A 112,823-nucleotide genomic window follows, 5' to 3' on the forward strand; every position below is an offset into this window, starting at 1 on the left:
AAACTCAAGCGCTTCAACCTGGGACCAGGCGGCCTTCAGACTAGCCGCCCATCAATAGATGGAGGATGACAGATGAACAGAAGAGAAATGCTCGGCTGGCTCGCATCGACGGCGGCGGCAGCCGGCGCCGGTGCAACGCTCGGCGCACCGGCGCTCGCGGCCGAACTGCAGGCCTCGGGCCGTGGCAGTCGCTTTGCAAAAGGCGCGGACGTATCGACGCTGCTCGAACTGGAGGCGAACGGTGCGAAATTCTATGAGCACGGCGTACCGCACGACTGTCTGCTGCTACTGAGAAGCCACGGCGTCGATTCGATTCGTATCAAGGTCTGGAACGATCCTGGCAGTCCGAACTTTTTCCCGGCCGATCAAAGTCCCGCTGCCGGCTACAACAATGCCGAGCATGTGCGTGTGCTCGCGCGCCGCGCCGCCGCGCTCGGCATGCGCGTGCTGATCGACTTCCATTACAGCGACTGGTGGGCCGATCCGGGCAAGCAGTATCCGCCACACGCCTGGGCCGGCAAGGATATCGTGCAGACCTGCGCATTGCTGTCGGAGTACACGTCGAGCGTGCTGAAGATGCTCAAGCGCGACGGCGTGCACCCGGAGTGGGTGCAAGTGGGCAACGAGATCACCGGCGGCATGCTATGGCCGCTCGGCAAATACGATCAGTGGGACAACCTCGCGCAATTGCTGAAGGCGGGGCACGACGCGGTCAAATCCGTCGATGAACGCATCAAGGTCATGCTGCATGTGGACAGCGGCGGCAACAACGCGACGAGCCGCTGGTGGTTCGACAGCGCGACCCAGCGCGGCGTCACGTTCGATGTGATCGGCTTGTCCTACTACCCGCAGTGGCAAGGCTCGCTGAGCGACCTGCAGAACAATGCGAACGACCTCGCGACGCGCTACGACAAGGATGTGATGGTGGTCGAGACCGCATACCCGTGGACCACCAGCGACGGCGATTCCGAACCGAACTCGATGACCAATGTGGGGTCCGCGACTTATCCGCAGACCCCGGCAGGCCAGGCGCAGTTTCTCGGCGCGTTGACGGACATCGTCAAGGCGATACCGGACGGCCACGGCAAAGGCGTGTTCTGGTGGGAGCCCGAATGGATTCCGACGCCGAACGTCGGATGGAAAGTCGGCACCGGCGATCAGTGGGACAACAACACGTTGTTTGATTTCCACGGCAACGCGTTGACGTCGCTGGACGCGTTTCGAAAACGCTAGTGGCTAGAGCCAGCCGTTATTGCGTGGGCGCCTGCGCCTTATTACGGTTCGCGCAATCCGACGTGAACATCATGCTCGCCTGATCCGGCGTCATGTGCGGCGCGTCCGGGCTGTAGATCTTCTCGATGATGGCGCTGACCGCTTGCCGGTCAGCCGCATCCTTGTAGTACTTGGCGGCCTGATCGAGTGCTTGCGCCTTGGTCTTTTTGTGCGCGCGCCACGAGGCGACCTGCCCGGCGATGTCGCCGATCGCAAAGCATTGGTCGCTGACGGTTTGCGCAACGGCTTGAACGGCCGGCTGCGCGAGACACACCGCGAGCAGCGCGGATACGACTACGCGTTTCATTCCCTGAATCCTGTGGTTAGATGAGCAACGGTGCGAAAGCGCTGGCATCCACCACCGCGGCAACCGAATGGGTCAACAACCGCGTAGTTTATCGGGAAGTGCCGGGGTGCGTTTTCTGACGCGAGGCAGCAAAGAAAAAGCCGCCTCGAAAGGCGGCTTCAAACAACCATTAGATCATCCCGCGCACGGCCGCTCAATGCCCGAACGACTCCGCCTTCGACGCGCCCACGTTCGTCACATGCGGCCGTGCCGCCTGCTTGATCAGCAAGGCCACGCAAGAAATCAGACCCGCCACCGCGACCATCGCGAAGATGCCCCCGAACGTGAAATGGCGGCGCGTCAGTTCGGCCACGAGGAACGAACCCGCGATCCCGCCGAAGCGCCCGATGCCGAGCATCCACGCCACGCCCGTGCCGCGGCCTTCGGTCGGATAGAACGCGGCGGCGAGCGCCGGCATCGACGATTGCGCGGTATTCATCAACACGCCGGCGACGAACACGATGAACACCAGCGCGCCCACGTTGCCCACCGCCTGGCCGATGAAATACACGCTCACGGCCGTCAACGCATAGCAGGCCGCGATGATGCGGTTCGCGTTGAAGCGGTCCATCAGCACGCCGCACAGCACCGCGCCCACGCCGCCAAGCGGGAACAGCGCGGAAATCAGTGTCGCGCGCTGCGGCGTGAGTCCGGCGTCCTTCAGCAGGATCGGCATCCAGTTGATCGACGCGTAGAAGATCACGAGGCCCATGAAATAGGCGATCCACAGCATCACCGAGCCGATGATGTACGAGCGCGACAACACCACCGCCATGCCCTTGCCGCCGGTCTGCGGCGCGGTTTCGGTCATGATGAAGCTGCCCGCTTGCGCCGCTTCGCTCGAAATGCGCGCGAGCGCGGTGCGAATCCGTTCGACCGGCTGGCTATTGGCCACCATGTAGCGGACCGATTCCGGCATCTTGATCACCAGCAAGATCAGGAGCAGAAGCGGCGTGATGCCGCCGAGCAGCAGCACGCTGCGCCAGCCGAAATGCGGAATCATCCACGCGGCGAGGAACCCGCCGAACGCGGCGCCGAGCGGGAAGCCACAAAACATCAGGTTGATCAAGGTCGCACGGCGGCGATCCGGGCAGTATTCGCCCATCATCGTCACGGCGTTCGGCATGGCCGCGCCGAGGCCGACGCCGGTGATGAAGCGCAGCGTCGTCAGTTGCTCGATGCTGGTCGAGAATGCCGAGCCGAGGCACGCCACGCCGAACAGCAGCACCGAGCCGAGCAGCAGCGAGCGTCGCCCGAGCCGGTCGGACAGCGGTCCCGAGCCGAGCGCGCCGCAGGCGAGGCCGAACAGCGCCGCGCTCAGCACGGGCGCGAGCGCCGGCCTGGTGATGCCCCATTCGGCGATCAGTGAAGGCGCAATGAAGCCGATCGCGGCCGTGTCAAAACCGTCCAGCAGGACGATGATGAAACACATGAAGAACACGAGCCACTGGAACGGCGAAAACGGATGCTCGTTGATGAAGGTCTGAACGTTCACAGCGGTGCTGCGGTTCATGATGGTCTCCTCACTGCTGAATACGGAAAGGCTCGTGAGTACGAGCCTTTTCTTTTTATACGATCGGACGCCGTTTTAGAAGCGGTGCACGATGCCCACGCCGGCGGCGAACTGGCTGCGCGACGACGACGGCGCGCTCTGGAAGCCGTCGCCGATGGTTGCCGTCGCGCTGATGATGTGGCCCGAACCGGCGGTGCCCAGCGTATTGCCGTTGGTGCGCTGGAATGCCTGCAACGCATAGAGGCCGGTGCGCTTCGACAACGCATAGTACTCGGACAGGTTGACCTGCTGGTACTGCGCCGAACTCGTGATGCCATTCGCCTTGGTGGCGCGCGTGTAGCTGTAGCCGGTCGCGAAGTCCCACGAAACGGTCGGCTTCCAGTGCAGCACGACGCCGCCCGTGTTGAAGATCGCCGTATCGCGGAAGCTCGAGCCGACACCCGGAATGTACTGCACATTCGAGTAGGCCGCGGACACGTCCCAGCCATTGCCGAAGTTATAGCCGCCGGTCACGGCAAAGCGCTGTTGCGCCTGCGCCGTCTGATAGCCGTTGGTCACGGCTGACACGCCCGGCTGTGCGCCGTTGTTCGAGACGGTCGAGTCCGCGCCGTATGCGCCGCCGCCGAGCGTCGAGTTGTTGATGCGCATGAAGCCGACCGCGACGCCGACCGGGCCGTTGATGTACTGCACCGCGCCGCTCCACGTCGAGCCGCGATTCAGGCTGCCCGGCACGCCACCGAGCGAGTACGAGCCGCTGAACGTGAAGCCGTACAGTTTCGGCGAGGTATAGACCAGCGAGTTGTTCGCGCGGTAAATCGTGTCGAGCGCGTCGACGTCGCCCGGGTGTGCGCCGTAGAAGCCGGTGAGCCACGTGGTCGGGCTATACGGCGACAGCAGCGAGTAGTACGCGGTGTACTGGCGGCCGGCCTGCAGCGTGCCGTACGTCGGGTTCGTCACGCCGACCCATGCCTGGCGGCCGAACATCGCGTTCGTATATTGCTGCGCGCCGGTGGCGGAATTGAAACCCGACTCCAACTGGAAGATGGCTTTGGTGCCGGCGCCGAGGTCTTCCGCGCCCTTCAGGCCAAAGCGGCTGCCGGCCCACACGCCTTGCACCATCTTCACGTTCGATTTGCCGCCCGAGGTCGAGCCGAGCGAAGGGGCCTGGCTGCTTTGATAGCCGATACCCGTATCCACGATACCGTACAGCGTCACGCTGCTTTGCGCGAAAACCGGTGCGCTGGCCAGAGCGGCGATCGCGCAGGCGAGCCGGGTCATTGTGATATTGCGATTCAAGAGGTGTTCTCCAATTCGACCTGCCTCGACTGCGACGGCAGTCCCGGCGACCCGGTCGTCATCAAATTCTTGTGTGCGTGTTGTTCGTATATAGAACTGTGATTCTTTATACGAACAAGTGTGCACTGTAAGTAATATGACAAGGAAGGGTCAACGCGGGATTACCCGACTTTGTTGCGGATGCACATCGGTTGGAAAAAGAAAGGCGCTGGACAGCGAGAACGATCACGCAGGCCGCGGCGCGCGTCGGCGCGCCGGGAGGGGATGGGATTCGGAAGAGAGAGGAGCGTCGGCCTGACAGGCACCGCATGGTGCGGCGCGGCGCCCGATGCAACGCGTGACGTGTAACGCGGCGTTCAGAAGATGACGTAGACCTTGCGCATCGTCTCCTCGACTTCCCAAAGCCCTTCGGTATTGGCTTCGAAGAAGAGCGTGTCGCCGCTCTCGAAGTGGATGGTTTCCTCGTTATCGGGCGTGAAGCGGCCGCGCCCCGCGATGAAGTGCATCACCTCGGCCTGCTTGACCGAGCGGCGGTACGTGCCGGCGGTGCATTCGAAAATGCCGGTATCGATGGATTCGCTGCCCTTGATGACGCGTTGCACGCCCGACACCTGAATCGGCGTCGTGCCGGGCAGCCCGGCCTTGCCCCAGTCCTCCAGATTCTGCAGATTCACGCTTTGCTTGAGCTGCTGTACCTTCATCTTCTCGTTACCTTTTGAGTGTGCACGGGCCGTGTCATTGGCCGCTGGTTTGGGTGCTCGTCACGGTCTGCTCGATCTTGCCCAGCCGTACGACGGTCACGCCGGGCCGCAGTTGCCGCAGCGAAGGCATGACGAGCATGCAGTTGTCGTAGGGCGTGGTGACCGCCTCGCCGTTCGACCAGCCAATCACGGCGCCGGCCTCGGCGAAGATCTCCAGCCCCGTGTAGGGCGCCGCGAATCGAAAATCCATGCTGGTGGCCACCACCGGCTGCGTCACGCGGACGATGTGCTGCGCGGGCGGCAACGGCGCGAGCCAGCCCGCCGGCAGATCCGCTTCGTCGACCACGCCGGCCAGCAACAGGAAGCGCGCGGTGGTGTCGCGCGCGACCGCAACGGCGCTTTGTTCCCAATGCTGTCCGCATTCGATCAGCAGCGCGTTCTTCGCGCTGGCGGGGTCGCCGAAGCCTTCGTAGTCGCGCATGCGGCGGCCTTCCGGATGGCCTTCGTCGCAGATCACGGTGGCGGGCGCGCCGAGCCGCACGGCGAGGTCGATGCCTTTTGGCAGCGGTCCCGCGACGATCAACGGTTTGCTCTTCTCGTGCATGGAATGCAGATCGAGCAGGGCGTCGACCGTGTCGATCACCGGCCGCATTGCGCGCGCACGCGTCAATTCACTGGACATGCGCGACGCGTCGTCGAGCACCGCGGCGGTCCACACGCGATTGAAATCCTGATCGACGAAGCGGGCCGCATCGGGCTCGGCGGGATCGAAGCGCTGATACGCAGCGACGTTCGCGAACGCCAGCGTGAGGCGCCCGCGCCGCGGCCGCAACTCGCGCCGCAGCAATTCGTCGACGACGATCGCGCCGCACACTTCGTTGCCGTGCGTGAGCGCGTTGATCATCACGTGCGGACCCGGCGCGCCCGAGTCGAACGTATGGACGTAGGCGATGCCGGACGCCGATTGTTCGTGGCGCGAAATATCGGGGAATTCGACTTCGATGGGGTAGGCTTCCATGCTCATGCGAGTTGTCCTGGCGGAGAGTGAGCGAAAGACTCAGGCGAGCTTTGCCGCGATCGCCTGGCCGACTTCGGTGGTGTTCGCTTTGCCGCCGAGGTCGCCGGTACGCGGGCCTTCCGCCAGCGTCGCTTCGATCGCGGCGAGAATCGCGTCGTGCGCCTCGCGCTCCTTGCCGGCGTGATTGCCGAGGAAGTCGAGCATCATCGCGGCCGACCAGATCATCGCGATCGGATTGGCGATGTTCTTGCCGGCGATGTCCGGCGCCGAGCCGTGCACCGGCTCGAACAGCGAGGGAAACTTGCGGTCCGGGTTCAGGTTGCCCGACGGCGCGAGACCGATTGTGCCCGTGCAGGCAGGACCGAGATCGGACAGGATATCGCCGAACAGATTGGTGGCCACCACCACGTCGAAGCGATCCGGATTCAGCACGAAGCGCGCACAGAGAATGTCGATGTGCTGCTTGTCCCACGTCACGTCCGGATACTGCGCGGCGACGCCGGCCGCGCATTTGTCCCACCACGGCATGCTGATCGCAATGCCGTTGCTCTTGGTGGCCACCGTGATCTTCTTGCGCTCGCGCCGTTGCGCGAGATCGAACGCGAACTTCAGCACGCGTTCGCTGCCGTGCCGCGTGAAGACGGATTCCTGCAGCACGAATTCGCGCTCCGTGCCTTCGAACATCACGCCGCCCACCGACGAATATTCGCCCTCGGTATTTTCACGCACGATCCAGAAGTCGATGTCGCCCGCCTTGCGGCCCGCGAGCGGCGAAGGCACGCCGGCAAAGAGGCGGGCCGGGCGCAGGTTGATGTACTGGTCGAATTCGCGGCGGAACTTCAGCAGCGATCCCCACAACGAAATATGGTCGGGCACCGTGTCGGGCCAGCCCACCGCGCCGAACAGGATAGCGTCGGCCGATTGCAGTTGCGCTTTCCAGTCGTCCGGCATCATCTTGCCGTGCTTCGCGTAGTACTCGCAGCTCGCCCATTCAATGTGCTGATACTCCAGCTCGATGCCGAAGCGCGTTTTCACCGCTTCCAGCACGCGAATGGCTTCGGGCATGACTTCGACGCCAATGCCGTCGCCGGGAATGACTGCGATCCGATATTTCTTCGACATGTTGTGCTCCTCCGTTGGGCTTCTGGATGATTCGACAAGGGCTATTTTATTCCTGCTGTTTGAGACTAAAATGGTCGCTTTAGTTAAGCCACTGTGCACGATTCGTGTACAAACGCCGCTGCCATCCATCAACCTATGAGCGCCGTCCCATCACCCGATCTCGGCGATTTGCGCGTGTTTTGCGAAGTCGCGCGCAAGTCCAGTTTCAGCGCGGCGGCGGAGGCCTTGTCGGTGTCCGCGGCGTACGTCAGCAAACGCATCAACGTGCTCGAGACTACGCTCGGTACGCGTTTATTGCACCGTTCCACGCGCCGGGTCGCGATCACGGAAGCGGGCGAGCGCGTCTACACGTGGGCCGAAAAGATTCTCGACGATGTCGATCAACTCGTGGAAGACGTCTCCACCACGCGCCGCATTCCCGGCGGCAAGCTGCGCATTTCCAGCAGCTTCGGCTTTGGCCGGCGCTTCGTCGCTCCCGCGCTCGCGCGCTTTTCCGAGCGCTATCCGCAATTGAGCGTGCGGCTCGATCTGTTCGACCGTCTCGTCGATGTGGGCGGTGAAGGCTTCGATCTGGATGTGCGCATCGGCGACGAGATCGCGCCGCATCTGATCGCGCGGCGGCTCGCGTCGAACTATCGCGTGCTGTGCGCGTCGCCCGGCTACCTCGCGCGGCATGGCGCGCCGCGCCAGCTCGCCGAGCTGTCCTCGCATGCGTGTCTCGCCATCAAGGAGCGCGACCATCCGTTCGGTCTGTGGCGTTTGACGGTGCGCGGCGAGGCGGTCTCGATCAAGGTCACGGGACCGTTGTCGACCAATCACGGCGAAGTGGCGGTGGAGTGGGCGCTGGCAGGACGCGGCATCGTGCTGCGTTCCATGTGGGACGTGCGGCCGCTGCTCGAAAGCGGCCAGTTGCAGCAGGTGCTGCCCGAGGTCACGCAACCGGCGAATCTGTGGGCGGTGTATCCGGCGCGGCTCGCGCAATCGGCGAAGGTGCGGGTCTGCGTGGACTTTCTCAGCGAGGAATTCGCGCAATCGAGTCCGCCGGCCGACGGTGCAGCAGGCGCGGACATGGCGGAACGTTGAACGCCGAACCCTGAGCGACAAGGTCCGGCGGATCAAGGACAAAGCAACGCCTAGTGATGATTCTGCGAGAACAGCGTTTCGAGCGGGTAATGGCTCTTCACGAACGGCGACTTGATGATCACGTAGCTGAAGTACTTCTCGATGCCGATATCGCGCTCAAGCAAACCTTCCACGATGCTCTGGTAATGGCTCACGCTGCGCGTGACGAACTTCAGCAGGTAGTCATAGCCGCCGCTTGCCAGATGGCACTCGACAATCTCGTCGACGTCGCGAATCGCATTCACGAACTTGATGAAGTCTTCCCGCCGATGATCGGCGAGCGTGACTTCGGTGAACACGATCTGCACGTCGCCGAGCTTTTCGAGCTGGATCTGCGCACCGTAGCCGATGATGTAGCCGGCTTTCTCCAGACGCTTGACCCGGATCAGGCAAGGACTGGGCGACAGGCCGACCGCGTCGGCAAGCTCGACGTTGGTTATGCGGCCTTTCTTCTGCAATTGGGAAAGTATGCGCAGGTCAATCCGGTCTAGCTTGCAGTCGCTGCTCATCGTAACGTTGTCGCTCCGGCGATCGGTGTGTGGGGCTGGGATGGCCCTCTACTCTAGCATGCGGTGGCATGAGTTTTGACCTTCAACGCGGCGCGCACGTCGGCTTGTGCGAGAACGTCGTCGAGGGTCTTTTCAAGCCGTTCGAACATCAGATCGAACTCGGCCTCGGTGTACGAGAGCGCCGGTGCGAAGCCGAGAATGTTGTCGCCGAAGGCGCGGAAAATCAGGCGGTTTTCATACGCGGCGGCGGCGATCCGTTCGGACAGTTTCAACGCCGGGTCGAAGCCCGCCTTGCTGTCCTTGTCGGCGACGAGTTCGAGCGCGCCGAGCAGGCCACGGTGGCGCGAGTCGCCCACCAGCGGATGCGCGAGCAGCGCGTCGAGGCCTTGCGCGAAACGCGGCGCGCGCGCCACGCCGTTCGCGAGCAGCCCGCCTTCGTGATACAGGCGCAGCACTTCGAGACCAATGGCCGCGCTCACCGGATGCGCCGAATACGTATGGCCATGACCGACCACCGCTTCAGCGTCGCCGTTCGCAATGCCCTGATAGATTTCGTCCGACATCAGCACGGCGCCCATCGGCGCGTAGCCCGCGGTCAGGCCTTTGGCCACCGTCATCAGATCCGGCTCGACGTTTTCCCCTTGGCACGCAAACAGCGGACCCGTACGGCCGAATCCGGTGATGACTTCATCGGCGACGAAGAGGATGCCCAGCTTACGGCAACTTTCACGCATCGCCTTGAGCCAGCCGACCGGCGGCACGATCACACCGCCCGAGCCCTGAATCGGTTCGCAGAAGAACGCGGCGACGTTCTCAGCGCCGAGTTCGGCCACCTTCGCTTCGAGCGCGGCCACCGAGGCGGCGATCAGCGCGGTGTCGTCGGCGAAATCGCCGCGGTACGCGTACGGCGACGGCAGATGATGCTGGTTCGGCAGCGGCAGATCGAAGTTGCGGTGGAACGCGGGCAGGGCGGTGAGGCCGGCGCCGGTCGTCGACGAGCCGTGGTAGCCGCGTTGCAGCGCGATGATGTGCTTCTTGGACGGACGCCCTGTGGCGTTGAAGTAATGCGTGATGAAACGCAGTGCCGAGTCCACCGCGTCAGAGCCGCCGAGCGTGAAGTACACGTGTTGCAGCGAAGCGGGCGACACCTCGACCAGCTTTTGCGCGAGTTCGATGGCGGGCTCCGAGCCGAAATGGAAGTAGCCGGTCGCGTAGGGCAGCTTCTGCATCTGCGCGGTGGCGGCATCGACGATGCTCTGCTGGCCGTAGCCGACGTTCACGCACCAGAGTCCGGAAAACGCGTCGAGCAGTTCGTTGCCGGCCGCGTCGCGCAGAAATGCGCCGCTGGCGGACTCGAGGACGGTGACGCCGCGTGCTTCGTGCACGCGGTAGTTGATGACCGGATGAATCAGATGCTTGCGGTCGGCTTCAATTAGCGATTGAATCGGCATGATGGTTTCTCGTCGCGGGAAGGGGCTGTTGACCGTTCCATACTACTGATCAGCGACGATCGCCTGCTCACCTAAACAATTGCCTGAAAAGCGCGCACGACGCGTTTTGATGCGCGGTCTTGGCATTTTCTGCTGCGGACGCTGAATAGCGGCGCCGCGCGGGCGTTTCATGCGGTGCTGCCCTCAATAGCCTTGCGCGCGGTCGATCTGGCCGACCATCGGCAAGCCTTCGCGATGGCGGCGCAGATTGTCCAGCACCACCTCGACGGCGGTTTCGGGCCGCGTCGCGCTGGCGATATGCGGCGTGATGCGCACGCGTGGATGCGTCCACAGCGCATGCCCAGCGGGCAATGGCTCGGGATCGGTGACGTCGAGAATGGCGTTCTGCAACTGGCCGCTCTTGAGCGCCGCCAGCAGGTCCTGCTGATTCAGATGCGGACCGCGGCCCGTTTGAATCAGCGACGCGCCGCGCGGCAGCTTCGCGAACAACTGCGCGTCGAGCAGCCCGCGCGTGGCAGGCGTGAGCGGCAACAAGCAGATCAGAATATCGGTGCGCGCGAGAAACGCATCCAGTGCGCCTTCACCCGCATAACACGCCACGCCTTCGATCTCGCGACCTGAGCGGCTCCATCCCGCACAGTCGAAGCCGAACAGGCACAACCTTTCCAGCACGGCCGTGCCCAACACGCCAAGCCCGAGCACGCCGACGCGGCGCTGGCTGGCTGGCTTGAGCGGCAGCTCGCGCCAGACCTGCTGCTGTTGCTGAAGACCGTAGTCGAACAGATCGCGATGAATCGTCAACACGGCTTGCGTGACGTACTCGACCATGCCTTCGACGATCCCCGGCTCGATCATGCGAACGACCGGCACATGCTCCGGCACGCCCGACAGATCGAACTGGTCGATGCCCGCACCGACCGAGAACACGACTTCCAGATTAGGGAAGGTGCGCGTCGGATCTTCCGGCGGCTGCCAGGCGGCGAGATAACGGATCGCGGCCGGGTCGCCAAGATCGGGCCAGATATGAAACGGCAACTCCGGCGCCTTCTGCGCGAAGAGTTTCGCCCACTGGGCGCCGCGCGCCGGGTCGGCTTTATAGAGGAAGGCCATGATGGTCAGCAGATTGCCTGGTTGATGATGCCGTATTGCAGGTAATGCGCGTCCTGTGCGCCGCTCGCGGGCTCGCCCGGCGTGGCGGGGCGGACCATTTTGACGACCGTGTCCACGCGCGGCAAGCCCAACTGTTCCAGCCACTCCGTCAGACCGCTATCGCCGGGTGTATCGATACGCACGAACACGCCTTCATTCAGCGCCAGCCAGTGACTGATGAGCGCCTTGGCGCGGCTCGAATCCTCGGAGGCGGGCGCGACCACTGGACCGATCGCGAAGCCGCGTCCGAAGCGGCGAAACAGTGCGAAGCCGATCAGTTCGCCGTCGCGATCGAGCGCAATGCCGTCGGCGGTGCCGAGCAGCGCGGGCAGGACTTCGCCGCGATCCAGACCGCTGGCCCGCGACGCGAGTTCGACCAGCCGCGCGGTGTCGCTCGAACCGAGCGGGCGCAATCGCTCGCCCGGCGGCAGCGACACGAGCGGCGGCTGGAACGCCGCGCCCTGATGCTGGTCGAGCGTGCCGGCCGCGCGAAAGCCGAGCTTTTCATAGAGCGGCTGGCCGGCGGTGGTGGCGTGCAGGAACGTGACGCGGCCGCCCAGTTCGTCCAGCACCAGGTCCATCAGCTTTCTGCCGATACCGCGCCCCTGGCTTGCCGGCGACACGATCACCATGCCGAGCGAGGCGCGCTCGGCGCCGTATTTCCAGCACAGGGCGGTGCCGATCACGCCGCTCGCGTCTTCCGCGACGAAACCCACGCCCAGCTGCGCGACGAATCTCCAGTCGTCCGCGCGATGCGGCCATTTGAGTTCGACCGTCAACGCGTGCGCGGCGGCGATGTCGTCGAGGGTGAAGCGTCTATAGGTAATCGAATCGGACACGCCGTACTCCCTGATTGACTGAAGGCTTACGCCGTCACTGTGTCATCCGGTGCGCGGTGTGACTAGGACGATCTTTTTATCGCGGGCCCCGGAAAGAGCCCCGTTCAAATTCGATGCAAAACGCCAGGTCTGGGCGCGCATTACAGGTGAGTTCTGCTGCGTGGCGATTTTTGTCGGCGACATATGCCACGCCCGCGGCTCTACGATTTTGTCATGGCGGCGGCGTTCACGAAACGCACCGCACGGACCACCAGCCAGTCACACAGGAAACCTTGCTCATGGACAGCTTCAATCCGGACGACGTCGCGATTCGCAGCGGCCATTACATCGGCGGTGAATATGTAGATGTAGAGGCGGGCGAGCGCCGCATCGAGGTGGCGCGGCCGTCGGACGGCGTGGTGTACGCGTCGGTGCCGCTCGCCGATGCCGGCATGGTGGACCGCGCGGTCGAGAACGCGTGGCTGGCTTTCAAGCACAGTGGCTGGGCGCGCATGGCGCCGCGTGAGCGCGCGAAGATCCTGCGCCGCTTCGCCGAGCTGGTCGAAGCCGATGCGCCGATGCTCGGCCGGCTGGAAGCGCTCGGCTCGACGCGCCCGATTGCGCAGGCAATCGGTTGGGACGTGCCGTTCACCGCCGAGGGCATTCGCTTTTACGCCGAGTTCGCCGACAAGCTGGGCGGCGACGTCGCGGCCACGGATCACGATCATCTCGGCATGACGATCGCCGAGCCGTACGGCGTGATCGGCGCGATCGCACCATGGAGTTTCCCGCTGGTCATGGCCTCGTGGAAGATCGCGCCCGCGCTGGCGGCGGGCAATGCGGTGGTGCTGAAGCCTTCGGAGATGACGCCGTTCTCGGTCCTGCGGCTCGCCGAACTGGCGGTGCAGGCGGGCGTGCCCGCGGGCATCTTCAACGTGATTCAGGGCGATGGGCGCGTGACCGGCGACGAACTGGTGCGTCATCCGAAGATCAGCAAGGTCACTTTCACGGGTTCCACGCGCACCGGCGCGTCGATCATGGCTGCGTGTGCGAACAGCGGCACCAAGCCGGTCACGCTCGAACTGGGCGGCAAGAGCCCGCAAATCGTTTTCGCCGACGCGCCGCGTCTGGACGACGTGGCGCGCCGCATCGCCGGCGCGATCACGGGCAACGCGGGGCAAGTGTGCGTGGCGGGCTCGCGTCTGCTCGTCGAGCGAAGTCTCGCCGAGCCGCTTGCCGAGCGCATCGGCAAGATCTTCGCCGAGCTGAAGCCCGGCGCGACGTGGGCCGCCGGCACCACGCTTTCGCCCATCATCTCGGCGCCGCAGGCGGCGCGCATCGAAGGGATCGTGGGACGCACGCTGGAAGCCGGCGCGACGCTGCGCTACGGCGGCGTCCGGGCCGACGGCGGCGCGGACGGCGCGTTCTACAGCCCGACCTTGCTGACGGACGTCACGGCGCACTCCGAAGCGGTACGCGAAGAAGTCTTCGGCCCGGTGCTGACGCTGCAAACCTTCGATACCGAAGAAGAAGCGCTCGCGCTCGCGCAGCATCCCGAGTACGGCCTCGCGGCTGGTGTGCATACCGCCGACCTCGGCCGGGCGCTGCGTTTCGTGCGTGGACTCGAAGCGGGCACGGTGTGGGTCAACCGTTATGGCCGCACCTCGGACTTCATGATTCCCACGGGCGGCTTCAAGCGTTCCGGCATCGGCAAGGACCTGGGCCGCCAGGCCTACGAGGCCAACCTGCGTTTCAAGAGCGTCTTGATCGACCTGCGCGCCTGATCGCGTGTCATCCGCCTGGCATGCCGGCCGCAAACCCATCATGGGCAAGGCTTTCAGGCCGATCACCGCATTCTGTGCTGTCCGCGGCCTCAAAACGCCTGGTTTGTGTCACCAGCCATGCCCTAATCAGGAACATCTATGTTTTTGCGCTGATTGAATCTTTAACAGGAATGAGCTTTTGCCTGTTTTCGCCAATGAGCTCCGACAGCGAGTTCACCATCACGATAGGACTGCACCATGATCGAATTCGAACCGAAATACATCACCTTCGACTGCTACGGCACGCTGACGAAATTCCACATGGCCGACATGACGCGCGAACAGTACGGCCACTTGTTGAACGGCGAAGACCTGGAAAAGCTCATCGCGTTTTACTCGGGCTATCGTCGCGATGAAGTGCTCGGTGCGTGGAAGCCGTACCGCGAGGTGGTGGTCAATGCGCTACGCCGTGCCTGCAAGCGCATGAACGTCGAATTCAACGAAGCGGGCGCCCAGAGCATCTATGACGCAGTCCCGACGTGGGGTCCGCATCCGGACGTGCCGGAAGGCGTCGCTCGTCTGGCGAAGAAGTACAAGCTGGTGATTCTCTCGAACGCTTCGAACAACCAGATCCAGAGCAATGTCGACAAGCTCGGCGCGCCGTTCCATAAGGTCTTCACGGCGGAGCAGGCGCAGTCGTACAAGCCGCGCATGCAAGGCTTCGAATACATGTTCGATCAGCTCAACTGCAATCCGGAAGACGTGCTGCACGTGTCGTCGAGCCTGCGCTACGACCTGATGACCGCGCACGACCTGGGCATCAAGCACAAGGTGTTCGTCAAGCGCGGCCACGAACCGTCGACGCCGTACTACCAGTACTACGAGGTCAACGACATTCCGCATCTGGCTTCGGAACTCGGCCTGTAAGCGCCGTTTTTTTCACGCGCCAAAGACTGCCTGCCGCCTCGCTCATTGCCCATCTCAAGGACAGACCGGATGAAGCTCGATTCCTACTGGCTCGACACCGCGCCGCCACTGCTGTCGGCGTGCGAGGGTCCGGTCGACGGCCAGACCGATGTGGTGGTGATCGGCGGCGGCTTCACCGGACTGTCGGCGGCGCAAGCGTTGGGTAAGCGCGGCGCCGCGGTGACCGTGCTCGACGCGGGCCGCATCGGCGGCGGCGCGTCCGGGCGCAACGGCGGACAGGTCAATACCGGGGTCGCGCAGGATTTCGTCGCGCTGGTCGCGCAACTCGGTGTGGAGCGCGCGAGCGCGTGCTACCGCGCGTTTTCGGATGCGGTCGACACGGTCGAGCGGTTGATCCGCGAGGAAAACATCGACTGCAATTACATTGCGACCGGCAAGCTGAAGCTGGCCTCCAAGCCGCATCACTTTGCGCATCTGGAGAAGACGGCGGAGGCAATCCGCCGTGAAGTCGATACGGATATCGAACTGATCGACCGCAGCCGCATCCGCAGCGAAATCCAGTCCGACAGTTTTTACGGCGGATTGCTGCAACGGCACGGCGGCCAGATGCATATGGGCAAGTTCACCGTCGGTCTCGCCGAGGCCGCGGTGCGCCGCGGCGCCAAGTTGTATGAGAACGCGGCGGTCACCGCCATCGTGAAAGACGGCGGCGGCTTTCGCATCACCACGGCGCGCGGCGAAGTGCGCGCGAAGCAGGTGCTGATCGCGACCGGCCCGTCGCGGCATGGTCCGTTTGGTTGGTATCGGCGGCGTCTCGCGCCGGTCGGTTCGTTCATCGTCGTGACGGAGCCCGTGTCGCCGGAGTTACTGGCGCAAGTGTTTCCGAACCGGCGCGCGTATACCACTACGCGTTTGATGCACAACTACTTCCGCGTGACGCCCGATTCGCGTTTGCTGTTCGGCGGCCGCGCGCGCTTCACGGCGTCCGAGCGGCCGTCCGATGCGAAGAGCGGACGCATCCTGCAGGAAGGCCTCGCCGCGATGTTCCCGATGCTCGCGAGCGCGCGCATCGACTATTGCTGGGGCGGTCTGGTGGATATGAGCGCCGACCGTTTGCCGCACGCCGGCCAGCACGACGGCATCTATTTTTCTATGGGCTACAGCGGTCACGGCACGCAAATGTCGACGCACATGGGCCAGGTGATGGCCGACGTGATGGACGGCCATGAAGACCAGAATCCGTGGCGCGAGTCGGAGTGGCCCGCGATTCCCGGCCATACCGGCAAACCCTGGTTCCTGCCGCTCGTGGGCACGTACTACCGCATCAAGGACATTTTTTATTGATCGTTCGTTGTTCGATTGGCAATTAAAACCACGCAGCCAAGTCTGCTCAACCCCCATTGCTCACCCTCGCGGAGAAGTTCGATGAATAAGGAAAACTCGCAACATGGCGCTCTTCATCTCGGCAGCGAGTTGGAGCGGTTGACCGCCAAAGGTGCGTCGCGGCGCGGTGTGCTGCGCGCGATGGCCGCAGCCGGGATGATGTCAGTGACAGGCGCCGGTCTTCTGACCGCGAGCGCCGAGGCCCTGGCGCAAGCCAAGCCGAAGCAGGGCGGCAAGATCCGCGTGGCGACGCAGTCCGCCTCCGCGGCCGATACGCTCGATCCCGCGAAGGGTGCGCTCGGCACCGATTACGTTCGTGGCTTCATGTTCTACAACTGCCTGACCGAGCTCGACCCGCATCTGGGCGCGAAGATGTCGCTGGCGACCTCGCTCGATACGAAAGACGCGACCGTGTGGGTCGTCAAGCTGCGCAACGGCGTGCAGTTCCACGACGGCAAAGCGCTCGCCCCGGCCGACGTGGTGTACTCGATCATGCGCCACAAGGATCCGGCGACCGCTTCGAAAGCGAAGACACTGGCCGACCAGATCAAGGAAGTGAAGGCGACCGGCCCGAATGAAGTGACCATCACGCTGGACGGCCCGAACGCCGATCTGCCGGTGATTCTCGCCACCTCGCATTTCCAGATCATCAAGGACGGCACCAAGGATTTCAAAACGGCGGTCGGCACGGGCCCGTTCAAGCTCAAGGAATTCTCGCCGGGCGTGCGCACCGTCGGTGTGAAAAACGAGAAGTACTGGAAGCCGGGCATGCCGCATCTCGACGAGGTCGAACTGATCGGCATCGGCGACGAATCGGCGCGCGTGAACGCGCTGCTTTCCGGCGACGTGCAACTGATCAACGCGGTGAGCCCGCGTTCGACCGCGCAGATCAAGGGCGCCGGCGGCTTCTCCGTGCTGGAGACGAAGACCGGCTTGTACACCGACCTGATCGTGCGCGACGAAGGCGGCCTGACCGGCAACGACGATTTCCGGCGCGGCATGATGTACCTGCAGGACCGCGAGCAGATGCGCCGCGCGATCTTCCAGGGTTACGGCACGATCGGCAACGACCAGCCGATCGATCCGACCAACAAGTACTACCTGGCCGGCTTGCCGCAGCGCGCCTTCGATCCGGACAAGGCGAAGTTCCATTTCCAGAAGGCCAAGGTCGGCAGCGCGCCGATCCAGATCTTCGCGTCGCCGGCCGCGGAAGGCTCGGTTGAAATGGCGATGTTCCTTCAGCAGGTCGCGCCGCAAGCCGGCTTGAATCTGCAGGTCTCGCGCGTGCCGGCCGACGGCTATTGGTCGAACCACTGGATGAAGCATCCGCTGGGTTTCGGCAACATCAACGCGCGGCCGAGCGCCGACGTGATTTTCACGCAGTTCTTCAAGTCGGACGCACCGTGGAACGAAGCGAACTGGAAGAGCCCGAAGTTCGACCAGATGCTGGTGGCCGCGCGCGGCGAACCGGACGACGCCAAGCGCAAGAAGATCTACGGCGACATGCAGGTGCTGGTGCATGAAACGGGCGGCATCGGCATTCCTCTGTTCCAGAGTTCGCTCGACGCGTATACGAACAAGCTGAAGGGCCTCGGCTCGATTCCGCTTGCCGGGCTGATGGGCTTCATGTTCGCGGAAAACGTCTGGCTCGAAACCTGAGCCGGACCCAGGTCACACCCTGCAACACGCGCGCCGCGGATCGAGCGGCGCGCGGCTTTAACTGCAACTACGTTGCATGGGACCAGAGTAAGCGCAAAAGCGCTAACTCTGGTCGACAGAGGAGACTCACGATGAAAGCACATGCGCAACGTCTCATCGCCGCACGCCTCGGCCTCGCGCTGCTCACGCTGCTGCTGGTGTCGGCGGTCGTGTTCGCCATCACCGGGCTGCTTCCCGGCGACGCGGCCCAGCAGGCGCTCGGCCAGGCGGCGACGCCCGAAGCCGTGGCCGCCTTGCGGCATCAGTTCGGCCTCGACCAGCCCGCGCTGCAACGCTACTTCGTGTGGCTGCTTCACGTGGTGAGCGGCAACTTCGGCACGTCACTATCGAACAATCTCCCCGTCAGTCAACTGATCGCGACGCGCCTGCCGAATTCGCTGGTGCTGGCCGGTCTGACGGCGCTGGTTTCGGTGCCGGTGGCGCTGTTGATCGGTATTTCGTCGGCGATGTTCCGCGGCTCGCTGCTCGATCGCACGCTCAACGTGCTGACCCTCTCCACGGTGGCCGTGCCGGAATTCCTGATCGCGACGATCGCCGTGCTGATCTTTGCCGTCAAGCTGCGCTGGCTGCCGGCGCTGTCGTATCTGTCGGAGGTGCATTCGTTCGGCGCGCTGCTGCGCATCTACGCGATGCCGGTGATGACGCTGTGCTGCGTGCTGGTCGCGCAGATGGCGCGCATGACGCGCGCCGCGGTGCTCGATCAGCTCAATTCGTCGTATGTGGAAATGGCCTTGCTCAAGGGCGCCTCGCCTGTGCGCGTGGTGTGGCGGCATGTGTTGCCGAACACCATCGGCCCGATTGCCAACGCCGTGGCGCTGAGCCTGTCGTATCTGTTCGGCGGCGTAGTGATCGTCGAGTCGATCTTCAACTATCCCGGTCTCGCGAGCCTGATGGTGGACGCGGTGACCAACCGTGACATGCCGCTCGTGCAGGGCTGCGTGATGGTGTTCTGCGCGGCGTATCTCGCGCTCGTGCTGATCGCCGACCTGTGTCAAATCATATCCAACCCGAGGCTGCGTCGATGATGAGCCAACCTACCAATCCCCACCACGTGCCTCACGCCGGCACGGAGCTGTACGACGTGCGCCGTGACGAAGTGGTCGTCGAACCGGCTCCTGTTGAAGCGCAGGCGCTGAAACACGGCGTGCTCAAACGCCTCGTGCACCGCTTCTCCATACTCGGCCTGATCGGTCTGCTGATGGTGGCGTTCTGGCTGCTGGTCGCGTTCATCGGACCGCTGGTCGCGCCATACAAAGGCGGCGCGCTGACCTCGACGGAAATTTTCGGCCGCTACAGCGCGGCCTATCCGCTCGGCACCGACTATCTCGGCCGCGACATGCTCAGCCGGATTCTCTACGGCGCGCGCTACACGGTCGGCCTCGCGCTTGCCGCGGCGGTGCTCGCCAGCGTGATCGGCACGTTCTTCGGGCTGCTCGCGGCGGTGTCGGGCCGCTGGGTCGATGAAATCCTGAGCCGTCTGTTCGACGCGCTCATTTCGATTCCGAGCAAGGTGTTCGCGCTCGTCGTGATCGCCGCGTTCGGTTCGTCGATCCCGATGCTGATGACGGTGGCCGCGGTGGCCTACATTCCCGGCGCGTTCCGCATTTCGCGCTCGCTCGCGGTGAACGTGATGGGCCTCGAATACGTGCAGGTGGCGAGAGCGCGCGGCGAAGGCATTTTCTATATCGCGCGGGTCGAGGTGCTGCCCAACATGATTCATCCGATGCTCGCCGATTTCGGTCTGCGCTTCGTGTTCATCGTGCTGCTGCTGAGCGGGCTGAGCTTCCTCGGTCTCGGCGTGCAGCCGCCGAACGCCGATTGGGGTTCGCTCGTGCGCGAGAACATCGGCGGCCTGTCGGAAGGCGCGCCCGCCGTGCTGATGCCGGCCGTCGCGATCGCGACGCTGACCATCGGCATGAATCTGCTGATCGACAACCTGCGGCGTCGCAGCCGTAGCCACGGAGGTGCGTGATGGCTGATCGCGACATGATCGAAGTGAAGGGCCTGAGAGTCGTCGCGGGGGCCGCGCCGGGGCCGGTGACGGAGATCGTCAAGGGTGTCGACTTTTCAGTGAAGAAGGGCGAAGTGCTCGCACTGATCGGCGAGTCCGGTTCGGGCAAGACCACCATCGCACTGTCGCTGCTCGGCTATGCGCGTGCGGGCTGCGCGATCAGCGGCGGATCGGTGCGCATCGGCGAGCTCGAGGTGTTGTCGCTCGATGCGAAGGGCCGCCGCGCGTTGCGCGCGCGTACCGTGGCGTACGTCGCGCAGAGCGCGTCGGCCGGCTTCAATCCGGCGCGTACGATCATGGATCAGGTCACCGAACCGGCGCTGCTGCATCACCTCATGACGAAAGAGGCGGCGCGCGCCAAGGCGATCGGGCTGTTCCGCTCGCTCGCGCTGCCCGCGCCGGAAACGATCGGCGAGCGCTATCCGCATCAGGTGTCCGGCGGCCAGTTGCAGCGTTTGATGGCGGCGATGGCCTTGATCACCGATCCGGCCGTCGTGGTGTTCGACGAGCCGACCACCGCGCTCGACGTCACCACGCAGATCGAAGTGCTCGCGGCCTTCAAGAAGGTGATTCGCGAACTCGGCACTACGGCCGTGTACGTGTCGCACGATCTGGCGGTGGTTGCGCAGATGGCGGACCGCATCGTCGTGTTGAACGGCGGCGCGGTGAAGGAGAACGGCGCGGTCGCGCAAGTGCTCGACGCGCCGGTGGATGCGTACACGCGTCAGTTGCTGGCGGCCACGCGTCGTCCTGAAGCCGTGCTGACGTTGCCGCCGAACCTGGGCAAACATGTGCCGCCGCTGCTGGAGATTCGCGGACTGTCCGCGGGCTATGGCCGCATCGACCGCCACGGCGCGCCCGCCGTGCGTGTGCTGGACGACGTCAGTCTGTCGATTCCGCGCGGCAGCACGCTCGGCGTGATCGGCGAATCCGGCTCCGGCAAGACGACACTCGCGCGCGTGGTGGCGGGTCTCGTCGACCGGGCGCGCGGCGAGGTGCTGTTCAACGGCGAACCGCTGCCGGCGCAAATCTCGCGCCGCACGCCGGAGCAGTATCGGCAGATTCAGATCGTGTTTCAGAACGCCGACACGGCGCTCAACCCGAGCCATTCGATCGCCGATATCCTCGGCCGGCCGCTCGCGTTCTATCACCATCTGCGCGGCTCGGCAGCGAAGAAGCGCATGCTGGAACTGCTCGATCTGGTGAAGCTGCCGGCCGGCATCGCCACGCGCACGCCGGCCGGACTGTCGGGCGGCCAGAAGCAGCGCGTGAATCTGGCGCGTGCGCTCGCCGCGGATCCCGCCTTGATTCTGTGCGACGAAGTGACCTCCGCGCTCGACACGGTGGTCGGCGCGGCGATCCTCGATCTGCTCGCCGAATTGCGGCGCGAACTCGGCGTGTCGTACATGTTCATCAGCCACGATATTTCGACGGTGCGCGCGATCTGCGACGAAGTGATCGTGCTGTATGCGGGGCATCGTGTGGAAGCGGGCCAGCGCGAGGTGCTCGCGGCGCCGCCGTATCACCCGTACACGGGCTTGCTGGTGGATTCGGTGCCGGCATTGAAACCCGGCTGGCTCGACGCGCGCCGTGACATCGTCGCGACTGCCTTGCCGGCGATGGGCGAGAGTGCCGACGTTGCCGAGTTGTGCTCGTTCCGCGCGCGTTGTCCGGTGCGTATCGACGGCAAGTGCAACATGACGCCGCCCTCGTTGAAGAAGCTGCCTTCCGGCGCGGAGATTCTGTGCCACCATCCGGTCGCCGAACTGAACCGTTTGCAGACCGTGGAGGCGACCCCGGCATGAGCGGACGATTCGTGCGCCTTGCGGAAACGGGCCGCAAGACCTTTCCGATCACCGTGGACGGCATCGTGCGCGAGGCCGCCGAAGGGGACACGCTGATGGTCGCGTTGCTCACCGGCACGGCCACCTTGCGCGATTCCGAATTCGGCGACGGCCGGCGCGCCGGTTTCTGTCTGATGGGCGCCTGCCAGGACTGCTGGGTGTGGACCGCGCAAGGCGAGCGCGTGCGCGCGTGCAGCACGCCGGCCGTGCCGGGCATGTCGATCGTTACGAAGCTGGCGGAAGCCGGGGAGGGCGTATGGCCCCGCGCGTAGTCATCATCGGGGCCGGGCCGGCGGGCGTGCGCGCGGCGCAGGCGCTGGTCGAAATGGGGCTGCGGCCTGTCGTGGTCGACGAAGGGCGGCGTGACGGCGGGCAGATTTATCGACGTCAGCCGGAAGGGTTTTCGCGCAGCTACGAGACGCTTTATGGCACCGAGGCCGAGCGTGCCGCGGCGCTGCATCAGAGCTTCGATGCGTTGAAGAGCCGCATCGACTATCTGCCGGAGACGCTGGTCTGGAATATCTCGCCGAATACCGTGCATCTGGTGAGCGGCACGCGCTATCACACGCTCGCGTTCGACGCGCTGATCGTCTGCAGCGGCGCGACGGACCGGCTGATGCCGGTCAAGGGCTGGCACCACGCGGGCACTTATAGCCTGGGCGGCGCGCAGGTCGCGCTGAAATCGCAAGGCTGCGCGATCGGCTCGCGCATCGTCATGATGGGCAGCGGTCCGCTGCTGTATCTCGTGGCCGCGCAATACGTGAAGGCGGGCGCGCAGGTTGCCGCGGTGCTCGACACTTCGACGTTCATGCAGCGCGTGGCCGCGCTGCCGCGCCTGCTGGCGATTCCCGCCGCGCTCAGAAAAGGCATTGCGTTGACGCGTGTGCTGGCCGACGCGCGCGTGCCGGTTCATCGCGGCGTAGAGCCGCTCGAAATCAAAGGCTCGCCGCAAGACGGCGTGAACGCGGTTGAAGTCGCGCTACCCGGCGGCCAGCGCCTCGAACTCAAGTGCGATGCCGTCGCGCTCGGTTATCACTTGCGGCCCGAGACGCAACTCGCCGATCTCGCCGGTTGCCACTTCCTGTTCGACGAAAACGCTCGGCAGTGGCTGCCGCAAATCGACGCCGACGGCCGCAGCAGCATCAAAGGCGTCTATCTGGCGGGCGACGGCGCACGCGTGCGCGGCGCCGACGCGGCGGAGCGCTCCGGCCGTCTCGCGGCGCTGGCCGCCTTGCAGGATCACGGCCTGCCGGTCAATGGCGTGGAGCGCTTGCGCGCCGAACTCGCGCGCTTCTCACGATTTGCCGCGGGCTTGCGTGAAGCGTTTCCGTGGCCGGCGAAATTCGCTGCGTCGCTGCCGGACGAAACGATAGTTTGCCGATGCGAAGCGATCACGGCCGGGGAATTGCGCCGCGTGGTGCAGGCGACCGGCGCTAAAGAGGCCAATCGCGCGAAGGCGTTTTCGCGCGTCGGCATGGGCCGTTGCCAGGGACGCTATTGCGGCCACGCGGGCGCGGAGATCATCGCGGCGGCCGCATGTGTGCCGCTGTCTTCAGTGGGACGGCTGCGCGGCCAGGCGCCGGTCAAACCGCTGCCCGTGGCGCTGACCGAAGAGGTGAGCGACGAGGTGAGCAAATGAGCGCGACGACCCGCAACGAAGCCGATGTGATCGTGATCGGCGGCGGCATCATGGGAACGACGACGGCGTTCTTCCTGCGCCGGCGCAACCGCTCGGTGATTCTGCTCGAACGCGGACTCACCGGCCAGCAGGCGAGCGGCGTGAACTTCGGCGGCATCCGCCGTCAGGGCCGCGCGCTGCCGCAACTGGCGATGGCCAACCGCGCGCTGCGCACGTGGCAACGCTCGACGGAACTGCTCGGCGAGGACATCGAGTTTCTGCCGTCGGGTCACACGCGCGTGTGCTACCACCAGAAGGACGTCGAGAATTTCGATCAGTACGCCATCGACGCGCGCGCCTACGGTCTCGAACTCGAAGTGTTGCATGGCGAAGCCATGTTCAGGCGTTTTCCGTTTCTCGGCCGCGAAGTGCTGGCGGCTTCGATCTCGCCGCTCGACGGCCACGCCAATCCGCGCCTCGCCGCGCCCGCGTTCGGCCGCGCGGCGGCGCGGCTCGGCGCGCAGGTGATCGAAGACGCGGAGATCGTGCGCGTCGAAAAAGACGGCAGCCGGTTTCGCGTGGAAAGCGCGCGTGGCGACGTGTACTGGGCGGCACAACTCGTGATCTGCGCGGGCGCGTGGGCGAGCCGGCTGACCGAACAGTTCGGCGAACACGTGCCGCTGACCGCGCGCGGGCCGCAAATGTGCGTGACCGAACCGGTGCCCTACGTGTTCAAGTCGTCGATGGGCGTGTTCACGTCGATCAAGGAAGAGAGCATTTACTTTCGCCAGATTCCGCGCGGCAACATCATCGTCGGCGGCGGTCCGGCCGGTCCCGCCGACGCCGTGACGAGCCGCGCCTCGGTGCTGCCGGTCAACACCGTGCGGCAAATGGCGCAGATGCGCCGGCTCGTGCCCGCGTTGGCGCCGCTGCATGTGATTCGCGTGTGGAGCGGCGTGGAAAGCTATTTGCCCGACAGCGAGCCGGTGATCGGTCCGAGCGGCCAGGTCGACGGTTTGTTCTACGCGTTCGGCTTCAGCGGGTCGGGTTTTCAGATCGGGCCGGGCGTCGGCGAGACGCTGGCGGAGCTCGTCGACACGGGCAGCACGGCGATTCCTCTCGACGCGTTTTCCATCCGGCGTTTCACGACACAACCGGCGGCCCGCTCGAGCATCGTGACGTCATGAAACAGTCAATCAGCCTCAATGCCGCCCGCGCCTTCATCGAAGCCCATTTCGACGAACCGGTGACGCTCGCCCAACTCGCCGCGCTGTCCGCGCTCAGCGTGTCGCGCTTCGCCACGGTGTTCCGGCAGCAATACGGATCGTCGCCGTATCGCTATCTGTGCGGCCTGCGGATTCAGCGCGCGCAGACGCTGTTGCTCGAAGGCGTGCCGGGATCGGTCGTCGCGACGGAGGTGGGCTTCTTCGATCAAAGCCATTTCGGCCGCCATTTCAAGCGATGCTGCGGCATGACGCCCAGCATGTTCATCGCGCGTGCCGCAGCCAATGCGGCGCGGCATGGCGGCGCGAGTGGTTCGATCGGCTTGAGTGGTGCGCCTACGGCGTCGCGTTCAGCTTCCGCCATAACGTCGTCTTGCTGATGCCGAGCGCCTCGCAGACCGCGTCGCGATCGCCGTCGTGCGCGGCAAGCGCGGTGCGGATTTCGTCGGCTTCCACGTGACGGCTGCGTTCGCGCAGGGTTAAGGCTGACTTCTTCGCACGCGCGTGCGGCTCGACGATTTCAGGCGCGACCGTGCGCAACATGTCGCGTGTGAGAACGGGTTCGGTGGCGTCTTCGGGCAGTGCGTCTACGTCCACGTCGGCGAGTTCGACCGCGATCCGTTCGATCACGTTCTGCAATTCGCGCACGTTGCCAGGCCACGCGTAACGCTTGAATGGCTCGTCGAGCGCGGCGAGCAGGCGTTCGGCGGCGGCCGCGTCCGGCAGGCGCGCCGCGAGCCTCGGTTCGCGCGCCGCGGCTTGCAATAGCAGTTCGACGGCGAGCGGCAGCAGGTCGGTCGGCCGCTCGCGCAGCGGCGGCAGCGCGATGCTCAAAATGTTGAGCCGGTAGTAGAGGTCGGCGCGAAAGCTGCCCGCTTCGATGCCCTCGGTCAACGCGCGATGCGTCGCCGCGACTACGCGGATATCGACCCGCGTCGGCTCCGTCGAACCGAGCCGCACGACTTCGCGCTCTTGCAACACGCGCAGGAGCCGGCTTTGCAACGACAGCGGCATCTCGCCGATTTCATCGAGAAACAATGTGCCGCGGTGCGCCACTTCGATCAGCCCCGCCTTGCCGCCCTTGCGCGCGCCGGTGAACGCGCCTTCCTCGTAGCCGAACAGTTCGCTCTCCAGCAGCGCCTCGGGAAACGCGCCGCAATTGATCGCGACGAACGCGAAGTCGCGCCGCGCGCTCAACTGATGCATGCTCTGCGCGACCATCTCTTTACCCGTGCCGCTTTCGCCGAGAATCAGCACGGTGGCGTCCGATCGGGCATAACGCCGCACGAGCGCGCGCACCCGTTCGATCGATTCGGACGCGCCGACGATATCGTCGAGCCGGTAACGCGCGCTGAACTGCTGCACGCGCTGGCGTGAACGCAGCGTCCGGTCGAGCCGTTCGACCGCCCGCGATTCCTGAAACGTCAGCACGGTGCCCGCCGCCGCGCTGCTGCTGGCAAGCGGCCCGCGATGCACGACATAGCTCACGCCACGTACCGTGCATAACGTGTCGCCGTCCGCGTCCGGCAGGCTGCCGGCGAGATCGGGCGCGAGTTCGAGCAGCACGCGGCCCACGGCATTCGCCGCGTCGAGGCCGAGCACGCCGGCGAGGCGCTGGTTCATCGCTTCGACGCGGCCTTGCGCGTCGAGCGCGACGACGCCGTCGCGCAGATGCTGCAGCAGATTGTCGAGCCGTTGACGCCGGATCGTTTCGCGGCGCGTGGCCTGGGCGACTTCGAGCGCGGTGTCGAAGGCCGCGCGCACCGACGCGCGCGAATACAAAAATACCGCCCCCATGCCGGCATTCGCGGCGAGATCGGTCACGAGTCCTGGGCCGACCACCACGTCGATGCCGCGATCGCGCAGATCGAGCACGACGCTCTCCGCGTCCTGCGCCGATTGATAGGAAGCGAACGTGACGTCGAGTGCGTAGGAAGTCGCGAAACGCCGCACTTCGTCAGGCGTATTGCCGTGTGTGACGAGCGCGACCTTCGCGCCGTCGCGGCGCGCTCGCGCGAGCGCATGCATCACGTCGAAGCCGGTCGGGCCGATCAGCACGACCGGCACGGATACGCGCGTCTTCAGATACGCGCCGTTCGAGCCGCCGGCAATCACCACATCCGGACGGCCCGCGCCTGCGGCGTCGACTTCGCGCACGGCGTCTTCGAAGCCGTGCGCGACGATACGCAGGTCCGCGCGTTCGACATATTCGCCGGCGATGTCGAAAAACAGATCGCGCAGGCGGCTGATACTGACCGCCCAGATGCGGGGGCGCTGGGCCGGTTCGAAAAGAGGTGTGCTCAAGGCTGGGCGGCTCGCGGCGGGGTGAGAACGTCCGCCTATTATGCGCGCATCCATTTCCAATTTGAAATTCGCATTTCAGTTATGAAACGAAATGCAAACCATCGTGGACGTCCGTCTTTTGTGAAATCAGGCACTTAGCATGCGTCGGAGCGGCTGGCCCATTCTTTGCTCTTAAGGCTGCGGTCAAAGCATCCCCCCATGCATCAGGAGACGAACCCATGAGCGAAGCAGACAACAGCACGCCGAACGCAGGCGCATTCAAACCGAAGAAATCCGTCGCCCTGTCCGGCGTGACGGCCGGCAACACGGCGCTCTGCACGGTCGGCAAGACCGGCAACGACCTGCACTACCGCGGCTACGACATTCTCGATATCGCCAGCGCCTGTGAATTCGAAGAGATCGCGTACCTGCTCGTGCACGAAAAGCTGCCGACCCAGGCCGAACTGACCGCCTACAAGACGAAACTGAAAGCGCTGCGCGGCCTGCCCGCCAACGTCAAGGCCGCGCTCGAATGGATTCCGGCCGCCGCCCATCCGATGGACGTGATGCGCACCGGCGTGTCGGTGCTCGGCACCGTGCTGCCGGAGAAGGACGATCACAACCTGCCGGGCGCGCGCGACATCGCCGACAAGCTGATGGCCTCGCTCGGCTCGATGCTGCTCTACTGGTATCACTATTCGCACAACGGCAAGCGCATCGAAGTGGAAACCGACGACGATTCGATCGGCGGCCACTTCCTGCATCTGCTGCACGGCGTGGAGCCGTCGAAGGCGTGGGTCGACGCGATGCACGTGTCGCTGAACCTGTACGCCGAGCATGAATTCAACGCATCGACGTTCACCGGCCGCGTGATCGCGGGCACGGGATCGGACATCTATTCGGCGATCACCGGCGCGATCGGCGCGCTGCGCGGGCCGAAGCACGGCGGCGCCAACGAAGTCGCATTCGAGATCCAGTCGCGCTACCAGACGCCGGATGAAGCCGAAGCGGACATCAGAAAGCGCGTCGAGAACAAGGAAGTGGTGATCGGTTTCGGCCACCCGGTGTACACGATCTCCGACCCGCGCAACAAGGTCATCAAGGAAATCGCGAAGAAGCTCTCGAAGGAAGCGGGCAACAGCAAGCTGTTCAATATCGCCGAGCGGCTGGAGTCGGTGATGTGGGACGCAAAGAAGATGTTCCCGAATCTGGACTGGTTCAGCGCGGTCTCGTATCACATGATGGGCGTGCCCACGGCCATGTTCACGCCGCTCTTCGTGATCTCGCGCACGGCCGGCTGGAGCGCGCACATCATCGAGCAGCGCGTCGACAACAAGATCATCCGTCCGAGCGCGAATTACACCGGACCTGACGACCTGCCGTTCGTGCCGCTCGCGAAGCGCGTTTGAGGGTGCCTTTTATCGAAGTCGGGTGCGTGAGCGCGTAGCCGCGCGAATGCAAGCGTTTCTCCTCCATTGCGTCTTAAGAGCGCGGCGCAATGAAGTTGGGCCTTGGCTCGCTGAAACCCCGGGCCGAGGCCGTTTTTTGCGGCGCATTCACGTGGCCGCGCGCAAACCCGACCGGCACGCCGCCGCAAGCTAAACTACACGTACTGCCTGACTGGCCCGCCAGGGAGACGCGATTAAAAAAGGGGCCGCCGACGTGATCGGCCGCCGCCATCGTCCCCGGATCATTACTGTTTTGTCCCCTACGCCATGAATACTGCAAACCGCAAACGCCTTCCCGGCACCCAGCTCGATTTCTTCGACACGCGCGCCGCGGTCGACGCGATCCAGCCCGGCGCTTACGACAAACTGCCGTACACGTCGCGCGTGCTGGCCGAAAACCTCGTGCGCCGTTGCGATCCGGTCACGTTGAACGCGTCGCTCAGGCAGATCATCGAACGCAAGCGCGAACTGGATTTTCCGTGGTTCCCGGCGCGCGTGGTGTGTCATGACATTCTCGGCCAGACCGCTCTGGTCGACCTTGCTGGCCTGCGCGACGCGATTGCCGCGCAAGGCGGCGATCCGGCGATGGTCAATCCGGTGGTGCCGACACAACTCGTGGTGGACCATTCGCTCGCCGTCGAGTGCGGTGGTTTCGATCCGGACGCGTTTGCGAAGAACCGCGCGATCGAAGACCGCCGTAACGAAGACCGCTTCGACTTCATCAACTGGGCCAAGCGCGCGTTCAAGAACGTCGACGTGATTCCGCCGGGCAACGGCATCCTGCACCAGATCAACCTGGAGCGCATGAGCCCGGTCGTGCAGGTGAAAGACGGCGTCGCGTTTCCCGATACGCTGGTCGGCACCGACTCGCATACGCCGATGGTGGACGCGCTCGGCGTGATCGCGATCGGCGTGGGCGGGCTCGAAGCGGAAAGCGTGATGCTGGGCCGCGCGTCGTATATGCGCCTGCCGGATATCGTCGGCGTGGAACTGACGGGCAAGCCGGCTGAAGGCATCACGGCGACCGACGTCGTGCTCTCGCTGACCGAATTCCTGCGCAAGGAAAAAGTGGTCGGCGCGTACCTCGAGTTTTTCGGCGCGGGCACGGCCAAGCTGACGCTCGGCGACCGCGCGACCATCGCCAACATGGCGCCCGAATTCGGCGCCACGGCCGCGATGTTCTACATCGACGAACAGACCATCAAGTATCTGAAGCTCACCGGCCGCGACGACGAACTCGTCAAGCTGGTGGAAACCTACGCGAAGGAAACCGGCCTGTGGGCCGACAGCCTCGCGCAGGCCGAATACGAACGCGTGCTGAAGTTCGATCTGTCGACGGTGGTGCGCACGCTCGCCGGTCCGTCGAACCCGCATCGCCGGTTGCCGGTGTCGGAACTGGCGGCGCGCGGCATCAGCGGCAAGGTGGAGAACGAGCCGGGCCTGATGCCGGATGGCGCGGTGATCATCGCCGCGATCACGAGCTGCACGAACACCAACAATCCGCGCAACATGATCGCCGCGGGTTTGCTCGCGCGTAACGCGAACCGGCGCGGACTGACTCGCAAGCCGTGGGCGAAGACCTCGCTCGCGCCGGGCTCGAAGGCGGTTACGTTGTATCTCGAAGAAGCCGGGCTGCTGCCCGAGCTGGAGCAACTGGGCTTCGGCGTGGTCGCGTATGCGTGCACGTCGTGTAACGGCATGTCTGGTGCGCTGGATCCGGTGATCCAGAAAGAGATCGTGGAGCGTGATCTGTATGCGACCGCCGTGCTGTCGGGCAACCGCAACTTCGACGGCCGTATCCATCCGTACGCGAAGCAGGCTTTCCTCGCGTCGCCGCCGCTGGTGGTGGCGTATGCGATTGCGGGCACGATCCGTTTCGACATCGAGAAGGACGTGCTCGGTATCGATGCCGACGGCCATGCGGTCACGCTGAAAGACATCTGGCCTTCGGATGCGGAGATCGATGCGATCGTCGCGTCGAGCGTGAAGCCGGAGCAATTCCGCAAGGTGTACGAGCCGATGTTCGCAGTTTCTGTCGACACGGGCGAGAAAGCCAATCCGCTCTACGACTGGCGCCCGATGAGCACGTACATTCGCCGTCCGCCGTATTGGGAAGGTGCGCTCGCGGGCGAGCGCTCGCTCAAGGGCATGCGTCCGCTCGCCGTGCTCGGCGACAACATCACGACCGATCACCTGTCGCCGTCCAACGCGATTCTGGCGGACAGCGCCTCGGGCGAATATCTGGCGAAGATGGGCTTGCCGGAAGAGGACTTCAATTCCTACGCGACGCACCGTGGCGATCACCTGACAGCGCAGCGCGCCACCTTTGCGAACCCGACGCTGAAGAACGAGATGGTGCTCGAAGACGGCAAGGTGAAGGCGGGTTCGCTGGCGCGTATCGAGCCCGAAGGCAAGGTCACGCGCATGTGGGAAGCCATCGAAACCTACATGGAGCGCAAGCAGCCGCTGATCGTGATTGCCGGCGCCGACTATGGGCAGGGTTCGTCGCGTGACTGGGCGGCGAAGGGCGTGCGTCTTGCCGGCGCGGAAGCGATCGTCGCCGAAGGGTTCGAGCGGATTCACCGCACGAATCTGGTAGGCATGGGCGTGCTGCCGCTGGAGTTCAAGCCGGGTGTGAACCGGCTCACGCTGGCAATCGACGGCACGGAAACCTTCGACGTGGTCGGCGAGCGCAAGCCGCGCGCGGACCTCACACTGGTGATCCAGCGCAAGAACGGCGAGCGGGTCGAGGTGCCGGTGACGTGCCGGCTCGATACCGCCGAAGAGGTTTCCATCTACGAAGCCGGCGGTGTGCTGCAACGCTTTGCGCAGGACTTTCTCGAGTCGTCGAAGAAGGCGGCTTGAGGCTGGCTGGTTTTTAGATCGCTTCGCTCGATGCGACGAACGTTTTAACGCGGGACGGGTGATATGGCGCTATAGGCCGTGACACCCGCTCTCATCAGGACAGGACTTTCATGGCCCACCAACCCCAGATCAAGATTCCGGCCACCTACATGCGTGGCGGCACCAGCAAAGGCGTGTTCTTCCGCCTGCAAGACTTGCCCGAAGCGGCCCAGGTGCCCGGCGCCGCACGCGACGCGCTGCTGATGCGCGTGATCGGCAGCCCCGATCCGTATGGCAAGCAGATCGACGGCATGGGCGGCGCGACGTCGAGCACCAGCAAGACGGTGATCATCGCCAAAAGCAGCCGGCCCGATCACGATGTGGATTATCTGTTCGGCCAGGTGTCGATCGATAAGGCCTTCGTCGACTGGACCGGCAATTGCGGCAATCTCTCGGCCGCCGTCGGGCCGTTCGCGATCAGCGCGGGGCTTGTCGATCCGAGCCGGATTCCGCGTGACGGCGTGGCGACCGTGCGCATCTGGCAGGCGAACATCGGCAAGACGATCATCGGACACGTGCCGATGACCGATGGCGCCGTGCAGGAAACCGGCGACTTCGAACTCGACGGCGTGACGTTCCCGGCGGCGGAAGTGCAGCTCGAATTCATGGACCCCGCAGCGGAAGAAGAGGGCGCGGGCGGCTCGATGTTCCCGACTGGCAACCTGGTGGACGATCTGGAAGTGCCCGGCGTCGGCACGCTGAAGGCGACGATGATCAACGCGGGCATTCCGACCATCTTCGTCGACGCCGAGTCGATTGGCTACAAGGGCACGGAGTTGCAGGACGCGATCAATAGCGACGACAAGGCGCTCGCGATGTTCGAGACGATCCGCGCGCACGGCGCGCTGCGCATGGGGCTGATCAAGCATCTCGACGAGATCGCGACGCGCCAGCATACGCCGAAGGTCGCGTTCGTCGCGAAGCCGGCTGACTACGTGGCGTCGAGCGGCAAGCGCATCGGCGCGGGCGACGTCGATCTGCTGGTGCGGGCAATGTCGATGGGCAAGCTGCATCACGCGATGATGGGCACGGCGGCGGTCGCGATCGGCACGGCGGCGGCGATTTCGGGGACCCTCGTGAATCTCGCGGCGGGCGGCGGCGCGAAGGAGTCGGTGCGCTTCGGACATCCTTCGGGAACGCTGCGGGTCGGCGCCGAGGCGAGCGAAAGCGGCGGCGAGTGGACCGTGACGAAGGCCATCATGAGCCGCAGCGCGCGGGTGCTGATGGAAGGCTGGGTGCGGGTGCCGCAGGAAAGATGAGGCGGCCGGCGCGAACGCGCCGATTCGCTTGTTAGTCTGTCGAAGGCCCGCTCGCCGCCGGTGGAGGTGACGCTCTCAGCGTGTCGATATGCGTCAACTCCGTCCGGCCGCCCTTGCTGGCAAAGGTGAAGACAGGGAAGTTGCGGCCGTGAAATTCCGGTCCCGCTTTTGACAGCATCTCTTCGAACTTCGGCTTGCTGTTCTGCCATGTCGTCCTGCCTGCCTGCCCCGACATGGGATCGAACATCAAGGCGGCGATACTGCCCGGCGCGATGCCGACCGTCTGAATCTCCGAATTTTCCAGCGAGCCGTGCTGCGCCTGATTGGATTTCAGCGTGCCGAGAAGGCCGCCTATCTGCTTCTTCCTGTCGTCCGGCGTGAGGGGTTTCATCGTATCTGTGATGCCGCCCGAGGAATGGTCTTTGTCATACACGCCGACCACGTGATTGCCGACCAGGTCGGGCATCGCGAGAACCGCACACGGACGGGCCATGGTGGACACGTTAGCGCCCATCTTGTAGTACTGCGGCTCGAGTTCCGCGTGGGCCAATGACCATTTGCGCAGGCCGCCGTGTCCGCCTGTTTTTGCCTGTTCGCGGGCAGCGTCGATCGAGACGTTGCAGTTGTGGAACTCGTGGTGCGCGTTCTTCATTTGCAGCGTACGGATCAACAGGCCGCTTGTCTTGAAGGCGTGCTGTATTTCCGCGGGCGTCTGGTCGTCGTGGTGAGCGGAGGCGACGTTTGCGGCCGCGCCGACGTTGCTCGTGGCCGAGGTCGGTCCAATCGCGTGCGTGGGCGCGACGCTGGAGACCTCGCTAGGCGCTGAGGTGCTCGAACTGGACGTCGAGGCGGATTGCACGTTTGCAGTAGATGCTTTGGCCAGGCGGAAAGAGGCCGGCGGGTCGTTGCGATTCGACACGGAGGGACCGCTCACCGTCGCGTTCGATTCTTCTTCGTTGCGCGCCGGCGCCTCGCCCTCGTTCGTGCTGGATGTTCGAGCATTGCCGGAGTGGCCGGCCAGACTCGATGTCTTCACGGTCAGTCCCTGCGGCTTCGGTTTGATTGGCGGCGGCCCGGCCTTCGCGCTCGTGGCCGTGGATTGTCCCAGCGGCTGTTTGTTGCTCGCGCCGGACGTGAGCGCGAAGCTGGCCGATGGCGTGTGCGGCGTGACGGCTGCCGGCGAGCGCGTCGGCGGCTGCTTCAGTGCTTCGAACGCTGCGATCTTCGACGACACCGAGGGCTGCGCAGCACTCTCTTTCTTTTCCTCTTTGGGGGTGGTGGCCTGATTGCTCGTGCTGGCGAGGTTCGTTGTCGACTGCGTTTCGTGTGTGCGCGTGAACATGTGGTTCTCCCATCTATCCGGGAGCCATCATGCGCGCAACGTCACGGGTGCTTTGTCGCGCTTGCGCAGGCGTGTCCAGTAAGACGAAGCGGGCCGTTCACGTCATGAGCCGGGGTAACGCATCGACCAATGCGTCGACCGCCAGACGCACCTTGTGCGGCAAGTGAGGTGTTTGCAGCCAGAGCGCGTACGCGTCGTAGAGAAACGCCGGCTGATCCGGCAGCACTTGCACGAGCTCGCCCGCCTGGATGCGCTCGCGCACCAGCCAGGAGGGGAGCCACGCCAGACCCATGCCCGTGGTCGCGGCGTCGGCGATTGTGTCGATGAGAGACGTTGCCGGGCCAAACGGCGTGAGGGTGGTGCTCGATCCAATCGGCGGTCCGATATTCGAGCCGCTCACGGCAGCGATGTCTCGCGGCGGCACGCTCATTGAATTCGGCGGACTGAGCGACGAGCCGACGCCGTTCCCGTTGTTCACCGTGCTGAGCAAGTCACTCACGCTGCGCGGCTACCTTGTGCACGAGATCCTGACCGATCCGGCGCGCCTTGCCGCCGCCAAGGCGTTCATTCTCGATGGACTCGCGGCGGGGTTGCTGAAGCCGGTCATTGCCGCCACATTTCCGTTTGAGCGCATCGTCGACGCACATCGTTTTCTGGAGTCGAACGAACAATTGGGCAAGATCGTCGTGACGGTTTGACGAGCGGCGCGAACGCAAACGGTCACGCGATCTTGCGGACATCCGGCTTCGTCCGGAAAGGACGAAGCCGGGAAAAAATCGGGTTTGATGCAGCGGGGACGCCTAAGACATCAGCCCGAAGCTGGCGAGCACGAACCGAAGACCGAAAAAGCAAACGGACGAAAACAGCGGCAGGCCGAAAGCTAGCGACATACACCGCAAGCCGACGACGCTGGCCTTTGGCCATCGATTGAAAAAGTAGACAGCCGCGCCGGCCAGTACGCGGCCGACCCCGTTCATTGCCGCACCATCACGATCTCGAGATACTCGCTGGGCAGCACGAGTGTCCCGTCGCCGGAACGGTTGCGGCTTTCCATCAGCGTCATGAGATCGCGCTGGAAGGCCGCTTGCCGTTCGTCGTCCATCGCGGCGAATGCCTTGTTGATGGGGCCGTAGTAAGTCCGGAATACCTCGAGCCAATGCGCGGGCGAGCGGTAACGGAACATGAATTCGCGGCTCGTTACGGCGACACTCCGCACATTCCCGTGAAAGAGTTCGTCGAGCCGCGCCCTGGTGCCCCACAATGCCGGCGACTTGAGGCCGGGCGGCAGAGGCAGGTATTTGCCGATCGTCTTGAACACCTGGCCGATGAAGCTATCGGGCGTCCAATTCGCGAGGCCGATCTTGCCGCCGGGTTTGCACACGCGCGCCAGCTCGCTTGCCGCCTTCTCCTGATTGGGCGTGAACATGACGCCGAAGGTCGACATGACGACATCGAAGGTGGCGTCCGCGTAGGGCAGCGCTTCGGCGTCGGCTTCGCGGAACTGCACCGTTGTCAGACCTTCCGCTCGCGCACGAGCCTGACCCGCGTCGAGCAGCGAGGCCACGTAGTCGGTCGAATCGACATCGCACCAGCGGCGCGCGGCGGCGAGCGTGCCGTTGCCGTTGCCGGCCGCGACATCGAGCACGCGGCTGCCGGCGCGTAGATCGAGTGCCTCGCACAAATTTTCTCCGACGATCTGCAACGTCGTGCCGACGACGGCGTAATTGCCCGTTTCCCACGCGGCGTGCTGGCGCGCTTTGACGTCAGCGAATTCGGAGGTGTGTGATGAAGAAGAATGAACTTCAGACATGGGGATGCTCCAGAGAAAAATTTGTGCGATGCACGTTAGTGTTATTGCGCCAGGACTTATGAATTCATGTGGTGCCTCCTTAATTGACGTTAAGTATTCGATTCATTCAAGATTCCTTAGCATTGTTGTAAGGAATTCGCATGGATGCTAGTATCAGTGCGGCTGTCGAATCGATGAATGACCAGGCGTCCAGATCTTTTGTGCAGGACGCCGAAGTTCCTGGAAACAATGATGGATGCGCTCTCCGACGTCCTCCGCCTGGTTCGCCTTGGTGGTGCGGTGTATCTAAACGGCGACTTCACTGCACCCTGGTGTTTGTACGGCCAGGCGAACGCAGCGTTGTGCGGCAGTTTCCTTCCTCCCGCGGAACGTATCGTCTCCTACCACCTGATCACCGAGGGCGGCTGCTGGGCCGCGCTCCCGGACGACCCTGAATCCGCTATTTACGTCGCTGCCGGCGAACTGCTCGTCGTGCCGCAAGGCGAAGCGCATCTGCTCGGCAGTTCGCTCGACATTACGCCCGGACCCACCGGCGAATTGCTCGAGAGTCAGCTGCGGAATTCACCGGGACAGTTGATGGCGCTTCGCTACGGCGGTGGTGGAGAGCGCACGCGTCTGGTGTGCGGCTTTCTCGCGTGCGACGACACGTTGAGCAACCCGGTGCTGTCCGCGCTGCCGCGCATCTTCAAGGTCGACATGCGCAACGACCCGCAGTCCGCGTGGCTCGAATCGTCGTTACGGTTCGCGGCGGCCGAGGCGGCGGAATGGCGCGTAGGCAGCGCGATCGTTCTCGCGCGTCTATCGGAACTGCTTTTCGTGGAGGCGGTGCGGCGTTGCATCGATGCGCTGCCGTCCGATCGGAAAGGCTGGCTGGCGGGCGTGGGGGATCGGTTTGTCGGTCGTGCGCTCGCGCTGATGCATGCGCAGCCGGCGCATGGTTGGACAGTCGACGAGCTGGCGCGCAAAGCGGGCTTGTCCCGGTCCGCGCTGGCGCAGCGATTTACGCAGTTGCTCGGTCAGCCGCCTATGCAGTATCTCGCGCATTGGCGTTTGCAGATCGCCGCGCAGGAGTTGCGTGGCGGGACGAAGTCGCTGGCGGCGGTGGCGGATCAGGTAGGGTACGAGTCGGAGGCGGCGTTCAATCGGGCTTTCAAGCGGGAGTTCGGGATGCCGCCGGCGGGGTGGCGGCGGAGCCGGGGTGAGATGGCTGGTGTTTCTGCTGCTGCCGTTGCGGCGGCAGGCGGCGTGGACGGTGCGTTCGATGAAAGAGGTGCTTAGACGCCACGGCCGTGTAGGCGAAGCGGCATGAATCTGAAATTAGCGTCACTCCCGTAGAAATCTGGCTTTGTCGCCGCGGGGAGTGAGCAGCCCTAAAACGAGCGCCGCGAGTAAAAGCGCCGGCACGTCTCCGAGAAGATGGCCGCGGTACGGGGCATTCATCAGGACCTGGATCGCCATGATCCCGCCATGCACCACGCTCGACCACACCGCGAACCAGATGAGGCTCAGATGAGCGAGTGGATTCAGGGCCGCGAAAATCAGGAACACACCCAGCGTGGCGTACATGCCGACAATCATCAGGGGATATTCCGAATGTCCCGTATGCCAGACCCAACCGTCGGGCCAGACGATCATCAGCGGGTAAAGTCCAATGGCCGTGATGCCCGTCAAGACCAGCGCGACGCGTAGGTAATTGAGCCGCTGAGTGTCGGTCATGATCGTCTCCTTCGAATCGCGCCGGGCCCTCACTTCACCCCATGCTTCGCCTGCCAACTCTTCATGAATGCGATCTCGTCATGCTGCGCCTTGATGATGTTTCTGGCCAGCCGCTTCAGCTCCGGATCCTTGCCGTACTTCAACTCGACCTGCGCCATTTCGATCGCCCCTTGATGATGCGGAATCATGTGAGCGACAAAGTCCTTGTCGGCGTTGCCCGTATAGTCGGCGCTCATGTCCTGCATCATCTTGTCGTCGGCGGCTTTGAAAGCTTGCGTCGCATCGCCGGAGCCGGAGCCTGCATCCGCTGACTTGGACATGTCCATGCCGGGCATGGCGGCCGGTTGCTGGGCGTGGACGGGCACGGCCGCGACGGCAAACGCAAAGCCGCTGAAGAGGCAAAGGGCACGAAAGGCGCGAAGTTTTTTCATTGTGATTGTCCGTTGGAAAGGGTTGTCTATCAGGCTCTCAGAGACGGATGAAAGCCCGCCGCCTCGATGGCCTCGATGAGTTGTTCAGCTGCCAGCGTCGACGTGACCTTGACGATTTTAACGGGGACATCGACTTCGAGCTTCGCTGCAGGGTCGAGACTCGTGACTGCACGCGTGATGGCGTTGGCGCAACCGCCGCACGACATATCCGGGATGGCAAATTCCATTTCCTACCTCCAATGAAAAGTCATGACTCAAGCGTGGACCTTCCCACGGCGGTAAGGTCAAGCAGGTTTTCGTGATTGGCTGAAAACTGCAGCCGCGCACGCAAAGCCATCACGCGCGGCATCGTCCCAGCCTTACGATTTTGCAAACCTGCGTGCTAGACTTCGTACCCATGTCTTACTGGCGCAAACTCTTCATTGTCGTGCTGCTTGTGCTGAGCCTCCCGGTTCAGTCGTTCGCGGCCGTCTCCATGAAATGCGAGTCCTCGCATTCCGTGGGCGATGCGACGCCCGCGCGCCATGAGACAGCCGGTGCAATGGCCCGGCATCACGACCATGCCGCGACGATGGCCGAGCAAGCCGACAATAGCGGCGGTACCCATCTTCAGCATCATGGTTCCGTGGGCGGCGAGCATCATGCGCACGCGTGCTCCACTTGTGCGTCCTGCTGTTTCGGCGGCGCGCTGCCGATCACGCCCGTTGCGTCCCTGTCCGCCAACGTGGCTCACTTCGCTGTTCCCCTGCCTCCCACTGTCCGCGTCGCGTCGTTTCTGACCGGCGGCGTCGAACGGCCTCCCCGCATCTCTCTCGTCTAGTTCTTTCGCAGCCTCACGCTGCGTTGTTCCTTTTCGCCTTGATGGACGGCTGTGCGTCGTCCGTCATGGCCGTACTTGACGAGACGAATCATGCGAACGTTCATTGCGGCGCTGCTCGGCGCGACGGCATATCTGCCGGCGCTCGCGCACGCCACACCCATATTTCCGGACCCGACGGACCCGGCGGCATTCGTGCCGGCGATCGATGCGCCCTCCGCGCTCGCCGACTATCGCCCATACCGTGAGCAGCAAGCGCCGAGCTGGCAAGCGCTCAATCGCGCGGTGACGAATCCAGCGGGGCACGCCGGAGCGAGCCACGGTTCGATGCAGTCGAGCAGCGCCGACGCTAAAGAGGACGGCCACGGTTCTCACCGCGAAGGGGCGGAAAAATGAGGCCATGCCTGTTTCCAGCCACCCGCATTGTGGCAATTGCCATCGCGGTGACACTACTCGCCGGCTGCACGACGTTTTCGAACGACGGCGGCTTCGGCACGGTGTCGACCGCCGCGTCCGAGCGGCTCGGCAAAGACGCCGTAATGATAAAGACCGACGAGGATCGAAGTGCGGTCGCCAACCGCACGCGAGAACTGCTTTCCGCGCCGCTCAACATGGACGCCGCCGTCCAGATCGCGCTGCTGAACAACCGCGGTTTGCAGGCCTCGTACAGCGAACTGGGCATCGCCGAAGCGGACCTCGTTCAGGTCGGACGCTTGCCGAATCCCGGCTTCTCGTTCAGCCGCACGCATGGTGGCGATGACCTGAGTATCAGCCGCACGTTCACGCTCGGCATGTTGCGCGTATTGACGATGCCGTTGACGACGCGCATCGAAAGCCGCCGTTTCGAACAGACCCGCTTACTGGCCGCCAACGCCATGCTCGAGGTCGCCGCCGATGCGCGGCGCGCCTACCTCCGCGCAGTCGCTGCCACGCAATCGGCCGCCTACGCGGAGCAGGTGAAGGACGCGGCAGAGGCCAGTGCCGAACTCGCATGGCGCATGCAGCAGGCCGGCAACTTCAGCAAGCTCGATTACGCGCGCGAGCAGGCCTTCTACGCGGAAGCCATCGCGCAAGCGGCAAGAGCACAACAGCAGTCGGTGTCCGCGCGAGAAAAGCTCACTCGCGTGATGGGCCTCTGGGGTTCGCAAGCGCACTACGCACTGCCCGAGCGTCTGCCGGATCTGCCTGCCACACGCCCGGAGTTGCGCGATCTGGAAACCTTTGCGATGCAAAACAGGCTCGACATCCAGGCCTCGAAACTGCAAACGCAAAGCGTGGCCAGTTCACTGGGCTTAAGCAAAGCGACGCGTTTCATCAACGTGCTGGACGTCGGCTATCAGAACAATTTCACGACTTCCGACGGACGCGAGCAGGGCTACGAGATCAGCGTCGAGATTCCGGTTTTCGATTGGGGCAGCGCCAAAGTCGCGCGTGCCGAAGCGATCTACATGCAGTCGGCGAATCGCGTCGCGCAGACCGCGATCAACGCGCGTTCCGAGGTGCGCGAAGCGTATTCCGCCTACGTGTCCGACTACGACCTCGCGAAGCACTATCGCGACGAAGTCGTGCCGCTGCGCAAGACCATCTCCGACGAGTTGCTGCTTCGCTACAACGGCATGCTCGCAAGCGTGTTCGAACTGCTCGCCGATTCACGTGACCAGATCGGCGCGGTGAATAGCGCTATCGACGCGCTGAAGGACTACTGGCTCGCGCAGACCGATTTGCAACAGGCACTCGGCGGCCGTTTGCCGGTTGCCACTAACGCGACGCCGCTCGCCTCCACGACGCAAACGGCGTCGCCCACTGAATCCGAAGGTAAATAGCATGGTGTCACGTCGACATTTTATGAGCGGCTCGGGCGCCGCTTTGCTGGGAGCCGCACTGGTGAGCAAGGCCGGCGCCGCGTCGCTGCCCGAAGCACCCACGATGACCACAGCCTCGATGCAGCCGCCACGCGCGCCGTCGAATGGCCGGCCGTACACGCCGGTCGCCACGCTCAACGGATGGTCGTTGCCGTGGCGCATGAAGAACGGCTGGAAGGAGTTTCATCTGATCGCCGAACCGGTGGTGCGCGAACTCGCGCCCGGCATGAGCGCGAATCTGTGGGGCTACAACGGCCAGGCGCCGGGGCCGACCATCGAGGCGGTCGAAGGCGACAAGGTGCGCATCTTCGTGACCAACCGGTTGCCGGAGCACACCACGGTCCACTGGCACGGCATGCTGCTGCCGTGCGGCATGGACGGCGTGGGCGGTCTCACGCAGCCGCACATCCCACCGGGCAAGACCTTCGTCTACGAGTTTCAGTTGGAGAAGCACGGCACCTTCATGTATCACCCGCACGCCGACGAGATGGTGCAGATGGCGATGGGCATGATGGGGACGTTCATCGTCCATCCGAAAGATCCCGGCGTGATGCAGGTGGACCGCGACTTCGTGTTCATCATGTCCGCTTACGACATCGACCCAGGCAGCTTCACGCCGCGCGTCAACGAGATGACCGACTTCAACATGTGGACATGGAATGCGCGCGTGTTTCCGGGCATCGATTCATTGCCGGTGCGGGCGGGCGATCGTGTGCGGATTCGCGTCGGCAACCTGACCATGACCAATCACCCAATTCATCTGCACGGCTACCACTTCGAAGTGGTGGGCACCGACGGCGGCTGGATTCCGCCGTCCGCGCGCTGGCCCGAGGTCACCGCCGATGTCGCGGTCGGGCAGATGCGCGCCATCGAGTTCACCGCGAATCGTCCCGGCGATTGGGCATTTCATTGCCACAAGTCTCATCACACGATGAACGCGATGGGGCATCAGGTCCCGAGCATGATCGGCGTGCCGCAGCAAGACCTCGTCAAACGCATCAACCGGCTGGTGCCCGACTACATGGCAATGGGCAGTACTGGCGGGTCGATGGGGACAATGGAGATGCCACTGCCCGACAACACACTGCCGATGATGACCGGCACCGGCCCATTCGGCGCGCTGGAAATGGGCGGCATGTTTACGGTGGCGAAAGTGCGTGAAGGGCTGGGGCGCAACGACTACCGTGATCCGGGCTGGTTCAGGCATCCGAGGGGAACGGTGGCTTATGAATATACCGGTGAACTGCCGGACGGTTGACGTCGGCAGCGGCAGCGGCAGGTTGGCCGTGTGGATCGTAATTAACGTGGGAGTGTATGAGATGAAGAATGGGTTGGCTTCGATGGCGATTGGTTGCGTGATCATGGTTTTCACGTCGGCGTACGCGGCGGGTGAAGCCACTGACGTGTCGGCGAGCGCGCATGCCAGTGCGCAAGCCGCGATGTCTCATGGTGAAATCAGGAAGGTGGATAAAACTGCCGGTAAACTGACCATAAAACATGGTCCTCTGGAAAACCTCGGCATGGATGCGATGACGATGGTGTTCAGGTGAAGGACGCGGCAATGCTCTCGCAGGTCAAGTCCGGCGACAGGATCGACTTCATCGCGGACGAGGTGGACGGGGCCCTGACAGTGTTGAAACTGGAGAAGCGAGAGTAGTCACCACACGCGGGTTGTCTGCCTATCGCATTCTTGCTGAACGTGTCATACGGATAAACCATTACCGTTCGCGCGTTGCCGTTTGGATGCCTTCCGCACACCGTCTTATCGTCCGACGTTGCATGGCTTCGCCCACGTCATGCAACCGCCGCAACTCACGGGGAAGTCTTACCGATTCCTTTGTGCGCTAGCTCACTAAGACGCGCGGAACTTACTCGCCCCAGGCGTTTGAGATGTTATGCTCGGACGTCGTGAACTTCTTCATGCATAGACGCGTGCGAATTTAAGAATACCTAGATTTCATTAGGAGCCGGGCATGCTAAGAAAAGTAGTCGATCGGGCGAAAAAGATCCGACGCAGCGAGGGGTTCAAGCATTCGGTCGCCACACCACGTCGCATTTCACTTCATGCCACGCAGCGATTAAACAGGGGAATCTTCGCCATCGAAATTCAGGAGAACTCTGGTTTTTTCTCCGTGATGCAGATGGTCCTGTTTATTCTGATGTATTGCGACGAGAAGTGTCTGACGCCGTGCATCAGCGCGCGCGGCGGCCTCTACGGAGACGCTGCTGGAGCGATCGACTGGTTCTCGTCCTTCTTCGAGTCCGTGAATGGCAAGGCGGCGGCGCCGTTCACGCACAAGGTGAGAAAGTCGACGGTTCGCGATCTGGTCCAGCTTGGGTTTCGTCAACGCTACGAGACTCAGCTTCAACTCAACAGCGCCAGCGAATTATTCTTCGCATATTACCGGCCAGCCGGCCATATCGGCGATGAAGTCGAAACGATCTGCCAGAAGCTCGAGATCGGCGCGTCCACGCTCGGTGCGCATTTCAGAGGCACGGATAAATCGCTTGAGGCCATCCCGGTTTCATGGGGCGATTTCTGCCGCCACGTAGAAACGACGCTTGCGGAAAATCCGCACCTCGACAACGTCTTCGTTTCAAGCGACGAACAGGCGTTTCTGGACTTTTTCGTCGCCTGGCCGTTTAGCAAGCCGGTCAAAGTCGCTCCCGCTAAATTGCTCGCGTATGGCAATACGCCGGTTCATTTCAGCGGCTATCCGGGACTCGAAATCGGCCGTGAAGCGCTCGTCTCCAGTCTGCTGTTGTCCCGTTGCGGTTATCTGGTGAAGACGCCGTCGTATCTGTCGGCATGGTCCAGAATATTCAACCCGTCGCTGCCGGTAAAACTCGTGTCGCCGCCGCGGCCGGACGCATTCTGGTTTCCCGACAGCCGTCTCTGGCTCGAACAGGTGGCGCAGGACAAAGCGGCCTGAACGCGGATGCGATCGGATCGCCTGGGTGGCTCGCAGTCGTGACATCGGTAGGAAGAATGGCGCGCATATAATGAAAGGCCGCCTGACGGGTTTGCCGGAACGTGTCGTTCGAGTCCGGCAAGCCGTCAGATACATCGTGACTGCAAAGAGGCCTTCAGCATGTACATTGCCATGAACCGTTTCAAAGTGACGCCCGGATCCGAAGCCGCCTTCGAACATCTGTGGACCACGCGCGATACGCACCTGAAAGAAGCGCCGGGTTTCGTGGAATTTCATCTGCTGAAGGGTCCACAGAAGGACGATCACGTTCTCTATTCCAGCCATACGATCTGGAAGGACTACGCGTCGTTCGAGGCGTGGACGAAATCCGACGCCTTTCGCGCCGCGCATCGCAGCGCAGGTGGCGACAACCGGGTGCTCTATCTCGGGCATCCGGAATTCGAAGGCTTCGAAGTCCTTCAGACCGTCAAATGAATGCATGATCCTCGCGAGCGCCCCGTGCCATTCACGGGCGCCGTGAAGGGACTTCCCCCACTCATGATGAGCTTTCAGCGCGCGTTTCGCCCACGCTAGCCTGTGCGCGTCCGACGACGCGCTGAGCAAGCTTGCGGTATTCTTTTGCGAGCATTTCGCCGCGACGCCTAACGCGCCGGCGCAACTCACAGAGGAACTGAAACATGAAAGCCGTCAAAATCGGTTCGCCCGCCACTGTCGCCAATCTCCAGGTCGTCGACATCGCCGATCCCGGTCAGCCCGCGGCGGGCCAGATTCGCGTGCGCATTCACGCGAACTCCTTGAATTTTCACGACTACGGCGTGGTGAGCGGCAATCTGCCGGCGGACGCAGGGCGGATTCCGATGGCGGACGGCGCGGGCGTCGTCGAGGCAGTCGGCGCGGGCGTGTCGGAATTCAAAGCGGGCGATCACGTGGTGTCGTGCTTCTTCCCGTTCTGGGAAAACGGGCCGCCCGCCATCGCCGATTTCAAGACCACACCCGGCGACGGCATCGACGGCTACGCACGCGAAGCCGTCGTGCTGCCGAGCCACTACTTCACGCACGCTCCGCGCGGCTATAGCCACGCCGAGTCCGCAACGTTGACCACAGCCGGGCTCACCGCATGGCGCGCGCTCGTCGTGGACGGCCAGTTGAAGGCCGGCAATACGGTGCTCGTGCTCGGTACCGGCGGCGTGTCTATTTTCGCCTTGCAGATGGCCAAAGCGATGGGCGCTTCGGTGATTGCCACGTCTTCATCGGACGCAAAGCTCGCCAGACTTCGCGAGCTTGGAGCCGACCACACGATCAACTATCGCGACACTCCCGAATGGGGCAAGCAGGTCCGCTCGCTGACTGATGGCCGCGGTGTCGACCATGTGATCGAAGTGGGCGGTCCGGGGACTTTGCCGCAGTCGATCACCGCCTGCCGGATCGGCGGACATATCGCGCTGATCGGCGTGTTGACCGGACGGGCAGGGCCGGTGCCGACCGCGGCGCTGATGGCGCGGCAGCAGCGTTTGCAGGGTTTGATCGTCGGTAGCCGTCAGGATCAGCGCGATATGATCCGGGCGCTCGAAGTGATGGGCATCAAGCCGGTGATCGACAGCACGTTCGAACTGGAGAAACTCGGCGAGGCGTTTTCGCACGAGGAATCCGGCGCTCACTTCGGGAAGATTTGCGTGGCGGTATAAGCGCTTCGTATGCGCGAGTGAAAGCCGGGTTGCCCGTTTCGCTCGCGCTGTTTGTGGCGCTGCCAAGTGGCATGCAAGGGCGCGTTAGTCGTGCCTAACCCAAGTCGGTGAAGTTGATGCTGCGCGCCTCGCACGCATTCGTAAAGACCTCGTCGTAGCTCGAGAAAAACACCGTGCGCGTTTGCGCCAGTGTCTTGAACAGATCGACCAGCACGGCGCGTGCGGCGGCGTCGAGTCCGCCGACGGGTTCATCCGCGATCAGCAACTGGGTTTCGCCAAGCACGGCAGCCGTCAGGAAAAACTTCTTGCGCGTACCGAACGACATCTGTTCAAAGCGTTTGTCGAGATGCGGCGTGAGGCCAAAGCGGTCCGCAAGCGACAGCGTGTCAGCGGTTACAGTGGTGTTTCTCGCCGATGCCACATTGCTCAGATACTCGCGTCCGGTCTGATCCGAATAAGGCATGCAGTCTTCGGGCACATAGGTGAGTACGGATTGCGCGGCGAGCGGTGCACTGCGCAGCGAATGGCCGCCGAGCCACACCTCGCCCGTATCGGGCTCGATCGTGCCCGCGAGGATGCCGAGCAACGTCGACTTGCCGCTGCCGGACTCATCGTTTAACGCGACGCATCCTGATGCCGTGTCGTAATGCAATCCCTGAAAGATGAGGCGTTCGCCGTAGCGCTTGCTGAGGTTTTCGAATCGAAGCATGGATTGGAGCGTGATTCAGGAGAAGACTCGCCGCATCGGGTCGCGCGGCAGATGTCTTCTACAGGTTGGCGTTGCGCAAGTGTAGCAGCGCAAGCCGCAGCCGCTGTCACGTCCGAAGCTTCATTCACCGATCCGCATCCAGCAAAAACTCGACCATCCGGTCGCACACACGGCCGAACATTTGCGTGCCTGTCACAGTCGGGCATCCGCGCGCGCGGGCGGCTTCGATCAACGGCGTGAGCGGCGGCTTCGTCACCACGTCGCCGACGAACGTCGTGGCCGGCAGACGCGACACGTCGATAGGCAGCGGGTCGTCCGCTCGCATGCCGAGCGGCGACGCGTTGACGACCACGTCGTACGCATTCGCATCCACGGAAGCGGCCACACTATGCACCTCGCCTTGTCCGAGCGCATTCAACCGGCCGATCAGCGACGCCGTGCGTTCGGCATCGTTATCGCGCACGTCGAGCGACGCCACGCCGCCTTGAACCAGCGCATGTCCGATCGCGGAACCCGCGCCGCCCGCGCCGACCAGCAGCGCGCGTTTGCCGCGCAGATCGCAACCGGTATCGATGAGCGCGGCGACGAAGCCGGTGCCGTCGAACATGCCGCCATGCCAACTGCCGTCCGCCGTGCGGCGCAACGTGTTCACCGCGCCGAGAAAGCTCGCCTGTTCGGTGAGCGAGCCGCAATACCCGGTGGCGCTGAACTTGTGCGGCACGGTAATGATCACGCCGTCGACATTGCGCATGGGTGTCACGCCTGCAAAAAACGCGGGCAGGTCGGCGGGCGCGACGTGCGCGGGGACCACCAGCGCATCGCGTCCGGCGGCGCGCAAAGCGGCGGTCACGCCGGACGGCGAGCGTACCTGCGCGATCGGATCGCCGACGATGAAAATCACCCGTGTGGCGCCGCTGAGGCCTTCATCCAGCGAGGCGGAAAAAGAAGGGGCGTCGGGTTGCGTCATGTTGTATGTCTCCAGAGTGTTGCCCGGTTTTCATCTTGCGCGATGCCGGGCGATTTTGCTTGAGTGGGTTCGGCGCGAACGGATCCTTGACCGGTGGGTCCGTTCCTGCGAACTCTAACGTTTTGTGGAATAGCATTCAAGAATGAAATCATTTCGTATGAATGTGAAATGAAGCAGGTTGTCGATAGAAATCCACGGTCTGACGCAGTCCTTCGTCAAGCGACGTGTGCGGCAGATCGGGCAGCAACTCCTCAAGAGTTGGATCTACGGGGAACGACGTGGCGATCGGTAACGGCGCGCCGGTTGTATCGATACATGCGCCCGGCACGATCACGCCGATACGTTCGATGACCTGATCCACCGAAACGATGTCGCCCGCCAGGGTGAACACATGCGCGCCGCGCGGCGCTCGTACGAGAGCGGCTTCATAGGCGGCGGCGACATCGTCCGCGAAAACGAGGCCTGTCGAGCCGGTGAACGGAATCGTGTACGGCTCGCCGCGCGCCGCTGCGCGGCACGCGAGGCTCGGTCCAGCGCTCGAACCCGTTTCGCGCCCTGCGCCATACACGACGAGAGGCCGGAAGCCGACGCTGGCAATGCCGTGGTCGTGCCAGTACGCGCGCGCCGCGCCTTCGCAGGCGAGCTTGAACGCGCCGTAAAAGGTCTGCGGAAAAGGCACGGCGCCGTCATCGGGTCCGAAGACGCCCGCGCTGCTCGCGTACAGCACATTCTTCAAACCGGCCGCGCGTGCGGCTTCGAAAACATTGAGCGTGCCGATCAGATTGATTTGCGCGCCGCGCACCGGATCGAGCGCGCAAGCCGGCGTGAGCACGCCCGCGAGATGAATCACCGCGTCGCAGCCGTTCAGTGCGCGCGACACATCGGCTGGATTCGCCATGTCGCCGCTCGCCCATTGCGCCGTTGCGGCCTGCTCAGGCGCGAGCGCTTCCAGCAGGCGCGTGTCGGCGCGCAGATCGAACGCCCGCACGCTGATGCCTTTGCGGAGCAGGCGCCGCATGATCCACGCCCCCAGAAACCCGCTTCCTCCCGTGACCAATACGCGCATCGTCTTTCCTCCGTGAGTGCAGAAGTATTTTGCATTTTTGCATTTGTGGAATAGTATTCCGAAATCAAAGCAAATTCTACAGATGTCGACGAACTGCGACGAACTACTCGTCGCGGCCCAGACAAGGAGCAAAGGAGCAGGACATGGTGGAGACACTCAGCGGATTGCAGCAGAACGAAACGTTCGACGTCGTGGTGATCGGCGCCGGCGGGGCAGGGATGTCGGCGGCGCTGTTCGCTGCCATCGAAGGCGCCCGCGTTTTGCTGGTGGAAAGCACCGAATACGTGGGCGGTACGACAGCCTATTCGGCCGGCACAACGTGGATTCCCGACTCGATGCACGGCCCTTCCGTCAATCCGGACGACAGCAGCGCCAACGCCGAGGCTTTTCTGCGCCGCGCGGTGGGAGAGCGCAGCAGCGAGGCGTTGCGTCGCGCGTTTCTGGCCGCCGGCCCGCAGGCCGTCGCGCATATCGAGGCGAATTCGGATGTGAAATACAGGGCGCGCCCGTTTCATCCGGACTATCTGTCCGAACTCGAAGGCTCGACTTTACGAGGCCGCGCGCTGGAGCCGCTCGCTTTCGACGGCCGCAAGCTCGGCAAGCACTTCGCGCTGATCCGTCCGCCGATTCCCGAGTTCACGGTGCTCGGCGGCATGATGGTGGATCGCGACGACGTCGGTCATTTGCTCGGCATGACGAAGTCGCTCAAGTCCCTGCGCCACGCCGTGAAGCTGCTCGCGCGCCACGCTTGCGACCGCATGAGTTGGCCGCGCGGCACGCGTCTCGTAATGGGCAATGCGCTGATCGGCCGTCTGCTTTATTCGCTGCTGGCTCGCAACGTCACCGTGCTGGTGAGCACGAAACTCGAAGCGCTGCGCACCGGCGCAAACGGCAGTGTCGACGGAATCACGTTGAGCCAGAACGGCCAGCGGCGTCAAATCGCGGTGACGGGTGGCGTGATTCTCGCAAGCGGCGGCTTCAACCGGCATCCGCAACGGCGCAGCGCGATGCTGCCGGGCGTGGATTCAAACTGGTGTCCCGGCGCGCCAGGACACACCGGCAGCGCGCACGATCTCGCGCTCGCCATCGGCGCACGTTATGGCGAAGGCGCGTTGAGCAACGCGTTCTGGGCGCCGGTCTCCGTACGCAAGCGCAAGGATGGCACGACCGCGGTGTTCCCTCACTTTCTGATGGATCGCGGCAAGCCCGGCATGGTGGTCGTCAATCAGGCGGGCAAGCGCTTCCTCAACGAAAACACTTCGTATCACCTGTTCGGTATCGCGATGCAGGAGGCGCATCGCCAGTCGCCGTGCGTGCCCGCGTATCTCGTCACGGATGCCGAAGGCTTGCGCAAATACGGTCTCGGCATGGTGCGTCCCGGTGGCAAAGGCCTCGCCCCATTTCTCGCCGACGGCTATCTGACACGCGCCGATACGCTCGACGAACTCGCGGGCAAGCTGGGTATCGATCCACGTGGATTGACCGATAGCGTCGCGCGCATCGACGAATACGCGCAGACCGGCGCGGATGCGGATTTTCAGCGCGGCACGACCGACTATCAGCGCGCCAACGGCGACGCAAACTGGCCGGGACCGAATCCTTGCCTCGGGCCGATCGGCCGCGCGCCGTTCTACGCGGTGCGGCTCTATCCCGGCGACATCGGCGCGGCGACCGGACTGGCCAGCGATCAGCACGCCCGCGTGCTGGGTCGCGACGATCAACCTATCGGCGGTTTGTACGCATGCGGCAACGACATGCAATCGGTGATGGGTGGCGTGTATCCCGGACCCGGCATCACGTTGGGACCTGGACTCGCGTTTGCCTATCTCGCCGGCCGCGACGCGGCTGCGCGCGCCCAAACCGCTTCGGCCGCGCGGACCTCGTCGGCGGCGTGGTCGGAACCTGCTGACGTAAGCCCACAGCGGGCCAAAGAGAAAATCTTCTGATGAACCAGGGCTGAGCCTGGTTTGAATGAAGTTATAGAATGGAATAGTATTCAACAAATAGATCGGAGACGATCTCTTCCCAACCGACGAAACGAACTGGTAATGAAGCGCGATCCGATACTCGAATGTGATGTGCTGGTGCTGGGTTCCGGCGCGGGCGGCCTCTCCACCGCGGTCACCGCCGCGACGCGCGGGCTGCGTGTGATGGTGGCGGAAAAAGCCGCGGTGTTCGGCGGTACGACCGCATGGTCGGGCGGCTGGATGTGGATTCCCGGCAACCCGCTCGCAACGCGTGCAGGTATTGTCGAGGAACCCGAAGCATCGCGCACGTATCTGCGCAACGAACTCGGCGCGCACTTCGATGCGGACAAGGTCGACGCGTTGCTCGACTACGGTCCCGAGATGATCGAGTTCTTCGAACGCAATACGTCCATGCGTTTCGTCGACGGCAACCGCATTCCCGATTTTCATACCACGCCCGGTGCCGTGAGCGGCGGCCGCTCGGTGTGCGCAATGCCATTTGACGGCCGCGAACTCGGGTCGCTGATCGAGCGGTTGCGTGAGCCGCTCGGCGTGGTGACGCTCAAAGGCATGGCGATCGGTTCAGGGCAGGACCTCGCGCATTTCTTCAACGCCACGCGTTCAGTGCGCGCCGCATGGCACGTGCTGCGCAGGCTCGCGGTGTTCGCGGGCCACAAGCTGCGTTACGGCCGATCCATGCATCTGGTGAACGGGAATGCGCTGGTCGCGCGGCTGCTCAAATCCGCAGCCGATCTCGGCGTCGATCTGCGCACCAACGCCGAGGCCGTCGCGTTGCTGCGCGAGGCGGGCCGCGTGGTGGGCGCACGTGTCGAGATCGACGGCGTGCCGCATGAGGTGCGCGCCGCGCGTGGCGTGGTGCTGGCGTGCGGCGGTTATCCGCACGACCTCGCGCGCCGTGCGCAAACTTTTTCCTATACGCCGTCGGGGCGCGAGCACTGGTCCGCCGCGCCGCTCACCAATACCGGCGACGGCATTCGCCTCGGCGAATCGATCGGTGCGCGCTTCGATGCTTCGCTCGAAACGCCCGCAGCCTGGGCGCCGGTCTCGCTCGTGCCGCAAGGCAAGGGGCGCGCGGACGTCGCGTTTCCGCATCTGATCGAGCGCGCGAAGCCGGGCGTGATCGCGGTGACGCGCGCGGGCCAGCGCTTCGTCAATGAAGCCTCGTCGTATCACGATTTCGTCAGCGCGCTGATCGGTACCACCCCTGCCGGTGAGGAGGTCTGCGCGTGGCTGGTTTGCGATCATCGTTTCCAGCGGCGCTACGGGCTGGGCTTCTCGAAGCCGTTTCCGTTTCCCACCGCGCCGTATCGCCGCTTGGGTTATCTGAAATGTGCGGACAGTCTTGCCGAACTGGCCGCGCAATGCGGCATCGATCGATATGGATTGGAGAGCACCGTGGCGGCCTATAACAGCTACGCGAAGGATGGCTTCGACCCGCAGTTCCACAAGGGCTCGACGCCGTACAACCGCGTGCAGGGCGACGCGCGGCACGCGCCGAGTCCGTGTCTCGCGCCGCTCGAAGACGGGCCGTTCTATGCGGTCAAGCTGCTGCCCGGCAGCCTCGGCACATTTGCGGGCCTTGCTACCGATGCCACCGCTCGCGTGCTCGATCACGCGGGCCAGGCCGTCGCAGGCCTCTACGCGGTCGGCAACGACAGCGCCAGCATGATGGGTGGCTGCTACCCGAGCGGCGGCATCACGCTCGGCCCGGCGATGACCTTCGGTTATCTCGCGGGCCTTTCCATCGCCGGAGAAGCTCGCGCGGCGCACGTAGCGCAACACGCATCAAACCCGGCCGCCTTGAACACCACGAACACCATCATTCAGCCACAAGGACACATGTAATGACGCTCTACGACGTAGTGACACTGACGGTGAAGATTGGCGCGAACGCGCAGGTCTTCGAAAGCATTCAGGCAAGCGGCGATCAACCGGGCTCGAAGCTGCTCGGCTGCTGGCATTCCGATATCGGCGCGCTCGGCCAGGTGCTGGTGCTGCGCGGCTTCGATTCGGAAGCCGCGTTGATCACAGAGCGCAAACGCATGCTGCTCGAAGGCAACCCGTTCGGCTGCGGTGAATTCGTCACGGACGTGAAGATCGACAGCTATTCGCTCTTTCCGTTTCTGCCGCCGATCGAACCGGCCGTATACGGCGGCATCTACGAGATGCGTGTTTATGGCACGAAGCTCGCGAGCCTGCAGCACACCATCGACGCGTGGGAGAAAGCGGTGCCCGAGCGGACGCAGCGTTCGCCGCTGGTCGGCGCGATGTATTCGCTCGACGGCAACGTGCCGCGTTTTCTGAACATCTGGCCGTATGCGAGCGTCGACGAACGTTCGCGGATTCGCGCCGAAGCGGTGAAGGACGGCATCTGGCCGCCCAAGGGCGGCCCCGCGCACCTGACCACGATGGAATCGACGATCTGCGTGCCGGCGCCGTTCTCGCCGTTGCGCTGAGCGCGGACTCGCGGAGATGAAATCGAACTCAGGAAAGGACATGACCCAGCACAACTCACGGGCGCTCTCGCTATCGGCGTTGACCGTGCTCGAACTGAGCCCGTCGCAAATGGTGGAGTGCGCGGCCGAGGCAGGCTACGGCTTCGTCGGGCTGCGCCTGTTGCCCGCCACGGATCACGAAGTACGCCACGACATCATCGGCACGACGCCGTTGAAGCGCGAGACGCTTGCGTGTTTGCGCGACACCGGCGTCAAGGTGCTCGACGTCGAGATTCTGCGGCTCAAGCCCGATACCGATGTGGCCGCATACAAGCCGATGCTCGATACCGCCGCCGAACTTGGCGCGCGCTACGTACTCGTTGCGGGCAACGATCCTGACGAAGCGCGCACCGCGGAGCATCTCGCGCAACTCTGCGATCTGGCTGCGCCGCTCGGCCTATCGCCTTCGCTCGAACCGATGCCATGGACCGAAGTGAAGGACATCACGCAGGGCGCGCGCATCGTCAAGGCGGCGGCACGGCGCAATACCGGCCTGATCGTCGACCCGATTCACTTCGACCGCGCGGGTTCATCGACCGACGCATTGCGCGCGTTGCCACGCGAATACTTCGGCTATGTGCAGTTTTGCGACGCACCGGCCGAGCGTCCTGCCGACCTCGACACGCTGCTGTACCAGGCGCGTTGCGAGCGTCTGATTCCGGGCGAGGGCGGCCTCGACCTTGGCGGCATTCTGCGCGCGCTGCCGGATCATTTGCCGATCAGTATCGAAGTGCCGACCCAACGGTGGGCTCAAACCGCGCCCGCGGTGGAGCGCGCCCGCAAGCTGCGCGAGGCGACGCTCGCCGTACTCGAACGGACCTATGCGATGACGTAGTCGGTTTCATCTTCGTTCGAGCCGGTCCGCCGAAGCGCACGCCAAAGATGGCGCGCGGCATGAGACCGGCAACCTCAATCGATAGCGATAACGATAACAACAGTCTGGAGACACCTGATGGAACCTTTACTCAAGGCGCCGCGGAAACCCGCGTCCGCTTCGCGCGTCATCGACGTGCAGCAGTTGCTCGACGAACAACCCGTCGGGCGCTTTCAGATTCTCGTGTTGTTGATGTGCATGTTCATCGTCACGCTCGACGGACTCGATACCGTGATGGTCGGTTTCATCGCGCCGGCTTTGTCGAGCGCGTGGGCGATTCCGCGTGACGCGCTTGGCCCGGTGATGAGCGGCGGCCTGCTCGGCCTCGCATTCGGCGCGCTGTGCGCGGGGCCGCTCGCGGACCGCTTCGGCCGCAAGACAGTGATGACGGGCGCGGTGCTGTTCTTCGGCGTCTGGAGTCTCGGCTCCGCCTTCGCGAGCAACATCAGCGAACTCACGGTGCTGCGCTTTCTCACAGGCCTCGGTCTCGGCGCATCCATGCCCAACGCCGCCACGCTGATGGCCGAATACGCGCCGCAACGCTGCCGCGCGCTGATGGTGACGACGGTGTTTTGCGGCTTCACGCTCGGCGCGGCCGGTGGCGGGTTCGTGAGCGCATGGCTGATCGCGTCGCACGGCTGGCATTCGGTGCTGATTCTCGGTGGCGTCCTGCCGATTCTCTACGTGCCGCTGATGATCAAATGGCTGCCCGAATCCGCGCGCTTCCTGGCGCTCAAGGAAACGCGCCGCGCGCGTCTCGTGACGGTGATGAACCGCCTCGAACCCGGCAGCGCCGATCAGTCCACGCGCTTCGTCGCGCACGACACGCCGCGGCGCGAACGCAGCCCGGTCCGTTTGATCCTGTCGCGCGACTACGCATTCGGCACGGTGATGCTGTGGGTCTGCTACTTCGCCGGCTTGCTGACCGTGTATCTGCTCGGCAGCTGGCTGCCGACGCTGATTCGCGGCGCGGGCTTCACGCTCGCCGAAGCGGCGGTGGTCGGCGCGCTGTTTCAGGCGGGCGGCACGATCGGCTCGCTGGCGATCGGCTGGCAGATGGACCGTTTCAATCCGCATCGGGCGCTGGGCGCAACCGTGTTCATGGGCGGCGTGCTGGCCTGGTACATGGGCTTGCCCGGCCACGGCATCACCGCGATCAGCGTGCTGGCGTTCGGCATGGGCTACTGCATGAACGGCTCCAACACGGGATTCTGCGCGTTGGCGGCGGGCTCCTATCCGACCCGCATGCGCGCCACCGGCACGAGCTGGATGCTGGGCATCGGCCGCTTCGGCGGGATTGCGGGGGCGATGCTGGGCGCCGGCATGCTGCACGCAAACTGGGGCTTCGGCCAGGTGTTCACGTCGCTCGCGCTGCCGGCCGCGGTCGGCGCGGCGGCGGTGCTGCTCAAGGGCGCACGCCATCGCGGGCCGGTGCTGCAGGTCAGCGCGGGCATCGGACACTGAGATCAGCGAAATTCATTGGCGCATAGTGCGGGCGCTCTTGAGTTCCGATATGGAATCGTGTTCTCATTCGGTATCGAAATCGAACCGAGAGTGCAACATGGCGGGGAATCTGGAGCGGGCGCTGGCCATCATCGAATTGCTGGCGAAGCAGGGCGGCAGCATGCAGTTGGCCGCGATCGCCGACACGCTGAATATTCCGCGCAGCGGCACCCATCGCCTGCTGGCCGAATTGAGCGAAGAGGGCTACGTGCGGCAGGACGAGCACGGCGAATACGTGCTGGCGCTCAAACTGGTGTCGCTCGCGCTGATGTGGCTGTCCACCGGCGGCGTGCTGGATATTTCGCAACCGGTGCTCGACCGGCTGGCGGCAGCGTCGGGCGAACTGGCGCGGTTGGGAGTGGTGGAGGACGATCACATCACGTTCGTCGGCAAGGCGCAGGGCGCCAAATCCGGCTTGCGCTACGACCCGGACATGGGCAGCCAGCCGCCGCTGCATTGCACGGCGAGCGGCCAGGCGTGGCTCGCCACCATGAGCGACGAGGAAGCGCTCGAACTCGTGTCGCGTCAGGGCGGCATCGGCAAGGCGGGCCCGCGCGGCCCGAAGGCGCCGAAAACGATCCAGCAGTTCCTGCAGGACCTGGCGGGCGCGCGCAAGCGCGGCTACGGCGTCGCCAGCGAAACCTACGAGGCGGGCATGACTTCGATGGCGGCGGCGATCCGTCATCCGTTGACGGGGCTGGTGGTGGGGATCGTCAGTCTCGCGGGCCCGACCAGCCGTTTGCCGGAAGCGCGCCTGAAAGAGCTGGCGCCGGCCTTGCTCGAAGCCGCGTCGGATATGGGCGCGGCCACCATGAGTTCGCCGTATTTCAAGCGCAGTCTGCGCGTGGCGCCGGTGGCGGCCGTGGTGCAGCCGGTCGAGCCGAAGCGCAAAGGACGGCCGCGTGCCGCTTGAGCCTCGAGCGGGTTGCCACGTGCCCGCGCCGCGTCAAATTTCATCGCGCCGGGCCGTTGAGCTGAATAACCCGCTCGCGTTTCTTCTGTTACTTTCCTGAAAATCTCCACGAATTCGTCGACGGCCACTCATGCACACTGCTGCCGGCAAAGCGGCCCCGCTGTCCCGCGCCGAACTCAGGCGTATCGTCGCCGCCATTGTGATCGGCAATGGTTTTGTCGCTTACGACTTCACCGTCTACAGCTTTTCCGCTGTCGTGATCGGCAATCTGTTCTTTCCGTCGCACAATCCGGCGTCGTCGCTATTGCTCTCGCTTGCCACCTTCGGCGCGGGCTTCGTGATGCGTCCGCTCGGCGCGATCATGATCGGTCACATTGCCGACAGCCGCGGCCGCAAAGCCGGACTCACCGTATCGCTCACATTGATGACGCTCGGCACGTGGCTGATCGCATGTCTGCCGAGCTACGCATCGATCGGTCCGGCGGCGACCGTGCTGATGGTGCTCGCGCGCCTGATGCAGGGGCTCGCGGCGGGCGGCGAGATCGGCCCGGCGTCGGCGTCGCTGATGGAGTCGGCCGGCTACCGGCACCGCTGTTTCATGGTGAGCTGGCGCGGCGCCAGCCAGGGCGCGGCCGCTTTCGCCGCCGCATTGGTCGGGGCGGCCACCACGGCATTTCTGTCGCCCGCCGCCATGCACGACTGGGGCTGGCGCATTCCGTTCGTGCTGGGCGGATTGATCGGCCCGGTCGGCTGGTACCTGCGCCGTCGCATGCCGGCGGCCGCGCCGCAAGAGCGCACGCGGCTCAGCCCGCGGCGGCTGTTTGCGGAGCACACGCGCCCGCTCGTCTACGGCATTCTGATGATGGCGGCGCCTTCCGTGAGCATCTACATTACCGTGTTCTACATGCCGGCCTATCTGGTGCGTACATTGCACCGGCCGCCGGCGATCAGCCTTTTGACGGCGTGCCTCTCAGGCGTGGTGATTCTCGTGGTGACGCCGCTGATCGCGCGCGCGGCCGACCGGCTCGCGAGCCGCAAAACGCTGCAATACGCGTCGCTCGTGGCGTCGCTGGCGGCGGCATGGCCCGCTTTCTGGGCGCTGACTCACGGCGCCGGCGATCTCGCGGCGCTCGTCATCATCACGGCTTACGTGGCGCTCGCGGTGAACAACGCCGGCGCCGCTTCGGTGCTGATGATGGAAGCGTTTCCGGCGCACCGGCGCGCGGCCGGACTATCGGTGATTTACAGCTTGGGCGTGGTCCTGTTCGGTGGATTTTCGCCGTTTCTGGTGACGTGGCTCATCAACCGGACGGACGATCCGATGATCCCGGCGTGGTATCTGATGGGCGCCACCGCGCTCACGCTGATCGCGCTAAAGGCGTTCCCGGAAGCGGAACCGGATGCGGGCGCTCGCGCTGCAAGCGCGTCGCAGCCGGCTGCCTGAAACGCTAGGCTGCGTTGCGCAAGTGCTGCAGGTCGAGGGCGCGGGCGCGCATGTCTTGCGGGCTCATGTCGAAGGCGCGGCGAAACGCGCGGGTGAAGTCGGACGCACTCTGAAAGCCGAGTCCAAAAGCGATTTCCGCCACCTGCACATGCGGATAACGGACTAGTTCGTCCGCCGCCTCGCGCAGCCGGCGGTTGCGAATATAGGCGCCGAGACCGCCTTCGTGCTCGAACCAGCGATAGATCGTCGCGCGCTTCAGTTGCAGCGCCTGAACCACGCTGGTTGGCGTGAGGTCGCCCTGGTGCAGATTGGCTTCGATATAGCGGCGTACCCGGCCCATCACCGCGGCCTGCAGCGCGGCGCGGCCCGCGCCGCTTAGGCGCGCCTCCTTGCGAAACGTGGCCACCAGCAACTGCGTCCCTGCCTGCAGGGCATCGATGGCGCTGACCGGATCGAGCCGCGCAATGTCGCGGGCGAGCGCTGTCATGTGATCCAGCACGACGTCGGTCAGCGGCGAGCCTTGCTGGACGATGCGGCCGTGAATCGCCGCGCCGTCGCGTAACGCTTCGTCCACCACCGCTGCCGGTACGAACAGGCTCAGAAGGCGGCATTCGGGGCGTTCGGCGCGGAACGGCTGGTTCAGATCGAATGCGACGATGCCTGCCACCGAACCCGGCGCGCTGCGTTTCTTGTGCATGCCGGTGACGTGGCCGACTTCCCCTTCCACGAAGAGCTGAAACACGTAATCACGCCGCGAATCGGTGGATACGCGGGCCACCGAGCGTTCCAGCAGCATCGAATCGGTGCGGCAGTCCGTAAAAATCATGCCGCCGACCGCGTATAAATCGATTTCACCGCGAAAACCCCCGGCAACCTGCGCTTTCGACGGCGGCGCGTCGACCACATGGCCCACGCGCTGGCGCCAGGCGAGGAATTGTTCGGCGGGTGCCAGTCCGTGCGTACTGAAGCGGCTCGTCGAAATGGCGGAGCGCGAATCGGCCGCGGCGGCCGCGGCCAGATGTTGCGGCAGGGTGCGCTGGTTCATTGAATCGGTTGTTACAAGCGAGACGGGCGTGCCGACGGGGCCGCGGCGTGTCTACCCGGCTATTTCACGCCCGGTCGTCCAATTTTGAGACGTACGGTCAAGCCTAACAAAAAAGCGGCATTAATGTTGCGTGATTAGATGCAGATCGTTTTCGCTTACGGCGCGGCAGGCAGTCGACCGCCGCCCCGTTATCGGAATCGCAACTGCGCGCAGAAACAGCGTCGAGCCATTTCGCGCGGTGCAAGGGTGCGAGGTTCACGCTTTGCCGACAGGTAATTCACGGGGTATCAAAGATGAGCGGCACGAACATGCAACCGACCGTGCAACGCGGCGCTCGGCGTCCGGCTAGTCTGGTAGACAGCCAGTTGCAACATTTCGAGAACGTGGTGGAGTACCTGACGCGTGGGGACGCGTCCGGCGGGCTGTATCCGCTCGACCACGAGTATTGGGAAAAACGGATCCGGGCGCTCGAAGAGACTTACGAGCTGATTGCCAGTCAGCGGCACCGCCTGACGAGACTTCTCGACAGACTCGCGAGCGAAGCTCAGATGGCGCAGATGGCGCGGAATGCGCTGAAGCCGCGCACGGCCGCTTGAGTCGGTCGAAGCATAGGAACGCGAGAACCGGATTTCAGTCGGGGAGAACCAGATCGATGCATGCCGGCATCGCTAATAAAAGCAGCAGAGCCTGAGAGCAAATGGCGATGGTGCGAACGGGCCCGAAGAGGCCCGTCGCACATCCTCAGCGCTTGAGTGTCAATGAACACCTGCGGCGCGAATCCGGGCCGCTGCGTCCACCGCCTCGCTCATGAGCCGGTCGATGACTTCCGCCACCGGCACGCATCGTTCGACTAGCGCCGACGATTCCCCCGCGAACAACGCCATTTTCTCGAGATCGCCCACCGTATCGCGGAGCGGCGAAATCGTGCTGAACTTGTAGATCGGCCCTTGATCGTCGTGGGCGATTTCTTCTCGCGGCAACACATGCGGATGATTGCCGAACAGACGTTCGCCGGCCTCGCGCGTCACGCTGTTCGCCAGCACGCGCACCGGTGAGCCGGGCGGCCAGTTGATCGCGTAAAGGTCGGTGTGCACGGTGTCGCCCGCCTGGGCATCGACGATTCGCTGCTTGTGATAGTCGTGCGCGAAAGACTCATGCGTCGCGACGAATAGCGTGCCGCACTGAATGCCCGCCGCGCCAAGCGCTAGCGCGGCAATCAGCCCGGCGCCGGTCGCGAAGCCGCCGGAGGCCACCACCGGCACGTGCAAACGCTGCGCGACTTCCGGCAGCAGCGCCATGATGCCGATGCGCCCACGCACGTGGCCGCCCGCTTCGACGCCTTGCGCGATGACCGCGTCCACGCCGGCCTGCTGCGCGGCAAGCGCCTCTTCGAGCGAGCCCACCTGCCAGAGGACGAGCGCGCCGACATCTTTGGCCCGTTTTACCACGTCAGGCATGACATCCCAGAAGAAGCAGATGGCCGGCACCCGCGCCGCGCGGCACACGGCGAGTTGCGCATCGAGCAGCGCGGGCTCCGTCCGGAAAGGAATCAGATTGACGCCGAACGGCCGGTTCGTCGTTGCGCGCACCGCGGCGATCTCACACTCGATCATTTCCGGCGCTTCCCCAACCATGCCGAGCAGGCCGAATCCGCCGGCGTCGGAAACGGCGACCGCCAACTCGGCGCGCGCCGGGCCGCCCATTCCGGCCGAAATCACGGGGTGTCGACAACCGAGCAAACGCGTCAGCGCAGTATCGAACAGCGGGGTGTCGTCATGCATGGCGGTCCTCTCATCGTGTCGCGCGGCGGTAATGCACAGGATTGTGCGGCTCGCCGCATCGAACCTGCATCCACGGCAGTCTCTTTAGAGTAGATGCAGACGAGCGCGGCGGCAGCGGGTATTTTTCGTCAGAAGATAGGCGAGCACGGCAAGGTGATATTCAGTAATTCTGACCGCTTTTAAATAGGGAGCGGTTAATAGTAGATATGCAGAATACGCAATGAATTTAGCGCTGATAAACTGTGCGCCGGAGCAGTCTGTTACCGCAATGCACGCAGCGCTCGCTCCCCAAAATCCGGCGGCTCGAAAGCGCTGGATAGACGGTAGAACTAGGCCTTTTCTGCGATTTGGAAGAAGCGGCGGCACGGCATACTGGCCGTGTGCACGTTATTAAAAGGGACGTATGGTTGGGTGTCCTTTCTTCCGGTCATGCATGGTGTCGCATCAGTCGATCCCCCTCCGCCAACCTCTGCCCATCTGAACTTTGACAAGTATCGGGGCTCGCATTGGGCCCGTTTTTGGAACTGACTCATGAAGCCGGGAAATAACTCGCTTGGTAAAAGACGCTCACGCAAGATCGCCATCTCGGTGACGGCGGCACTTATCGCAGTGTTGCTCGCCTTTGGCGTGTGGCATTACCAGCAGCGCGCAGCGCAGGTCGCGCCGGCGCTGACCGGCGTCGCGAGCCAGATGCGCCACGATTCCTCGGCATGGACGCATAAAGAGAAAGACGCCTCGCAAATGTTGCGCGATATTCACGACGCCAAGGTTGCCGCGATCGGCGTGAGCCCCAACGCGATTCTGATTTCGAAGCGCGACGGCACGAAATACTTCGTCACCGACCACAACGCGACGTTCTCGCATGCGCTGCTGCTCGGCGAACCGAAGGCCGACGAGGCCGCGGCGTATCAACTCGTCTGGCTTCCCGATGCGGATATTCAAACCGGCGGCTCGCGCTGGGTGCAGGTCTTCGACCAGACGCGCGACGCCATCAGCCTGCTGTTGCCGCTGTTGTTGATCGGCGGCATGGTGTGGTTCATGCGCCGCGAAATGCGCGGCGGCGCCACGCTGCTCGCCAGGGCGCCCGCCCTGCGTTTCGACGACGTGATCGGCGCGGGCGAAGCGAAGGCGGCGCTCGCGGACATTCGCGGCTATCTTTCCGACCCGAAGCAATTCACGTCGATGGGCGTGCGCGCGCCGTGCGGCATTCTGATGGTGGGGGGCCCCGGCGTCGGCAAGACGCGGCTTGCCCAGGCGCTGGCCGGCGAGTGCGGCGCGAACTTCATCTCGATCACGGGCAGCTATTTCAGCGCGAAGTATTACGGCGTCGGTATCCAGAAGGTCAAGCATCTGTTCGAACTGGCGCGCAAGAATGCGCCCACGGTGATCTTCATCGACGAAGCGGACGGGCTCGCCAAGCGCACGGATACGGGCAGCGGCCCGGTCGAAGCGGAGAGCAACCGCATCATCAATCAGTTGCTGGCGGAAATGGATGGCTTCGCTTCCAACGAAGGCGTCATCATCGTCGCGGCCACCAATCACCCCGACAATCTGGACGAGGCGTTGCGCCGGCCGGGCCGCTTCGATCGCACCGTGCAGGTCCGTTTGCCCGATCGCGAAGACCGCGCGAAGATTTTCCGTTTCTACGCGGAGAAGCTGAAGTCGAAAGCGGCCGACATCGACTACGATCAGTTGGCGCGCCTGACCACGGGCCTGTCGCCGGCAACGGTCGCGATGGTGGTGAATCAGGCGGGGCTCGTCGCGCGCAAATCCGGCGACACCGAAATCACCTCGAAGCATTTCATGGAAGCGATCAAGATTGCGCGCATCGGCGACGTGAGCGGCGCCGAGCGCGCGCTCAGCGAGGACGAACGCACGCGCATCGCCGTGCACGAAGCGGGGCATGGTCTCGTCGCCGCGCTGCTGGGCACGGGCGTGCTGGAAGAGGTCACGATCCTGCCGCGCGGCGGTGCGCTGGGTGTTGCGCTCATCACGAAAGCGCAGGACAAGCATTTGTATCGCGAGACCGAGATTCGCAACGAAATCCAGGTTTTGCTCGGCGGCCGCAACGCGGAAATTCTCACGTTCTCCGAAGCATCGAGCGGTGCGGCTTCGGATTTGCAGGAAGCGTCGCGCATCAGCCTCGACATGGTGTCGAAATTCGGCTTCAACAGCGACGGCGATCTGTTCAGCCTCGCGGCGCTGCCGTCGCAGTACGCGGGTTTGCAAATGAAGAGCGCCATCGAGCATGCGAACGTGCTGCTCAAGGAGTTGAATGAACTGTGCTACGGTTTGCTGCACGCGTACGAGCCGGTGCTGCGCGCAATCGCGGACGAATTGCTCGAGCAGGAGACCGTGCCCGGAGAAACCGTGTACCGGTTGATCAGGGAACACAAGAGCACGCTGAAGATCGTTCACGAGCCGGAAGCGGCGTGAACCGATAATCGACTGACTGCCGCGACGGCAATCGACGGGCGGCGCCAGTAAATGGCGCCGCTTTTTTATTGCCCGGCGCTAGTTACGCGAAATCGGACGGACCGGGCTCAGGAACGCCCGGAGGCGTTTCGGTGTCGCCCAGCGCCTCGCCATCGGCGTTGGCGTCGTCAGCGGGCGGCGGTGTTTCGCCTTTTTTCGGCAGCGGTTGATCGAGCCCCGGCTCGACCGGTGTGGGAATTGCGTCGCCGATCGGCTTGGACACCTTGGTAGGCGGGCCGCCCGGGTCTTCTTCGGGCTGGCGCTCGTGCTCTTGCTCATTCGGGGAATTGGCCATGGTTGCCACGACGGGCTCTCCGGTTGAATTAGGGGTACACCGTTGTGCAGCAATGCGCGTACCACGGCCCGTTTTGCGTAAGCGCTAACGGCGCAAACCCTATGGATTTCCAGATCATCTGCGCTGCGGCGGCCGCAACGAACACCAGCACGAGGACCCGGAACGCGGCAGGCGGCAGGCGGCAGGCGGTCTCGCAAGGGCCGCACCAGCAGCATTCCCGCGATCACCGGCACGCTCGCGCAGGCCGAGATGGCGAGATCCGTCCAACTGGCATGCGCGCCGCCGCTGAATGTCGCGACGAGCGTGATGATCGACACCACCAGAATGATGGCGATCTGCTTCGTGAACGCTCCGTCGCGCCCGTGGCGATCAGATACATCGCGAGCAAGGGCCCTGGCACTGAAGCAATGCTCTCCATGAGCGCCGCGCCGAATCCCAGTACGAACCCGGCCGGCTTGGCCCACGTCGGCGACAGCGTCAGCCGTGGCGAAGCCAGCAACAGCAACGACGCGACCATCAGCAAGAGGCCGGCAGCCGCTTGCGCGCGATGCGGCGCGAGCGAATCAATATGCTCACGCCGACGATATTGCCGATCACCGTGCCGATCAGCGGCGCGGCGATGCGCCGGACGGTCGGCAGCAGTTCACCGCCTTCGAGTGCCTGCGGGATATTGCCGAGGATGATCGGCATCGACAGCAGAAGAACCGCTTCCTTGATCGGCAGGAAGTGGCTGAGGATCGGCATCGCCACGAGCGGTACGCCGATGCTGGCGAGCCACCCTGATGTTACTGTTATGTGGACATGATGCCAGGCCTATGATTTCAATGAGTTTTTTGGGCCTTCTAAAGCGTCCATAGTTGTGGCGTTTTTAGGGGGCTGTGACAAAGCTCTATGTCCATACCTGATTCCAGTCGAGCGGAGGCGGGACGCGAAGTCGCGCGTTTATTTACCGATTTTTTGAAGAGCCATTTCCGGTAGATATTTGTCTGTAAGCGAAGAATTTCAGGAGTGCGTAAATAGGACCGAGGTCGGTTTTCGGGTACTGTGAGGGTCAGCGGGTCCCAGGATTCGGTCCAAGTCTGCCTTTGACAACAGACCACGTGACAAGACGAGGTCATAGACTGCGGCGCCCGTCTCGAGCGCCTCGCGGGCTATCTGGGTTGCGTTGGCGCAGCCGATGTACGGGTTCAGCGCTGTGACCACACCGATGGACCGCTCTACGCTTGCGCGAAGCTGGTCAATGTTCGCCACGATTCCTCGAACGCATCTGTCCGCAAGCGTCTTGCACCCTGCAGCCAGATGCTGAATGCTTTTGAACAGGCTGAATGCGATGATGGGCTCGAAGGCGTTGAGCTGAAGCTGGCCTCCTTCTGCCGCGAGCGTGACCGTGAGGTCGTTTCCAATGACCTCAAAGGCGATTTGATTGACGACCTCTGGGATGACCGGATTAACCTTTCCCGGCATGATGCTGGAGCCGGCCTGCATCGGAGGCAACTGGATTTCTCCAAAGCCGCACCGCGGACCAGACGAAAGCAATCGAAGGTCATTGCAGGTTTTGGAAAGCTTCACTGCGATGCGTTTGAGAACGCCCGAAACCTGCACGAACGCGCCGCAATCTTGCGTAGCCTCCAACCAGATTTCCGGCAGTGAGGAAGGCATAGCCGGTGTTCTGACGCAGATGGTGGCAAGCGGCAACTGCACAATCAGGGTGGGCAGTAATGCCGGTTCCTATCGCAGTGGCGCCGAGATTGATGTCCACGGTGAACCTTGACCGTGATTTCGCTGAGGGTCATCTCGGTGGCAATCTGCTCGTTCAGCAGGCCGGAAAGCACAAAGGCCATCACCTCTTTCTCGCGCGATGACAGGGATTGGTACGAGGCGCGCAGGACGGCTAACGCGGCCTCTGCCGCGAGCCGCTCACTGTCTTGTGCCAGCGCTTGACCCGCTGCGTCGAGCATGTCCTGGTCGTTGAACGGGTTGGCAAGGAAGTCCAGCGCGCCGGCCTTCATCGCCTTCACTTCTATCTCGATGTCTCCATGACCGGTCATGAAGACGACGGGAATGCGCATGCCGCTACTGCGATTTCCTGGTGAAACGCCTCCCGCGGAGCCGCACGTAAAGGATGAGGCAGCGTGGACGAAACCGGAGAAATTCGTCCGGGGACTCGAACGTTTCGACGCGCAAGCCTACTGAGCGCATAGGCGTGTCGAGGGCATGCCTGATTCCCTTGTCGTCATCGACGACAAAGACGACCGGACCGCCGGCTCCAGCGGTTTCAGTCGTCATTCGGTGGGTCGGGCCAGCAGCCATCTGGGTACCTCGCGAAGCCGCAACGCGGCCGCATCACATCGCATGATAGTGGAGGGGGTACTCACCATCGCCGGACAGCGCGGCAAACATCGCGGTACCTTCCAGCAGAATCAGCGGCAACCCATCGAAATTGCCTGCGAGCCAAGGCCAGGGTCAGAGCCATTCGTTGACGAACCGAGGAACAAGCACCGATTCCCTCAGTGTGTGCCCGCCCCCAACGACGACCGATGAATGGCTGACCTTTCGCCACCGTTCCACCTAGCCGGAATCCGAAGCGTACTGGCCTTCCATTCCGGGACGTCCGGGCATCGCGCTTGCTGTAAGGTAATTGTATTAAAGACGCGCCGCCTGTCGCGTCGCATCGGACCTTGGAGCACGTTATGAAAACGCTGGATGTAACGTCGCGGGCGGGCGGCCTCGCTGCGGTGGTGGTCCTGTCCGCAGCTTTGTCCGGTTGCTACTACTACGCGCCCTACGGCTACGTTCCATACGGCGAAGTGGCGGCGGCCGCGCCGCAGCAATATCCTTTCTCGATGCCCGATGCAGCCGCCGCCGGTACAGCCGCGTCGGATGCGACTGCATCGGCGACCACTTATCTCGCACCAGCAGTGCCCGTCTTCGTCGCACCTGCGTATTACCCCGTCGCGTATCCGTACTACGGCCGGCCCGCGTGGTGGGGGCCGTCGGTGTCGCTGAGCTTCGGCTATTGGGGCGGCTGCTGTTACGGCGGTGGCCGGCACGGCTACTGGGGCCGCCACGGCTATTGGGGTCACGGATATCGAGGCGGTTGGGGCGGTCATGGCGGCTGGGGTGGCCATGGATACCCCGGGCGTGGTATGGGCGGCGGCCATTACCGGGGCGGTGGCGGAGGCCACGGGCATTCGCATTGAACGCTAACAGAGATGCGCTTGTGTTCAACAGTTCCCCCGACAACTGAGCCCGTGGGTGAACTGGCCGCAGCGCGCCAACGCGCGGCAGCGTCGCACCGTGCGGTGACCAGTTTCAGCCGCCATTGCACGTCGACGAGTCTTTCAACAGCTCCACTAACAATTAACTGATGTATGAAGTTAAGCAGAACTATCTGATACAGAAGAACGCGGACTTCGAAATTTGACCACAAGGCCTTTCTGACGGAGCTGTCAATTGCCCGCGATAGAGGAGTGAGGCTAGGCAGGTCCCGCGCGTTGAAGCGAAGCCCCAGAGCCCTTGGGGCTGCCGTTATGGCCTGTTATACTTAGAGATTAATCTGTAAAACTAACGTATAGGCAACGCCATTTAATAATATCGTATTACATAAGAAGCATTCTTGGCAGCGCCGCGAACTTCGCGTAATAAGGATATTGAATGAATGTGCTCGTCGTCGACGATAATGAGTTCGTCGCGGACAGTCTGGTCTTCCTGCTCGATTGCATTGGGCACCGCGCCGTTATGGCGCCCGACGGGGAGACTGCGTTGGAGCTGCTCCAAGCCGGCGCTTTCGACCTCGTTCTCCTGGACGAAAACCTCCCCGGCATCAACGGCAGTGCCGTTGCGCTGTCGCTGCTTGACAGGCCAGTCTTCCCCCGGCCCTTTGTTGCCTCCATGACGGGTGACAGCGATAGCAATGCAGAGTTTGCCCGGCTCTTCGATGTGTGTCTGCAAAAGCCATTCTCTCTGGAAACGCTCATGCGGGTCCTCGAAGACGCGCGGCGCAACAGGAATGCGAGCTGTCTTCTGGCAGCCTAGCCCCCGTCATATCCGCAGCCCACAAACAGGATGAGACAAATTCCTCGCCGCCGTATGGTAGCCAGCTATTTTTCGGGATATCGATATGCCCAGTACTGTCCGGATAACCGCGGTGGATGCCTGACCGGGTACGGCCGGAACTGTCGAAACCCTCTGGGCTCCTGGCAATACCACCCGTCATAAATCTTGAAGGCGCAACGGACAATTGTCGCGTTGTGCCAGCAGTGAGTTTGAGAGGAGCGCAGCCAGATGCCAACTGGTACTGTGAATGGTTCAACGATGTGAAAGGCTTTGGATTTATTGCGCCGGACGACGGTGGCGAGGACCTGTTTGCGCACTTCTCCGAGATTCAGGCAAAAGGTCAAATAGCTGCAGGAAAACCAGAAGGTCAGCTTTGACGTAAAGCAGGGCCCGAAGGGCAAGCAGGCGGCCAATATACAGCCGTAATAAGCCATCCAAAAAGATGGCCATAGAGATTCAGTATTGCGTAGTCTAGATTTTCTGAAGGGGAAAAAGGCTCGACGCGGCGGCCACCAGCGCGTCCATTAATGATGAGCCCCTCCCTTGTCTCCCTCATCGGGAACAGTCAACCGCTCGTCGCATCGGTCACGAACCTGACGGGCTGTCGCGATGCAAAGTCGCAAGACCGTCATGAGCAAAAGGTAGCCTGACTCCAGGCTGCGAAATCGGCGGGCGGCGATTAAAAAATATACTGAGAGATATCAACAATGATGAACCACGATACCGCGAGCGGTCACCTCGAACGTAGCATGGAGAACGACCGCCTCAGACGGGCATTGGCGGCCCGCCTTGACAAGGCGTTCAAACGGGCCGGGCTGAGTTCGGCGCGCGCAGCGACGGCGCTGGGTGTCAGCAAATACCACGTGGACTACTGGCGACATGGAATCACCGTGCCGCCGCTGAACGCCTGTACGCGTCTTGCCGCCGAGCTCAACCTTGACGTTCACTGGCTTTGCACAGGGCAGACCCGGGACGCCTAGTCCACATCTCATGACTATGGCGGTGCATCGTGTTGGTGTGCCCTTCGTCCGTTTCATTCCTGTGTGCCAGGGTCTGACTGGCGCGCGACGACGCGTTCGCCGGCGTTGATAAGTCGTCGCGACAGGCGTTGCCGCAAAACCGGGGTATCGATGTGACGGCTAAACCTAAACGGTCTTCTGACGACGTCCAGCGCCTGGACGGTTGCGAGATGGAACTGGCGCGAGGGTCGTCGCATATTGCGAGCATGCTGTACGAGCAAAGCATTCACGCGGCAGTCAGCGAAACGCTGCTCCAGTTCGAGGCAGGCCATGGACGCGAGGACCTGCAGGCATTTGCGTATGAACTTCTCGGGAGACTGGAGCAGCGGGGCAAGCCGGAGGCAGTCAGGCTGCTTCGCGATTTCACGAAGCAGGGTCGTCCGCCAGAGCTGATGGCCGAGACGTCAGCGCTATCCATGTCTGGCAGGAAGCGCGTTGTCCCCCCGCGCAGCAAGCAACCCCATTAGTGACGGGCGGGCTACAACGGCTGAAGCTGTTTGAACGCCGCCGGACGGTGTGGCGAAAAGAAGCCTCGTCCGGCGCACACGTCGGAAAACGCAAGTTAGTTTCCAGGCAAAAGTACCATGGTCTGTTCCCGTAGCAAGAACCGGGGGTAGAACATGTCAAAGCGAATCGCTTACGGAGACTAAGGAACAATTACGGTGAGCTCTACAGGCGATTCTTTCCTGGGTCTCGCGGGCTGGCGCTGCAAATTAAATTGCCCCAAATTGGCATCTGGTTATTGCGACACCGGCATTTCACCAATTGAGCCACCAACTTTTCACACGATGAATCTGCTACCAGCAATAGGCGCTTTCGACGGGCGGCACGCCTCTCCGAGCAAAGTGGATGCATTCTGCGAACGCTGGGAATTGTCCGCTGGCGTGCGTTTGCGAACATATGAAAATGCCGCGACCTTACAGAGTGCAACGTCTAGCGGAAGGCATTAGCACTATGGACTCCCAGCCATTCAGTTATAAACAGCACGTAATTGTGCCTTTTGCATCAATCTCGAAGCTAGGCTATGCGGCAAACGTATTTGTCACGCGTCCGACCGGGAAGTGCAGCGCATTCGGAATCCTCACCTATTTCGTCTCGGAGAATGCCGCGCTCCAGTATGCTGCTGCGTATGCTAAAGCTCACATTGACGGCGCAACTCTGCCGAAACCGCCGTTCACTCCGATTCGGTCTGTCCAGCGACCATCTGGCAGCCGCACCTGCGTGACCAAAACCTGACAGTAGGCAGGTAGTGCAACGCACGTATCCGTATCGGGACTTCGTGGCGACAGTTGAAGTTGAGCTGCTGCCGGCCGTTATCGTCGCGGACCCGGTTGTCGCGTCGGGAGGCCCCGACCAGACTCCGGCAGAACTACAAACTGGTCAAAGGCGGCCAGTTGACCGCTCAGTCCTTGACGAGCGTCTGCAGAAAGTCGTCTTGTACGCACGGGCGTGCGGTCATGTTCTGAGTCAATGCGACAGGTCCTTCGATTGTACCGGCGATACCTGAAGCCGCCAGCCGGTCCAGAGGAAGTGTGCTACTGCGACTCAACGACGTCGGCCCGCGCTTGCGCAATCTCGACCGGGTGTTGGTCGTCATACGTGTCGAACAACTGTGAGCATAACTGAGCAAGTAATGCCAGGTCCATGGCCTGGTCTGCGTGCTCTACCTCTCCTGCGTTGAGCACGTCATCGAGAACCGGGGCGAGTCGGCGCAATCGGCGGAAAGAGGCGTCGTCAAGTTTCATGTTGGACCTCCTGTCGTCAGTTGGTGGAGCGCATCGTCAACTGACCAGTCCCGAGATGTTGCTACGCTTGACCTGCCGGGGTTTTGAATGTTATGAGCGAACTCCAACCAATTTCATCATGTCTCTTCCGACGGCCATCCTAGCATTTCGACGCTGACCTCGTACTGTCGCATCGGCCGTGTCCATGTCGCTTAACTGGCCCGAGGAGGAAGTTAGCCGTGGCGAGAGTCGTGATATCCGCGCGCGTACCAATTGCGCCTGCCAGTTGGCATGCGCCAGAGCGCATCATTCCCGTCGTCGTCTGTCGTTTCGTCCTGGACGTGCCAGATACGTTGGTTGCCGTCTCGGGACATTCCTCAGTTGCGGATGCGCCGAACGCAACCCCCTAGCGTACTAATGGTTGTCTGTCTTTCCCTTTTCGGGTCACACGCTTCTCGTGGTCAGGCAGGCGCGGGCAATCTAACTTCGCTTAAACCTTGCAGAGTGCTGCATTCGAACTGTATTCGCGTGAAGTGAGTGTGCAGGAGACGGCGTTGGAGGGCTGGAGTGCGCGTGAACGACCTCAAGGTATTCCAGCGGAACCCGCTCAAGCCGTTCTGGTCGCCGCTCACCATCCAGCGGGAATTCGACGCTTACGTGCTTTCCCTTGGGCTCATACGCTATGACCTGCCCGACCCGACCTCGAAACCGGCTTGCCGAGCGGTCATCGAGTGCACTCAGGCGAGCAGTTGTGAATATCACGGAAATCTTTTTTCCCTGGGACACAAGCACCTCCTTAATTCCATTGTTCGGAGGATAGGAAACAGGCGTAGGCGGCGCAAGGCAAAAAAAGGGGTTCGCACCCCACGCCGTTTTGGCAACGGCGGCGTAATTCGAACGCGGAGTGGCCGACGTTGCTTGCCGGGAGGCGTTTCTCCAGTTGCGGTGAAGGTCCTCGCAAGTCAGGTCGCGCTTCTTTGAAGGCAAGCCCGTAATTCGACAGGTGAATGCCGCAATACGCAGTGCTCTCACGCCCTATGTGCGATATGCGCTTTGCTCCGTGTCAGGGGTGACTGCTGCATCCGCCGCCAAGGTAACGGGAACGCCAAGCGTTGCTTGAAGCACGGCAAAGCAAAAAATCGAGCTACTAGAAGGCCTGCATGTTGACTTCTCTCGCGTGTAAGCAGTGCGAAGCCCGTAGGGGTGGTGCGCCCCGTGTTCTAGTCGTCGATTATCGCGGCGCCGCCATTGCGACTGCGACGTATGTGTCTCACTGGACGGCATGGATATCTTCATGCTCCAGGATGGCGTGCACACCCAGACGACATACCATTTGTAGACTTCAGCTTCCATGCGCGCCTTAGAACAATAGTGGGATGTAGCGTCAAAAATCTGTGGCACCGACCTATCTGTGCCGGCTTTCTGCGGCAGACGCATCCGGCATGTGTGCCTGCATTTCAGTTTCTTCGCTTGATACGCAGGTCAGCTATCCCCGTTCGGGTCGGAATTTCCCGGATGCCCGGTCGAGTGGACCATCTGCGGACAGGACAATGACTGCGGTCCTCTCCGCAGATGAGAGGCGCCTGGCGCTTTATGCCTTGGCTACCGGCTGGCGGGCTTTGTCGATGACGTCCACAGCCTCCTTCACCGCAGTCCTGGTCTGCTCGTGCAATGCGTTACCTGCGTCCCACATTGCCCCAAAGCCCTTCGCCCAGAAAGCGGTAATCGCTTCGTTTCCCGCCGGCGGGCGTTGGGCGAGATTGTCGATGATTACCCGAGTCCCACGAACGTACTCGCCGGCCAGCTTTTCACTTGACGCGAGCAGTTGACTTCGTGTCTCTGTGGCAATCTCATTCACATGTTGCCAGTAGGCTTGCGCCTTCTTCGTGACTGCTTGCGACTGCCGGCACTGCAGTTCGAAGAATGATTGAGGGTCCCTGGCGGAAAGAGCAAGGGCCTCCGACGCGACAGCCTCGTTCTCCAGTATCGAAGCTTTGGCCGCCTGGAGGTTCAGTGCGACGAGCTTTTCGTAAGCCTCAAAACCAGTATTAAGAAATCCGTAAAGGGCCTCAACGCCGACCTTCTGTGCAGCAGCTACCTGCTCGGGAACTTGCGTGTTCATCGGTTTAAACTCCAGTGTAAATAGAGGCGTTTCGACTGATTCGGCCGGTGAGCCGCATGCCGCCCGTCGGCTGAAATATGTGGGCCTGAATGCGGGAAGCGAATCTGGTCGTAGAGCGTGGGGTCTCATGCCGCACGCTGCATGCGGCATGCAACGGGCATGTTCCTAGAGCGGCTGGATATTTGCGGCCTGCTTGCCCTTTGGTCCCTGCTTGACTTCGAAGCTGACCTTTTGCCCATCGCTAAGAGACTTGAAGCCTTCCGACTTCACTTCGGAAAAATGGGCAAACAGGTCTTCGCCACCATCGTCCGGCGAGATGAAACCGAAGCCCTTTGCATCGTTGAACCACTTCACTGTGCCCGTCTGCATTATCTGATTCCAAGGAAGTTAAAAAGAGTCATTGACCCGGCGTAGAAACTTTAAAAGTTGCGCTGCAGGCGTCGTTGCTCGCGTGCGGACGCGAGTGGGAAAAGCTATTTCCTGTTCCCGGGGAAACCATTGTCTGGGCTTGCGAATCGTTATTCAGTTTGCAATGCATGCCTGCTGCGATGGTTCTGTCCGACCCGAAGACAGGCAGTCCCGTCATCTGCTTGTGTGACGCAAGTCAGGCGTTCCAGGCCTGCGTCCATCAGATACCCGCCAAATCGAGCGGGCATTCTCAGGCGGCCTGCAGCCGACGCCTGGAATCTGCGGGAGCGCTGGCGAGACGGTCGAGCAATCGCTGTAGCCGTTCGCGTTGCCGTCGCAAGAGTCCGGGTGTTGCGTAAGCCTGAAGAACCCGACCGCGCCAGTAACTCTGGGCGAACAACGAATCCGCATCTTCCGCGCACAGGACCCGCTCAAGATGCGTAATTGCAGTGTCAAGGTTTTGAGGCGTGTAGGGGCTCACCCAGGCGCCTGCTTTGGTGGCGATTTTCACAATGTTTTCTCTCAGGTATATAGCTTTGCTGACTAGCGGCACTCTCTGCGCACAGTGCGTCCGGCCCTCGGCCAACAGGGCTATTAGTCAGATGGTCAGTATCTCGTAATGAAAAAGATACAGGAAACACCACTCCTGAATAAACCGGGTTTACCCGTCAATCCGAAAACGTTTGCCGCTGCAAAGTTGGGGCCGCATTTATATGATGTAATACGGCGCCTACTCCTTGAACCGGTCCGGGCATTAGGTGAGTTGCGTCCGATTTTTCCACGTGACATGTAGTCATGTTTCGGTGCGCGAGATGCGAACCGGGATAACGCCTCTGCGTTACCGGCCTCGAATCAATCGCGTATGGATGAGCACGTCCGCCTTACCAAAGCGAGCCGGTTCTGCTTTCAACGGCCTGCGGGAAGTTAGCGGAGCGACAGGTAAATTTGGGGGCTGCAGGGTGCCGGTACGCTCCAGAGCAAACGGCTATCGGAAACGGCGAAGTTCAACGACACGAGGCACATCCCTTGCGGCGCCTATTCATGTGAGCGGCAAACGCTTGCATGGAGGTGAGCCATGAAACATATAACCAGGGCGTTGTTCGCTTCGGCTCTCGCGATGGCACTGTCGGCAAGTACATACGCACAAGCCAGCGGCAGCGCTGGCGGGCGTCCGACACCCGGCGTCGGCGCCGGTTCGATGAAGGCCCCGACCGAGACGGGCTACGGTTCTCCCGACGTCACGGGCAGTGGCGACCGCTCGGCGCGCAGTAATCCCGCGACGGAGCGTTCCGATAGCGGCAAGACCAATGGTCTGAATAGGGGCACGCGTAGCGGCGCGAATAGCGACGTCAACAGTGGACCGGGCGGCTCAAGGGGAAGCGGCCAGTAGTACGAAAGGGCGCCAGGTGATTGGCATCACGATCGCTAATGCAGCCTCGGGCGGAGTGGGCGGGTGAATTAATCGTGTAAGCCCGTTCCGCCCGTTCGGCAGCCTTGCCTCACGTATGTGAATCGCGGCATCAAACTTCCGTACGGACGTCTGTGCTGTCGACACCGGCGATCCAGCGGACGAAGACAACGAGTTGAGTGGTTAGGGAACCGTTGCGGCGCTGGCTCACGGAATACTCAAAACTGACACACGCCGGCATAAGCCGGTTATCGGTCGTCGACCGGACCTATCGGGTTTTTCGAAGCTTCACGCACATCGCTGATGTTGAAGCAGTGATATTTGCACTGACATACGACTGCACACGCCCGGACGCATATTCTCTACGAGCACAACAAGACATCCCCGAGGTCGTCCAGCCACAGTGGTTTGGTGAGATGAAAGTCAAACACACGTTCGTCCGTCTGAAGTCTGCTCACGTCATTGGCATCGCCTGACCGATGTATTCGACGGCCGCCTCACGGAACCGACGGCATTCATATATCTCGACGAGCATATCGGAATTGGTGCAGCCCGAACAGATTCTGTCGGACTCGACACAGCCGGCAACTGAAAATTGCGACACTGGCCGCGTCGGTCGAGGAGAAAATAATGCCGGACAAACATCTCTCAAGTCAGATTGACGCTGACCTCTCTCTGCTTTCAACGCGGCTGCTCGGAATGGGCGGCCTCGTGGAGTCACAGATTACGCACGCGATAGACGCATTGAATACGTTCGACATGGAACTTGTCGAACGCGTCGTCTAGGGTGAACGCCGTCTCAATGCGTTTGCGCCGCCCCTCCCGCGATAACATTGCTAGTCTCTTCATCGATTTCTATTTTCATTCTATTGTGCAGGGATGACTGCATGCAGACGTTGCTTATCATGGAAGCGGAAAATGGAGGTTCCACATATGCTATTCGGCCCAGATTTTGGCAGACTACCGCAAGTACGTGAAAATGTTCGGCGCTCACATGAGCATTAAGGAGTTTGCTCGATTGTTTTTCGAGCGAGCCGAGGGCAGTAAAGCAAAGATACCAAAAGGGATTGAGGACTCGTTCGCGGACCCGCAGTCAGACGCCGAGCGCGAAGTCAAAGCGCTCATCGTCCAGTTCAATGCCGAGCAGGTGACCAAGTTTGAGCAGGAACTGTTCGAGCAGCGTGCTCGACTCGTCGACGCAGAACGCACTCTGCAGGTGAAAGTCACGAAGTCGGCAACTGAAAGCAAGCGAATCGCCGCCGACAAAATTGCATGGACACGCGGCAAGCTAGAAGACATCCAGCGGACGGAACTGAAGCCGCGCGACTCTCGGATTTTCCCAAGGCACTACCAGAAGGTCAGCTTTGACGTGAAGCAAGGACCGAAGGGTAAGCAGGCGGCCAATATACAGCCGAAACAAGCCATCCAAAAAGGTGGCCATAGAGATTCGGTATTGCGTAGTCTAGCTTTTCTGAAGGGGAAGAAGGCTCGGCGTGGCGGCGACCAGCCCGTTCATTAATGATGAGCCCTTTCCGTGTGTCCCTCATCAGGAACACTCAACCGCTCGTCGCATTGGTCACGAACCTGAGGGGCTATCGCGATGCAAAGTCGCAAGACCGTCAGGAGGGGAAAGTAGCCTCTGACTTCAGGCTGCGATTCGTCGGGCGGCTCGGGCGATTACGTTGAGCTCGCCTTTTTTGGACCATCCGGAGATGGACGTGGCATAGCACGCTGTGCGAAGCCAGTTGTCACGTCATCAATCCGCTCAAACTCCATCTCGTCACCCTTCAAGGAGACAGAACCATGGACATCTCGCAGGCATTTACCGCGTTGAACGGCAGGTTCGCCGATACAGTCAACTCCCACGACACACCCAGTTGGGTAGCTCTGTTTGCCGAAGACGCAATCCTCATCCCGGCGGGCCAGGAAGCCGTGACCGGCCGAAAGGGAATCGAAGAATGGGCCGAAGTGGCAACGAAAATCTGGAATCATTTGGAAATCCAGCAAGGGCTTTGCACATCTGATGGAAATGTGGCTTGGGAATCCGGAACCTGGACAGGGAACATCAACGTACCGGACGAACGGACCATGGACATCAGCGGAAACTTCTTACTCATTGCACAGAAGGAAGGCTCCGCGTTGCGCATCAAAGCGCACACGTGGAACGTGAATCCCGCGACGCCTTGAAAACTCCGTGTTAAATGAAGGAGTGTCGACTGCTTCGGCCGGACTTGAGCCGCGTCCCGCCCGTCGGCTGGATTCTCATCGCGTCAGAAGACGGCGACGGCACGCTTGCGCTGACGGTAGACGGGAAGGTACTGCTGCGAATGCTTGGCGCCGAGCCAGCTGAACGCCTCCCTTATCCAAACTCATTGGGCGAGTTGTCCCCGTGCCCTGCGCGGTTCGGCCCTCGGCTGGCCAACGTCATCTGTCAGGCGAGAAGCAAGACCCACTTGCATAACAGTTAGAGTAACTTATCGCCGCTCAACGAGCGGCTTCAGGGAGACTTTGACGTATTGCGCTTCCTGTGGCCGCACCGGGGCCGGCCTAGGCACTTCTGTCGGTGGTGTTACAACACGCACGACAGATAGAGGAGCTGGCATGTGCTGAATTTTGCGGTTCGCTGTTCGAGGGCGGCGGGTGTTGGGAGTTCTCACACACATCGAGAATAGTGAGCTGCGGTCTTTGCTCCGTTTCAGAGCTGACCACTGTTGTAACTCCGCGCTCAAGCCTTTCGGCGCGGATGGCTGCCTCGACGGGTGGCTCTGCGCCGAAGGGTGACCAGTTACTGATGGAGCACATGTTTTTTCTTCAGAAAGCGCACAACACAGTCTGTTCGTACGCACTGGGTAGGAGAGCGCAACGCGGCCGTGGATTGCACCAGGTTTGCCGCGTCACGATTGTCTTGTCAATTTCGGTCTTACAGACCTATAACATAGGTGTAGCACGGTCCCTATTGGCCAACGGACTCACAACGTCCTGTCCCCCAGCGTCTCTGTTGCGCGCCGGCCTGCCTCGCGCGGTACCCACTTCGCGTTATTGTCCAAACAGTCATCAAACGGGTTCAGTTTCTCGCACAGTGCGTGCCAGAAGCGGACTTTGGATTCGCTCGCGTAAACGGCGCCGGCATCGCGCTGACTGTCCATTCGGGGAGCGGAAATCGGAAATCAGCAAGGAGCAAAGACTCAGGCAACTTGCTACATGAATCAAGGAGATGAGATGAACTCAAAACCTGTATTGGCGATGGGCGCTGTTTGCCTGTTCGCGGTCGGGGGAATGGCCCGCGCCCAGAGTGCGCCGCAAACAGCGCCGCCATCCACACAACCAACGATGCAGCAGGGGCAAGTGCAGGCGCAGCCGGGCACCGACACGTCGTATGGCGGGGTTCAGCCCACGGGGAGCGCAGCGGCAGGCAGCACGCGTCCGCCTCCCTGCGTTTTGAGAACTTCATGCGACATCTATCACGGCCATTGAGCCGGGCGTCGCCGGCGCGCATGTCGTCGCGACTTATCGTCCGAGCCCGCTCCCCCTGCGACGCTGCGCCACGCGCCCGCCAGAGCCAATAGCCTGTGTATCTCTGGAGGGCGTCGTCCGCATGATGAGCATGAATATTGTCGCCGACCTCAGTTCGAACCGGACGCCGAGATTCGGCTGGACCAGCGGATGGCCCGTGAATCGTTGCAGCCTGAACTTTTTTCCATTGGAAGACTGGGCAGTCCGATGTCGGCGCGTGGGTCGATGTTGTGTTGGCGTCAGCAATGTTCGCTCAATTTATATGAGATTCAACCAGCGTCGGTATCGCGGAAGCCGTGTTCGACCCGCATAGCCAGTGTTCCAGAGCAACGCGCTTGCCAGCGGGGACGGTTTCGCGCGCAGCTTCAGCGTGTATTATGGTCCGCATAGCCTCTGGCCTGACGGAGAGACGCTTGTGGATGTATCGTTCCTCATCGACCCGATTCTCAAAACCGTCACCGGCGTGCAGGACGGCTATTCCCGTGCTGGCGAACTTATCGGCACGGATTTGACCGATACCGCCACCCTGTGGGGTGATGCTGCCGACTCGGATACCTCGGTAGAAGTCATCGTCGCGGACGACAGCCTTACAAACAACACTATCTCGCGCGGCTTTTTCAAGGTTACGCTCTCCGCTGGAGAACGTGAGCGTGGAACGGGTACTTGCGGGAAAAGCAGTACTCAATGCCTATGGCAGCCCACCTCCCGACATTAAGGAGCAAGTCAGAACGCTCAAGGCAGTACGCGAGCGGGTCAGCTTTATCAGCGTTGAAGACGCGTTTCAGTCGTTCGAGGAAAACACTGGCGGTTCACCGTTTTCACTAGAAGGCTAAAGCGGGCTTGCGCTCAGGAACGTCTCACGTTTCTCCATAAGGGGCTTGCGTACGCGAGATACCGTGAGGCCTATGTCGATGTTCCGCAAACGGATACCCTGTAGCAGTCCTTTAGCCGCGTCCAGCTATCTTTTGGCTAGAGGGACGATCGAAATCGCTCTTCTTAAATGGGGAATCGCAAAGGCTCCATAAATACCCTTCCTGGACGTACAAGTTGCACCTCTATGTCCGCAAGGATTGCTTGACCGGCCGAAGAACCTCGCGATGCCGACGTAGGTGACTGCGTCCAATTCTGCGCAGCCCAATTTTCAAGGCAGTGAAATGACGGTCGGTCAGCCACTTGCCGGCACGGGCGTCCCGCAGAATTTGGCGAAAGGACCGCACATCTTCTTTGTTTGCAAAAAGTTGCGCGATGTATCGGGCACCGTCAAGTATGCCCGCTTCGGCCGCTGCAGCGAGGCTGTCCATCGCCCAGACAAAGCTGGGGTTGCGCGGCATTGTAAGCAACGCCGACAGCTTGATTGGCGTCAGTGTCTTGTCGCGATGAATCCAGCCTCCGAAGTCGACGCAAGCGGCGGCCACCTTTTGTCAGCCTTCGGTCTCAAACATCAGCGGGGACGGTTGCGATACACACGCGTTGACTACAGCCATCTGATTCCTCGAATCTATAGTTTGATTTCTGCGACCCGCACGACCCGCTGAGGGCAATTACGGCAAACGCTCGCGGTTCTTTAGTTGATGAAGTCTGTCCATGCAACAGATTGGGGACTGAGAGTCGCCACGGGAACGCTGCTTGCGTCGGTGCCCGTTGCAGCGCTTGCTGACAATGACCGCTAGAGCGGTTGAACCCAAGGAGAAACGAATATGGACCCGGTCTCGCACGGAATCATTTTCTGGCTAATTATTGGCGGCATCGCCGGCGCCTTGGCAGGTCGTATCGTCGACGGTGGTGGCTTCGGCATTCTTGTCGACATCATTGTGGGGATTGTTGGCGCATTCATCGGAGGATGGCTTGGCGGAGTTCTCGGACTGCACTTGGGAAGCGGCATAATCGGCTCACTTATTACGGCGCTGATTGGCGCGGTCATCCTGCTTGCAATCCTGCGCCTTTTCAGTGGAGGTCGCGCGCGTTCACTCTGACGCCGGTACTTGATTGACCCTTAGCGGCATGGCCCTGCCCATTTGGCGATTTTTCTGGAGATTGAAATGGATATGCCAGTTACCGAGGACCAGATTCGTACGCTCGCGTTCTATCTTTGGGAGAAGGACGGAAGTCCTGACATGCGTTCCGAAGAATATTGGGAGAAGGCGAGACAGCAGCTAGGCGTGGACGGTTCGAAGGCGGAGCCGAACTCGGACGGCAGCCCGACTTGAGTAATAAATCTGTCGATGGTTCAGAGCGGGTGTTCGTGGCTCAGTTCGCTGACACTCGCCTGCCGGAGCCGAAACGCCCCAGTTCACATGAACCGGCAGCCTATCTCTTTTCGGTTGCTCTGATAAGTTCATCGATAGAAACCGGCTTGGTCAGATGCAATCAAAGCCTGCACTTTTGGACTTCTGAACATCGGCGTCTTGATTAAAGCCGCTCAACGCAACCAGCGTCATTCCAGTCAGCGCGGGATTTCCGCGAGGGACTCCGGCAAGCTCGCGCCCGCTCATCTGCGGCATCCTTTCGTCAATGAGCGCGACGTCCGGCAATAACATCTCGACGGCTCTTAGAGGGCCGTCCGACACACGTTGTCAGGGCGCCCTGAGCGGCAAGGAAAAAACTCTTCAACTGCAGCTCGGCCTCAACATCAATCTCCGGGCGCCCGCGTCAACGTCGTTTTGCATGGACTATGAGCTGAAGGGCCCCCACGGCACCCGAAGTAAGAACTGCATGTCCGACGGCGGCGTCGCCGGGGCACGGGAATTGCGCGAAGCAGGACGCGGGCGCACACCTTCCGGTGCCAGCGAACGCTTCGGCCTCGAGGAGATTTGCCATGAGAGTGATGAAGGGACTTTTGATTGCAGCACTATTTGTCGGTATATCTGGGAGCATCTACGCGCAAGGCGCGGGTGGCGGGGCCGCCGGGGGGCAAGGAGGCACGGGGATGAGCAAACCGAACGCAGGTGGTTCGACTGACACGGTGTCGGGTGCGTCGGGGGCGAATAGCATGACACCTTCGGGTACTCCTTCGCACAAGAAGACGCATAAGAAGTCCGGCGCCGCCATGCCGGCATCGGCCACCAATCCGGGTTCAGGTGGCAGCGGTTGAAGAATTATTGGAGGTGCGGCTGGCTCTGGCCTCAAGCGCGCTCGCCATTCCTGGACAAATCGAACGAAGAGCGCTACGGCCAGCAGCGCGGATTGACAGGCCGCCACCGGGAAGCCGCCCGGTCCTCGGCGCCAGGTCGCGCAGAGACCGCCGCCAGGCGCCCAGCTACAAATGTGTCGACCGTGCGCAGTAGCATGGCGAGGTTTGCGGGCTTGCGACCAGCAGGGCGGACCGTCGCGGGGTTCGGGCATGGCCGACAGCATGACTGTCGGCAGATGAGCAAATGCGGGCTGGCACCTCACGCGCCGACACAATTCATCTCCGTCCATTTCAGGCATCTGCCAGTCGGTGACGATGAGCCGTGGCATTTCGCGCAGAACTTTGTGCAACGCTTCCGCGCCGTTTTGCGCGAGTACGACGTGATGCCCGCCGCTTTCCAGATCCAACTGAAGCGCCCAGAGGTTATCGAGGTCGTCGTCGACGAGCAGGACGGTGGACACGGCTTGTGAGCGCGCGTAGGTATACCCTTGGCCGCCGCAACAGCCGTGCCTCAACGATGCACGTCAGTCGGCGGCGCACGGCGCGACTGATGTACGCCACAACGTCGACGGCGCCCGGCAAAGCCGCTCGCAATTCCGGACAAACGGGGACTCTGAACGTTGGCCCCGGCAGCCTCCGAGACCCATTCGGAACCGGAGAAGGATTGACCCCGCGTCGCTTGCAAGCCGCCATAAAACGGGGACCACGCCGAGCCCCGTCCGCCAGGCCCCCGGTTGTGCAGCGACGCGCAGCCAGCTGACCGTTTTGGCGCAGCGCCTATCTCTCTCGCCTCTTATTCGGGTGCGTCTTCGTCACGCATTTCGTCGTGCTGTTCGTCGTCCTCGGACTGTAGGATAGGGGCAGCATTGTCCGGCGTCGCTGAGTCACGGTCGCTGTCTGTGATATCCGCGAGCTTGTCTTCGTCATCTTTGCGGCTGACACCGCGTGTCTGTTCCTTTGGATGGTTCGTCATCGCATGCTCCGAAGAGGACAGCAGTAACTCGGTGCGCCACCCGCACGCGATGCTGCAATCAGGGTTGAACGATTTGCGGCCGACAGTCGAACCGTTACGCTGTCAGAAGTAGGTACGGGCTCGCAAGGAAGGGCTTCCGAGCAGCTAATGCCGGTGGCCGTCATTTCGCGGGCAGGTACTCCGCATCCGTCTCTCCGGCTGCCTGTTCCCAAAATTGTGCGTCGCGTCCTTCCGGGGCACCGGCCTGTTCCCACAATGTTCGCGCGCGGGGGCGGATACGGGCGTCGCGTTCAGAAGTGCACTCGAGTTCTTCAACTTGCGCGCCATTTGCATCAACATGAATGCTCACGACATCGTATCCATTGGCGACCGTGGCCCAGTTCGGGACGTGCTGAGTTTTTTCGAATTGTGCGATGGCCGCTTCCACCGCCTCCTGTTTCGTTCCCTGGGCGACTGAGACGCGCATCAGCTCAGTGTGATGCGGCAGGCCCGCATAATCCAGTATTTCCTTGTAGAAGATGACTTCGTAGGGGCGCCGTTCCGAGGCACCACCCTCCACATCGCTCATGGAAATGATGCCGACCAGACGTCCGTCGCCGTCGATGACCGCGAGCCTTTGTACATGTGCCGCCTGCATGGTCAGCACTGCGGATTCGACTGAGTCGTCCTTGCTGCACCGAATTACGTCCAAGGACATCACTTCGCTCACTTTCATCCGATTGGGGTCACGGTCATCCGCCACGCCGCGCATCGCGATGTCCCGGTCGGTAATCATTCCCAGAACTTTGCCGTCCTGGCACACGGGAAGACAGCCGATATTGTCCCGCTTGAGCAGACGCGCTGCCGCGGCCAAGGTCTGGTCCGGCTCCAGACAGACCGCCTCTTTCATCCGTTCTCTAACTAGCATGGTATGCCCCTTATTAAGGTCAATTGCGAATAGGTACACGCGCGCAACCACCTCGCGGATTGCGGTAGTGGACACGGGTCTGGCCATTTATCGGATGGCCCCGATGGACGAGTGGCCCCGAGCGAGCCCGGCGCGTGAACGCGCCAGCTCGTATCGAGTCGGGGTGTCAGTTGGAGACGTGCGTGCAGAAACTGGGTTCGCGGTCGGGCAGATTTGCCCGGAGCGTTATCGCCGTCGTCTGGAGACCGGTCTGAAAATTAAGCGTACTCCTTATCGAGAGGCAGAAACTACTTATATCTCGGTGCTCTCTACGGTCCTAACGCTGGGTGACCACTTTAGTGCGGGCCAGCCCATTGCAATGTTCTGTGCGGCTGTGTGCTGCTAGCAGATATCTTTGTTGACGAACAACGACACCCCGAACGCAGGGAAAATGGGTTCCCCTCGCGTTTGCGGTGCAAGCAGAGGGCCGGTCCAGTTTATGTTTATGATTGTGACGGTCTGGCGAGTTTTGTATCGTTGGACGTTTTTTTGGGGAGCCAGAAATGCATGGAACCAGAACAGGCGCGGCCCGCTTACACGTCGTTGCTGTTGCTGTCTCGGTCGGCGTGCTGGTACTTCAATCGGCGGGTGCCCAAGCACCAGGTCCTCGCACAGGACACGCAGCCGGTGTAAAAGCCTTTCGACACATCCAGGCTCGCGTCGCCGGGATAGCCCCCTCGCACAACAGCGTGACCTTGCGCGACGCGGGCGGGGAAATGGTCGTGTTTGAAATCAGCCCGGATATTGCCGACGTAAAGACGTTACAAATCGGCGATACGGTCAATATTGCGTATCAGTAGTGTCCGGTTAAATTTCGAACAAATTCAGTTGGTTACCGGATTGAGGCATTTCCGGGAGTGATGGATCGGGCCGCAAGGCGCTTGAAATCTCGGTTTTCTCGAATACGGAGACCGAAAGAATCTGTAGCAACGTATAGAGCGAGGCATCGAGTTGAAGCTCCTTTTTGACGATGGCGATCAACACGTAAGTGCAGACGGCGCACCAGATTTGCGTCTTCACCGCGTTCTCGCTTGTGCCGAGGAATCGCTTGATGCGCAGGTGCTGCTTGATCCACTTGAAGAACAGCTCGACCTGCCAGCGGTTCTTGTACAGCGCTGCAATGGTCAGCGGCGGCAGCGTCGTGTTGTTGGTCAGAAAAATCAGGTTCTTGCCCGATTCCGGGTCCTTGAAGCGGATGCGCCGCAAACGCTCGGGATAGTCCTGCGCGGCGTAAAAGCCGTTCAAGGCGATGCTCTGGTCGCAGATCAAGCCCGTGCTGCGGTCGGTGGCAGCCGAATAGACGCGACGCGCGTTCATGTTGCGTTTGGCTCGTGTGACGAAGAAAGCGCCCGCCTGATGCAGCTTGAACAGCCGCGCGAAGTCCAGATAGCCGCGATCCATGACGTAAAACGCGCCGGCTTCGATGGGCAGAAAATCGAGCACGCCCACCTCGTGCATCTTGCCGTCGCTGATGTGGATGAAGGCGGGGATCGCGCCGCGCAAATCCAGCAGCGTATGCATCTTGACCGCCGCCTTGGTCGTGCGAAACGGCGCCCACTCGAACAGGGACAGGCACAAATCTATGGTCGTGGCATCGAGCGCATAGACGGTCGCATCGAGATCGATGTCCAGCGGCTGGGTCGCGTAAAGCGCTCGGGCGCGGGTGATGAGGCGCATTGCCAGCGCGTGATAGATGCGCCAGTCGCGCAGATTCAACGCATCCGACAACGTCGAGCGTGCCGGGACGTTCTTCAATCCCATATGAAACAGCTTGCCCCGATTGGCAGACAGGCAGGCCTCGATGTCGCGCAGGGACTCGCGCCAGGTCAACTGCGCGAAGGCCATGATGCGGAACAAATCGGCACAGCCAAGCGTGCGGACCCCCGCGTCGCCGCGGTGTCGCTCGATGATGCGGCCAAACGTCTTCCACGGCACAAACTCCATGACTTGCGCAAACAGCGTCTTGCCCACGTTCATGCGTTACCCCAGGTCGCCCAAACCCGAAAGGATCGCAAATGCTGATTTCAAAATTCAAATCGTGGACACCCATGAAGCCCTCGAAAGCCCTGTCAACAGTCGCTCTCCCGCCTGTCGACCTCAAATAAACCGGACACTACTGATTGCGTATAGAAACGCAATATTGACTCGTATGGACAAGGTGGCATCGAGTGGCATCCGCGAGCGAATCGAAACAGAAGTCTTGCAGCCAGCGTCGGATGGAGAAGTCAGTTCGACCCGAAGCGTGGAGTTCGTGGCCACGGTGCTAAAAATCGACCGGAAGAACCGGGAGGTCACACTGCGGGGCCCGACTCAGACACAGGAGTTCGATGTTGCCCCGACGTTATCGCTCGACAGCCTGAAGGTGGGCGATGCCGTTCGCGCAGAATTTATCCCCCCCGTTGCCGCTTCGGTTGTGCGCGTCGGGACTGTTCCTCAGTGAGCTGTGTCGCAAGGCAACTGTCTCTTCGCAGATTGCTCGGGCGGTTCGCTCGGATTGAAGGAACTGCGCCGGAACGAAACGAATGGGGCTGACGCGCCCGGACCTGGCATCGTCTGGAGGATAATAAGCCGGCTAGGGCCTTCGCTAAGGGGTCTATGTGCCTCAGGCCGGGCACGATTGCATGGCGGCCGGTGTGCCTCGTTCTTTTGAATACGTTGCGAGGATGAACATGGATATGTAGATGACGGAAGAAGAGCTTCGTCCGCTCGCCTACAGATTCGGCTTCAAAAGCGTCAACGATGCACTCGGTCATAGCGCTGGCGACGTGTTGTTGTGCGAACTCGGCGAGGCGCTGCGCGCTGCGACACGACAGCAGGACATGCTCGCTGGCGTCGGTGGTGACGAATTCGTGTTGCTCACAACCGATTGCGGTGACGACGAACAGTTACGCCAGCTTGCGGCTCGCATGATTGCCCGCGTTCGCGAGGTCGGCGACAAGAGATATGCGGGGCGATTCCAGATTGGCGTTAGCATCGGCATCGCGACGTATCCGACCGGACCGATACTGTCGAGCAGTTGCTCGACGTCGCCGATGTGGCGATGTATGAAGCCAAAAAGGGTGGTCGGTCGACATACCGCTTTGGAGCGTCCCTGAGCGCGGCCCGTCCAACGTCGTGAGAATGACGCGGTAGGAGTGCGCACAGATTGCTGCGCAGCGGACGAAATGGATGAAGGGAGGCGCGTCCTTCGAGCGTGGCCGTTTGTTACCCCTCTAAGGGTCCGACGTTTCGGCGTTCGTCTGATTCAAAAACCAATTTGAATGCATTCGTCCACAGCTAATACGTAACGCTGACCGAGTCTATTTCTTTATTGCATCGACCGTGCAGCTCACAAACAACGCGAGAGCCGGCCCCATGTTCGCGAGGGACACCGAGGCAGTCTCTGCTGTTGCCTGAGTCATGAATGGCCGATTGCGCGCGCTGTCATTCCGCGCGTACGTATCGAACATCGTGGTTGTTTGTTCCACTGCGAGCAGTGCGAAGGTGGCGCTTTTCGCCCGATGAGTTTCCAGGCTTTCTCCTGGAGGGACCACGTCAATCGCTTTCAACGACTGCACCAGGGAGTTGAGTGAGGTATGGAGCTGCCACGCGCTGAAAGCTGGCAGTGAAGCGAGGAGCGAAAAGCGACCCGGCTTCGGAGACAGTCTAAATGCGGAATTTTCTGCAGTCAGATAGACCTGTTCTGCCGCAGAAACGGGCTCGATATGGGCGTCTATGAATTGTGCTGTATTGATGCTCTGCGGGACGGCATCGCGCCGGAACGCAGCACACGTCTTTTCGTCCACGGCAACAAATTCTGATGTCGCCGCTATTGAAGGCGTCGCACTGGCGCTGCGGGCAGACAGAAGTATCAACAGGGCCGCGGCCGTCGCAAGTTGTCGCATATCGCTCTTCATCGCTCGCAGTAATTTTCAATCGCGCATCAGAGGGCCGGGATTTCTTGGCCGCACCTGCCCTCAAAATATCAGCTTGTCCCGCAACCGCGCGCTTCCGTTCCGTGGCTGACTCTCCACGGAGGTCCCACATCACGATGTGCTCAATCATCTGCTTCCTCTCGATTCGCTGCACAGAGGAACAGCCGGGCGAGCGTAATTGTCGACCGCAAACACGGGAGGTAGCTAAGCGGCAAACTGATGCGGAATACCTGGAGCCGCGGGTCGGTTCAAAGCTAGTGCGTCACTGCGGCTCAAGGGCGTCGAGTCGCGCTTGTGCAATCTCGCGCGGGTGTTGACAGTGGTATGCATCGAACAGCTGTGAGCATAGCTGGGCAAGCGACTCAAGCCCTACTGCCTGGTCTGCGTGCTCGACCTCGCCTGCGCTAAGCATGTCATCGAGAACCGGGGCGAGACGACGTAGACGCATAAACGTGGCGGTTTCCAGTTTCATGCTGAACCTCCTATGGCCAGATGGCGGAGCGCACCCTGAAGCAGTCAGCACCCAATGGCTTTCGATTGCCGGCGTATCGAAGTGACTGGTCATGGCGATTAGACCCTACCGTGAACTGTGCAGCTGAAGCAGTTCGAGCAGGCGCGAGGCCGCGACCGGCTTTCTGAGAAACGCCGACACCCGAAGGTGTGGCGGCGGTGTCGCCACCGCTGAATTCAGAAGAACAGGAATAGTTGCGAACTCCGGCTCGGCCGCGAGCGCGCCGATGAGGGCGGGACCGTCCATGACCGGCATCATGAAATCTGACACCACGATGTCCGGGCGCCTTCGGCGCGCTGCGTGCAGTGCCTCATCCCCGTTTGACGCAGTCATAACCTCGTAACCTTCCGCGCAAACCAGCGTCTCAAGCGCCCGAAGCTGGTTCATGTCGTCGTCGACCAGTAACACCATCACCATGACCCGTCCCCAAAGCTGTGGCTGTTCACGTCGTCCGTTTGCCGACAACAGCCATTTCCGCTGCCCGAGCGCCGCCTCGACGAGAGAAGAGTAGGTTTTGCCGGAGAGCGAATCTACTCTACGGTGGGATATGCTGATGCCGCGTTGGCGTAACTCGCTTATACGGGTGTATGACCAGGGTGAGGAGATTTAACGCGCGGTGTCGAGGAAGAGAGGTGTGAAAGTGACGCGCGGCGACCGGCGTGCACATGGTTTCTCACGCGTACTGTCCTTTAATTCCGGGACGTCCGAGCATCATGCTTGCTGCAAGGTAATTGGTTCTTGGCTGTAGCGCGGCCGGTGTTGACAGTCTTGCTGCGCGTATGGCCGACGAAGTGATTACCGTTGGACCGGCCCCGGCAGCAAAGAGCTACCTCGACATCGCGGCGGTGGTGGCTGCGGCGAAAGGAGCCGGCGCCGATGCCGTACACCCAGGCTACGGCTTTCTGTCAGAAAACGCAGGATTCGCGCAGGCGGTGGTCGACGCTGGTCTGATTTTTGTTGGTCCGTCGCCACGAGCTATTACATTGATGTGTGACAAGGCGCAGGCACGCGCCTGTGCGATGAAAGCAGGCGTCCCGACGGTTCCAGGCAGCGAGGGTGTGGTCGAAAATCTCGCCTCCGCACTTGTGACTGCTGACCAGGTCGGCTACCCGGTCATGCTTAAGGCTGCAGCTGGCGGGGGAGGACGAGGCATTCGGGTTGCAGCAGATGCGAAAGAGCTGGAGGCTCAATACGCCATCGCGACTCGTGAGGCCCAGAGCGCCTTCGGCTATGGCGGACTTTATCTCGAGCGATTCGTCGGATTGGCGCGCCACGTGGAAGTCCAGATTCTGGCGGACGGCGAGCGCGCGATACATCTTTTCGAGCGCGAGTGCTCGCTGCAGCGGCGTAGACAGAAGCTGGTCGAAGAAGCTCCGTCTCCCTCGCTGGACAGTGCTGTACGCCAAAAGATGTGTTTGTCCGCTGTGGCACTTGCAGAGTCTGTCGGCTATCGCGGTGTCGGCACCGTCGAGTATCTGTACGACCCGAAGACCTCGGAATTCTTTTTCATCGAGATGAACACCCGCGTCCAGGTGGAGCATCCGATTACAGAGATGGTTACGGGTATCGACATTGTGCGGGAGTCTCTGCGGCTTGCCACGGGAGAACCCTTGCAACACAACCAGGCGGAAATTGTGTTACGTGGTACCGCGATTGAATGTCGCATCAATGCGGAAGACCCACAAAAAAACTTCATGCCCGCGCCAGGTACAGTTAACGAGTTGCGGCTACCGGCAGGACCTGGTGTACGTGTCGACACACATCTCTACGAAGGCTACTCGGTCCCTCCATACTATGACTCTCTTCTTGCCAAGGTCGTCGTCTGGGATTGCGCCAGACCTGAAGCAATCGAACGCATGAAGCGTGCGCTTGGCGAATTCGACGTCGAAGGCCTGAAGACTACGAAGCCACTTCATCTTGCGTTGCTCGACGACGAAGGCTTTCGTGTGGGCGAGTACCACACCGGATATCTCGAAGCAAATCTCTCCAGAATCGTGAGCGGTATCGCCGATTAAGGGCTGGAAACCGATTCCCAGGGGCGACGGCGTCGGGAATACCGGCCTCGTCGCTTTTTGCACTTGGGCTTATGCGTTCGGCCTCCGCTGCCGGAGCCTGATGATAATCCGGTGTACACGTGCGCCTATCTACTTGAAAGCGCCTCAAAGACATCCGACTGAACAACCAGGCCCTCGCCCCCGGATGGGGCAGTTGCTACCTTCGCCGGCGGGTCCGACTCGAGCAAGCCGACGTTGTACCGCGCATCGAATTTTGCGAGAAAATAATACGGTATATACTGTTTTAGTAGCGGCTGAGCGGTCGAGGTCGATAGTCCCTGTAGTCTCGCGGATTCAGGCGGGAGGCTGGAGCCTGTTTTCGGCGCCGAATCTCGGATGCGCCGCTTGGTTCCGAAACGCTGCCTAGTGGATGAAGCTCACACTCCTAGTGGCGCCTGCCAGTATCGGTGCTCAACGCCACGCGCCCATACATCGTGTGGCCGCTTCACGGCGCGGACGGTTCATGCATTGTGCGGAGTTCGGCGGTTTTGGCGTAGCCAAGCAGGTTCTCTCAAACTCGACCGCAGCACCTAACTGAGTATTGCATCACTGGCCGTTTCGGCTGAGGAATGAGCATGTGGGACAAACATCTATCGAGCAGGTTTGACGCTGACCTCAATCTGCTTTCCAGTAAGCTGCTCGAAATGGGCAGACTGGTGGAGTCGCAGATTGCGTGCGCGATGGATGCGCTCAACACCTTCGATATGGCTCTTGTTGAGCAGGTCATCGAGGGGGAACGCCGGCTGAACTCGCTGGAGATAGAACTTGACGAAGCGGTTAGCAATATCATCGCTCGTCGACAGCCGGCCGCTCGTGACCTGCGACTGCTAATGGCTATTTCTAAGTGCGTCACCAACCTCGAACGCGCGGGCGATGAAGCCCGGAAAATTGCGAAACGGACGCGCCGCATCGCCAGGGAAGCGAACTGGCGAAGCATCAACATCGCTGAAATCAAGCTTTCCGGCGAAATGGCTGCACACATTCTTCGCAGAGCGCTGGACGCATTCGCACGAATGGATAACGTTGCGGCAGCACAGATCGTCAGGGATGACGAAGCCATCGACAACGAGTTCCGGGCTTTCGTGCGCAAACTGGTCTCGTACATGACGGAAGACCCCCGGACAATCTCGATTGGGCTGGACTACCTGTTCATAGCAAAGGCCGTCGAACGCATCGGTGACCACGCGACCAACATTGCTGAATCCGTCGTCTATGTTGTTCGCGGCACCGATATTCGCCACGAACATAGAAAGCAGCGCGAGCATGAGATGTTGCGCAGTTGAAGGCGAAAGCGGGTGGGCACGACGGTCACTGGAACGGCCGGCGTCGTTCCGAAATCTGTACAGGCAACTGCGGCCGCTTTTCCCAACGTGATAGAGATTTCGGAGCGGAGCAGCGCTGTCGATGTTGCCCGCGACATGAAAGCTGTTGCTACGAGCGTGAGCTCGAACGTGTTCAGAGCGCGTTGTGGCAAAGTGCCATCATCCTCTGGACCATTGTGCTTGACTCGTTGAGTTCCATCTCGCTGGTGAAGAGAGCGTTCACGCTGGACAGCCGGACTGCGACGCCTGCCTCCAGCAAGTCCTTGCTGGCAATCTTCAGAGCGAGTTGACCGATGCGGACCCTGTCGAGCCAGTCCATCTTCAGCCCATTTTTCTTGAGCCAGCGACGGCAGCACTCAACAATGTGGTCTACTCGCCATTCGTTGGTCAGCGCGTAGGATGCAGCTGCAATCGCCACCAGTAACATAGCAAGTCGGGCCGCGCGCTTGCGCGCTCGTCAAATTGAGGTTTGGTCATGTCTATCGGCTTGCCCGCAGCAGTTAAGCAAGCCCAGCACATGTGGGCGAAGACACGCGAATCAACAGCGTCGTCATTCGACCCTGTTTCAAGGGCGCCGGCATGATTGCCAGGAACTGGTCGGAACAGCGACAAAGGGGGCTATTGCCGCGCGGCAACTGCCTTCGCACTTTCAGCAACGGCCGCAAGGTGCGTTGACGAACTCCTCGCCCCGTCGACCTTTCAGCAACGGCTGGACATGGATACCAGTGCGCGCGGAAGTTAGCGCAATGGGTACCGGGCCGCGACATGGTCTTGAAAAATGAAAAGCTGAATCACTTTGGTCGCGGCGCCGCGTTCCGGCATTCTCCCTTGTTTGGCGTCTCGCGGCGACCTATCTTTAAGTTGCTTCTCATCAAGGAGACGGCCATGGACAGCGGGGCGGTAAGCGTGCATTTCGACAGCGGACACCTGTTTCTCGACCTGTCCGACGGTCAGGCCGTTGAATTTCCGCTGGGCTGGTTTCCTGCGCTGCAGGCAGCCACAACAGCGGAGCGAGGGTGTTTTGCCATCTCTTTGGACCGCCAGCAGTTGTACTGGCCGGAACTGCATGAAGAGATGGACGTCACCGCTTTGCTGCAGTCCTTGCCAGACCGTACGCGGCACTAGGCCCTGCCTGGTTCCTCTCGGGCGTTCGACGTTTTTTGTCGACCATGGCGTTACGATTTTTGCGCTTTCGACTTGCCGGTTTGTTTTTTCGGCGGGGCGATGTCGGCGTTCCAGTTCAGCTTCCACAACACTCAACGCCTGCTGGTTCCAGTGTCGACCTAGGAACGAGTCCTACGACCAGGACGGCGCGTGGCTATTGCGACTCGATTGCGTCGAGACGCGCCTGGGCCGTCTCATCAGGATGCTGACGCTGATACGCGTCGAACACTGACTTAAAAAAGCCGGTGGGCCGCCGGCTCCCCTCGGTGATAGGGGGCTTAAGGAAAGCTGTGAGCCAGCTTCGTACTGCTTGGAAGGCATGCATCAAAGCTCCGCGTCAGATTTGGCACGGCCAACCGCGGTCGGCACGCCCGGGTCTGCCCGGATGCGTGCCCTGTCAGGGCGGCGCCCCGTTGGTTCCGCCCGGTCCGGTGTTGTTATTTGGCGAGCTGGCAGGTCTTGGAGTCAAAGCCAAGCGTCATGCTCTTCGTCACCTTGGGTATGACAGCCATGGGTTCGTCCGGTTTTCGGTCTAGATAGGTGACGACGATGGAGCGGCCATGGAACACAATCGACCGCGGCATGATGCGGTCGCCAAGGAAGATAGCGTTGGTCTTACTGCAGTCACTGAATGCCACCGCTACGTAGTTGAAAATGCCGCTACCGCCTGGTTCGTCCGCCAGGAATATCGCGGCAGCAGGCTTCGAGTCAAGCCGGCCACCGACGGGCTTGCCGAACACACGCGTCACGTGTTGCGTCGCCGAGCCAGGCGCGGCCGGTATCGCTCGCTTGCCATTCGATAACTTCACGTCTTCGTTGCCGATGCGGAAGGTCGCATTCTCGTAGTCGACATCGACAGTTCCAGCCTGGGCCCGGACGGCTACCAGCGCGAGGCAGGTCGCGATTGCGGCGGTGGTCAACTGCTTCCTCATGATTCATGCGCTCCGTCAGGAAACGTCTGCCGCGTAGTCGCGAAGTGAACGTTCCGAAGTTGTTGTTCTTCGGGCCGCCCTCGCCCGGCCTAACGCAGGGTGAGGTGCGTTGTGCGCGGCGACTGGAATCACGTCACGACGACGTGCTCGCAGAACCACTCGTTGAACGTGTCAAAGCCCTGCACGGTCAGCCCGAGCCGCTGCGCATTTTCGCAGGCCCGCATCAGCATCCAGCACGCGGCTTCCTCGAGGTCGGCTTCGAAGTCCGGCGCATTGGTTTTGTCAAAGTGCCGCAGCGCTGTGGCCACACAGCTCTCCGCGGCATTGAAGGCCATGCGGCCCACCGCCGGCCGTGCAGCTTCGTGTGCTCCAGGTCGGCCGCCGAACTGCCGGTCCACGGCAGCCGGCATGCCGCAGCGTCTCGCCCAGTATACGTTCGGCCGCGCTGGTCAGGGTGATGGCTGAAGCGAAGCGATGGCGCTCTGGAGCGACGGGTTTCGACGCGAGATGTGATAGAGCTGTCGCGCACAGCAGCATCACATCGGATGTCGCCTGTGACTGAGTGGTTTCACATCAGTCTTCTCGGCGCTAGCCGTGGCTATCCGACACGCACGAGAAAGATGAAAACATTGTTTTGGAGTTTCGTCCGAGTAACGGGCAGTTGATGCATGTCGCCTGCCTTTGGTCACGCTGGTCGGCACCTGGCCAGCTGGACTTGCTATCATTCGCGGCAATAACAGATGAGCTGCCTCCGGAGGTCGCAGCGGCTGGTCACGACCGCTGCATTGTTCCCGTCAAATCGGAAAACATAGACGCTTGGCTCAACGCGAACCCGAAGGATTTGGAGGCAATGTATGCGATTCTTGATGACAGAGATAGGCCCTACTACGAGCATAGGCTTGCCGCTTGAACGAGCTGAACGGGGGGTTTCGGTCAGGACCAGCCCAATAAATTCGCATCGTCGGACTCCCTGGCTAACCGCAGGTGCTCAACGGATGCCATGACAAATTCCGCAGGGCGGCGTTCCCGCCAACTTCTCCGATTTCGACGTAGTTGAACTTTGGCGACGTGAACTCCGAGATTCCAGGGAACACGATGACCCATTGCCTATCTGGGTACCACTTTCTGTCCGAAAGTATTCAACTCGGGGTCACTCATGAGCATGTGTCGGACGTGCAACTGCAGAGGTCAGCGCTTCCCTCCAGGACTTCCACACGTACGCGTCGAGATGTGTATCCTCTTACAGTTGCCTCAAAGGGGAAGGAGGAGCGCCTATGGAATACCCGTTGATTCTCGGATTCGGCATCGTCGTTTTAGACGTCATCGTATGGCGCTTCCGGATGCCTGCAAATGAGCTCGTACGGCTCTTCATCCGACTGGCACTTTTTTCCGCGCTGAGCTGGGTGCTTTTCTCCTCCGGTCTAAGCCCAATCACCCAAACGAGTCCCGAGAGCGCGGCCCGGTTGCACTGGTTAGGGCAGGTGCTCGAGATAATCTGGTGGTTGATGGGCGCTCGTCTGCTCACTCTCTCACTGGACACACTGCTGTTGCCAAGCGCCTGGCGAAGGCAACGGCTATTCTCGGACGTGTTCGGAGCCGTGGTATTTCTGGCCGCAATCGTGGCCGCCCTCGGCTTCGTGCTCGAACTGCCTGTGCGTGGCCTCGTCGCGACATCAGGCGCGCTCGCTATTGTGCTGGGTCTGGCTATCCAAAGCACACTCAGCGACGTATTCGCAGGCATAGTGCTGAACACCACCGAGCCATATTCGGTCGGCGACTGGGTGATAATCGACGACGTCGAGGGCAAAGTAATCGAAATGAATTGGCGGGCCACGCACCTGCTGACTGGTCAAGGGAATACGCTTATCGTGCCGAACGCTGTTGCATCGAAGGCGAAAATCTTCAACAACAGCAGGCCAGCAGATGTACACGGCTTATCACTCGTCCTTGAGATTGAGCCCGAGGCCCGGCCGAAGACGGTGCTCGATGCTCTAGGCCGCGCTCTGAAGGGCTGCAACGCCATCCTGGATGTTCCATCTCCGTATGCACGCATGAGGCGCACCACACTAAATACGGTGCAATATGAGGTTGTCGCGTTCGTCGACGACATGAACAAGAAGCTCACCACAACCAACGAACTGTTCGACCTTTGCTACCGGCATCTTGCCGCCTCAGGCGTGACGCTGCGCTCGCTTGGTGTGCCCGCGCCTGCCTTTGCCGCTCATGGTGCCAAAGAGGCACTGCTCAGCCGTGTCGGCCTGTTTGAGAGTCTGACCGGCGATGAAGTGACACGGCTTGCAGAACGACTTTCCCGGCACGAGTACCAGGCGAATCAGCAGGTACTGGCGCCCGACACGGTGCCAGACAGTCTTTCTATCGTGTACTCGGGCGTACTTTCCGTGAGGCTCAGTGAATCGGAAGAAGACCGTGAGATTGCCCGGGTTGGCCCGGGTGAGTCATTCGGGGAGGCGGGCCTGCTAGCAGGGCTACCGATGCACGTGTCGATTTCGACGCTCACGCCTTCCGTGCTGTACCAGCTAGGTAAGGACGACATGACGGCGTTCCTCAAAGACCATCCGGAGGTCGCAAAGCAGCTATGTCAGCAACTAGCCTACCGGCAGGACGCGCTGGGTAAGTTGACGACCCAGACCTCTGTCCAGCAGGAAAAAGGTCAATCGCTATTTCAGTGGCTGTTTGACAAAGTCCGGCACCTGCATTCGCTGCACGATGATTCTTAGACCATCCGATGGCAGCCCCGGCTGTGACGGCTGTGATTGCCAAGTTCCTCGGGAAGTCGGCATGGTTTGACGTTAACGGGACTGCTTCGTCGAGGTAGTGTGGGGGCAGGTCTATCGGCGTTCTGATACGGGTCAGTAGGTCGCGCAAGAGGCGGCGGCGACGGAAGAGGACTAAGATGCGCCGCGTTCGGCAGCATTGCAAAGACCTGCGTTCAACTCAGAGACCAATCGGCGATGATGTTGCTTAAGCTGCTGGGGCTACGGTTTGTGGTTCACCAGAACGGGCAAAAATTGGCAGCGTCAGAGAAAATGTCGCACCCTGGTCGAGGTTGTTCCTCGCGGTCAGGGTACCGTCATGTGCTTCGATAATTGAGCGTGAAATTGCCAGACCTATACCCATGCCTTTTGCCTTTGAGGTGACAAACGGCTCGAAAAGGGTCTCGAGCTCAGCGACACCCTCTCCGTTGTCAGAAATTTCGACTGTCACGAATAGTTCATCGAGGACGGCGCCGGTGATGCCGACTTTTGGTGTGCGGCCGGTATTTTCTGTTGCTTCGATTGCGTTCGAGATCAGGTTGATGAGGACCTGCTGAATCTGTATCTGGTCGACGTTCGCGTCTGGAAGATTGTCAGGAAATTCCGGCGTTATGGCGGCGTCTCGCATACTGGGGTCTTCTTTCAACAATCTCACCGCGTCCCGGACCATGCAAGGAATATTGCATTGAGACTTCTTGAAGGACTCTCGTTTGAACAGGGTACGGATGCTCTGCATCGTTTCGTCGGCAGCACGGCCATCCCGGAGTATGCCCTCCACGGAAGAGCGCGCCTTATCGAGATTAGGCGGGTTGGCCTCAAGCCAACGCCGGCAGGCGTGAGCATTGACGATAACAGAGGTAAGTGGTTGATTGAGCTCGTGCGCTATCGAGGCCGATATTTCGGCGACCGTTGCAATCCGGGTCGCCCGGGTGAGTTGGGTTTGTACTTCTCGCAAGGTATCTTCAGTACGTTTCTGTTCGTCGATGTCGATGGTCAGGCCGTACCATTGAACGATGTTGCCATCCGCATCGCGCATTGCTTCGGCGCGTGCGAGATGCCAGCGGTATTGCCCGTCCTTGTGGCGCTTACGGTGGGCGTAGGCGTAGGGTTCACTGGTCTGAACTGAGTGTGTCCTTTTTTGAATGAGACCCTCCCAATCATCCGGGTGGATGCTTTTCCTATATTCAAGGTCACAAACTTCCGGTGTGTCCCAACCGGCGTATTCCGTGAATCTCCGGTTGGCGTAGGTTAGTTGCCCATCGGCATCGGCGCACCAAATCATCGCCGGGATCGTTTCGGTAATTTCCCGCAACTGGTGCTCGCGCTGCTGGAGTGCGACTTCCGTTTCTTTCAGGTCTTCAATGTCCGTGCAAACGCCATACCAATGAAGGATTTCACCCGTCTCATCGCGGAAGGGTTCACCGCGGACGAGATACCAATGTAGTTTCCCATCAGCTCCCGTAATCTGATAAGTGTCCTGGTAAGATGAGCCCTCAAGGACGCATTGCTGCCAATGTCTATGGACACGCTCCCGCTGGTCAGGCGGGACGAGACTGAATAAGGGCTCTTCGCCGATTTCCTCCCAGGTCTTTCCGATGAACGAAAGCATGCGGCGATTCCATCGGTCGGTGTCCCCGCCGGGGGTGGCGCGCCAAATCATGGCAGGCATTGCATCTACGAGCCTGCGAAGATGTAACTCCTTGCGTCTCAATCGTTCTTCCGCAATTTTGCGCTCGTGAATATCGGTGAGCAGGCCGTACCACTTAGTAATATCGCCTCGGGCGTTACGCATTGGATTCGCCCGGCACTGGAACCACCGATACGACCCGTCAGCAGCGCGAAGACGATGTACCGTATCGTACGCCGCCCCGCTTTTCATCGATTGGTCCCATGTTTCAATAACTGTCGCGTAGTCGTCCGGATGAACAAGGTCAAGCCAGCCGTTGCTGGTCAGTTCATGGAGGCTTCTGCCGGTGTAGGCTTCAGCCTGTTTGCTCACATACTCTACTGAGCCCGCGGCGTCAGCGCTCCACAGGAAGCCTGGCACTGCATCGGTGAGCCAGTTAAGTTGCGCTTCACGCTCACGGATGACCTCTTTCGTTTTGTACAGGTCATCGATATCGAGGTTCATGGCATACCATTTGTACACGCTTCCGTCCTCGTTGAAATAAGGAACGGAGCGGGAATGATGCCAGCGATACTCGCCGTCCGCATGTTTCCAGCGGTACGTGTCCTCATAAGCTGTCATCTGTTCGACCGACCGGAGATAAGCTTGTCTGATTCGCTCCTTGTCGTCGGGGTGAATGAAATGCAAAAATCCGAGTTTTTGTAGCTCCTCCAGCGTAGTACCGGTTTCCTCAAGGATGTGGCGATTGACGAAGTCGAAATCCGTTGTCGTTCTTGTGGCAAAGCGACCCGGAAGGCGGTCGAGCAGTTCCCGGGCTTCTTTCTCGCTTTTCTGCAAGGCTTCCTGGGCCTTTATTGCGTCGTCGACCTCGATACCGACCAGGTACCAGTTGACCACGACCCCTTCGTCGTAAAACGGCTCAGCGACGAGGTGTTGCCATCTGTACACACCATCGTATTGCTGCATCCGGACGACGACATCGACGGGTTGACCCGTTTCAATACATTGCGCCCATTCGGTACGGACAGCTTCTACCTCGGCGGGGTGGATGTAGTTCATCCACAGGTCACCGACAACCTCTTCGCTTGGACGGCCCAATGCGGCAAGTACGACCTTGTTGACGTAAACGAGTTTGCCGGCGGGATCGGCCACGCACACGCAAGCAGGCACGCGGTCAACCATTCGCCTGTAGTTTTGCCCTTCGCTCCGAAGACGCGACTCCGCAATCTTGCGGTCGTTCACGTATTCCAGTTGACCGTCAATGGTTCGCGACCAGAGCTGACTGGCCAGGTTCTCAATAGGCAAGTCAAACGGGGCATCTTTCATCCGGGCGGTAGACGCCGGTTTTCTTGAGCGACGAGAGACCAGCTCCACGCATAGCCACGCTGCAGGAATCGTAATAATGGACCGGGTGAATGAGCTTGATGCGAGTACAGGATGGGGTAGGCCGACCAAGACCCAGACGATTCCTGAAGAGACGAAAGCGGCAGAAAGGCGGCCAATGTTTCGCCCCAACAAATGGGTGAAGAGAATTACAAGGACCAGACCCAGGCAACCGGTATAGGATTCGAGTAACGATACCGTACCAGAGGCAATCGAAACGCCGATGGCCAGCGCGGCAATCCGAGAAAAGCGTGAGATTCGCATGGTAAGCAAGTCAGCCTCGAGTTCGACATTGACTGGCCGCGAGACGTTCTGGTTCTCTACCAGTCCTTCTTATGTTTCGTAACATTGCGGTGCTGATGAATGACCTCAATGTTTCGCATCGAGCGCTACGTCACGCCATCGACCTAGCTGTGATGTTTGATGCATCGGTGATAACTGTGCGGTGCTTTCGGATGTTCCCGCTTTCGCGGCCTTCCCGAGCCTCGTAGCGCCGGTCAGCCCAAAAGGAACTCGGAGACATACGCCGCAGTATTTGCCAGCAACTCCATAACGAAGCGTTTATCGCGGGCGCCTCGCACGGGTTGTTCGTTCGAGTCGAATCATTAAGGGCTGAGAACAGGCAACCGTCATTGCCTTCCTTCGACAGGGCACCGTTGACCTACCGGTTGTTGAATTGTGCTGGATTGAATCAGCAAGGCTGCTATGGGTCACGTCTTTGAAACGCTCTCTGCGACTGCGGTACTGATGACAGTCCTCATTACTGGGTGGTCGGTGACTCTACGACCCCTCACTTTCATACGCGTGTACGAGTCCCTTCGGTCAGGCCAAAGCACACAAACTACGATGGCGTGAAGGACTCGCGCAATTACATCTTTATGTAACCCGTCACGCAAGGCCGCTGCGGTGGATCGGAAATGCGAATGAACCGCACGAAGTCTCCAATTGCAGACGCGATTGATGGTGGTCCTGCTGGCAATGGTGCGTCGACGCCTGCAGGAATAGTCGCTGGTATAAAGCTGTTTGCCAGACTAGCCATAAAAAGAGCAATCGATGCGCGCATCGGTGGTCGTGGCATTGGCGACAGCGGCGTAGTGATTGTCGCGTACTGACTTACTGACGCACCCGGACGAACCAAGGCGCCTGCTCTCTCTCAGGCACTTTGCATTTCAGCGCCAGGTCGCCGAACGCCTCATTTGCGCTAGACTGGCTTGTGCAACCGGAGGGAGATCTGGATGATACGCAAGACGCTCAATGCCTCGCAGCTTCAGCAGGAGGTCAACCGACGCATCCATCGACTGCAGGAAATCGTCGAGGATGGCGTGAAGATTCGTGTGCCGCGGCCGCAGATGCAGGAGCCTGACAAGACAGGCTGCAACTGGAACATGACCCACTTCGGCAACGCGGTCGGCTTCGAGCGCGACATCGAGGGCGTGCTCAAGGCTGTGCGTGCGGAATACAACCTTAGTACCGAAGTGAAAGACACCGGCAACCCGTTTGGGGACTAACCGCGAGAGACATCGATTCGTTGTTCGTTTTTGATGAGATGCGCTTACCTCGAATGGTCTACCTTGCGACGCCCCGTCACACATATTCCTCGCTTTGAAACCTATGCCTGCTACCAGCATCGACATGGCCGCATGCCGCTCAAAATTGCCGACAACTGACGAATGGACCTTTGGCTTCAACCCTGCGCGCGGTGCGCTGACCTCTACGGGAAGGCGGCCGCCGAGCCCCCGCACCAAGACCTCACGCTCAACGGCGCCGGCGCGGTGAAAGATGCGCGAGTGGAAGAGCACTGCACCTGCCTTCGATGCCGGGTGTTGGCGCGAATCCTTGCCGGACCGCCAACGCGGCAGACTTGGACATTGCTGAACGCCGGCCAGCATTAGCGCGGCGCCCGCTCAAAACTCTCAGCAGCTCGAGTTTAGTCACGCTTCGATTGCACCAAATCGTGCGCAAGCTGCGTTCGATTTTCGCCGGCATACGTCTCGTAGACGGGGATTCCGGGGACGACGCACTCCGCTCGTCAACTTAACGGGTACGCGAAGACAATAGTTACGCGTCCCATTCCGGGGCGAACGGCGGGGTGACGAAACGGTGGTTCTTCGGCAACGCCGCAATAGCGTGACGGTCCTCATCGTCGAGTTTCACCGCCAGCGCGTCGAGATTGGATTTTTGACTTTCGCGACGTTGGGCCTTAGGAATCACGGCGACCCCGTCCTGTTCCAGAAGCCACGCGAGCGCAACCTGGGCAGCAGTCGCCCCATGCTTGGTGCCGATCGCCTGAAGTACGGGGTCGCTTGCTGCCCTGCCTTGCGCAAGCGGGGCATAGGCGACAAGTGGAATGCCTTTCTCGCGCAAGTAGTTCAGCATCTTCGACTGGTCTAGAAACGCGTGGTATTCAATCTGGTGGCAGGCGATGGGTGCACCGACTTCCTCGATTGCTTTTCGTAGCATCGTCACGTTGAAATTGCACACACCGATTGAGCGAACGGTGCCGCTCTGCAGAAAGCCTTGCATTGTTTCCATGACGGCGCCGAGGTCCATGTCACGCGACGGCCAATGCACCATGTACAGGTCAACGTAGTCGACACCGAGCTTTGCGAGGCTGGCGTCAAGGGCGCGACGCAGGGCATCCTGCGCGAGGTTCTCGTGCCATACCTTGGTGGTCAGATGCAGTTGCTTTCGCGCGAGACCCGAGGCCGTAATTGCGGCGCCTACGGCTTCTTCGTTCTGGTACATCTCGGCGGTGTCGATGTGTCGGTATCCGAGCTCCAGCGCACTTTCAACTACTGGCTGGCAACCTCCGCCCGGCATACGAAATGTGCCAAATCCGAGGCGGGGCAGGTCAATTCCCTGTGTCTTCAAAGCTTCCATGGTTGCTCTCCCAAGCTGGTCCTGGTTTGCGGCGCAAGCCGCCGTAGCGTTCAGGAGGACAATCTCTCATTTTTTGATTGTTGAATAAAGTACGTGCCGTTCAAATCACTCGTGATTAAACTAGCGAAATGCCATTAGCCTCGGAGAGGGCATGACATTTGATGGTCGGCTGTTTTCTGGCATCACCGTACTCGCCGCAGTCGCCGAGAGCGGCAGTTTCGTGCGCGCAGCAGATGCTCTCGGCTTGTCGCCATCGGGCGTTAGCCGTGCTGTTTCACGTCTCGAAAAGCGGGTGGGGGTGCGGCTGCTTGACCGAACGACGCGCTCGCAAACACTGACCGACGAAGGGAGGCGGCTATATGAAGCGGTTGGCCCGCACCTGACCGGCATCGAAGAGGCGGCTTCAGCGGCATCGGGTTCGGCGAACGTCGTGCAGGGAAAGCTTCGCGTCAACGTTGACCCGTTCTTTTCAAGGACGGTGCTGGCGTCAAGATTGCCAGATTTTCTGGCACATCATCCTGACCTCTCGCTCGAACTCATCATGCGCGACGACGTCGGCGACCTCGTGGCAGATGGATTTGACCTTGCGGTGCGTTTTGGACCCCCGCCACTGGGAACACTGATTGCACGCAAGCTGCTCGATACGCGCATCATTACGGTCGCGTCTCCGCGGTATGTGGCTGAGCACGGAAAGCCAGGAAAACCGGAGGAGGTGAGCAGGCATCAGCGAATCATGTTTTATAACCCCGTGACGGCCAAGCCCTTTGAGTGGGAGTTTCATCGGGGTAAGAAGGTCACGGAGATACCGGCAGAGGGGCGTCTCCTCGTGTCGGACGTGGAAACCATGCTCGGCGCGTGTATCGCCGGCGCTGGCATCGCCCAGGTGATGGAGATTGGCGTCGAGCAGGTAATGCGTGATGGCTTGCTTGTGGACCTCTTCCCGCACTGGCCGGACGAAAGATTTCCGCTGTATGCGCTCTTTCCGTCCCGGCGCCATCGTGCTGCGAAAGTCGACGCGTTCATTAACTTCTGCCTCGAGTCATTATCCGCAACCGCACCCGTTACGCACCGTCAGCTAGGTCTCCGGGGGAACCGTGGCAGCGCAAAAGCTAAAGCGCGCACGTCATCGCGTCCATGACAATCGATATCAAGCCGAGTACGGAGTAACTGGCAATGCCGCAAGACTCGACCCGGCGCTCTGGCACGACTTCCACTTCCGACTCGCTCTTCGTGCAACTCAAGGCACGTGGTCTCGTTCTGGCCGCCTTCGTTGGCTCCATCTGGTTGGTTTTTTTCCTGTCTGTTGCGCTGCCATTCCTGCATCTGAACCGGCACGGCGTGGTGCCGCGCACGCTTGGCGGGCTGCAGGGCATCCTGTTCGCCCCGTGGTTGCACGCAAGCATGATGCACCTGGTAGCCAACACTGGTGGACTGCTCATCTTAGGCTGGCTGTGCACCTGGCCGCGCATCGCGAACTTCTGGCAGGCGACAATCGGTGCGATGCTCGGTGCTGGATTGTGCGCGTGGCTGCTCGGCGCGCCCTACACGGTGCATATCGGCGCGAGCGGTCTCGTGTTCGGATACGCGGGCTACCTGGTCGCGCGGGGCTATTACACGCGGCACGTTCTAGCGATGCTAGCGGCACTTTTCGTAGCGGCGAGCTACGGGCTGACCATGCTCTTTGGCGTGATGCCAATATATCCAGGCGTGTCGTGGCAAAGCCATCTGGGTGGCGCGCTGGGAGGCATCCTGGCCGCGCGTCTAGGACGCCCATTCTAGAACGTGAAGTGCAGTCGCTGAATGCGAAACTGGCGGACCACGCCCTTGACCATTCCGCCCAGCAGAAGTGCGGCAACGATGCCGAGCAACGCGTAGAGGTTTAGCGCCTGCAGGCCTGCGCCCAGAACGCCGCCGGCGAAAGTGAGATGAGACATGACTGGAAAGCGCGTGTCGGAATCCGCGAGCCGGCCGCGCGGATCGGATCGACCGGACAGCGCGCGGGCGGTGGCTTGTTGTTATCGTTCGGCCAGTTCGGTGCCCGCGTGTCACGCAAGATCGGAAGCAGCCGGCTAAGTGAGGCCGCATGATACCGTGCCCTCACTTGCGCTGCTTGCAAGTGAAACGTAAGTCGTGCGTGGGTTAGACCGCGTCCGACGCGGCGCTCTCGTTCCTCGACGAATGCTCCGCTCGCTCACGACGCGAACGCAACGCAGCCGGCGTGTATGCCGAAGCGGACGTCGCGGCCGTTGCCGGCGCACGCCGTGTCTTCAAACGAAGGATCGGTTCTTCGATCAGCCGCCAGGATAGCATCGCCATCACGAGCGAAATCGCAAACGACCCGGCGATGCCCGCAACGTGCGCCCACATGGGCACCGTGCCGCCGAAGAGCGCCGCCGCGTGATGGTTGCGGGTCAGGTCGGGGATCAGGTTGTGGTAGAGGTAGAAGCCGTAGCTGATTCGCCCGAAGCTCACCAGCCATTTCGTTTCGAGGAGGCCGATCACGACGGCGTTGCGGCAGCAGGCAATCGAACACACCAGCGCAGCGATGCACCCACCATACGAGGCGCTCACCACGGTGAACAGCAATGGATTGTCCAGCTGGCTCCAGATCGGTTCAGTCGCGCAAAAGCCCACGAGCCCGAGACTCAGCACGAAGAGCGTCACGCCGTGTCCTAGCCGCGCCCGCAAGCGGCCCGCTTTGCCCGCAATCATCAAGCCGCCCATGCCGCCCAACGCGAGCAGCCAGAAGTTCGTCAGCGGGTGCGTGTAGATGGTGATGTCCGGCCAATGCGCCGCGCGCATGGCCAGCAGCGACGAGAGCCCGACCGCGACGATCGCGAGACACACCGCGCGATGCCGGCGCGCGGCAAGCAGCAAGAGGAGTGGCGCGAACACGAGATAAAACTGCTCCTCGATCGCGAGGCTCCACAAATGCGAGTAGCGCCCCGGCCAGTAGTGCAGCACGGAGCCGATCCAGATGTTCGACAAATAGGCAAAATGAAACGGCATGCCGCTTGCCAGTTCGGGACTTGCCATGCCGAACGCCATCAGTACGCACATCACCACCAGCATCAGGTAGTAAATAGGAAAGATGCGCAGGGTTCGGCGAAATAGAAAGCGCTTCAATTCAGCGCCGAATCGACTGGCGCCGCTTTCAATGCGCGTGCGTTGCGCGGACAGAATGCCGATGATCAGAAAACCGCTCAGCGCGAAGAAGATCCATACGCCGAGATGGCCGATCTCGCCAATGTCGCCGAACAGGCGATGCTGAAAAAATACCATCAGGACTGCGATCGCGCGCAATCCGTCGAAGCCGGCAATTCTGTTGTTCATGTGGTCGTCTTCCAGTGCGAAGGTGGCGCGTGCGGCGCAGCCGTTCTGGGCGGTAATGGAAGGACCGGCGCGCATCGGTGACGCTCAGGTCGGCCGTGGCGGTTGGAAAGGCGTCGCAATGACGCTCGGCGTGCCGGCCGATCGCGGATCGGCCGGCCGCGTGTCCGGTCCACATGAGTGGACGCCGTCGAAAGGTGGCATCGCGCGAAACGCGCGAGCTCCGACGGGCGTGCATGAAACCATCCTACGATGAAAAAAAGCAAAAAAAATCGCGCATCGCTCTCTGCGATTTATTTTTTGCGCTGATTACCGATTGCATTCGCGCCCGGCGAATTAAAGCCGCAAATCTTGCCGCGAACCGAATGCGTGACGACTCAGTATTACCGCATGCCGACAACGGAATTTCAAATCGCCGCGACGTAGTTTGAAATTAGAGGCAGGTTGTCAGCGCGCGCCGATGGGCCGCGCAGCCTCGCTGGGAACGTTTTATTGTCGTGGTGTTCCTACGAAAAACGACGCGCGGCAGACGCGCGCCTATCCTGCGAGAACCTGAATGGAAACCCGTCGCGGCCGCCCCGGAGGAAGTCCCCTTGGTGGGCGCTCGATCGAAGTGGACTTCTTCCGCGGCGTCGTGCTGATCGTCATCGTGCTGGATCACATTCCCGGCAGCACGCTGTCGCATCTGATGCTGCACGCGTATGCGTTGTGCGATTCGGCGGAAGTGTTCGTGTTTCTGGGCGGATATGCGTCGGCGGCGGCGTACACGGCGGTGCTCGCGGGCCGCGGTGAGAACGCGGCGAAAATGCGCTTTGTCAGGCGCTGCTGGGAAATCTACCGCGCCTATCTGTTGACGGCGGTATTGACGCTGCTGTCCGGCGCGATCCTCGCGTCGCTCAATCTGAACCGTCCCATGGTCGATCTCACCGGCTGGCCGCCTTTCGCGGTTCAGCCGCTGCGCGAAGCCTTCGATATCATGCTGCTGCGGCGCCAGCCTTATCTGTCGAGCGTGTTGCCCATGTACGTAATCTTCGCACTGTGCGTGCCGTTCGCGGTGCCGCTGGCGCGGCGGTCGTCGCTCATGGCGCTCGGCTTGAGCTTGCTGATCTGGGCGTTGGCCCGGCCGCTGGCCGCATTATTCAGCATTGACGACGTGGCCGACTGGGCTTTTAATCCGTTTGCATGGCAACTGATGTTCGTGCTCGGGATTCTCTGCCGGGTGCAGCCCATCAGCGAGCGCTTTCACGCAACCCGTACCGCGCGCTGGTTCACGCGGATCGCGGTGGTCGCGGTGCTGGCGTTCGCTATCGTCAAACTTTTCGTGCTGACGCAACCGTTGCCCGGCACGTTTAAACAGAATCTGTCTCCTGACCGCGTGATCAACTTTATTGTCATTGCCTGGCTCGCCGCGCAGTTCGTGCGCATGGGCAGTATCGCGTGGCTCGCGCGGCGCTTGCCTGCCGTGGTCACGGTCGGCCGCACGGGGCTCGTGTGTTTCGTTGCGGGCACACTGGTTTCGCTGATCGTCGATACGGCGACGCCGCATATGTTTCATGGCTTTCGCGGCGTGCTGATCGGACTCGGCGGCGATCTCGTCGCCATCGGCGCCGTGCTGATGATCGCGCGCGGCTGGCGCGGCTGGAGAGGGCAGCAGTCGGCGGCGGCTGCCAATGGCGCGGGTTACGGATGAGGTCGCGCCGGCGCCGTGCGCGTGTCGCGCGAGACTCGCGCGCGGTCATCCACGTTGTCGGCGCGATGTTGTGGCTCGCCGCTCACCCGGCGCTCGCCGCTCTCAAGGAAGCGCCGCTCGCCATGCGCTGTGCGGAATTAGCGGGCGCCGTTCTGCAGCCCGAACTCATTGCGTTGCCGACCGCCGGCGTACAGATCGAAAACGCGGCGATGGTGAGCGCCACCGCGCCCGGCAATCAGCAAGGCGGCGAATATTGCCGCATCACCGGCCGCATTAAAGGGTTCAACGCCACCACACCCGATATCCGTTTCGATCTGAACTTGCCGCGTCGCTGGAACGGCCGCGCGCTGCAGATCGGCGGGGGCGGTTACAACGGCGTGGTGGTGAGCGGCACCGGCGTGATGCCGTTTTCGCCGAACCGCGCGCCGCTCGCGCAAGGCTATGCGACCTTCGGCGACGATTCGGGACACGTCGGCGATTCATCGGTCGCGGTGTTCGGCCTCGTCGACGAGGCGGTCACGAACTTCGGCTTTGCGCATCTGAAGAAAACGCACGATGCCGCGCTTGCCCTGATTGCGCGCGCGTATGGACGGCCGCCGCAACGGATGTATTTCGCCGGCGGCTCGACCGGCGGCCGCGAAGGGTACACCGTGATGCAGCGCTTTCCCGACGACTACGACGGTGTGATCGCCAATTCGCCCGCGCTCAATTTTTCCGGCGTGCGCCTGCTCGGCGTGAAACTCGGCCAGGCGGAATACACCACGCCCGGCGGCTTCATTCCGCCCTTGCTGCTGGAACACGTCTATCAACGGACGCTCGCCACCTGCGACCGGCTCGACGGCGCGGCGGACGGTATCGTCAGCGACGTCGCCGCGTGCCACGACCACGAAACGGAGATCATCGACTCGTTGCGCTGCAGTGGGCGCACGCCGTCGCACGATGAATGCCTCACGAACACGCAGCTCTCCACTTTGCTCGTGATGCGCGACGGGCTTTCCCTGCCTTATCGTCTGGCGTGGGACGTCAACGGCTATAGCGGCTACAACATTTTTCAGGGCACGCGTCTGACCGGCCTGCTCGGCCTCGCGCATCAGCCGGAGCGCCTGCCGGTGCCGACGTTCTTCGCCAACGGCTACCTGTTCGCGCAAGGCGACGGCTATATCCGTTACTTCGTCACGCGGGACGCCAGCTTCGACTCGCTCAGGTTCGACCCGCAACACCCCGGCAAATATCGCGCGCAACTGGTCGCGCTGTCGCAGACGATCGGCGCGATGAACCCCGACCTCACGCGCTACATTGCGCGCGGCGGCAAGCTCATCACGCTGCAAGGACTCGCCGATGAAGTCATCAGCCCGAACCAGACGATCGCGTATTACGACACGCTGGTCGAGCGGTTCGGTGTCGACCAGGTCAATAGTTTCATGCGCTTGTACATGGTGCCGGGATTCCAGCACGGCAGCGGCGCGTTCATTCCATCGGTCGATCTGCTAGGCGCGCTCGATAATTGGGTGACGCGCGGGGCATCGCCCGAGACGTTGACGGCAACCGATATCGCTGCGGCGACCAATGGACGCTCACGTCCGCTGTGCCGCTATCCGTTGTTTCCTCGCTATGTCGGCAAGGGCAATGTGAATCTCGCCAGCAGTTTTGTTTGCGCGGAGCCGTGACCGGCAGTTCTTGAGAAAAATGCCTCGCAGGTGGCAAGACCCACATGCGCGTCAGTGGCCTTTTGAATACGTGATTTCCGTTCCGGAAACAGTAGGGCGGCGGCGCCTCGCGTCGGCGCCGCCGCCCCGGTTCGAACCGAGTGACTCAATGCATTAGCAGCCGTGTTTTACTGGCCGTTTTGCATCGTGCCGCCGGTTCCGTTATTCATGCCATTACCGGTGCCGCTGCGCGTACCGTTGTTCATGCCGTTACCCATGCCGCTGTTCGATCGGTTCATGGCTGGACTATTCGGCGTCGCGCCGGTGCCGGTCCCCATGCCGCCGCCGGTGCCGGTCACGCCCGGCGAACCGTAGCCCGACTCGCTCGGGCTCTTCATCGATCCGGCGCCGACACCAGGCGTAGCGGTCCCGCCCGCGCCACCGGTGGTGCCGCCGCCCGCGCCCACGCCGGTACCGCCACCGCCCGCACTTCCGCCGCCTGCACCTCCGCCGCCACCGGCGCCACCGCCAGCCTGCGCATAAGCGCCGCCCGACAGTGCTATCACGAGCGCCGAAGCGAAAATTGTCTTGGTAATGCGTTTCATGGTTCACCTCCATAGAGTCGGTTTGATGTCACGCAAGCGCCTGTCGCTCACATGCATGGACTGCCGCAAGCGGTGTGCCTCGCTCGATCGTGTTCCGCTCGAACATGGGGCCGCGGCAGCATGCCGGTGATCGAGCATGGGGCGTTCCCGGCGTCGCGTGATCAAACCGATATGGAAACCGAACTATTTTGCAGTGCAGCGAAACCGATTCAGCGTGCGCGTCTTGCCATGCCGTTGCGGCCCGCCTTTCGTCCACCTCGACCCCACGTGGTTTCGGTGCGCTGCCGGGATGCGCTGCACGCTTTCGCACTTTCCATTACATTGCGGGTGCGGTGGCGCTTTAGCATCGCTCCCTCTAATCAAACAACGGTGTCTGCCATCGTCGATTCCATGCAGCCAATCGTCTCAGTCACGAACCTGTCGAAAACCTATGCCACTGGTTTTCATGCACTCAAAAACATCAATCTGGCCATCAACCGCGGGGAAATCTTCGCTTTGCTCGGTCCGAACGGCGCGGGCAAAACGACCCTCATCAGCATCATCTGCGGCATCGTCAACGCAAGCGTTGGCAGCGTGACGGTGGACGGCCGCGACATCGCGACCGACTATCGCGGCGCGCGCTCGCTGATCGGCCTCGTGCCGCAGGAGTTGACCACCGACTCGTTCGAAACCGTCTGGGCGACCGTCTCGTTCAGCCGCGGACTGTTCGGCAAGCCGAAAAACCCGGCCTACGTCGAAAAGGTGTTGCGCGACCTGTCGCTGTGGGAAAAGCGCGATAGCAAGATCATCACGCTCTCGGGCGGCATGAAGCGGCGTGTGCTGATCGCCAAGGCGCTCTCGCACGAACCGCGTGTGCTGTTCCTCGACGAACCGACCGCCGGCGTGGACGTGGAGTTGCGCCGCGACATGTGGAAGCTGGTGCGTTCGCTCGCCGAGAGCGGCGTGACGATCATCCTCACCACGCACTACATCGACGAGGCCGAGGAAATGGCCGACCGCATCGGCGTGATCAGCGGCGGTGAGATCATGCTGGTGGAAGAGAAAACGGAGCTGATGCGCAAGCTCGGCAAGAAGCAGTTGACGCTGCAACTGGAGAGTCCGCTCGCGCAAGTGCCGGTCTCGCTGACCGGCTATGGGCTCGACGTCGCGAAGGGCGGCACCGAGCTGATCTACACCTACGAAGGCGAGGGCGGCCGCACCGACATCATCGCGCTGCTCAAGGCGCTCGACGACGCCGGCATCCGCTTCAAGGACCTGCACACCACGCAAAGTTCGCTCGAAGACATCTTCGTCAGTCTGCTCCGAGGTGACCAATGAATATCTACGCAATTCGCGCGATCTACAAGTTCGAGATGGCGCGCACCTGGCGCACGCTGATGCAGAGCATCATCGCGCCGGTGATTTCGACTTCGCTTTACTTCGTCGTGTTCGGCGCGGCGATCGGTTCGCGCATCAAGGAAGTGGACGGTATCAGTTACGGCGCGTTCATCGTGCCGGGATTGATCATGCTGTCGCTGTTGTCGCAAAGCATTTCGAATGCGTCGTTCGGGATTTACTTTCCGCGCTTTACGGGCACGATCTACGAGTTGTTGTCGGCGCCGGTGTCGTATCTGGAAATCGTCGTGAGTTACGTGGGCGCGGCGGCCACCAAATCGATTCTGCTCGGGCTGATCATTCTTGCGACCGCGGGCTTGTTCGTGCCGCTGCAAGTGCAGCATCCGTTCTGGATGATCCTGTTTCTCGTGCTCACGGCGGTCACGTTCAGTCTGCTCGGTTTTATTATCGGCATCTGGGCGGATAGCTTCGAGAAGCTGCAGCTCGTGCCGCTCCTGATCATCACGCCGCTGACTTTTCTCGGCGGCAGTTTCTATGCGGTCAATATGCTGCCGCCGTTCTGGAGGGTCGTGACGCTGTTCAACCCGATCGTCTATCTGGTCAGCGGATTTCGCTGGAGCTTCTATGGTCTCGCCGATGTGAATGTCGAGGTGAGCCTCGGCATGACCGCGCTTTTTCTGGCCGTGTTCTTGTTGATCGTTGCGTGGATCTTCAAGACCGGTTATCGGCTCAAGACCTGATAGGCCGCCCGTCATGCGAAACTCACGGACACCCCCAACACGGAGCCGATAGCCATTATGTCCGTCGATCTCAGTCTGATTGAGCGAAGCGCGTGCGAAGTCGTCGATCTGTTGCGTGAGGAAGCGGTGAGTCCGCACGACCTGCTCGACACGCTCGCCGCGCAGGTCGCGCGCGTCGAACCGCAGGTCAACGCGCTGCCCACGCTCTGTTTCGAGCGTGCGCACGCGCATGCCGATGCGCTGCTGAAGAAGCCCGTGGCCGAGCGCGGCTTGCTATGCGGCCTGCCGGTGCCGATCAAGGATCTGACCGACGTGGCGGGCGTGCGCACCACACGCGGTTCGCTGGTCTACCGCGACCGTGTGCCTGAAACGTCGGATGCCGGCGTGACCTTGCTCGAAGCGCACGGCGGCGTGGTCTACGCAAAATCCAACACGCCGGAGTTCGGCTCCGGCGGCCATACGTATAACAGCGTGTTCGGCGTGACGCGCAATCCGTGGGACCTGTCGCGTTCGGCGGGCGGCTCGTCCGGCGGCGCGGCGGCCGCGCTGGCGTCAGGCACCGCGTGGGTCGCGCAGGGCTCCGATCTGGCGGGGTCGCTGCGCACGCCGTCTGCATTCTGCGGCGTGGTCGGCATGCGTCCGACGCCGGGCCGCGTCTCGTACGGCCCGGTCGCCAATCCCTACGACACGCTCGGCATTCACGGGCCGATGGCGCGCAACGTGACCGACGCGGCGCTGCTGCTCGACGCGATGTGCGGCGAAGTCGACGGTGCGCCGTTGTCGCTGCGTGAGCCGGCGACCTCGTTCCTCGAGCATGCGCGCCGGCCGCAACGGCCGGCGCGTGTGGCATTCAGCGAAGGACTCGGCATCGCCATCGTCGAGCCGGAAATTCTGGCGATTTGCCGCAAGACGATGGATCGGCTCGCGGCGGCGGGCGTCGGCGTGGAGGAGAGCGATCTCGACCTGAGCGCGGCGACACAGGCGTTTCACACGCTGCGCGGCATTGCCTACGCGACGAACTACGAAGACGTGCTGGCGCAGCACCGCGACGTGCTGAATCCCAACGTGATCTGGAACATCGAGTTCGGTCTGCAACTGGACAACCGTGCGATGCGTTCGGCGCAGCGCACCCGTGCGGAACTCTTCTACAAGCTGAATGCACTGCTGCAGCGCCATGACGTGCTGATCTGTCCGGCCTCGATCGTGCTGCCGTTTCCGGTCGAAGCACGCGATATCCGCGACGCGGTCGGCCAGCACTTCGAGACCTACATCGACTGGCTCGCGATCACTTATGCACTGACGCTCACCGGCATGCCGGTCATGGCGATTCCGTGCGGGATGAGCGCGAGCGGGCTGCCTGTCGGTATCCAGATCGTCGGTAAGCCGCGTGGCGAGGCGGCGTTGCTCTCGGCGGCGCGCGCAATCGAAGAGATCGTCGGCACGTGGGCCACGGGCAAGCCGCAAGTCTTTTGAACGTCAACCTGCGCACGATGCGCGGCGTGTGAGCCGCGCGTAGAGAACGTTTGAAGGGGCGTGTGAGGGGAGGGTGAAATCGCACCGCGGCCGGCACCCGAACGGGCATGCCGGCCGCGACGCCAGCCTTTACGTCACATACGCCTGCGCGACGTTGATCAACTGCACGCGGTTACGCACGTTGAACAACTGCCGCAGACGGCGCAAGTGGTAGTCGACGTTATGCGGCGACAGCCCGAGGAAGTAGGCAATCTCCTTGTCACGCTGACCCTGCACGACCGCCTTCAGCACCGCATGCTGCAACTCGCTCAGCGTGACGCGCTGCTGCTGCGCGGGCGCGATGCCGATCACGCTCTTCGCGTGCGTCCAGATGAACTCGTGGATCGTGTGCGCGAACATCAGCGTCTCGGCCACGATCGATTCGGTCATCCAGCGCGGATTGCCGATCTCCGAATTGAAGCACAGGCTCGCGCTCAGCTCCGGCTCGGGGAGCGGCATCTGCGTGAGAATGCCGCTTTTGCGCCCGGTCGCCTCCAGCAAGTCGATCAGGCCGCCGAGCCGTTCGCTGCGCATTTGCGCACGCGGCAGGTCGGCGCGCATGTCGGCCGTATTCCAGAGGAACGGCATGCCGGTCGGCGAGGCGAGTGCCACGCGCGGGTCGAGCTCGAAATAACGCTCGCGGAAATAGCGCGTGAGCCAGCTTTGCGACTCGTAGCTGGTCAGCACGAACATCGTCTTGTGATGCGCCGACGTGCGCGTGGCCGAATAGCTGAACGAGTCGAAGCCGAGTTGCTTGATGCGCTGCCGCACGAATTCGATGCGGTCCTGCGCGCTGCCAAAACGCACCAGCGGACTGATGACCGGTGCGGCGCGGCGCGCCGCGGGCGAGGGCGTGCCGATCTCCTCCTCGGTGAAGAGTGTGAGAAAACCTGTGGGCGTCGCGCCTGTTGCGGTGCGGCTGGATGCCCTGGATGCTTCAGCCGCGTGGGCTGATTTCTCGAGTTGCCGCGTGCCGGCCGGGTAAGCCGGTTGGGCGGTAACCGCCGAGTTGTATGCTGCCGACGCGTGCCCGGCTTCGCCTTGCGGCGAGCCGGTCAGCCAATGCGGCAGCGTATCGCATTCGTGTTCCATGAAACGGTAGCTCCGGCGTTCGAAACGCGTGAAAGACGACAACCTGAATGATTAGCTATTTCCAAAAATTGCGGTAGCCGGTTCCTTGCTATCATTTTTGAGTTCTTGCTCCGACAGCGGATTGGCAACGCGGGTATGGCAGGGTTCACTCTTCATATGGCAC

105 protein-coding genes and 8 pseudogenes are annotated in these 112,823 nt (G+C 61.8%); 65 read left to right on the top strand and 48 right to left on the bottom strand.

Annotation, left to right across the window (positions count from 1 at the left end; translation table 11 throughout):
* Positions 1-72: 72 nt before the first annotated feature.
* On the top strand, positions 73-1,233 hold the full coding sequence (locus tag B0G74_RS37770; RefSeq protein ID WP_132381882.1) for an arabinogalactan endo-1,4-beta-galactosidase: 1,161 nt from the start codon (positions 73-75) through the stop codon (positions 1,231-1,233).
* 16 nt (positions 1,234-1,249) lie between these two features.
* Here the strand turns inward: B0G74_RS37770 and B0G74_RS37775 are convergent, their stop codons facing one another.
* The 6 genes from B0G74_RS37775 to B0G74_RS37800 form a co-directional block, all read right to left on the bottom strand.
* Positions 1,250-1,579 (bottom strand): hypothetical protein, encoded by a 330-nt coding sequence (locus tag B0G74_RS37775; RefSeq protein ID WP_132381884.1) that lies wholly within the window; start codon positions 1,577-1,579, stop codon positions 1,250-1,252.
* A gap of 193 nt (positions 1,580-1,772) precedes the next feature.
* Positions 1,773-3,131, bottom strand: coding sequence for an MFS transporter (locus B0G74_RS37780; protein ID WP_132381886.1), 1,359 nt, complete (start codon positions 3,129-3,131; stop codon positions 1,773-1,775).
* Between the two features lie 75 nt (positions 3,132-3,206).
* Positions 3,207-4,409, bottom strand: coding sequence for a porin (locus B0G74_RS37785; RefSeq protein ID WP_132383248.1), 1,203 nt, complete (start codon positions 4,407-4,409; stop codon positions 3,207-3,209).
* Positions 4,410-4,783: 374 nt separating this feature from the next.
* Complete coding sequence (locus B0G74_RS37790; protein WP_132381888.1) at positions 4,784-5,128, bottom strand: cupin domain-containing protein; 345 nt, start codon at positions 5,126-5,128, stop codon at positions 4,784-4,786.
* A gap of 34 nt (positions 5,129-5,162) precedes the next feature.
* Entirely contained in the window at positions 5,163-6,152 is a 990-nt protein-coding gene (locus B0G74_RS37795; RefSeq protein WP_132381890.1) for a succinylglutamate desuccinylase/aspartoacylase family protein, read from the bottom strand.
* A 33-nt stretch (positions 6,153-6,185) separates the two neighbouring features.
* The gene (locus tag B0G74_RS37800) at positions 6,186-7,268 is read right to left on the bottom strand and encodes a tartrate dehydrogenase (RefSeq protein ID WP_132381892.1); all 1,083 of its coding nucleotides are present in this window, start codon (positions 7,266-7,268) and stop codon (positions 6,186-6,188) included.
* Between the two features lie 135 nt (positions 7,269-7,403).
* Here B0G74_RS37800 and B0G74_RS37805 point away from each other — a divergent pair, with 135 nt between their 5' ends.
* Positions 7,404-8,351, top strand: a complete 948-nt coding sequence (locus B0G74_RS37805) for a LysR substrate-binding domain-containing protein (protein ID WP_132381894.1) — start codon at positions 7,404-7,406, stop codon at positions 8,349-8,351.
* 50 nt (positions 8,352-8,401) lie between these two features.
* Here the strand turns inward: B0G74_RS37805 and B0G74_RS37810 are convergent, their stop codons facing one another.
* From B0G74_RS37810 to B0G74_RS37825, 4 genes are all read right to left on the bottom strand, one after another.
* On the bottom strand, positions 8,402-8,899 hold the full coding sequence (locus B0G74_RS37810) for a winged helix-turn-helix transcriptional regulator (RefSeq protein ID WP_011491802.1): 498 nt from the start codon (positions 8,897-8,899) through the stop codon (positions 8,402-8,404).
* A gap of 53 nt (positions 8,900-8,952) precedes the next feature.
* Entirely contained in the window at positions 8,953-10,350 is a 1,398-nt protein-coding gene (locus B0G74_RS37815; RefSeq protein ID WP_132381896.1) for an aspartate aminotransferase family protein, read from the bottom strand.
* Positions 10,351-10,533: 183 nt separating this feature from the next.
* Positions 10,534-11,460 carry a glyoxylate/hydroxypyruvate reductase A gene (locus B0G74_RS37820; RefSeq protein WP_132381898.1) on the bottom strand — a complete coding sequence of 309 codons (927 nt, stop codon included), beginning with the start codon at positions 11,458-11,460 and terminating at the stop codon, positions 10,534-10,536.
* A gap of 5 nt (positions 11,461-11,465) precedes the next feature.
* Entirely contained in the window at positions 11,466-12,338 is an 873-nt protein-coding gene (locus tag B0G74_RS37825; protein WP_132381900.1) for a GNAT family N-acetyltransferase, read from the bottom strand.
* A 278-nt stretch (positions 12,339-12,616) separates the two neighbouring features.
* Between B0G74_RS37825 and B0G74_RS37830 the strand changes: the two genes are divergently transcribed.
* From B0G74_RS37830 to B0G74_RS37880, 11 genes are all read left to right on the top strand, one after another.
* Positions 12,617-14,101, top strand: coding sequence for an aldehyde dehydrogenase family protein (locus B0G74_RS37830; RefSeq protein WP_132381902.1), 1,485 nt, complete (start codon positions 12,617-12,619; stop codon positions 14,099-14,101).
* Positions 14,102-14,338: 237 nt separating this feature from the next.
* A complete protein-coding gene (locus B0G74_RS37835) occupies positions 14,339-15,007 on the top strand; it encodes a haloacid dehalogenase type II (RefSeq protein ID WP_132381904.1) in 669 nt (222 codons plus the stop codon).
* Positions 15,008-15,076: 69 nt separating this feature from the next.
* Positions 15,077-16,351 (top strand): FAD-binding oxidoreductase, encoded by a 1,275-nt coding sequence (locus tag B0G74_RS37840; RefSeq protein WP_132381906.1) that lies wholly within the window; start codon positions 15,077-15,079, stop codon positions 16,349-16,351.
* 81 nt (positions 16,352-16,432) lie between these two features.
* On the top strand, positions 16,433-18,049 hold the full coding sequence (locus B0G74_RS37845) for an ABC transporter substrate-binding protein (protein WP_132381908.1): 1,617 nt from the start codon (positions 16,433-16,435) through the stop codon (positions 18,047-18,049).
* 131 nt (positions 18,050-18,180) lie between these two features.
* Complete coding sequence (locus B0G74_RS37850; protein ID WP_132381910.1) at positions 18,181-19,134, top strand: ABC transporter permease; 954 nt, start codon at positions 18,181-18,183, stop codon at positions 19,132-19,134.
* Complete coding sequence (locus tag B0G74_RS37855) at positions 19,131-20,081, top strand: ABC transporter permease (protein ID WP_132381912.1); 951 nt, start codon at positions 19,131-19,133, stop codon at positions 20,079-20,081. The genes B0G74_RS37850 and B0G74_RS37855 overlap by 4 nt, the downstream gene beginning before the upstream one ends.
* The gene (locus B0G74_RS37860; RefSeq protein ID WP_132381914.1) at positions 20,081-21,925 is read left to right on the top strand and encodes an ABC transporter ATP-binding protein; all 1,845 of its coding nucleotides are present in this window, start codon (positions 20,081-20,083) and stop codon (positions 21,923-21,925) included. The genes B0G74_RS37855 and B0G74_RS37860 overlap by 1 nt, the downstream gene beginning before the upstream one ends.
* A complete protein-coding gene (locus B0G74_RS37865; RefSeq protein ID WP_132381916.1) occupies positions 21,922-22,236 on the top strand; it encodes a (2Fe-2S)-binding protein in 315 nt (104 codons plus the stop codon). Before B0G74_RS37860 ends, B0G74_RS37865 begins: the two co-directional genes overlap by 4 nt.
* Entirely contained in the window at positions 22,221-23,603 is a 1,383-nt protein-coding gene (locus B0G74_RS37870; protein ID WP_132381918.1) for an FAD/NAD(P)-binding oxidoreductase, read from the top strand. Before B0G74_RS37865 ends, B0G74_RS37870 begins: the two co-directional genes overlap by 16 nt.
* A complete protein-coding gene (locus B0G74_RS37875; protein ID WP_132381920.1) occupies positions 23,600-24,769 on the top strand; it encodes an FAD-binding oxidoreductase in 1,170 nt (389 codons plus the stop codon). Before B0G74_RS37870 ends, B0G74_RS37875 begins: the two co-directional genes overlap by 4 nt.
* A complete protein-coding gene (locus B0G74_RS37880; RefSeq protein ID WP_132381922.1) occupies positions 24,766-25,185 on the top strand; it encodes an AraC family transcriptional regulator in 420 nt (139 codons plus the stop codon). The genes B0G74_RS37875 and B0G74_RS37880 overlap by 4 nt, the downstream gene beginning before the upstream one ends.
* Here the strand turns inward: B0G74_RS37880 and prpR are convergent.
* Entirely contained in the window at positions 25,142-27,109 is a 1,968-nt protein-coding gene (prpR, locus tag B0G74_RS37885) for a propionate catabolism operon regulatory protein PrpR (protein WP_132381924.1), read from the bottom strand. The two genes, B0G74_RS37880 and prpR, sit on opposite strands and share 44 nt — an antisense overlap.
* 218 nt (positions 27,110-27,327) lie before the next feature.
* Between prpR and prpC the strand changes: the two genes are divergently transcribed.
* From prpC to prpF, 3 genes are all read left to right on the top strand, one after another.
* Positions 27,328-28,497, top strand: coding sequence for a 2-methylcitrate synthase (prpC, locus tag B0G74_RS37890; protein WP_132381926.1), 1,170 nt, complete (start codon positions 27,328-27,330; stop codon positions 28,495-28,497).
* 306 nt (positions 28,498-28,803) lie between these two features.
* The gene (gene acnD, locus B0G74_RS37895) at positions 28,804-31,401 is read left to right on the top strand and encodes a Fe/S-dependent 2-methylisocitrate dehydratase AcnD (RefSeq protein ID WP_132381928.1); all 2,598 of its coding nucleotides are present in this window, start codon (positions 28,804-28,806) and stop codon (positions 31,399-31,401) included.
* Positions 31,402-31,511: 110 nt separating this feature from the next.
* Positions 31,512-32,699, top strand: coding sequence for a 2-methylaconitate cis-trans isomerase PrpF (gene prpF / locus B0G74_RS37900; protein WP_132381930.1), 1,188 nt, complete (start codon positions 31,512-31,514; stop codon positions 32,697-32,699).
* Positions 32,700-32,730: 31 nt separating this feature from the next.
* On the opposite strand, the gene B0G74_RS37905 is transcribed toward prpF, so the two are convergent.
* Positions 32,731-34,041, bottom strand: coding sequence for a hypothetical protein (locus tag B0G74_RS37905; protein WP_132381932.1), 1,311 nt, complete (start codon positions 34,039-34,041; stop codon positions 32,731-32,733).
* A gap of 97 nt (positions 34,042-34,138) precedes the next feature.
* Positions 34,139-34,333, bottom strand: coding sequence for a LysR substrate-binding domain-containing protein (locus tag B0G74_RS47170; RefSeq protein ID WP_243658514.1), 195 nt, complete (start codon positions 34,331-34,333; stop codon positions 34,139-34,141).
* Positions 34,334-34,364: 31 nt separating this feature from the next.
* Between B0G74_RS47170 and B0G74_RS37915 the strand changes: the two genes are divergently transcribed.
* On the top strand, positions 34,365-34,739 hold the full coding sequence (locus tag B0G74_RS37915) for a zinc-binding dehydrogenase (RefSeq protein ID WP_243658515.1): 375 nt from the start codon (positions 34,365-34,367) through the stop codon (positions 34,737-34,739).
* Positions 34,740-35,014: 275 nt separating this feature from the next.
* Here the strand turns inward: B0G74_RS37915 and B0G74_RS37920 are convergent, their stop codons facing one another.
* A complete protein-coding gene (locus B0G74_RS37920; protein WP_132381936.1) occupies positions 35,015-35,851 on the bottom strand; it encodes a methyltransferase domain-containing protein in 837 nt (278 codons plus the stop codon).
* Between the two features lie 231 nt (positions 35,852-36,082).
* Between B0G74_RS37920 and B0G74_RS37925 the strand changes: the two genes are divergently transcribed.
* A complete protein-coding gene (locus B0G74_RS37925) occupies positions 36,083-37,129 on the top strand; it encodes an AraC family transcriptional regulator (RefSeq protein WP_132381938.1) in 1,047 nt (348 codons plus the stop codon).
* Positions 37,130-37,174: 45 nt separating this feature from the next.
* Here B0G74_RS37925 and B0G74_RS37930 read toward each other — a convergent pair whose 3' ends face one another.
* The 4 genes from B0G74_RS37930 to B0G74_RS47730 form a co-directional block, all read right to left on the bottom strand.
* Positions 37,175-37,567: a DUF6632 domain-containing protein gene (locus B0G74_RS37930; RefSeq protein WP_132381940.1), complete on the bottom strand. Its 393-nt coding sequence runs from the start codon at positions 37,565-37,567 to the stop codon at positions 37,175-37,177.
* 29 nt (positions 37,568-37,596) lie between these two features.
* Positions 37,597-37,998, bottom strand: a complete 402-nt coding sequence (locus B0G74_RS37935; protein ID WP_132381942.1) for a DUF305 domain-containing protein — start codon at positions 37,996-37,998, stop codon at positions 37,597-37,599.
* A gap of 29 nt (positions 37,999-38,027) precedes the next feature.
* On the bottom strand, positions 38,028-38,225 hold the full coding sequence (locus tag B0G74_RS37940) for a heavy-metal-associated domain-containing protein (protein WP_132381944.1): 198 nt from the start codon (positions 38,223-38,225) through the stop codon (positions 38,028-38,030).
* 155 nt (positions 38,226-38,380) lie between these two features.
* Positions 38,381-38,641, bottom strand: a complete 261-nt coding sequence (locus B0G74_RS47730) for a hypothetical protein (protein WP_165924013.1) — start codon at positions 38,639-38,641, stop codon at positions 38,381-38,383.
* A gap of 267 nt (positions 38,642-38,908) precedes the next feature.
* On the opposite strand from B0G74_RS47730, the gene B0G74_RS37950 reads away from it, so the two are divergent.
* The 7 genes and pseudogenes from B0G74_RS37950 to B0G74_RS37980 all read left to right on the top strand — a co-directional run bounded on the left by B0G74_RS37950 (position 38,909) and on the right by B0G74_RS37980 (position 45,295).
* Positions 38,909-39,211, top strand: a complete 303-nt coding sequence (locus B0G74_RS37950; RefSeq protein ID WP_132381948.1) for a hypothetical protein — start codon at positions 38,909-38,911, stop codon at positions 39,209-39,211.
* Complete coding sequence (locus B0G74_RS37955; RefSeq protein WP_132381950.1) at positions 39,208-40,638, top strand: TolC family protein; 1,431 nt, start codon at positions 39,208-39,210, stop codon at positions 40,636-40,638. Before B0G74_RS37950 ends, B0G74_RS37955 begins: the two co-directional genes overlap by 4 nt.
* Position 40,639: 1 nt before the next feature.
* The gene (locus B0G74_RS37960) at positions 40,640-41,935 is read left to right on the top strand and encodes a copper oxidase (RefSeq protein ID WP_132381952.1); all 1,296 of its coding nucleotides are present in this window, start codon (positions 40,640-40,642) and stop codon (positions 41,933-41,935) included.
* A 61-nt stretch (positions 41,936-41,996) separates the two neighbouring features.
* Positions 41,997-42,334: pseudogene (locus tag B0G74_RS37965) on the top strand (copper-binding protein).
* Between the two features lie 316 nt (positions 42,335-42,650).
* Complete coding sequence (locus tag B0G74_RS37970) at positions 42,651-43,610, top strand: hypothetical protein (protein WP_132381954.1); 960 nt, start codon at positions 42,651-42,653, stop codon at positions 43,608-43,610.
* Between the two features lie 159 nt (positions 43,611-43,769).
* A complete protein-coding gene (locus B0G74_RS37975) occupies positions 43,770-44,084 on the top strand; it encodes an antibiotic biosynthesis monooxygenase (RefSeq protein ID WP_132381956.1) in 315 nt (104 codons plus the stop codon).
* A 203-nt stretch (positions 44,085-44,287) separates the two neighbouring features.
* Positions 44,288-45,295: an NAD(P)-dependent alcohol dehydrogenase gene (locus B0G74_RS37980; protein ID WP_132381958.1), complete on the top strand. Its 1,008-nt coding sequence runs from the start codon at positions 44,288-44,290 to the stop codon at positions 45,293-45,295.
* A 94-nt stretch (positions 45,296-45,389) separates the two neighbouring features.
* Here the strand turns inward: B0G74_RS37980 and B0G74_RS37985 are convergent, their stop codons facing one another.
* The 3 genes from B0G74_RS37985 to B0G74_RS37995 form a co-directional block, all read right to left on the bottom strand.
* Positions 45,390-46,004, bottom strand: a complete 615-nt coding sequence (locus B0G74_RS37985) for an ABC transporter ATP-binding protein (RefSeq protein ID WP_132381960.1) — start codon at positions 46,002-46,004, stop codon at positions 45,390-45,392.
* Between the two features lie 124 nt (positions 46,005-46,128).
* Positions 46,129-46,971, bottom strand: coding sequence for a shikimate dehydrogenase (locus B0G74_RS37990; RefSeq protein ID WP_132381962.1), 843 nt, complete (start codon positions 46,969-46,971; stop codon positions 46,129-46,131).
* Positions 46,972-47,119: 148 nt separating this feature from the next.
* Positions 47,120-48,037, bottom strand: coding sequence for an NAD(P)-dependent oxidoreductase (locus B0G74_RS37995; protein ID WP_132381964.1), 918 nt, complete (start codon positions 48,035-48,037; stop codon positions 47,120-47,122).
* A gap of 143 nt (positions 48,038-48,180) precedes the next feature.
* Here B0G74_RS37995 and B0G74_RS38000 point away from each other — a divergent pair, with 143 nt between their 5' ends.
* The 7 genes from B0G74_RS38000 (at position 48,181) to B0G74_RS38030 (ending at position 57,254) form a co-directional block, all read left to right on the top strand.
* Positions 48,181-49,983 (top strand): FAD-dependent oxidoreductase, encoded by a 1,803-nt coding sequence (locus tag B0G74_RS38000; RefSeq protein WP_132381967.1) that lies wholly within the window; start codon positions 48,181-48,183, stop codon positions 49,981-49,983.
* Between the two features lie 102 nt (positions 49,984-50,085).
* The gene (locus tag B0G74_RS38005; protein WP_132381969.1) at positions 50,086-51,870 is read left to right on the top strand and encodes an FAD-dependent oxidoreductase; all 1,785 of its coding nucleotides are present in this window, start codon (positions 50,086-50,088) and stop codon (positions 51,868-51,870) included.
* Entirely contained in the window at positions 51,870-52,481 is a 612-nt protein-coding gene (locus B0G74_RS38010; protein WP_132381971.1) for an NIPSNAP family protein, read from the top strand. The genes B0G74_RS38005 and B0G74_RS38010 overlap by 1 nt, the downstream gene beginning before the upstream one ends.
* 40 nt (positions 52,482-52,521) lie before the next feature.
* A complete protein-coding gene (locus B0G74_RS38015) occupies positions 52,522-53,355 on the top strand; it encodes a sugar phosphate isomerase/epimerase (RefSeq protein WP_132381973.1) in 834 nt (277 codons plus the stop codon).
* A 117-nt stretch (positions 53,356-53,472) separates the two neighbouring features.
* Complete coding sequence (locus tag B0G74_RS38020) at positions 53,473-54,858, top strand: MFS transporter (RefSeq protein WP_132381974.1); 1,386 nt, start codon at positions 53,473-53,475, stop codon at positions 54,856-54,858.
* Between the two features lie 97 nt (positions 54,859-54,955).
* The gene (locus B0G74_RS38025; protein ID WP_132381976.1) at positions 54,956-55,810 is read left to right on the top strand and encodes an IclR family transcriptional regulator; all 855 of its coding nucleotides are present in this window, start codon (positions 54,956-54,958) and stop codon (positions 55,808-55,810) included.
* Between the two features lie 130 nt (positions 55,811-55,940).
* A complete protein-coding gene (locus B0G74_RS38030; protein ID WP_132381978.1) occupies positions 55,941-57,254 on the top strand; it encodes an MFS transporter in 1,314 nt (437 codons plus the stop codon).
* 4 nt (positions 57,255-57,258) lie between these two features.
* On the opposite strand, the gene B0G74_RS38035 is transcribed toward B0G74_RS38030, so the two are convergent.
* Positions 57,259-58,299, bottom strand: coding sequence for an AraC family transcriptional regulator (locus tag B0G74_RS38035; protein ID WP_132381980.1), 1,041 nt, complete (start codon positions 58,297-58,299; stop codon positions 57,259-57,261).
* 308 nt (positions 58,300-58,607) lie between these two features.
* On the opposite strand from B0G74_RS38035, the gene B0G74_RS38040 reads away from it, so the two are divergent.
* Positions 58,608-58,895 carry a hypothetical protein gene (locus B0G74_RS38040; RefSeq protein ID WP_207915772.1) on the top strand — a complete coding sequence of 96 codons (288 nt, stop codon included), beginning with the start codon at positions 58,608-58,610 and terminating at the stop codon, positions 58,893-58,895.
* 159 nt (positions 58,896-59,054) lie between these two features.
* On the opposite strand, the gene B0G74_RS38045 is transcribed toward B0G74_RS38040, so the two are convergent.
* Positions 59,055-60,080: a nitronate monooxygenase gene (locus B0G74_RS38045; RefSeq protein WP_132381982.1), complete on the bottom strand. Its 1,026-nt coding sequence runs from the start codon at positions 60,078-60,080 to the stop codon at positions 59,055-59,057.
* A gap of 531 nt (positions 60,081-60,611) precedes the next feature.
* Here B0G74_RS38045 and B0G74_RS38050 point away from each other — a divergent pair.
* The gene (locus B0G74_RS38050) at positions 60,612-62,516 is read left to right on the top strand and encodes an AAA family ATPase (protein WP_132381984.1); all 1,905 of its coding nucleotides are present in this window, start codon (positions 60,612-60,614) and stop codon (positions 62,514-62,516) included.
* An 82-nt stretch (positions 62,517-62,598) separates the two neighbouring features.
* Here B0G74_RS38050 and B0G74_RS38055 read toward each other — a convergent pair whose 3' ends face one another.
* The 4 genes and pseudogenes from B0G74_RS38055 to B0G74_RS47735 all read right to left on the bottom strand — a co-directional run bounded on the left by B0G74_RS38055 (position 62,599) and on the right by B0G74_RS47735 (position 64,919).
* The gene (locus B0G74_RS38055; RefSeq protein ID WP_132381986.1) at positions 62,599-62,859 is read right to left on the bottom strand and encodes a hypothetical protein; all 261 of its coding nucleotides are present in this window, start codon (positions 62,857-62,859) and stop codon (positions 62,599-62,601) included.
* A gap of 19 nt (positions 62,860-62,878) precedes the next feature.
* A pseudogene (locus B0G74_RS38060) lies at positions 62,879-63,618 on the bottom strand (TSUP family transporter); the annotation flags it as partial.
* Positions 63,619-63,852: 234 nt separating this feature from the next.
* A pseudogene (locus tag B0G74_RS38065) lies at positions 63,853-64,606 on the bottom strand (lyase family protein); the annotation flags it as partial.
* Positions 64,554-64,919: a LuxR C-terminal-related transcriptional regulator gene (locus tag B0G74_RS47735; protein ID WP_347814527.1), complete on the bottom strand. Its 366-nt coding sequence runs from the start codon at positions 64,917-64,919 to the stop codon at positions 64,554-64,556. The gene B0G74_RS47735 and the pseudogene B0G74_RS38065, both read right to left, overlap by 53 nt.
* Before the next feature lie 621 nt (positions 64,920-65,540).
* On the opposite strand from B0G74_RS47735, the gene B0G74_RS38075 reads away from it, so the two are divergent.
* From B0G74_RS38075 to B0G74_RS38090, 4 genes and pseudogenes are all read left to right on the top strand, one after another.
* Positions 65,541-66,050 (top strand): hypothetical protein, encoded by a 510-nt coding sequence (locus B0G74_RS38075; protein WP_132381988.1) that lies wholly within the window; start codon positions 65,541-65,543, stop codon positions 66,048-66,050.
* Positions 66,051-66,504: 454 nt separating this feature from the next.
* Complete coding sequence (locus tag B0G74_RS38080) at positions 66,505-66,885, top strand: response regulator (protein ID WP_132381990.1); 381 nt, start codon at positions 66,505-66,507, stop codon at positions 66,883-66,885.
* 230 nt (positions 66,886-67,115) lie between these two features.
* Positions 67,116-67,332, top strand: a pseudogene (locus B0G74_RS38085) (cold-shock protein).
* A 281-nt stretch (positions 67,333-67,613) separates the two neighbouring features.
* Positions 67,614-67,886: a helix-turn-helix transcriptional regulator gene (locus B0G74_RS38090; protein ID WP_243658516.1), complete on the top strand. Its 273-nt coding sequence runs from the start codon at positions 67,614-67,616 to the stop codon at positions 67,884-67,886.
* A 1,574-nt stretch (positions 67,887-69,460) separates the two neighbouring features.
* On the opposite strand, the gene B0G74_RS38100 is transcribed toward B0G74_RS38090, so the two are convergent.
* From B0G74_RS38100 to B0G74_RS38110, 3 genes are all read right to left on the bottom strand, one after another.
* Complete coding sequence (locus B0G74_RS38100) at positions 69,461-69,670, bottom strand: hypothetical protein (protein ID WP_132381994.1); 210 nt, start codon at positions 69,668-69,670, stop codon at positions 69,461-69,463.
* A gap of 1,570 nt (positions 69,671-71,240) precedes the next feature.
* Positions 71,241-71,771, bottom strand: coding sequence for a phasin family protein (locus B0G74_RS38105; protein ID WP_132381996.1), 531 nt, complete (start codon positions 71,769-71,771; stop codon positions 71,241-71,243).
* A 165-nt stretch (positions 71,772-71,936) separates the two neighbouring features.
* Positions 71,937-72,140: a cold-shock protein gene (locus tag B0G74_RS38110; RefSeq protein ID WP_132381998.1), complete on the bottom strand. Its 204-nt coding sequence runs from the start codon at positions 72,138-72,140 to the stop codon at positions 71,937-71,939.
* Between the two features lie 1,114 nt (positions 72,141-73,254).
* Here B0G74_RS38110 and B0G74_RS38120 point away from each other — a divergent pair.
* The 5 genes and pseudogenes from B0G74_RS38120 (at position 73,255) to B0G74_RS38140 (ending at position 77,815) form a co-directional block, all read left to right on the top strand.
* Positions 73,255-73,569, top strand: a complete 315-nt coding sequence (locus tag B0G74_RS38120; protein ID WP_132382000.1) for a hypothetical protein — start codon at positions 73,255-73,257, stop codon at positions 73,567-73,569.
* 648 nt (positions 73,570-74,217) lie between these two features.
* Positions 74,218-74,370: pseudogene (locus B0G74_RS38125) on the top strand (phosphate transport system regulator PhoU); the annotation flags it as partial.
* 148 nt (positions 74,371-74,518) lie between these two features.
* A pseudogene (locus B0G74_RS38130) lies at positions 74,519-74,938 on the top strand (hypothetical protein); the annotation flags it as partial.
* A 452-nt stretch (positions 74,939-75,390) separates the two neighbouring features.
* Positions 75,391-75,774 (top strand): nuclear transport factor 2 family protein, encoded by a 384-nt coding sequence (locus B0G74_RS38135; protein ID WP_132382002.1) that lies wholly within the window; start codon positions 75,391-75,393, stop codon positions 75,772-75,774.
* 1,741 nt (positions 75,775-77,515) lie between these two features.
* Positions 77,516-77,815, top strand: coding sequence for a hypothetical protein (locus B0G74_RS38140; protein WP_243658518.1), 300 nt, complete (start codon positions 77,516-77,518; stop codon positions 77,813-77,815).
* 340 nt (positions 77,816-78,155) lie between these two features.
* Here the strand turns inward: B0G74_RS38140 and B0G74_RS38145 are convergent, their stop codons facing one another.
* Positions 78,156-78,515 (bottom strand): hypothetical protein, encoded by a 360-nt coding sequence (locus tag B0G74_RS38145; protein ID WP_132382004.1) that lies wholly within the window; start codon positions 78,513-78,515, stop codon positions 78,156-78,158.
* Between the two features lie 282 nt (positions 78,516-78,797).
* Between B0G74_RS38145 and B0G74_RS38150 the strand changes: the two genes are divergently transcribed.
* Together B0G74_RS38150 and B0G74_RS38155 are read left to right on the top strand one after the other, a co-directional pair.
* Positions 78,798-79,073: a GlsB/YeaQ/YmgE family stress response membrane protein gene (locus tag B0G74_RS38150; RefSeq protein WP_132382006.1), complete on the top strand. Its 276-nt coding sequence runs from the start codon at positions 78,798-78,800 to the stop codon at positions 79,071-79,073.
* A 66-nt stretch (positions 79,074-79,139) separates the two neighbouring features.
* On the top strand, positions 79,140-79,307 hold the full coding sequence (locus B0G74_RS38155) for a DUF2934 domain-containing protein (protein WP_132382008.1): 168 nt from the start codon (positions 79,140-79,142) through the stop codon (positions 79,305-79,307).
* Positions 79,308-79,457: 150 nt separating this feature from the next.
* On the opposite strand, the gene B0G74_RS38160 is transcribed toward B0G74_RS38155, so the two are convergent.
* Positions 79,458-79,637, bottom strand: a complete 180-nt coding sequence (locus B0G74_RS38160; protein WP_132382010.1) for a response regulator — start codon at positions 79,635-79,637, stop codon at positions 79,458-79,460.
* Positions 79,638-80,026: 389 nt separating this feature from the next.
* On the opposite strand from B0G74_RS38160, the gene B0G74_RS47185 reads away from it, so the two are divergent.
* On the top strand, positions 80,027-80,191 hold the full coding sequence (locus B0G74_RS47185) for a hypothetical protein (RefSeq protein WP_243658569.1): 165 nt from the start codon (positions 80,027-80,029) through the stop codon (positions 80,189-80,191).
* Positions 80,192-80,496: 305 nt separating this feature from the next.
* Here the strand turns inward: B0G74_RS47185 and B0G74_RS47190 are convergent.
* Positions 80,497-80,631: pseudogene (locus tag B0G74_RS47190) on the bottom strand (response regulator); the annotation flags it as partial.
* Here B0G74_RS47190 and B0G74_RS47585 point away from each other — a divergent pair.
* On the top strand, positions 80,575-80,700 hold the full coding sequence (locus tag B0G74_RS47585; protein ID WP_279388650.1) for a hypothetical protein: 126 nt from the start codon (positions 80,575-80,577) through the stop codon (positions 80,698-80,700). The pseudogene B0G74_RS47190 and the gene B0G74_RS47585 sit on opposite strands and share 57 nt — an antisense overlap.
* Before the next feature lie 323 nt (positions 80,701-81,023).
* Here the strand turns inward: B0G74_RS47585 and B0G74_RS38175 are convergent, their stop codons facing one another.
* A complete protein-coding gene (locus tag B0G74_RS38175; protein WP_132382014.1) occupies positions 81,024-81,203 on the bottom strand; it encodes a hypothetical protein in 180 nt (59 codons plus the stop codon).
* Between the two features lie 160 nt (positions 81,204-81,363).
* Complete coding sequence (locus B0G74_RS38180) at positions 81,364-82,092, bottom strand: CBS domain-containing protein (RefSeq protein WP_243658519.1); 729 nt, start codon at positions 82,090-82,092, stop codon at positions 81,364-81,366.
* Positions 82,093-82,652: 560 nt separating this feature from the next.
* Between B0G74_RS38180 and B0G74_RS38185 the strand changes: the two genes are divergently transcribed.
* Positions 82,653-82,949, top strand: a complete 297-nt coding sequence (locus tag B0G74_RS38185; protein ID WP_132382018.1) for a hypothetical protein — start codon at positions 82,653-82,655, stop codon at positions 82,947-82,949.
* Between the two features lie 7 nt (positions 82,950-82,956).
* On the opposite strand, the gene B0G74_RS38190 is transcribed toward B0G74_RS38185, so the two are convergent.
* A complete protein-coding gene (locus tag B0G74_RS38190; RefSeq protein WP_132374362.1) occupies positions 82,957-84,126 on the bottom strand; it encodes an IS4 family transposase in 1,170 nt (389 codons plus the stop codon).
* Positions 84,127-84,298: 172 nt separating this feature from the next.
* Between B0G74_RS38190 and B0G74_RS38195 the strand changes: the two genes are divergently transcribed.
* Both B0G74_RS38195 and B0G74_RS38200 read left to right on the top strand, forming a co-directional pair.
* A complete protein-coding gene (locus tag B0G74_RS38195; protein ID WP_132382020.1) occupies positions 84,299-84,589 on the top strand; it encodes a copper-binding protein in 291 nt (96 codons plus the stop codon).
* A gap of 241 nt (positions 84,590-84,830) precedes the next feature.
* A complete protein-coding gene (locus tag B0G74_RS38200; RefSeq protein WP_243658520.1) occupies positions 84,831-85,244 on the top strand; it encodes a GGDEF domain-containing protein in 414 nt (137 codons plus the stop codon).
* 204 nt (positions 85,245-85,448) lie between these two features.
* Here B0G74_RS38200 and B0G74_RS38205 read toward each other — a convergent pair whose 3' ends face one another.
* From B0G74_RS38205 to B0G74_RS38215, 3 genes are all read right to left on the bottom strand, one after another.
* Entirely contained in the window at positions 85,449-86,033 is a 585-nt protein-coding gene (locus tag B0G74_RS38205; RefSeq protein WP_132382022.1) for a hypothetical protein, read from the bottom strand.
* Positions 86,034-86,325: 292 nt separating this feature from the next.
* The gene (locus tag B0G74_RS38210) at positions 86,326-86,535 is read right to left on the bottom strand and encodes a hypothetical protein (RefSeq protein ID WP_132382024.1); all 210 of its coding nucleotides are present in this window, start codon (positions 86,533-86,535) and stop codon (positions 86,326-86,328) included.
* Between the two features lie 105 nt (positions 86,536-86,640).
* On the bottom strand, positions 86,641-87,039 hold the full coding sequence (locus B0G74_RS38215) for a response regulator (RefSeq protein WP_243658521.1): 399 nt from the start codon (positions 87,037-87,039) through the stop codon (positions 86,641-86,643).
* 266 nt (positions 87,040-87,305) lie between these two features.
* On the opposite strand from B0G74_RS38215, the gene B0G74_RS38220 reads away from it, so the two are divergent.
* The gene (locus B0G74_RS38220) at positions 87,306-88,589 is read left to right on the top strand and encodes an acetyl-CoA carboxylase biotin carboxylase subunit (RefSeq protein ID WP_279388641.1); all 1,284 of its coding nucleotides are present in this window, start codon (positions 87,306-87,308) and stop codon (positions 88,587-88,589) included.
* A gap of 614 nt (positions 88,590-89,203) precedes the next feature.
* Positions 89,204-89,911 carry a phosphate signaling complex protein PhoU gene (gene phoU, locus B0G74_RS38225; RefSeq protein WP_132382028.1) on the top strand — a complete coding sequence of 236 codons (708 nt, stop codon included), beginning with the start codon at positions 89,204-89,206 and terminating at the stop codon, positions 89,909-89,911.
* Positions 89,912-90,083: 172 nt separating this feature from the next.
* Here the strand turns inward: phoU and B0G74_RS38230 are convergent, their stop codons facing one another.
* On the bottom strand, positions 90,084-90,377 hold the full coding sequence (locus B0G74_RS38230; RefSeq protein WP_243658522.1) for a hypothetical protein: 294 nt from the start codon (positions 90,375-90,377) through the stop codon (positions 90,084-90,086).
* 338 nt (positions 90,378-90,715) lie between these two features.
* Here B0G74_RS38230 and B0G74_RS38235 point away from each other — a divergent pair, with 338 nt between their 5' ends.
* Complete coding sequence (locus B0G74_RS38235) at positions 90,716-91,075, top strand: DUF2442 domain-containing protein (protein WP_243658456.1); 360 nt, start codon at positions 90,716-90,718, stop codon at positions 91,073-91,075.
* Positions 91,076-91,551: 476 nt separating this feature from the next.
* On the opposite strand, the gene B0G74_RS38240 is transcribed toward B0G74_RS38235, so the two are convergent.
* Both B0G74_RS38240 and B0G74_RS38245 read right to left on the bottom strand, forming a co-directional pair.
* On the bottom strand, positions 91,552-92,046 hold the full coding sequence (locus B0G74_RS38240; protein WP_132382030.1) for a hypothetical protein: 495 nt from the start codon (positions 92,044-92,046) through the stop codon (positions 91,552-91,554).
* A 128-nt stretch (positions 92,047-92,174) separates the two neighbouring features.
* On the bottom strand, positions 92,175-92,456 hold the full coding sequence (locus B0G74_RS38245) for a hypothetical protein (RefSeq protein ID WP_243658523.1): 282 nt from the start codon (positions 92,454-92,456) through the stop codon (positions 92,175-92,177).
* A gap of 203 nt (positions 92,457-92,659) precedes the next feature.
* On the opposite strand from B0G74_RS38245, the pseudogene B0G74_RS38250 reads away from it, so the two are divergent.
* Together B0G74_RS38250 and B0G74_RS38255 are read left to right on the top strand one after the other, a co-directional pair.
* Positions 92,660-92,956 (top strand): annotated as a pseudogene (locus B0G74_RS38250) (SOS response-associated peptidase family protein); the annotation flags it as partial.
* A 364-nt stretch (positions 92,957-93,320) separates the two neighbouring features.
* Positions 93,321-94,784: a mechanosensitive ion channel family protein gene (locus tag B0G74_RS38255; RefSeq protein WP_132382032.1), complete on the top strand. Its 1,464-nt coding sequence runs from the start codon at positions 93,321-93,323 to the stop codon at positions 94,782-94,784.
* 244 nt (positions 94,785-95,028) lie between these two features.
* Here B0G74_RS38255 and B0G74_RS38260 read toward each other — a convergent pair whose 3' ends face one another.
* The gene (locus B0G74_RS38260; protein WP_132382034.1) at positions 95,029-98,094 is read right to left on the bottom strand and encodes a PAS domain-containing protein; all 3,066 of its coding nucleotides are present in this window, start codon (positions 98,092-98,094) and stop codon (positions 95,029-95,031) included.
* A gap of 659 nt (positions 98,095-98,753) precedes the next feature.
* Here B0G74_RS38260 and B0G74_RS38270 point away from each other — a divergent pair.
* A complete protein-coding gene (locus B0G74_RS38270; protein ID WP_132382038.1) occupies positions 98,754-98,942 on the top strand; it encodes a hypothetical protein in 189 nt (62 codons plus the stop codon).
* A 123-nt stretch (positions 98,943-99,065) separates the two neighbouring features.
* Entirely contained in the window at positions 99,066-99,338 is a 273-nt protein-coding gene (locus tag B0G74_RS38275) for a hypothetical protein (protein ID WP_132382040.1), read from the top strand.
* 550 nt (positions 99,339-99,888) lie between these two features.
* Here the strand turns inward: B0G74_RS38275 and B0G74_RS38285 are convergent.
* The gene (locus B0G74_RS38285; RefSeq protein WP_132382044.1) at positions 99,889-100,710 is read right to left on the bottom strand and encodes an aldo/keto reductase; all 822 of its coding nucleotides are present in this window, start codon (positions 100,708-100,710) and stop codon (positions 99,889-99,891) included.
* Positions 100,711-100,861: 151 nt separating this feature from the next.
* On the opposite strand from B0G74_RS38285, the gene B0G74_RS38290 reads away from it, so the two are divergent.
* Positions 100,862-101,848, top strand: a complete 987-nt coding sequence (locus B0G74_RS38290; protein WP_132382046.1) for a LysR family transcriptional regulator — start codon at positions 100,862-100,864, stop codon at positions 101,846-101,848.
* A 35-nt stretch (positions 101,849-101,883) separates the two neighbouring features.
* A complete protein-coding gene (locus B0G74_RS38295; RefSeq protein ID WP_132382048.1) occupies positions 101,884-102,489 on the top strand; it encodes a rhomboid family intramembrane serine protease in 606 nt (201 codons plus the stop codon).
* Here B0G74_RS38295 and B0G74_RS38300 read toward each other — a convergent pair.
* Positions 102,486-102,644: a hypothetical protein gene (locus B0G74_RS38300; protein ID WP_243658524.1), complete on the bottom strand. Its 159-nt coding sequence runs from the start codon at positions 102,642-102,644 to the stop codon at positions 102,486-102,488. The genes B0G74_RS38295 and B0G74_RS38300 overlap by 4 nt on opposite strands.
* Positions 102,645-102,849: 205 nt before the next feature.
* Positions 102,850-104,043 (bottom strand): acyltransferase, encoded by a 1,194-nt coding sequence (locus tag B0G74_RS38305; RefSeq protein WP_132382050.1) that lies wholly within the window; start codon positions 104,041-104,043, stop codon positions 102,850-102,852.
* Positions 104,044-104,276: 233 nt separating this feature from the next.
* Between B0G74_RS38305 and B0G74_RS38310 the strand changes: the two genes are divergently transcribed.
* The 3 genes from B0G74_RS38310 to B0G74_RS38320 all read left to right on the top strand — a co-directional run bounded on the left by B0G74_RS38310 (position 104,277) and on the right by B0G74_RS38320 (position 107,397).
* On the top strand, positions 104,277-104,471 hold the full coding sequence (locus B0G74_RS38310; RefSeq protein WP_132382052.1) for a hypothetical protein: 195 nt from the start codon (positions 104,277-104,279) through the stop codon (positions 104,469-104,471).
* A gap of 125 nt (positions 104,472-104,596) precedes the next feature.
* Positions 104,597-105,730, top strand: coding sequence for an OpgC domain-containing protein (locus B0G74_RS38315; protein ID WP_132382054.1), 1,134 nt, complete (start codon positions 104,597-104,599; stop codon positions 105,728-105,730).
* Positions 105,727-107,397 carry a tannase/feruloyl esterase family alpha/beta hydrolase gene (locus B0G74_RS38320; protein WP_132382056.1) on the top strand — a complete coding sequence of 557 codons (1,671 nt, stop codon included), beginning with the start codon at positions 105,727-105,729 and terminating at the stop codon, positions 107,395-107,397. The genes B0G74_RS38315 and B0G74_RS38320 overlap by 4 nt, the downstream gene beginning before the upstream one ends.
* 167 nt (positions 107,398-107,564) lie before the next feature.
* On the opposite strand, the gene B0G74_RS38325 is transcribed toward B0G74_RS38320, so the two are convergent.
* Positions 107,565-107,981, bottom strand: coding sequence for a hypothetical protein (locus B0G74_RS38325; RefSeq protein ID WP_132382058.1), 417 nt, complete (start codon positions 107,979-107,981; stop codon positions 107,565-107,567).
* Between the two features lie 390 nt (positions 107,982-108,371).
* Between B0G74_RS38325 and B0G74_RS38330 the strand changes: the two genes are divergently transcribed.
* Genes B0G74_RS38330 through B0G74_RS38340 form a run of 3 tightly spaced genes read left to right on the top strand, consistent with a single transcriptional unit; the run spans position 108,372 to position 111,529 of the window.
* Complete coding sequence (locus B0G74_RS38330) at positions 108,372-109,298, top strand: ABC transporter ATP-binding protein (RefSeq protein ID WP_132383256.1); 927 nt, start codon at positions 108,372-108,374, stop codon at positions 109,296-109,298.
* Positions 109,295-110,056, top strand: coding sequence for an ABC transporter permease (locus B0G74_RS38335; protein WP_132382060.1), 762 nt, complete (start codon positions 109,295-109,297; stop codon positions 110,054-110,056). Before B0G74_RS38330 ends, B0G74_RS38335 begins: the two co-directional genes overlap by 4 nt.
* A 57-nt stretch (positions 110,057-110,113) precedes the next feature.
* Complete coding sequence (locus B0G74_RS38340; protein WP_132382062.1) at positions 110,114-111,529, top strand: amidase family protein; 1,416 nt, start codon at positions 110,114-110,116, stop codon at positions 111,527-111,529.
* Positions 111,530-111,658: 129 nt separating this feature from the next.
* Here B0G74_RS38340 and B0G74_RS38345 read toward each other — a convergent pair whose 3' ends face one another.
* Entirely contained in the window at positions 111,659-112,660 is a 1,002-nt protein-coding gene (locus tag B0G74_RS38345) for a LuxR family transcriptional regulator (RefSeq protein WP_132382064.1), read from the bottom strand.
* Positions 112,661-112,823 lie beyond the last annotated feature (163 nt).

It is taken from the genome of Paraburkholderia sp. BL9I2N2, from assembly GCF_004339745.1.
Taxonomy (GTDB): domain Bacteria; phylum Pseudomonadota; class Gammaproteobacteria; order Burkholderiales; family Burkholderiaceae; genus Paraburkholderia.

Coding starts and splice junctions, on each gene's coding strand:
- B0G74_RS47735 (WP_347814527.1), bottom strand. CDS start 64,919: ATGCGCATTCCCGTCGTCTTCATGACCGGTCATGGAGACATCGAGATA.
- B0G74_RS38345 (WP_132382064.1), bottom strand. CDS start 112,660: ATGGAACACGAATGCGATACGCTGCCGCATTGGCTGACCGGCTCGCCG.
- B0G74_RS38150 (WP_132382006.1), top strand. CDS start 78,798: ATGGACCCGGTCTCGCACGGAATCATTTTCTGGCTAATTATTGGCGGC.
- B0G74_RS38185 (WP_132382018.1), top strand. CDS start 82,653: ATGCATGGAACCAGAACAGGCGCGGCCCGCTTACACGTCGTTGCTGTT.
- B0G74_RS37975 (WP_132381956.1), top strand. CDS start 43,770: ATGTACATTGCCATGAACCGTTTCAAAGTGACGCCCGGATCCGAAGCC.
- B0G74_RS38135 (WP_132382002.1), top strand. CDS start 75,391: ATGGACATCTCGCAGGCATTTACCGCGTTGAACGGCAGGTTCGCCGAT.
- B0G74_RS38080 (WP_132381990.1), top strand. CDS start 66,505: ATGAATGTGCTCGTCGTCGACGATAATGAGTTCGTCGCGGACAGTCTG.
- B0G74_RS38020 (WP_132381974.1), top strand. CDS start 53,473: ATGGAACCTTTACTCAAGGCGCCGCGGAAACCCGCGTCCGCTTCGCGC.
- B0G74_RS38290 (WP_132382046.1), top strand. CDS start 100,862: ATGACATTTGATGGTCGGCTGTTTTCTGGCATCACCGTACTCGCCGCA.
- B0G74_RS38205 (WP_132382022.1), bottom strand. CDS start 86,033: ATGCGACAACTTGCGACGGCCGCGGCCCTGTTGATACTTCTGTCTGCC.
- B0G74_RS38075 (WP_132381988.1), top strand. CDS start 65,541: ATGAAAACGCTGGATGTAACGTCGCGGGCGGGCGGCCTCGCTGCGGTG.
- B0G74_RS37875 (WP_132381920.1), top strand. CDS start 23,600: ATGAGCGCGACGACCCGCAACGAAGCCGATGTGATCGTGATCGGCGGC.
- acnD (WP_132381928.1), top strand. CDS start 28,804: ATGAATACTGCAAACCGCAAACGCCTTCCCGGCACCCAGCTCGATTTC.
- B0G74_RS38000 (WP_132381967.1), top strand. CDS start 48,181: ATGGTGGAGACACTCAGCGGATTGCAGCAGAACGAAACGTTCGACGTC.
- B0G74_RS38025 (WP_132381976.1), top strand. CDS start 54,956: ATGGCGGGGAATCTGGAGCGGGCGCTGGCCATCATCGAATTGCTGGCG.
- B0G74_RS37940 (WP_132381944.1), bottom strand. CDS start 38,225: ATGGAATTTGCCATCCCGGATATGTCGTGCGGCGGTTGCGCCAACGCC.
- B0G74_RS37915 (WP_243658515.1), top strand. CDS start 34,365: ATGAGAGACGTTGCCGGGCCAAACGGCGTGAGGGTGGTGCTCGATCCA.
- B0G74_RS38105 (WP_132381996.1), bottom strand. CDS start 71,771: ATGAACACGCAAGTTCCCGAGCAGGTAGCTGCTGCACAGAAGGTCGGC.
- B0G74_RS37830 (WP_132381902.1), top strand. CDS start 12,617: ATGGACAGCTTCAATCCGGACGACGTCGCGATTCGCAGCGGCCATTAC.
- B0G74_RS38310 (WP_132382052.1), top strand. CDS start 104,277: ATGAAACCATCCTACGATGAAAAAAAGCAAAAAAAATCGCGCATCGCT.
- B0G74_RS37785 (WP_132383248.1), bottom strand. CDS start 4,409: ATGACCCGGCTCGCCTGCGCGATCGCCGCTCTGGCCAGCGCACCGGTT.
- B0G74_RS38030 (WP_132381978.1), top strand. CDS start 55,941: ATGCACACTGCTGCCGGCAAAGCGGCCCCGCTGTCCCGCGCCGAACTC.
- B0G74_RS37995 (WP_132381964.1), bottom strand. CDS start 48,037: ATGCGCGTATTGGTCACGGGAGGAAGCGGGTTTCTGGGGGCGTGGATC.
- B0G74_RS38010 (WP_132381971.1), top strand. CDS start 51,870: ATGACGCTCTACGACGTAGTGACACTGACGGTGAAGATTGGCGCGAAC.
- B0G74_RS38190 (WP_132374362.1), bottom strand. CDS start 84,126: ATGAACGTGGGCAAGACGCTGTTTGCGCAAGTCATGGAGTTTGTGCCG.
- B0G74_RS38325 (WP_132382058.1), bottom strand. CDS start 107,981: ATGAAACGCATTACCAAGACAATTTTCGCTTCGGCGCTCGTGATAGCA.
- B0G74_RS38315 (WP_132382054.1), top strand. CDS start 104,597: ATGGAAACCCGTCGCGGCCGCCCCGGAGGAAGTCCCCTTGGTGGGCGC.
- B0G74_RS37950 (WP_132381948.1), top strand. CDS start 38,909: ATGCGAACGTTCATTGCGGCGCTGCTCGGCGCGACGGCATATCTGCCG.
- B0G74_RS38120 (WP_132382000.1), top strand. CDS start 73,255: ATGAAACATATAACCAGGGCGTTGTTCGCTTCGGCTCTCGCGATGGCA.
- B0G74_RS37925 (WP_132381938.1), top strand. CDS start 36,083: ATGGATGCGCTCTCCGACGTCCTCCGCCTGGTTCGCCTTGGTGGTGCG.
- B0G74_RS38175 (WP_132382014.1), bottom strand. CDS start 81,203: ATGACGAACCATCCAAAGGAACAGACACGCGGTGTCAGCCGCAAAGAT.
- B0G74_RS38090 (WP_243658516.1), top strand. CDS start 67,614: ATGATGAACCACGATACCGCGAGCGGTCACCTCGAACGTAGCATGGAG.
- B0G74_RS37855 (WP_132381912.1), top strand. CDS start 19,131: ATGATGAGCCAACCTACCAATCCCCACCACGTGCCTCACGCCGGCACG.
- B0G74_RS38255 (WP_132382032.1), top strand. CDS start 93,321: ATGGAATACCCGTTGATTCTCGGATTCGGCATCGTCGTTTTAGACGTC.
- B0G74_RS38015 (WP_132381973.1), top strand. CDS start 52,522: ATGACCCAGCACAACTCACGGGCGCTCTCGCTATCGGCGTTGACCGTG.
- B0G74_RS37780 (WP_132381886.1), bottom strand. CDS start 3,131: ATGAACCGCAGCACCGCTGTGAACGTTCAGACCTTCATCAACGAGCAT.
- B0G74_RS38260 (WP_132382034.1), bottom strand. CDS start 98,094: ATGCGAATCTCACGCTTTTCTCGGATTGCCGCGCTGGCCATCGGCGTT.
- B0G74_RS37835 (WP_132381904.1), top strand. CDS start 14,339: ATGATCGAATTCGAACCGAAATACATCACCTTCGACTGCTACGGCACG.
- B0G74_RS37840 (WP_132381906.1), top strand. CDS start 15,077: ATGAAGCTCGATTCCTACTGGCTCGACACCGCGCCGCCACTGCTGTCG.
- B0G74_RS38235 (WP_243658456.1), top strand. CDS start 90,716: ATGGTCTTGAAAAATGAAAAGCTGAATCACTTTGGTCGCGGCGCCGCG.
- B0G74_RS37970 (WP_132381954.1), top strand. CDS start 42,651: ATGCTAAGAAAAGTAGTCGATCGGGCGAAAAAGATCCGACGCAGCGAG.
- B0G74_RS38210 (WP_132382024.1), bottom strand. CDS start 86,535: ATGAAACTGGAAACCGCCACGTTTATGCGTCTACGTCGTCTCGCCCCG.
- B0G74_RS37905 (WP_132381932.1), bottom strand. CDS start 34,041: ATGTTCACGCGCACACACGAAACGCAGTCGACAACGAACCTCGCCAGC.
- B0G74_RS38335 (WP_132382060.1), top strand. CDS start 109,295: ATGAATATCTACGCAATTCGCGCGATCTACAAGTTCGAGATGGCGCGC.
- B0G74_RS38300 (WP_243658524.1), bottom strand. CDS start 102,644: ATGTCTCATCTCACTTTCGCCGGCGGCGTTCTGGGCGCAGGCCTGCAG.
- B0G74_RS37850 (WP_132381910.1), top strand. CDS start 18,181: ATGAAAGCACATGCGCAACGTCTCATCGCCGCACGCCTCGGCCTCGCG.
- B0G74_RS37880 (WP_132381922.1), top strand. CDS start 24,766: ATGAAACAGTCAATCAGCCTCAATGCCGCCCGCGCCTTCATCGAAGCC.
- B0G74_RS37775 (WP_132381884.1), bottom strand. CDS start 1,579: ATGAAACGCGTAGTCGTATCCGCGCTGCTCGCGGTGTGTCTCGCGCAG.
- B0G74_RS38320 (WP_132382056.1), top strand. CDS start 105,727: ATGAGGTCGCGCCGGCGCCGTGCGCGTGTCGCGCGAGACTCGCGCGCG.
- B0G74_RS38340 (WP_132382062.1), top strand. CDS start 110,114: ATGTCCGTCGATCTCAGTCTGATTGAGCGAAGCGCGTGCGAAGTCGTC.
- B0G74_RS38040 (WP_207915772.1), top strand. CDS start 58,608: ATGCAACCGACCGTGCAACGCGGCGCTCGGCGTCCGGCTAGTCTGGTA.
- B0G74_RS47730 (WP_165924013.1), bottom strand. CDS start 38,641: ATGATGCTCGCCGCCCACGGAACCATGATGCTGAAGATGGGTACCGCC.
- B0G74_RS37960 (WP_132381952.1), top strand. CDS start 40,640: ATGGTGTCACGTCGACATTTTATGAGCGGCTCGGGCGCCGCTTTGCTG.
- B0G74_RS37795 (WP_132381890.1), bottom strand. CDS start 6,152: ATGAGCATGGAAGCCTACCCCATCGAAGTCGAATTCCCCGATATTTCG.
- B0G74_RS38240 (WP_132382030.1), bottom strand. CDS start 92,046: ATGAGGAAGCAGTTGACCACCGCCGCAATCGCGACCTGCCTCGCGCTG.
- B0G74_RS37870 (WP_132381918.1), top strand. CDS start 22,221: ATGGCCCCGCGCGTAGTCATCATCGGGGCCGGGCCGGCGGGCGTGCGC.
- B0G74_RS38005 (WP_132381969.1), top strand. CDS start 50,086: ATGAAGCGCGATCCGATACTCGAATGTGATGTGCTGGTGCTGGGTTCC.
- B0G74_RS38275 (WP_132382040.1), top strand. CDS start 99,066: ATGATACGCAAGACGCTCAATGCCTCGCAGCTTCAGCAGGAGGTCAAC.
- B0G74_RS38155 (WP_132382008.1), top strand. CDS start 79,140: ATGGATATGCCAGTTACCGAGGACCAGATTCGTACGCTCGCGTTCTAT.
- B0G74_RS38195 (WP_132382020.1), top strand. CDS start 84,299: ATGGACAAGGTGGCATCGAGTGGCATCCGCGAGCGAATCGAAACAGAA.
- B0G74_RS37860 (WP_132381914.1), top strand. CDS start 20,081: ATGGCTGATCGCGACATGATCGAAGTGAAGGGCCTGAGAGTCGTCGCG.
- B0G74_RS38050 (WP_132381984.1), top strand. CDS start 60,612: ATGAAGCCGGGAAATAACTCGCTTGGTAAAAGACGCTCACGCAAGATC.
- B0G74_RS37770 (WP_132381882.1), top strand. CDS start 73: ATGAACAGAAGAGAAATGCTCGGCTGGCTCGCATCGACGGCGGCGGCA.
- B0G74_RS38160 (WP_132382010.1), bottom strand. CDS start 79,637: ATGTTATTGCCGGACGTCGCGCTCATTGACGAAAGGATGCCGCAGATG.
- B0G74_RS38045 (WP_132381982.1), bottom strand. CDS start 60,080: ATGCATGACGACACCCCGCTGTTCGATACTGCGCTGACGCGTTTGCTC.
- B0G74_RS37810 (WP_011491802.1), bottom strand. CDS start 8,899: ATGAGCAGCGACTGCAAGCTAGACCGGATTGACCTGCGCATACTTTCC.
- B0G74_RS38285 (WP_132382044.1), bottom strand. CDS start 100,710: ATGGAAGCTTTGAAGACACAGGGAATTGACCTGCCCCGCCTCGGATTT.
- B0G74_RS38110 (WP_132381998.1), bottom strand. CDS start 72,140: ATGCAGACGGGCACAGTGAAGTGGTTCAACGATGCAAAGGGCTTCGGT.
- B0G74_RS37845 (WP_132381908.1), top strand. CDS start 16,433: ATGAATAAGGAAAACTCGCAACATGGCGCTCTTCATCTCGGCAGCGAG.
- B0G74_RS47170 (WP_243658514.1), bottom strand. CDS start 34,333: ATGGGTCTGGCGTGGCTCCCCTCCTGGCTGGTGCGCGAGCGCATCCAG.
- B0G74_RS38270 (WP_132382038.1), top strand. CDS start 98,754: ATGAACCGCACGAAGTCTCCAATTGCAGACGCGATTGATGGTGGTCCT.
- B0G74_RS38245 (WP_243658523.1), bottom strand. CDS start 92,456: ATGCCGGCTGCCGTGGACCGGCAGTTCGGCGGCCGACCTGGAGCACAC.
- B0G74_RS37790 (WP_132381888.1), bottom strand. CDS start 5,128: ATGAAGGTACAGCAGCTCAAGCAAAGCGTGAATCTGCAGAATCTGGAG.
- B0G74_RS38305 (WP_132382050.1), bottom strand. CDS start 104,043: ATGAACAACAGAATTGCCGGCTTCGACGGATTGCGCGCGATCGCAGTC.
- phoU (WP_132382028.1), top strand. CDS start 89,204: ATGTGGGACAAACATCTATCGAGCAGGTTTGACGCTGACCTCAATCTG.
- B0G74_RS37815 (WP_132381896.1), bottom strand. CDS start 10,350: ATGCCGATTCAATCGCTAATTGAAGCCGACCGCAAGCATCTGATTCAT.
- B0G74_RS37800 (WP_132381892.1), bottom strand. CDS start 7,268: ATGTCGAAGAAATATCGGATCGCAGTCATTCCCGGCGACGGCATTGGC.
- B0G74_RS38100 (WP_132381994.1), bottom strand. CDS start 69,670: ATGAAACTTGACGACGCCTCTTTCCGCCGATTGCGCCGACTCGCCCCG.
- B0G74_RS38330 (WP_132383256.1), top strand. CDS start 108,372: ATGCAGCCAATCGTCTCAGTCACGAACCTGTCGAAAACCTATGCCACT.
- B0G74_RS38230 (WP_243658522.1), bottom strand. CDS start 90,377: ATGTTACTGGTGGCGATTGCAGCTGCATCCTACGCGCTGACCAACGAA.
- B0G74_RS37920 (WP_132381936.1), bottom strand. CDS start 35,851: ATGTCTGAAGTTCATTCTTCTTCATCACACACCTCCGAATTCGCTGAC.
- B0G74_RS37955 (WP_132381950.1), top strand. CDS start 39,208: ATGAGGCCATGCCTGTTTCCAGCCACCCGCATTGTGGCAATTGCCATC.
- B0G74_RS47185 (WP_243658569.1), top strand. CDS start 80,027: ATGAGCAAACCGAACGCAGGTGGTTCGACTGACACGGTGTCGGGTGCG.
- prpC (WP_132381926.1), top strand. CDS start 27,328: ATGAGCGAAGCAGACAACAGCACGCCGAACGCAGGCGCATTCAAACCG.
- prpF (WP_132381930.1), top strand. CDS start 31,512: ATGGCCCACCAACCCCAGATCAAGATTCCGGCCACCTACATGCGTGGC.
- B0G74_RS37865 (WP_132381916.1), top strand. CDS start 21,922: ATGAGCGGACGATTCGTGCGCCTTGCGGAAACGGGCCGCAAGACCTTT.
- B0G74_RS37805 (WP_132381894.1), top strand. CDS start 7,404: ATGAGCGCCGTCCCATCACCCGATCTCGGCGATTTGCGCGTGTTTTGC.
- B0G74_RS37935 (WP_132381942.1), bottom strand. CDS start 37,998: ATGAAAAAACTTCGCGCCTTTCGTGCCCTTTGCCTCTTCAGCGGCTTT.
- B0G74_RS38200 (WP_243658520.1), top strand. CDS start 84,831: ATGACGGAAGAAGAGCTTCGTCCGCTCGCCTACAGATTCGGCTTCAAA.
- B0G74_RS38035 (WP_132381980.1), bottom strand. CDS start 58,299: ATGAACCAGCGCACCCTGCCGCAACATCTGGCCGCGGCCGCCGCGGCC.
- B0G74_RS38295 (WP_132382048.1), top strand. CDS start 101,884: ATGCCGCAAGACTCGACCCGGCGCTCTGGCACGACTTCCACTTCCGAC.
- B0G74_RS38180 (WP_243658519.1), bottom strand. CDS start 82,092: ATGAAAGAGGCGGTCTGTCTGGAGCCGGACCAGACCTTGGCCGCGGCA.
- B0G74_RS37985 (WP_132381960.1), bottom strand. CDS start 46,004: ATGCTTCGATTCGAAAACCTCAGCAAGCGCTACGGCGAACGCCTCATC.
- B0G74_RS37990 (WP_132381962.1), bottom strand. CDS start 46,971: ATGACGCAACCCGACGCCCCTTCTTTTTCCGCCTCGCTGGATGAAGGC.
- B0G74_RS37820 (WP_132381898.1), bottom strand. CDS start 11,460: ATGGCCTTCCTCTATAAAGCCGACCCGGCGCGCGGCGCCCAGTGGGCG.
- B0G74_RS37980 (WP_132381958.1), top strand. CDS start 44,288: ATGAAAGCCGTCAAAATCGGTTCGCCCGCCACTGTCGCCAATCTCCAG.
- B0G74_RS37930 (WP_132381940.1), bottom strand. CDS start 37,567: ATGACCGACACTCAGCGGCTCAATTACCTACGCGTCGCGCTGGTCTTG.